At 47.1% G+C, this 82,782-nt stretch carries 59 protein-coding genes and 2 pseudogenes; 30 read left to right on the forward strand and 31 right to left on the reverse strand.

Going from position 1 to position 82,782, the window contains the following annotated elements; all coding sequences use genetic code 11:
* Window positions 1-297: 297 nt before the first annotated feature.
* Entirely contained in the window at window positions 298-516 is a 219-nt protein-coding gene (locus tag NFR90_RS04715; RefSeq protein ID WP_251451059.1) for a hypothetical protein, read from the reverse strand.
* 88 nt (window positions 517-604) lie between these two features.
* Entirely contained in the window at window positions 605-1,282 is a 678-nt protein-coding gene (locus tag NFR90_RS04720) for a LysR family transcriptional regulator (protein WP_251451061.1), read from the reverse strand.
* Between the two features lie 556 nt (window positions 1,283-1,838).
* Here NFR90_RS04720 and NFR90_RS04725 point away from each other — a divergent pair.
* Together NFR90_RS04725 and NFR90_RS04730 are read left to right on the forward strand one after the other, a co-directional pair.
* On the forward strand, window positions 1,839-5,261 hold the full coding sequence (locus NFR90_RS04725; protein WP_251451063.1) for an autotransporter domain-containing protein: 3,423 nt from the start codon (window positions 1,839-1,841) through the stop codon (window positions 5,259-5,261).
* A 116-nt stretch (window positions 5,262-5,377) separates the two neighbouring features.
* Window positions 5,378-6,712, forward strand: coding sequence for an anaerobic C4-dicarboxylate transporter (locus tag NFR90_RS04730; protein WP_277612795.1), 1,335 nt, complete (start codon window positions 5,378-5,380; stop codon window positions 6,710-6,712).
* A 295-nt stretch (window positions 6,713-7,007) separates the two neighbouring features.
* On the opposite strand, the gene NFR90_RS04735 is transcribed toward NFR90_RS04730, so the two are convergent.
* The 15 genes from NFR90_RS04735 to NFR90_RS04805 all read right to left on the reverse strand — a co-directional run bounded on the left by NFR90_RS04735 (window position 7,008) and on the right by NFR90_RS04805 (window position 26,494).
* Window positions 7,008-8,408 carry an FAD-dependent oxidoreductase gene (locus tag NFR90_RS04735; RefSeq protein WP_251451065.1) on the reverse strand — a complete coding sequence of 467 codons (1,401 nt, stop codon included), beginning with the start codon at window positions 8,406-8,408 and terminating at the stop codon, window positions 7,008-7,010.
* Window positions 8,398-9,054: a response regulator transcription factor gene (locus tag NFR90_RS04740; RefSeq protein WP_251451067.1), complete on the reverse strand. Its 657-nt coding sequence runs from the start codon at window positions 9,052-9,054 to the stop codon at window positions 8,398-8,400. The genes NFR90_RS04735 and NFR90_RS04740 overlap by 11 nt, the downstream gene beginning before the upstream one ends.
* A complete protein-coding gene (locus NFR90_RS04745) occupies window positions 9,051-10,856 on the reverse strand; it encodes a sensor histidine kinase (RefSeq protein WP_251451069.1) in 1,806 nt (601 codons plus the stop codon). Before NFR90_RS04745 ends, NFR90_RS04740 begins: the two co-directional genes overlap by 4 nt.
* Window positions 10,857-10,921: 65 nt before the next feature.
* On the reverse strand, window positions 10,922-12,730 hold the full coding sequence (locus NFR90_RS04750; protein ID WP_251451072.1) for an FAD-dependent oxidoreductase: 1,809 nt from the start codon (window positions 12,728-12,730) through the stop codon (window positions 10,922-10,924).
* Window positions 12,731-12,781: 51 nt separating this feature from the next.
* Window positions 12,782-13,711, reverse strand: coding sequence for a type I 3-dehydroquinate dehydratase (aroD, locus tag NFR90_RS04755; RefSeq protein WP_160335545.1), 930 nt, complete (start codon window positions 13,709-13,711; stop codon window positions 12,782-12,784).
* 191 nt (window positions 13,712-13,902) lie between these two features.
* Complete coding sequence (locus NFR90_RS04760) at window positions 13,903-14,619, reverse strand: class I SAM-dependent methyltransferase (RefSeq protein ID WP_251451074.1); 717 nt, start codon at window positions 14,617-14,619, stop codon at window positions 13,903-13,905.
* Complete coding sequence (locus NFR90_RS04765) at window positions 14,616-15,371, reverse strand: ABC transporter ATP-binding protein (protein ID WP_251451076.1); 756 nt, start codon at window positions 15,369-15,371, stop codon at window positions 14,616-14,618. Before NFR90_RS04765 ends, NFR90_RS04760 begins: the two co-directional genes overlap by 4 nt.
* Before the next feature lie 3 nt (window positions 15,372-15,374).
* Entirely contained in the window at window positions 15,375-16,409 is a 1,035-nt protein-coding gene (locus NFR90_RS04770) for a FecCD family ABC transporter permease (RefSeq protein ID WP_251451078.1), read from the reverse strand.
* 6 nt (window positions 16,410-16,415) lie between these two features.
* Window positions 16,416-17,534, reverse strand: a complete 1,119-nt coding sequence (locus NFR90_RS04775) for an ABC transporter substrate-binding protein (protein WP_202074586.1) — start codon at window positions 17,532-17,534, stop codon at window positions 16,416-16,418.
* Window positions 17,535-17,798: 264 nt separating this feature from the next.
* Window positions 17,799-19,682, reverse strand: coding sequence for a lipase family alpha/beta hydrolase (locus NFR90_RS04780; protein WP_160335549.1), 1,884 nt, complete (start codon window positions 19,680-19,682; stop codon window positions 17,799-17,801).
* 89 nt (window positions 19,683-19,771) lie between these two features.
* A complete protein-coding gene (locus NFR90_RS04785; RefSeq protein WP_160335550.1) occupies window positions 19,772-20,668 on the reverse strand; it encodes a DMT family transporter in 897 nt (298 codons plus the stop codon).
* 198 nt (window positions 20,669-20,866) lie between these two features.
* Window positions 20,867-21,640 (reverse strand): tryptophan synthase subunit alpha, encoded by a 774-nt coding sequence (gene trpA, locus NFR90_RS04790; RefSeq protein ID WP_251451080.1) that lies wholly within the window; start codon window positions 21,638-21,640, stop codon window positions 20,867-20,869.
* Window positions 21,633-22,817 carry a tryptophan synthase subunit beta gene (gene trpB, locus NFR90_RS04795; RefSeq protein ID WP_160335552.1) on the reverse strand — a complete coding sequence of 395 codons (1,185 nt, stop codon included), beginning with the start codon at window positions 22,815-22,817 and terminating at the stop codon, window positions 21,633-21,635. Before trpB ends, trpA begins: the two co-directional genes overlap by 8 nt.
* 648 nt (window positions 22,818-23,465) lie before the next feature.
* Window positions 23,466-25,118, reverse strand: a complete 1,653-nt coding sequence (locus tag NFR90_RS04800) for a bifunctional metallophosphatase/5'-nucleotidase (RefSeq protein WP_160335553.1) — start codon at window positions 25,116-25,118, stop codon at window positions 23,466-23,468.
* A 392-nt stretch (window positions 25,119-25,510) separates the two neighbouring features.
* A complete protein-coding gene (locus NFR90_RS04805; RefSeq protein WP_251451082.1) occupies window positions 25,511-26,494 on the reverse strand; it encodes a tyrosine-type recombinase/integrase in 984 nt (327 codons plus the stop codon).
* A gap of 702 nt (window positions 26,495-27,196) precedes the next feature.
* On the opposite strand from NFR90_RS04805, the gene NFR90_RS04810 reads away from it, so the two are divergent.
* From NFR90_RS04810 to NFR90_RS04825, 4 genes are all read left to right on the forward strand, one after another.
* The gene (locus NFR90_RS04810) at window positions 27,197-29,017 is read left to right on the forward strand and encodes a sensor histidine kinase (protein WP_251451084.1); all 1,821 of its coding nucleotides are present in this window, start codon (window positions 27,197-27,199) and stop codon (window positions 29,015-29,017) included.
* Complete coding sequence (locus NFR90_RS04815; RefSeq protein WP_277612796.1) at window positions 29,010-29,627, forward strand: response regulator transcription factor; 618 nt, start codon at window positions 29,010-29,012, stop codon at window positions 29,625-29,627. The genes NFR90_RS04810 and NFR90_RS04815 overlap by 8 nt, the downstream gene beginning before the upstream one ends.
* A 118-nt stretch (window positions 29,628-29,745) precedes the next feature.
* Window positions 29,746-31,338: an FAD-dependent oxidoreductase gene (locus tag NFR90_RS04820; protein ID WP_160335557.1), complete on the forward strand. Its 1,593-nt coding sequence runs from the start codon at window positions 29,746-29,748 to the stop codon at window positions 31,336-31,338.
* A 61-nt stretch (window positions 31,339-31,399) separates the two neighbouring features.
* The gene (locus NFR90_RS04825) at window positions 31,400-31,732 is read left to right on the forward strand and encodes a cytochrome c3 family protein (RefSeq protein WP_160335558.1); all 333 of its coding nucleotides are present in this window, start codon (window positions 31,400-31,402) and stop codon (window positions 31,730-31,732) included.
* Window positions 31,733-31,901: 169 nt separating this feature from the next.
* On the opposite strand, the gene NFR90_RS04830 is transcribed toward NFR90_RS04825, so the two are convergent.
* Together NFR90_RS04830 and NFR90_RS04835 are read right to left on the reverse strand one after the other, a co-directional pair.
* The gene (locus tag NFR90_RS04830; RefSeq protein ID WP_160335559.1) at window positions 31,902-32,597 is read right to left on the reverse strand and encodes a potassium channel family protein; all 696 of its coding nucleotides are present in this window, start codon (window positions 32,595-32,597) and stop codon (window positions 31,902-31,904) included.
* Between the two features lie 9 nt (window positions 32,598-32,606).
* Window positions 32,607-34,427, reverse strand: coding sequence for a TrkH family potassium uptake protein (locus NFR90_RS04835; protein WP_251451088.1), 1,821 nt, complete (start codon window positions 34,425-34,427; stop codon window positions 32,607-32,609).
* A gap of 242 nt (window positions 34,428-34,669) precedes the next feature.
* Between NFR90_RS04835 and NFR90_RS04840 the strand changes: the two genes are divergently transcribed.
* Window positions 34,670-37,264, forward strand: a complete 2,595-nt coding sequence (locus NFR90_RS04840; RefSeq protein WP_251451090.1) for a response regulator — start codon at window positions 34,670-34,672, stop codon at window positions 37,262-37,264.
* A 48-nt stretch (window positions 37,265-37,312) separates the two neighbouring features.
* Here the strand turns inward: NFR90_RS04840 and NFR90_RS04845 are convergent, their stop codons facing one another.
* Window positions 37,313-37,762, reverse strand: a complete 450-nt coding sequence (locus NFR90_RS04845) for an HMA2 domain-containing protein (RefSeq protein ID WP_160335562.1) — start codon at window positions 37,760-37,762, stop codon at window positions 37,313-37,315.
* Window positions 37,746-40,463: a heavy metal translocating P-type ATPase gene (locus tag NFR90_RS04850; protein WP_251451092.1), complete on the reverse strand. Its 2,718-nt coding sequence runs from the start codon at window positions 40,461-40,463 to the stop codon at window positions 37,746-37,748. The genes NFR90_RS04845 and NFR90_RS04850 overlap by 17 nt, the downstream gene beginning before the upstream one ends.
* A gap of 93 nt (window positions 40,464-40,556) precedes the next feature.
* Here NFR90_RS04850 and NFR90_RS04855 point away from each other — a divergent pair, with 93 nt between their 5' ends.
* Together NFR90_RS04855 and NFR90_RS04860 are read left to right on the forward strand one after the other, a co-directional pair.
* Window positions 40,557-41,504 carry a carbon-nitrogen hydrolase family protein gene (locus tag NFR90_RS04855; RefSeq protein ID WP_251451094.1) on the forward strand — a complete coding sequence of 316 codons (948 nt, stop codon included), beginning with the start codon at window positions 40,557-40,559 and terminating at the stop codon, window positions 41,502-41,504.
* Between the two features lie 54 nt (window positions 41,505-41,558).
* Window positions 41,559-42,848 (forward strand): Na+/H+ antiporter NhaC family protein, encoded by a 1,290-nt coding sequence (locus NFR90_RS04860; RefSeq protein WP_160335567.1) that lies wholly within the window; start codon window positions 41,559-41,561, stop codon window positions 42,846-42,848.
* 84 nt (window positions 42,849-42,932) lie between these two features.
* Here the strand turns inward: NFR90_RS04860 and NFR90_RS04865 are convergent, their stop codons facing one another.
* Complete coding sequence (locus tag NFR90_RS04865; protein WP_251451096.1) at window positions 42,933-43,838, reverse strand: HAD family hydrolase; 906 nt, start codon at window positions 43,836-43,838, stop codon at window positions 42,933-42,935.
* 195 nt (window positions 43,839-44,033) lie between these two features.
* Here NFR90_RS04865 and NFR90_RS04870 point away from each other — a divergent pair, with 195 nt between their 5' ends.
* The 7 genes from NFR90_RS04870 to NFR90_RS04900 all read left to right on the forward strand — a co-directional run bounded on the left by NFR90_RS04870 (window position 44,034) and on the right by NFR90_RS04900 (window position 52,626).
* A complete protein-coding gene (locus NFR90_RS04870) occupies window positions 44,034-45,131 on the forward strand; it encodes a threonine synthase (RefSeq protein WP_251451098.1) in 1,098 nt (365 codons plus the stop codon).
* A gap of 82 nt (window positions 45,132-45,213) precedes the next feature.
* Window positions 45,214-45,669, forward strand: a complete 456-nt coding sequence (locus tag NFR90_RS04875) for an Lrp/AsnC family transcriptional regulator (protein ID WP_160336060.1) — start codon at window positions 45,214-45,216, stop codon at window positions 45,667-45,669.
* Window positions 45,670-45,792: 123 nt separating this feature from the next.
* Window positions 45,793-47,559 carry a sensor histidine kinase gene (locus NFR90_RS04880; protein ID WP_251451100.1) on the forward strand — a complete coding sequence of 589 codons (1,767 nt, stop codon included), beginning with the start codon at window positions 45,793-45,795 and terminating at the stop codon, window positions 47,557-47,559.
* Window positions 47,556-48,185: a response regulator transcription factor gene (locus NFR90_RS04885; protein WP_251451101.1), complete on the forward strand. Its 630-nt coding sequence runs from the start codon at window positions 47,556-47,558 to the stop codon at window positions 48,183-48,185. The genes NFR90_RS04880 and NFR90_RS04885 overlap by 4 nt, the downstream gene beginning before the upstream one ends.
* Window positions 48,182-49,594, forward strand: coding sequence for an FAD-dependent oxidoreductase (locus NFR90_RS04890; RefSeq protein ID WP_251451103.1), 1,413 nt, complete (start codon window positions 48,182-48,184; stop codon window positions 49,592-49,594). The genes NFR90_RS04885 and NFR90_RS04890 overlap by 4 nt, the downstream gene beginning before the upstream one ends.
* A gap of 113 nt (window positions 49,595-49,707) precedes the next feature.
* Complete coding sequence (locus NFR90_RS04895) at window positions 49,708-51,180, forward strand: FAD-dependent oxidoreductase (protein ID WP_160336071.1); 1,473 nt, start codon at window positions 49,708-49,710, stop codon at window positions 51,178-51,180.
* A 231-nt stretch (window positions 51,181-51,411) separates the two neighbouring features.
* Complete coding sequence (locus NFR90_RS04900; protein ID WP_251451105.1) at window positions 51,412-52,626, forward strand: nitronate monooxygenase; 1,215 nt, start codon at window positions 51,412-51,414, stop codon at window positions 52,624-52,626.
* Window positions 52,627-52,937: 311 nt separating this feature from the next.
* Here NFR90_RS04900 and NFR90_RS04905 read toward each other — a convergent pair whose 3' ends face one another.
* The 5 genes from NFR90_RS04905 to narJ form a co-directional block, all read right to left on the reverse strand.
* Window positions 52,938-53,630, reverse strand: a complete 693-nt coding sequence (locus NFR90_RS04905; RefSeq protein ID WP_160336054.1) for a hypothetical protein — start codon at window positions 53,628-53,630, stop codon at window positions 52,938-52,940.
* Between the two features lie 65 nt (window positions 53,631-53,695).
* Entirely contained in the window at window positions 53,696-56,419 is a 2,724-nt protein-coding gene (locus tag NFR90_RS04910; RefSeq protein WP_251451107.1) for an autotransporter outer membrane beta-barrel domain-containing protein, read from the reverse strand.
* A gap of 18 nt (window positions 56,420-56,437) precedes the next feature.
* Window positions 56,438-58,612: a hypothetical protein gene (locus tag NFR90_RS04915; RefSeq protein ID WP_251451109.1), complete on the reverse strand. Its 2,175-nt coding sequence runs from the start codon at window positions 58,610-58,612 to the stop codon at window positions 56,438-56,440.
* Between the two features lie 918 nt (window positions 58,613-59,530).
* Entirely contained in the window at window positions 59,531-60,454 is a 924-nt protein-coding gene (locus NFR90_RS04920; protein WP_251451111.1) for a DMT family transporter, read from the reverse strand.
* A 12-nt stretch (window positions 60,455-60,466) separates the two neighbouring features.
* On the reverse strand, window positions 60,467-61,099 hold the full coding sequence (narJ, locus tag NFR90_RS04925) for a nitrate reductase molybdenum cofactor assembly chaperone (protein ID WP_251451113.1): 633 nt from the start codon (window positions 61,097-61,099) through the stop codon (window positions 60,467-60,469).
* A gap of 173 nt (window positions 61,100-61,272) precedes the next feature.
* On the opposite strand from narJ, the gene NFR90_RS04930 reads away from it, so the two are divergent.
* From NFR90_RS04930 to NFR90_RS04950, 5 genes are all read left to right on the forward strand, one after another.
* Entirely contained in the window at window positions 61,273-62,568 is a 1,296-nt protein-coding gene (locus tag NFR90_RS04930) for an MFS transporter (RefSeq protein WP_251451115.1), read from the forward strand.
* Window positions 62,569-62,604: 36 nt separating this feature from the next.
* Complete coding sequence (locus tag NFR90_RS04935) at window positions 62,605-66,366, forward strand: nitrate reductase subunit alpha (protein WP_251451117.1); 3,762 nt, start codon at window positions 62,605-62,607, stop codon at window positions 66,364-66,366.
* Window positions 66,363-67,967, forward strand: a complete 1,605-nt coding sequence (gene narH / locus NFR90_RS04940; RefSeq protein WP_251451119.1) for a nitrate reductase subunit beta — start codon at window positions 66,363-66,365, stop codon at window positions 67,965-67,967. The genes NFR90_RS04935 and narH overlap by 4 nt, the downstream gene beginning before the upstream one ends.
* A complete protein-coding gene (gene narI / locus NFR90_RS04945) occupies window positions 67,967-68,680 on the forward strand; it encodes a respiratory nitrate reductase subunit gamma (protein WP_251451121.1) in 714 nt (237 codons plus the stop codon). Before narH ends, narI begins: the two co-directional genes overlap by 1 nt.
* 368 nt (window positions 68,681-69,048) lie before the next feature.
* Complete coding sequence (locus tag NFR90_RS04950; RefSeq protein WP_160336314.1) at window positions 69,049-69,405, forward strand: YgiW/YdeI family stress tolerance OB fold protein; 357 nt, start codon at window positions 69,049-69,051, stop codon at window positions 69,403-69,405.
* 39 nt (window positions 69,406-69,444) lie between these two features.
* Here the strand turns inward: NFR90_RS04950 and mutM are convergent, their stop codons facing one another.
* Window positions 69,445-70,290 (reverse strand): bifunctional DNA-formamidopyrimidine glycosylase/DNA-(apurinic or apyrimidinic site) lyase, encoded by an 846-nt coding sequence (gene mutM, locus NFR90_RS04955; protein WP_160336315.1) that lies wholly within the window; start codon window positions 70,288-70,290, stop codon window positions 69,445-69,447.
* A 398-nt stretch (window positions 70,291-70,688) separates the two neighbouring features.
* Here mutM and NFR90_RS04960 point away from each other — a divergent pair, with 398 nt between their 5' ends.
* Together NFR90_RS04960 and NFR90_RS04965 are read left to right on the forward strand one after the other, a co-directional pair.
* Window positions 70,689-71,159: a RepB family plasmid replication initiator protein gene (locus NFR90_RS04960; RefSeq protein ID WP_160336316.1), complete on the forward strand. Its 471-nt coding sequence runs from the start codon at window positions 70,689-70,691 to the stop codon at window positions 71,157-71,159.
* 493 nt (window positions 71,160-71,652) lie between these two features.
* Window positions 71,653-71,946 (forward strand): annotated as a pseudogene (locus tag NFR90_RS04965) (HU family DNA-binding protein); the annotation flags it as partial.
* Window positions 71,947-72,079: 133 nt separating this feature from the next.
* On the opposite strand, the gene NFR90_RS04970 reads toward NFR90_RS04965, so the two are convergent.
* On the reverse strand, window positions 72,080-73,540 hold the full coding sequence (locus tag NFR90_RS04970) for an FAD-dependent oxidoreductase (protein ID WP_251451125.1): 1,461 nt from the start codon (window positions 73,538-73,540) through the stop codon (window positions 72,080-72,082).
* A 363-nt stretch (window positions 73,541-73,903) separates the two neighbouring features.
* Here NFR90_RS04970 and metC point away from each other — a divergent pair, with 363 nt between their 5' ends.
* The gene (gene metC, locus NFR90_RS04975) at window positions 73,904-75,079 is read left to right on the forward strand and encodes a cystathionine beta-lyase (RefSeq protein ID WP_251451127.1); all 1,176 of its coding nucleotides are present in this window, start codon (window positions 73,904-73,906) and stop codon (window positions 75,077-75,079) included.
* On the opposite strand, the pseudogene NFR90_RS11665 reads toward metC, so the two are convergent.
* Window positions 75,063-75,997: pseudogene (locus NFR90_RS11665) on the reverse strand (LysR family transcriptional regulator). The gene metC and the pseudogene NFR90_RS11665 overlap by 17 nt on opposite strands.
* A 99-nt stretch (window positions 75,998-76,096) precedes the next feature.
* On the opposite strand from NFR90_RS11665, the gene NFR90_RS04990 reads away from it, so the two are divergent.
* The 6 genes from NFR90_RS04990 (at window position 76,097) to NFR90_RS05015 (ending at window position 81,696) form a co-directional block, all read left to right on the forward strand.
* Window positions 76,097-76,738, forward strand: coding sequence for a LysE family translocator (locus tag NFR90_RS04990; RefSeq protein WP_251451131.1), 642 nt, complete (start codon window positions 76,097-76,099; stop codon window positions 76,736-76,738).
* A gap of 339 nt (window positions 76,739-77,077) precedes the next feature.
* A complete protein-coding gene (locus NFR90_RS04995) occupies window positions 77,078-78,676 on the forward strand; it encodes a hypothetical protein (RefSeq protein ID WP_251451133.1) in 1,599 nt (532 codons plus the stop codon).
* The gene (locus tag NFR90_RS05000; RefSeq protein WP_251451135.1) at window positions 78,667-79,317 is read left to right on the forward strand and encodes a hypothetical protein; all 651 of its coding nucleotides are present in this window, start codon (window positions 78,667-78,669) and stop codon (window positions 79,315-79,317) included. The genes NFR90_RS04995 and NFR90_RS05000 overlap by 10 nt, the downstream gene beginning before the upstream one ends.
* 248 nt (window positions 79,318-79,565) lie before the next feature.
* A complete protein-coding gene (locus tag NFR90_RS05005; RefSeq protein WP_160334982.1) occupies window positions 79,566-79,979 on the forward strand; it encodes an integration host factor subunit alpha in 414 nt (137 codons plus the stop codon).
* Window positions 79,980-80,197: 218 nt separating this feature from the next.
* The gene (locus tag NFR90_RS05010) at window positions 80,198-81,142 is read left to right on the forward strand and encodes an ABC transporter substrate-binding protein (protein WP_251451137.1); all 945 of its coding nucleotides are present in this window, start codon (window positions 80,198-80,200) and stop codon (window positions 81,140-81,142) included.
* 23 nt (window positions 81,143-81,165) lie between these two features.
* Complete coding sequence (locus NFR90_RS05015) at window positions 81,166-81,696, forward strand: hypothetical protein (RefSeq protein ID WP_251451139.1); 531 nt, start codon at window positions 81,166-81,168, stop codon at window positions 81,694-81,696.
* A gap of 444 nt (window positions 81,697-82,140) precedes the next feature.
* On the opposite strand, the gene NFR90_RS05020 is transcribed toward NFR90_RS05015, so the two are convergent.
* A partial coding sequence (locus NFR90_RS05020) for an IS1634 family transposase (RefSeq protein WP_251451146.1) occupies window positions 82,141-82,782 on the reverse strand: 642 nt, incomplete at its 5' end.

Raw genomic sequence — 82,782 nt, forward strand, 5'->3', positions numbered from 1 at the left:
TATTTTTTAGCTTACGAAGTTAATTTTTTAAGGTGTCCACGCTTAAGATTACGTGTCCACGATTAGGATAATTCCCAGGCGAGCACTATTGCATTGATTTTCTTCCTAGAAATAGCATGTTAGAGTACTTTTCTAATTATAGGATTTTCGATAATAGTTATTTGGCAGAGGTCTCTTTGAATCTGCATAGATTCTGCCTCAAAAATTTTGAGAGAAACCCGAGCTGTACGTTTCAATGCTGCACGGCACAAGGGAGGGGAAATACTCTAAGGGCGACAGCGTTTCAAAGATCTCTGCTTACCAAAGCTCAAAGTTCTTATATTCAACATTTACAAAATCCACAATTTTGAGAAATTGTTTGACTTGAGCTGATGGTTTTCGTGAGTGAAGGACTCCAAAGGGGAGTGTTAGCTCTGTATCAAAAGGAATAGTTTTAAGCAGGGGGTGGGAGAACACCCATGCATCTGTTCCTAAAAATAAATTTTGCGTATTTTCGCAAAGGTTTAATACGTCCATTGAGAGCTTTTCGAAAAACAGGCAAGGAATCTTAGCTGTTGATAGGATGTTCTTTAAAACATCATAACTATGGAACCATGGAAGCTCTCTAATTAATACCCCCCCCCTGCTGAACATTCGTCGCTGATCGTGTGATTTGAGTTACGCTCATAGAACGTATTGCAGGGAAATAGAATTCAGCTAAGCGGTCCAGCGTAATCAGTCTCTCATCAGATAATTTGTGAGAGGCTGTCATTGAGAGAGTGAAATGTAAGTCTCGGAGTTTTAGAGCATGACACTGTCTCTCTGTTAAAAAGCTGTCATCGTAAGCGCAAAGCAGAACATCAATTTTCCCTTCTGAACCGAGGTGGGTCAGGACGTCCCACTCTGTTACCTCGTCATTCTCGAATGGAACCAATTGTATTTTGAGATTTGGGAACTGTTTTATTGCAATTGGCCAAACTTTTGATAGGAATTTGGCAGAAGTAAAAGGGGAAATGCCAATTCGAATTAAATTGCCATCGTTCCGTTCAATCTCTCGCGCCCTAGACAAGGCCTCCTTTGAAAAGGAGATAAGGTATTTCGCATCTTTATATAGAGACTTACCTGCAGAAGTCAATGTCAATCCTGTGGGGCTCCTGTCGAATAATCGAACTTTTATCCGTTCCTCAAGCGTTGAGATTTGTTTAAACAGTGCTTGAGGACTCTTACCAATTAGATATCCGGCTTTCGTAAAGCTCCCGGCGTCGGCTACAGAAATAAAGATGCTTAGATGTTGGGTATCCATACGGAGTTTTAGACAATTTAAAAAAGACGAGTAAAGGGAAATTTACACGAAAAAGTATGTTTCAGAAAGACGAATCTTGTACTTGACATTAAGACCAAAGACAGAAAATTCGTTTAATAATTTTTTTGACTTTAATTAATCTCCTTCTGTTTATTAATAAATTCTACATGTTAATTTAAAAAATATAGAATTTTTATAAATAGATGTAATAAGTTATGAAAATCTCGAGTATAGTATTTTTAATAAAAATAAAGCAGTTTATTATAAAAATATTTTTAAATTTTCAAAAATTAATAGTTATATATTAATATATTTAATATTCAATCATTTAGTTTTTATTTTTGTGTATTTAATATCTAATATTAAACGTATAATAAAATCGGTTTAAATGAGCAAATTTTTTTATATATTTTTAAGTATTACCCATGTTGCTAAGCTTTTCTAAATGTTAGATCATAAAAAAGAGATTTTTCCTCAAAGCGCAGAATTTTAGGTGGTGTTTTTCTGTGCATTCTTAATTAATCCAGTTTTATGGATAACCTAAGGAGAAATGGTTATGAATAAGGCATTTAAGGCTATCTGGAGTGATGCTAGACAATCTTTTGTCACGACCAGTGAGAAACAGAATTCTCACGGCAAAAGAGCAAAGGTATCAGTCGCTATTTGTGCTGCAATGCTCGCGTTTGGCGGAGCTGCTTCTGCTGCCTATGTTGAGACAGGTACGCTAGGAGATAAGGCTTCCTGGGAAACTGCTGAATACAATTACAACTGGGGCCTCGGAGCAATGAAGGCTTCCTCCGCTTATGCGTTGGGATATTTCGGCCAGAACACTATGGTTGCAGTTATGGACTCCGCGGCGTGGCTTGGTAATGTTGACTTAGATACACCTCGTATCACTGCAACTCACGTAACTGGTACATATGGTTCGTCGGGTAATCGCTATCCCCAGAGTATTTATGCAACAATCAACAAAGGAGTCCAGCCTACACCGGCAGAAGGGCAGCCTTTTACAGAAGGTGAAGAATTTGACGTTACCGGTAATTACACAATCGGCCTGAACGATGCGCACGGAACACAGGTTACAGGTGTGATTGGTGCCGAACGTAATGGCGAATACGGTCATGGCGTTGCCTTTAAGGCAGACGTTATTGTTGGAAATACCGGTGCGAATGACAACAATAACTACGGTCCGTTCCAGGATTACAACTACTATTACAATGGTTACAAGGCTCTTGCTGATGCTGTTAACTCTTCCAACGGGGAGTACAGAGGAGGCATGATCAATAATTCTTACGGAACAAATACTAAGATTTATAGTTCTAATGGCCATATTCTGACTCCTGACGAAATGACAGCTCTTCTTGCAGGAGAAGGAGATCATGCGAAAGCGGCAGCGGCTTACTCTGTCACCTTCTCTGGTGACTATAGTTTCTTAGGTTTAGACGATGTTCCCGGCGCATCCAGATATTCTGCAAATCCTTCGGCGTTTGAATGGGAATACATGTATTTCAAACTGAAATACGGTGATGAACCGAGCTTCTTAGATGGCGCATACAACGCGGTTAAGGGCACTAATGTTATTCAGTCCTGGGCTGCAGGCAATCAGGATAGAGGTACTCCCTATCTGAAGGGTCTTTATCCGTACTTCAACCCTGAAGCAGAAAAGAATTGGCTCAATGCCGTCGGCGTAATGCAAACCAAAGGCGATAATAACCAGTACATGCAGGCAACATACTGCAAAGCCGGTTTAGCAAAATGGTGGTCAATGGCAGGTCCGACAGCCTATCCCGGAATCGGTACGACCTATGTGACTAACAGCCTTGAAGGTGGCCGCGTTACTACCACTAGCTTTAACGGAACATCAGCTTCTGATCCGCAGATTACCGGTGCATTTACGGTTCTGCAATCCCGTTACCCGAGCATGACAGCGATTCAGGTTAAGGATGTCATGTACACAACAGCCACACATATCGGACCTAACGGCAAACCCTTCACAGATTGGACTGCCGCAGAAGGTACTCCTGACGTCATCTATGGTTGGGGTATGCCTGATCTTGATAAGGGTATGTATGGTCCGGGACAGTTCTTAGATCATTTTGAATACCGCTTAGCTGAGCCTCTGGATGTTTGGAGCAATGACATTACAGAAGCAGGTCTGCAGCAGAGAGAAAAAGAAGATAAAGCTTGGATGGAAGCTACTAAGAATGGCACAGATCCGGATGCTGGTGGAGACTACACTTTAGGCGATGATATGGTTGTCTTGGATGGAAACCTTGACTTCTATGACAATGCTATTTCTCCTGAACAGGCAAAGCAGTGGCGCGCAGAATACTACGCTAAACGTGCCGCTTACATCCAGAACAAGATCGATAACGACCTTTACAAGGGTAAACTCGTTAAGAGCGGTACAGGTACCCTCGTAATGACAGGAAACAATAGCTATACCGGCGGAACAGAAGTTAGAGAAGGTCAGCTCTTTGGCTTTACTGAATCCTTCGGTTCCGGTGCGGTTAACGTAAACGGCGGTACTTTCGGTGTACTGGCGACATACAACGATCAGTTCACACAGAAAGGAGAACTCCATTCCGTAGTTGGCGGTGTTAGCCGTGCAGAAGCTCAGAAGGCTACAGTTGTTGTTAACGACGGCGGTACATTTGCAGTTATCGCTGATCAGGACGTTCAGCTCAAGAGCCTGACCTTCAACGAAGGTGCTCAGATCACAGTGACTTCTCTCACAAATGATGCATTCGAACAGGCCTGGGACGGTAATGTACAGGTTGGTACAGTCACAGCCGAAACCCTGGAAGGTGCGAACAACGCTATCGTGACACCGGACTACGCTTTGGTTGACCATACAATCACTGTCGACGGCAATAAGATCACCGGTGTATTAGAGAAGAGTGATAAGACACTTGCTGACTACGCAAACAACGGCAATGGCGTTTCTGTTGCTAATGCTCTGATGGCTGATGAAGCACTTTTCTCCGGTTTAGTCAGTGCAACTAAAGATGAAGCAAGACAGACGATTGCTTCTCTCGCAAACGATATCCATGTCACCGCAAATGCAATGACTGTTGCAAACGGTCAGTCCTTAGTCCGCGCCATTAAGGATCAGGCTATCGGTATTGACGGAGCAGCTCGTGTTGCTGATGTTGATGACGGCCGTGCTCGCCTCTGGATGTCCGCAGTCGGCAACTGGTCGAAGATGGACCGTGCCGGTTCCTCCAAGCTCAAGTCCGACTTCTACACTGGTCTGGTTGGTTTAGAAGCTGATATCAACGTTAATAACAAGGTTGGTGTCTTCTTTGGTGCCGGCAAGACTAAGTTCAAGGGCGGTGCTGACGGCAAGATTGACTCGGATGATCTGCATTTTGGTATCTACGGTCAGTCCAAGATCAGCGATGTTCGCTTGAACTATGGCTTTGCTTATTCTCATCAGGATAGAGACGCCGGTACTGCTCTCTTCTACAGAAATCAGGCATTTGCTTCTTCTCCGAGCTACAACGCAAAACTTGCTCAGGTCTTCGGTGAAGTGGCCTACACCGGTCTGAATCTAGGTACTGTCAATGTTGAACCGTATGTTGGTTTAGCATGGATGCATCTGTCTGCTGACGGCTTCAACTCTGATTACGCAGGCGGAAAAGCTTCTACCAGCTTCGACAGCCAGAATCTTGCTGTGACCAATGTTGGTGCCCGCGTTAAGGTACCGTTTGAAGCCGGAGCTGCTAAGCTCAAGGCCGTTGCTGATGTGAACTGGACACAGTACATGGGTGACACACGCGGCAAGTCCACACTCAAACTTGGAAACGGCGCAACAGCTAAGATTCAGAGCGAAAAACTCTCCGCTGTTGCTGCGGTGGGTGTCGGTCTTGAAGCCCAGCTTGGCAAGAGTGCTTCTCTGGGAGTCTCTTACTACGGTGCCTTCGGAAGCAAGATTAAATCCAACGGTGTTGGCGCAACATTCAAGTATGCCTTCTAAATCCGGCTTTCTCCCTGGGTGACTAGGAGCTTCTGACGAAGCTTAGGCAGAGGACGAAGGATATATCGTCCTCTGCCGATCACCTTCCTTTGTCCCAAGTTAATAAGAGAAAAACTATGGATATCATGATTATTCTTCAGATCATTGTCCTGCTGGGCGCGATCTTCATTGGTGTTCGTCTTGGCGGAATCGGGATTGGTTACGCCGGTGGTGCTGGCGTTCTCGTTCTCGGTCTTTGCCTTGGCATGAAACCGGGCAACATCCCCTGGGATGTGATTCTGATTATTGCTTCCGTGATCGCTGCTATCTCTGCGATGCAGCTCGCGGGCGGTCTTAACTATTTGGTCTACATTGCTGAGAAAATTCTCTACAAGAACCCCAAATACATTAACTACCTTGCACCGGTTGTCACATACGTTCTGACAATCTTTGCCGGTACAGGCCACACAGCTTTCTCAATGATCCCGGTTATCGTTGAAGTGGCCAAGGGTGAAAACGTTCGTCCGTCCGTGCCGCTCTCTATCGCGGTTGTGGCTTCTCAGATTGCAATTACCGCTTCTCCGGTTTCCGCCGCTGTTATTTACATGACAGGTGTTCTGGAACCCTTCGGTTGGAGCTATCCGGCTCTGCTGGGTGTTTGGCTTCTCACTACATTTGCAGGCTGCATGATCACAGCGTTCATCATGACGCTTATCTCTAAGATGGACCTTTCTACAGACCCGATCTATCAGGAAAGACTCAAAGAAGGCTTGGTTAAACCTGCGGTTGGTCTTCATGAAATGAAGATCGATGCCAAGGCCAAACTCTCTGTTTGGATCTTCCTCATCGGTGTTCTCTGCGTTGTGTTCTATGCTTCCGCGATTTCTCCGGCTGTAGGTCTGATCAAGAATGTTGTTGTTCCTCGTGACGCGGCCATTATGAGCCTGATGCTTACAGTCGGTGCTCTTATTACCATCCTCTGTAAAGTCAAACTCGGTGATGTTGCCGGTACAGCCGTCTTCAAGTCCGGTATGGTTGCCTGTATCTGCGTTCTCGGCGTTGCATGGCTTGGCGATACATTCGTTTCCGGTCACACCAACGAAATCAAGGCGTTCGCTTCTCAGACCATCAGCCAGTACCCGGCTCTGCTTGCTGTTGTATTCTTCTTAGCCGCTATGCTCCTGTACTCTCAGGCTGCTACCGCTAAGGCGATTACTCCGACAGTTGTTGCGGCACTTGGCATTACAGCAGCCAACCCCGACAACGCTTACATGCTGGTCGCCTGCTTCGCTGCTGTTTCCGCTCTGTTCGTTCTCCCGACATACCCGACACTGCTCGGCGCTGTTCAGATGGACGACACCGGTACAACACGCATCGGTAAGTGGGTCTTTAACCACTCCTTCTTCATCCCTGGCGTTCTAGCGATTTTCTTCTCTGTCGCTTTAGGTTTTGTTGTCTGCGGGCTCTTCTAATTAACGGGGGCGCATGCCCCCATTGAGAGATTCAAATGACAGAAGTGATCCTCTTTTGCTTCAAAGCTGGGCTTACAGCTTATGCAGTAACAATGATTCTTCTGATATCGGCATTCTGTTTAGTGCTGATCTATCGATATTTTTATAACTAGATATGCCCTCTGAAAGAAGACGTATCTTGGAAGTATTGGGCAGGCCACACAGTCTTTGTGTTGCTTGCCCTTTTTTTATAACGTATGTTTGTTGGATCTTTGGTAGCCTGTATTTATAAGTTCCGCCATTAGGCATATAAACATCATGTAGTTTGACTAATTGAATGTTTGCCTGCAATCTTTCCAAAAACAAAAGCCGAAGTAAGTGCAACGCCGCCCATTCTGTCATGTCCGTGAAGGCCTCCCGAAGCTTCTCCACAAACATAGAGCCCTTCAATGACACTTCCGTCCTTGCGAAGGACTTGCGCATTTTTATTAAATCGAACGCCCCCGCAGCAAAAGTGTACGCAAAGGCGTTCAATGCCAAAGTAATAGGGCGGTACAGAAATAGTTTGAGTAAATCTGTTTTTATGGAAAATCGGATCCTCATTTATCTTTGCATGTCGGTTGTACGTATCAAGCGTTTGAGCAAGTACTGATGGTTCGACATGCATGATCGAAGCCATTTCCTGCACACTGTTCGCTTTTCTTACGACTTGATTCATGAGTTTGATGCCAAGACTTGCGCCCTTACGTGATTGCGAATCTGTAATCGCCCACATTTCTCGATCGGTCTGCTTCAGTACCGCCTCGGAAATTTCCTTCCATGAGGCGCTTTCGCTTACGAAGCGTTTACCGTGCTTGTTGACGAAAATGTCTCCGCCGACATAATCTAGAAGCCGGCCGCCCCAGAAAGGAATGAGCTGAATATATTGAGCATCTTTGAGCGCGGCTCCGAGCGGCTCAGCCATAGTTATTGCGTCTCCGGTTGCTCCGTCATAAGCGTTGCCAAACGGGTTTGCAGTGGTTGCGAATTCCGGACCAAGTCTGGGATCAAATCTGGTGCGCATTTCTACATTAGCCGTAAATCCTCCTGTCGCAAGAATGACGGCGCCTGCATACATCGGAACGCTTTGATCTTTGCCAAGGGATGCGGTAACGCCCACTACGCGGCCCTCTTCTGTAATGAGTGATTCGACTTTTGTATTAAGAAGCAGTTTGGCTCCATGCCTGATTGCGTAGCTGTTGAGCGCCATGACATAGTCATATCCGGCTCTTACCGTATTGGAAATATGACTTCTGGGGAACAGCCCTGCGGCGGTTTGAAGCAGCGTTGGCTCCCACTTTACGCCGACATCTTCCAGCCAATTGATGATCTCAAAGGATCTTTGACAAACGATCTCAGCAAGAGCCGTGTCGTTCTTGTGACCGCCGATTTCAAGCATGTTTTCCAGCATGAGCTCAGGAGAGTCTTTGTACTTTTGACGCTTTGGGTCTACTGCGCTCACATAGCCTGTGGAAACAATGGAATGGCCTCCGATGACGGGACTTTTTTCAAGAATAAGAACGGATTTTGCTCCACTTTGCAAAGAAGAGACTGCAGCGGAAAGCCCTGCGACACCGCTGCCGACAATGATGACATCCCACTTTTTCTTGGCAAAACACAGTCCGGGAGCCATTAAGGCGGATGCCGTACCAATAATTATCTGTCTTCTACTGATCATGATCTTTCTCATCGGTCATGACAAAATAGGCTTTTGAGGCTTCAAGAGAAGAGTGCACGCCCATCTTGTCAAAAGCATTGGCTCTGTGCATTTTTACGGTTGGAACGGCAATATCAAGCCTGGCGCTGATGCCCTTATTGCTAACACCCTGAGCCGCCATCTCGAAGATTTGCTTTTCGCGTTTGGTTAGTGAGTTAAAACGTTTTTCAATTCTATCGCGTTCACTTCTTTCGCCCTGGCTGGTTAGACTCTTTGCGCAAGCCTGCTGTATACAGTCTAAAAGCACGGCCGGCGCAACCGGCTTCTGAAGGAAGTCAAGTGCGCCATGTTTGAGCGTATGGACTGCAGATTCGACATCGCCATGACCGGTCAGAAAAATAATGGGAATCGGATGCGCAACCGTTGATTCAATGTGGTGCTGAAGCTGCAGGCCGGTAAGGTTCGGCATTCTAATGTCGAGAACAAGGCAGCCCGGTTCTATGAAGCGCTCTTCCGCTATGAATTTTTCTGCGCTGCTGAAACCTCTAACTGACCATCCCTTCATAGACAGAAGAACTTTCAGAGACTCTAAAAACTGCGTGTCATCATCAACAAGCCGTACGACGCATTTTTGCTGAAGTCTATTTAATTCATGTGTGTTGTTCATGTTTCAATCTCCAGCTGATCGATTTCCAGAAGAGCAGCAACGCCGCCGCCTTTTCTTTTCCTAAAACTGAGATCGGCCGAATGATGATCAGCGATCGATCGGATAATGGATAACCCGAGTCCCAGACCTTCAGCCTTTACACTCTCTCCGAGTGAGATTAGTCGAGCCATTTGCTCATCTGTCATCACATTCCCGCAGTTTTCGATCTTGAGCTCAAATCTCGAAGACTCGATTCTACTGATCGTTATTTTAATAAAAGGCTTTTGTTTCTTTTCAGCTTCCAATGCCGCATGCGCGCCGTTTCTTAGAAGATTAATAATGAGCAGTTCCAAGGAAACCGGATCCGAGCGAACCAAAGCCTTACCAGCTCCATTGAGCAAGTTCACTTTTACAGCGTCATATTCCGGTTCATTTCTCCTGAAAGAGCGAATTGCTTTTTCTGTGATCTCAACAAGGTCACTCGGAATCAGCGGATTCTCTTTCTTTTTGGCAAAATTGCGGACGGACTCAACCAGAGAGTTCAGTCTGCCAACCTGTTGAGCCACATTATTAATAGCGGATAGAACGATGGTGTCTTTTTCTGGACTGACTTCCTGCTTCATTCGTAGGATTTCCAGATAGTTAAGGATTGTTCCGAGCGGCTGTTTAGCTTCGTGAGCGATAATGCTGCTCATTTGCGAGATAACGCCGTTTCGCTCCAAAAGAGCCATTTTCTTTCTCTCGGACTGTAGTGTTTTATCGGCTGCGATTTTATCTTTCAGCGCTTGATGCAGTTCTCGGGTTTTTCTATTTACCAGCCAGTGAAGTCTGAGTTCATTGAGAACAAGGAAAAGAATTAGTCCTAAAGCGGTAAGGATCTCAGTTTTGAACCGTTTGAAAAGTGCTGGGGCAGTGTTATCGCGCATGTATGCGTAAGGCCCGAGCTGCAGGTCCTCTAAAAGAGAGCGGACGGCATAATAATTGTCTTCTATAGACCATCGGTAATGGTCAAAATCGGGCATGGCTAATAGGGCAAAGGCAACATTCTTGATAATCGTCTCCGGTGTACCTTTAACAGCAACAAAAACCAGATCCGGATAGAGCGCTTCAGTAGAGCGGACGCATTTCAAACTATTGGCATTCTCGTTCTTTTGATTGATAACCTTAATGGAATCCTGACTGATGATTCCGGATCGAACCGCGTTTTCTAGTGTGCAGGTTGAAAGTACTCCAACGTCGGCGGCTCCGACTAACACAGCGTTTAAAACGTCGGGCGTCTGAAATTGAAGGAAACTGACCTTGCTGAAAAATTTATCCGGATTCCAGCCGTTTCTTTTAATTTCACCCAGTGCGGCAAGCCATCCGCCAAGAGAGTTAGGAAGAGAGGCTGCGCAGCTTTTTCCTTTGAGATCCGCAAGATCTTTTATGTCATCTCTGTCGGCCTTGGTAAAGAAGACACTTCCTAAGGTTCTGGCAGGATTATCTGCTTCAAGAGTACTCCGCGTAACGATGTGCGTCAGAGGAATGTCATGAATGATCTCGACATAAAAATTACTCGGCGCGAAGAAAAAATTCAGCTTAGATTTACGGATTTCCTCAAGCGTGTCCACCGGTGAGATTTGCTCGAGTACAAAATCGTATTGCGGAAGTCTTTGCTGAAGATAATGAAGAGTAGGGTTGAGCGTGTTTTGCTCAATGTTCATTTCCAAACCCTGAGCAAAGCCGACTCGAATAACAGGTCTTTCAGTTTCTGCGGCAGAAGCGAAAAACGCGAAAGCCAAGGCGAACATAAGGATCAACGCATAGATTTTTCGCTTCGCCATACGATACCCCTGGCTTTTAAAATGAACTGAAGGGCGGATGCCCTGAAGCATCCGCCTGATAATAGTTACTTGTTGAGGAACTTGACTGCGCTTTCAGCTGCAAGCTTGCCGCTGGTCATAGCCCAAGCCATATTGCCTCCGGGTGGCGAGTCATCGCCCATAGCGCCGCCGACTAATTCACCCGCAGCAAAGAGACCTTTAATCGGCTTGTCCTGCTTGTTCACAACGTTTAGGGTCCTGTCGGTTACGACGCCGCCCATTGTTGTTGCGAAGCGAGGTTGCTGCTCAACGATGTAATAGGGACCTGTGAGCGATACCTGAGTCTTCATGAATTTAGCAGGACGATTAAACTCTTCGTCTTTTCCGTTTTTCACGAAGGTGTTGTAGCGGGCAACTGTTTTCTGAAGTTCGGCTCCGTTAACACCGGCTTTCTTAGCGACAGCCGGGATACTGTCTGCTTTCACGACAATCGGATAACCCTTACCATCCTGAGCCAGCCAGTTGTCCATATCACCTTTACTGATTCCAGTGATATTAAGTTTTGTGAGGAAGGCGTCATATGTCTTCTGATCCATGAGGATGAAGAGTTTTCCGCCTTGTTTCACTTCTTCGTTCTTGATATTGTGGTTTGTATCAAGCTCGCTGATGACACGCTTACCAGCTCTGTTGACCATAATGCCGGAGTTGTCTTCAAAGGCCGCCTTGTTGGACCAGATGGTGGACTTAGCGATGCCGGGAGCGACTTCCATGCCGTTCGGGTAGATCTTGCCGAGATCCATCATTTGCGTCTTGGCACCAATCTTCATGGCCATACGGTGTCCATCGCCGTTTGAACTCTTAACGCCATAGTAAAGAGCATTCTTAAGATTGCCGGTCAGCATGTCTTTATTGGCGCCGAATCCGCCCGTAGTCAGAATAACTGCAGGGGCCTTAATCGTGTAGAGGACGCCGCCATTGCCCTTAGCTTTTACGCCGGTAACTGCGCCATTGTTCAGCGTGATTTCTTCAACCGGGGTGCCAAGCATAACTTTAGCGCCGGATTTTTCGACAGAAGCTTTAAAGTTGCGGGTTGCGCCCTGAGCTCCGTCCACCCATCTCATAACACGCGGTTTGCTGTGTTCGGCTTCATTGGTGAATCCGGCTTTGGTGTTCAGCTGCATTCCGCCGTCGGTTGTTGCCCAGTCAATCATCGAGCCGACATTATGGACATAGAGGTCAAGCATGCGTTTGTCATTTAGACCGTGACCGTTCTTAATGTAGTCCTCAGTCATGATTTCAGGGCTGTCGTCTTTGACGCCGGCATCCTTCTGAATTTTAGAGCCCTGAATAACAACTGTACCGCCGTTTACAGCTGCCGCGCCGCCTGCGAACGGCATCTTTTCAAGGAGGATGACTTTCTTGCCAAGCTGAGAAGCGCGAATTGCGGCAGTTTGTCCTGCAGCGCCGGCACCGACAATTGCGATGTCAGCGTTAAGAGTCTTTTCTTCAGCTTTTTGGGCTTGCTTCTGTACTGTCGTCTGCAAAGCTTCCGGGTTAGCACCTGCCTTGCTGACGCAGGCTGCGACCGCTGCGAGAATTGCCTTGCTGGTAATCGAAGCGCCTGCTACAGCGTTAACAGCTAAAGACTGATTTTTAACAATTGCGGCCGGCACCTGTTCAATGGCCACCGATCCGATTCCCGGTGTTTCTTTGTTAGTGCCGACTTGAATTTTTTCAATCTTGTCCTTGGAGAATGTCACTGTTACCGGGACGTCCCCGCCGTTGCCTTTGGCTGCAGCGGTGTATGTACCGGGTATGAACTCAACCGCCTGAGCTGCTGACATACTCATTGCCAGCAGAACGGAGACGCTGAGGAGATTTAGCTTTCTTTTCATATGATTTACCTGAAAAGGAGAGAGGCTTTTAAACCTCTCCGGTTAATGGTCCTATTTACCGTTTGGATACATAGCTTTATGGATGGAGTCAAGAATTGTCTTGGCTTCTTCGCTCGGGATCTGACCCGGTGCGGAAGGTTTGCCGCCAACCATGCAGAAAGTAATGTCTGAGCCGGTGAATTCACCTGTCATTCTGCTCATTACACCATATTTACCCATTGCCATTGTAAGCATCGGCTTTCTGGAATAATAGTGACGAGTTTTCCATGTCGCATTCATCAGATCAAGTGCGTCGCCGGTGGTATGGGCCATGACCGCGATCTTCAGGATGTCGGAGCCGAGTTCTTCCTGCAGCAGCAGACGACGAATGATTTCAGCTTCAGAAGGAGTCCAGCCGAATTCATGGTCACTCATAACGACCTTAACGCCTTTTTGCTTCGCTTTAGCAACGATCTGTTTGCAGATGTCAGCGTTACGGAACATTTCAATATCGATGAGGTCGATCTTGCCGTTATCAAGAACGTCGAAATAGAAATCACGGTAGAACTCATCGGAAACATGACGGCCGCCGCCTTCAGTCTTGTCACGGAAGGTCATGAGAATCGGTTTGTTTTTGGCGATTTCATAAACTTCTTTTGTAAGCTTTGCAAATTCTTTGCCGGAGATTTCGCCGATGTAATCCGGACGTAGCTCGATCATATCGAGTTCCGGACGATTGTTGTAGTCCTTAACTAGGGCGATGAATGCTTCCGGAGTCTTAGCAGTGGTTGATGCGATGATCTTAGGACGGCCTTCGCCGATTCTGACACCTTTGATCTCCAGAACTTCAACAGGTCCTTTTTCCCAGCCCGGCTCACGATTGACACTGTCAACCGGCATCATTTTTTCGTCACCTTTCAGTTTGGTGCTGGCAAGAGCTGAGCCGGAGAATGCGGCCGCTAAACCTGAAATGCCGGACTGCATGAGGAATCGTCTTTTCATCTGCTTGTCTCCAAATGTTTTAAATGAATAAGTTCATTCTGAAGACAGCAGGCTTTGCTGAATACATCCTTGAGGATGTAAAAGATCAAGACTTAGGGGTTTGGGATGTAGGCAGAAACTCTAATATAAAGCTCTGAATTTTGCATCACTTGGGACTAAAAGTTTGCTTCAGTGAAGAAGAACCGGTCTATCTATGGCTTTCGGGCAACCACGGCAAAATGTGTTGGCATTAATCGCTTATCGCGTGTTTCGACGGTTTTTAGGATTTCAGCACTGATGTTTACAAAACCCACTTTAGCGAGGACGGCTTTATCCCAGTCGGGACGGACATGACGGCTAAGGGGAAGATCTTCAGCGATTTCATCAATCACACTGGTTTTGATGCCCAATAGAATGTGCTTACTTTGTTCGGTCTGCGCTTTATGAATATCTGCATAGGTCTTGTCAAACAAATAACAGTAGTGATTCCCGTCAAAAACAAAAAGCCTTCCTCCCGGTTTCAGAACGCGAAACCATTCACGGTAGGCTGATTCCGGATTTTCTAGGTTCCAAACCAGATTCCGACTGACGACAGCATCAAAAGCGTCTGTATCAAAAGGAAGTTTTTGAGCGTCGGTTTGAAGAAATCGAACCTGAGCATCCGGGGTCTCTGAGAGAAGATTCTTTGCTTGCGTCAGCATCTCTTCCGAGTAGTCTGCCGCTGTAACCTTCATGGACAGTGACGACAGAAGTCTCGTGAAAAATCCCGGACCGCACCCGATATCCAGAACTTCAGAACCGACAGGAAGATCGCTGAAAAACGTTCTGTATTCCTCTTCCCGATGATTACGAATTTCTTCGTCAACCTGCATGCGATAGCCTTCAGAACGGCTGTCCCAATAGCGTCGTATTTCTTCAAGATGTTTCATAACGGTCTTATCGGAGTTAAAGTTGTGAGGCCTAAGCTGTTCTTTTCAATCAGACTCTCGATCTGATAGATCGGATCAATGACGGAAGAATGCAGCACGTTCTCCGGACGATCAAGCGCATGCACTTTACCGTCATGCAGAAAGAGAATGGAATCACTGTAGCGGGAGGCAAGCATTAAGTCATGAATAACAAAAAGCGCAATGGCGTCTTTTTCTTTGCAGTATTTAGCAACTGTGTCCATGACCACCAGCTGATGTCGGATATCCAGAGCGCTTGTCGGTTCATCCAGCAGTAAGATCTTTGGCTCCGATACAAAGGCCTGGGCAAGAAAGACGAGTTGTTTTTGTCCGCCGCTCAGACTTTTAACCGGGGTATCGGCTAAAGCTTCCAGTTTTAATTCTCGAATCACGTCGGAGACTTTTTGGAGCTGCTCCTGAGAAACTTTCCACGTGAGCTGTTTGGTTAGACCTAGAAGGATGGTTTCAAAGGCAGTCAGAGAGGACGTAATTTTTTCTAACTGAGGCAGATAAGCAATGTGCGATCGATCTAAAACTTTTTCTTTGTCGGTGAGGCGAACTTTCCCGCAATAATCATGAAGACCTGCAATACAGCGGATGAGCGTTGTTTTTCCAGCACCGTTTCGACCAAGAATAGCGGTGAGGCGTCCGGAAGAAAACTCTGCATGAACACAGTTCAGGACCGGTTTGCCTTTATATGCGCATGAGAGACTGTCAATTTGCAGTGTCGTCATAAGCTACTCCTTTGAGCGCATCAGAAGGAAAAACAGGAACGGCACACCGATTACTGATGTCACAATCCCGACAGGAGGTGTCGCTCCTTCAGAGAGCAGCTTGGAAATGACAGATGCTGCCAGCATAAGAATGCTGCCCATGATTGAAGAGCTGATAATTAGAAATCTCTGATCATCACCCAAAATCATTTTGGTGCAGTGCGGGGCGATTAAACCGACAAAAGCTACCGTGCCGATGAACGCGACAGCGGCAGAAACAAGAATGGAACTGACGGTAAAGGCAAACATTCTCAGGCGGTTTGTATTGATTCCTAATCCGTTGGCCCGTTCCGCACCGTCTGCAAAAGCAGTAAGTTTCCACGCGTAAGTCAGAGAAATAAGCATCGCCGCTGTCCACGTGAACGCTGAAACTGAGGCGCTGATCCAGGAACTTCTCTGCAGATTGCCGAATGTCCAGCCTGAGATCACCTGAGCGATTTCCGGGGAAGCGCGATACTGCAGATACTGCTGAAGTGCCTGAAAGAAGAAATTCATGATCACGCCGACAAGGATCAGCGTCGTTGATGTAAGTGAGCGCCGATTACCGAGGTAAAAGATCAGAGTAGAGACGGAAAGCGCCATGACGAGCGCTGAAAGCGATGTGCCGATCCAAACCTGACCTAAAACAGCAAAGCTGAGCGTGATAGAGACCGCCGCACCAAAACTTGCTCCGGCAGTGACGCCAAGCGTGTAGGGGCTTGCTAAAGGGTTGTGCGTGATCGTTTGAATGAGAAGACCGGCTAGGCTGAGAGAAGCACCGACAAAAAGACACGTGAACGTCATCGGAAGGCGAATCTCCCAAATGATGAAGGCGGAAGATGAGCTGCCGTCGGGGCCGTCCAATATTGCCCGCAGAAGGGACGCCGAAGAGATATCTGAGGTCCCAACCTGGATATCAGCGAGTAAAAGAATCAGCATCAGAAGGATTAGCGCAAGCGAAATTAGTACTCGTTTACGGATCCTTCGGCGGTAACTGTCTATCGCAGAACCTGCTGCCATCATCACTTACTGCGCTTTATTCAAATGAATCATAAATGTGCCGTCGTATTTCAGTTCAGGCAGATATGTTTTATAGAAGTCATTCAGATTTTTTTCCGGATCGATGTCTTTGAAAGCTTCGGGATAAAGCGTCTTAGCCATAAACTGAGTAAATGTGTAGTCAGCCATGTTTCTCAGACTTCCGTGATCAACGGCATAAACCTGATTGTTTTTAACCGCGTCGAGCCGGTTCCAGCCCGGGCGCTGTGTGAAAGCAGCAAGCCGCTTCTGTGCATCATCCGCTTTTACGGTAAATCCCATTCTCATTTGATCGCCTTCGGATTTATTGCGCCAAATGCTGCCTCCGATAAAGATAATCTGTGGATTCTGAGAGATGACGTATTCCCTGTCGAGTGCCATATACGGCTGAGGAGAATTTTCTGCGAGATTGGCGGCTTCGATGTTTTTGAGGATAGCGCCCCACAGAACGTCTTTGTTGTAGGAGTTTCCATATCTGCCAACACCTTTACTGGCAGTCTCCATGTAGGCACGCTGGTTTTTCTTGTCCTGAGGCAGGTTCCTTATCGTTTGGTAAACGTGCTCTAGAGAATCCCTGTAGGTTTTATTCTGAGCTGCGGCAATGTCTTCTCGGTTCAGCATCTTGCCGAGGATTTCAGTACTTCTGGTGTGGTTCGCAGTGGTCATAGCGTGATAGTCAAGGACGACCACCTTGATGCCCGCATTTTCAAACGTCTTGATTCTCTGATTGTTTTCTGTGTATTGAGTGCGTCCGATTAGCAGTACATCCGGATGCAGACTCAGAATTTTCTCTGCATTAAGGATATCGTCATGGTAACCGCCGATACTCGGCAACTCTTTCATTTTCGGAAAGGACTGAGTAAAAACCTGGTACTCTCCGAAACGCGTTTCCTCCCAGCCGTCTTTTGTCAGGGCAATTACTTTGTCCAAGCTGGATTTCCCTCCCACCATCATGAAGTTTGCGATGTAATTTGCGACAACGAATGTATTGGGATGCTGATCAAAATGGATAGTCCTTCCTTCAACGTCTGTAATATCAAAACTTTCGGAAGCAACGACAGCAGAGAAAGAAACAGATAGCAGCAATATGGCCAGGATTTTTTTCATTATGTCGGTACTCCTTAATAGAGTTTATTAATGCCTAAAAAAAGGAAAAATAATTCGTATGAGATTTTATAAAATTATCATACAAATAAATTAAAAAACTAAGAATTGACTTAACAACTCAACGAGAAGCCCTATTTTGGTTTGTGTGCGTCTTGGTGTGCGTATCCCTTAGGAGCGGACCGGTTCAATAACTCATTCCGCAATCGGCGGCGTGTGACTTCTTAGCAGAAGTCGCTTCCGATTCGAGGAGAAGTAAAGGCGCTATTATCTGGCAGTTGGCTTAGTGATAATTTCGCTTCTTAAAATTTCTCGGATTTTTAAGATGGCTTGAGGCGTTTCCTGCACAGAATGACCCGAAACAACAACAGTTTCACTTGCAGCGCCGTCAAGGTGAGAACTCCAGTAAGGGACAATTCCGTCAGAAGATTCTTCGAGAGGTCCCTCGGGGTTTTCTCTGCCGATGATCGAGAAGTATTTTACATTTGGTGAGATTTTGAGCTGCTCTAAAATCTTAACGGTTGGGTCCTTAGCCGATAAATTATCAACGCCGGTCATCGAAATTTCTCTTGGAAGTTCTCGTCCGAAAATAGTCAATGCCATCTCGCCCACTGTATTCACGATAGAAAGGGGAAGCTTCACAAAAGAGGCTAAGTATTTCGCCCACGATGCATCCGCGTACGGCGTTCCGCGATGCGGTGCCGCTAAAAAGATTGCGTCGGAGACGCCGCGGAGCGGTTCGAATTTGATAATAGAGGAGAATTTACTGCTCTTCGCACTGAGCTTTGCTCCGGCCGCAGGATATTTTTTCTCAAGTGCATCCAAAAGAACATCTCCGGAGCTGGAAACTAAGAGCCTTGCCAAAATACCGCCCATACTATGACCGATCAGCGTAATGCCGCGGCTCGCAATGTTGGATCTGCTCGGATCGAAGTGGTCAATCGTCTTGTTAATTGCCTCAGCGATCTCATAGCGATTAATTAGGAGCGGTACATTTGTCGGGTAATAGACCTGCCAAATTTGGAAATGATCCCGAAGGATTTTGTCTCCCATAATTTCGTTTGCAGTGTTGACCCATGCTTCCGGGCTGCTGGCCAAGCCGTGAATGAGGATAATTGTCCTCAGGTTTTTCTGATAAGGCCGCATGAGAAAGACGGCCGGTCGATCAATGATCGTACCTCGTCCGAAAATACTCGTAAACGAAGTTACCGCAAAATCCGAGCTTGCTAGCCACAGTCCGTATGCGCCACTGAAATTCGCAGATAACGGAACTCTTGTTTTACCAATCGTGATGCTTCCTGTCGTTGAGGCATCATACGTGGTAATTAGCGCTTCATGAGTCTGAGTAATTTCGGAGAGATTTTTCCCGGGGAAAGAAATCATCGCAGTAATCGCGGAGTAAGGCATCAGGCGCCAAGGCTGATCTTTTTCCTCTTTACCCTCCTTTGCCGAAAGAACCATTCGCGCGCCAAGTCCGTCTTGACTGTATTGGTTCTTGAGACCTTTAAATGAAAGCACGGTATCCGGGATGATATCTGTGATGTGATCCGGTTGGCTGAGTTCCGGAGCGGAGAGTCCTGCAATAGAGATTTCCCAATTCTTTTCTCTGATTGGAAATTGAATGGGTTTGCCTTTAGCGGCAATGTAAAGCTGTTCAATAGCGTTTTGGACTGCAAAGTTATAGTAGTCCTTCACCTGAGTTTGACGGTCTTCGAGTGCTCGGCTACTAATAGTCCTGTCAGAGAAGAAAAGATAAGCGTACGCGTATCGAGCCGCCTCAAGATAATCATTTACCAGCTGAGAGACTAAATTCTCCTCATCAACAAACTCTCTGTTCTGCATCCGAATTTTTGCGTCTTTCTGAGTCTTCATGGCCTTAAAAAGCCACATCTCCGCCAGTGCAGAAAGCTTTTGATCCGTGCCGGTGATTTTGCTATTGGAGACCGTCTTCAGACAGGTGTCGATATTATTTTCGCAGTCGGATAATCCAAGAGCGGTCAGAACTGTGATGTTCTGTTCACTTAAATGTCCCTGAGAAATAACGTCACCGCGTCTTTGCTTCAGGTATTCCTGACTATCAATGCTCGATACCTGAACGGAGGCGCAGCCCGAGAGCAGTAAACAGAACAGAAGACAGATGAACGCTTTCATTTAACGTAGAAACAAGAGAATAGAGCGATTGTACCGAGCAAATCTCCTGGAGTTGCTATGTTCGGCTTTCTTTGTTTTCGTTTTGGGAATTATTGGAAATTTCTTTTGCTTCCGACAAACCCGAGAAAAATGACAGCCGCCAGAATCATTGACGCACCGATCAGCATCGGTGTATTCATCTTTTGTGAGAAAAGCAGCCATGACAAAAGAATAGCTGTCAGTGGTTCAACGGTTTCTAAAACACCAGTAATCGTCGGAAGAATCTTACCCGCACTAATGATGTACAGCATGTAGGCGACAATATGGCCCATGACGGCGACCCAAAAGACAGAGAGAACGGTTAAGAATGTCCAGTCCAGCTTCACCTGCCAGAACGGAAAATATATATTGCTGAGAACGGATGCAAACAACATCGCCCAAGCCATGGAAATCAGCGGTCCGACCTTCCTTACGAGTGCGCGGCTTTGAAGTGTGTAACCCGCACTGAACAAAGGCGCGCCCAAGCCGATTAGGACAGGAAGCCACCGTAAAGAAATCGCAGAAAAGTTTCCCTTCGTCGCCAATAGGGATACACCTGCAAGAGCCAGTCCGCAGCAAAGAATTTGAGAAACAGTAGGGCGGACAGAAGCAAATATCAGCAGTCCCATAATGCAAAACGGGCGTGTCGCAGCAATGACCGCTGCAGTTTCCGCGTTTGAGTATTTCACGCATACGTAGAAGCTGACCTCTGTGAGCAGTAAAAGCAAACCAAAAATCATCATCTGTCCGATATTCCACGGACTTTTAAGTACAGCAAAGGTTTCCTGCGGAGAACGAACCAAAGCAGCCGCAAAGAGAAGCACCGTGGATAGCAGCATTGTCAGCGAGATAAAGGGTGCCGGGGTCAGTTTCGCCGTATGCAGAAGATATTGAGAGGCAATGTCCATCGTGCCCCAAAAGAATCCTGATAAAACTCCGCAAATGACGCCGACTGTCCCGATATTCATTTTTACCTCCGCTTATGAATGGAGTTATAGGGCTCGCAGGACGATTAAAGGCACACGATTATTATTTTTTGGGTATAAAGTTTCTGTATATCTCTTAGGCCGAGAAGGCTTTTGGGCGCCTATCGGATGATTTATCGAATTAGGCGGTTGAGGATGAGAACAGAAGAAGCGGGCGCTGAATGCGCCCGCGATGTCAGGTTATCCCATCACCTGCTTCAGTCGACCGATATATTCACGGATTGGATTAACCGCTTCAGCTCCTTTTTCTTCCAGCAGCTGAAGCAGCGGAGCTCCGATGACAATTCCATCAGCAAACTGCAGAACCTCTTGAATCTGTTCCAACTCAAGCCCGTTTGCATCAATGCAGCAGGGGATTTGCGGGTTGGCATCCTTTGCTTCGCAAACCATTGCTTTGAGCTTTGAGCAGACATCCTCTTCAGAATTCGTCGCATCTGGTGCGGCAATACCGTAAAGGAATCCTTCAGCTTCGGAAGCAATCTTTGGGACTCTCTTTCCTGAGGAAGTCGAAAGCATTGAAATTAGTTCGACTCCGTATTTTCTGCAGAGCGGAGCAAAGTCATCCTTTTCCTCAAAAGGTACATCCGGAAGTAAGAGCCCTTTAATTCCGGTTTCCTGACATCTTTTTAAAAAGCGTTCTGTTCCATAGCCAAAAACCACATTAGCGTAAGTCATGATGACAAAGGGCGCTTTTATTTCGGACTGAAGTTTCTCAGCCATGCTGAACACTTTATCCGTGGTTACGCCGCCCTTAAGTGCCCGAGCGCTGGCTCTTTGGGCAATCGGAGGCTCTCCGGCCGGATCAGAAAAAGGAATACCAAGTTCAATAATGTCGGCCCCTGTCTGATCGACAGCCTTGATAACATCAGCTGTCACGGCTAAATCAGGATCTCCACACGTAATGTAAGGAATGAGAACTTTGCCGTTTTTAAAAGTCTGAGCAATATTATTCATGGATGTTTTCTCCTCTGTAGCGGGCGATAGCGGCGCAGTCCTTGTCTCCTCGTCCGGAAATGTTGATCACGATGATTTGGTCTTTGTTCATAGTCGGTGCAAGTTTGCGTGCGTAGGCGACCGCATGAGACGATTCAATTGCAGGAATGATGCCTTCACACTTGGATAAATACTCGAATGCGTCGACAGCCTCGTCATCTGTAATACCTACATACTGAGCTCTGCCGCTGTCGTAAAGATATGAGTGCTCAGGCCCGACGCCGGGATAGTCCAGTCCGGCAGAGATACAGTAAACAGGAGCAATCTGTCCGAATTCATCCTGACAGAAATAACTCTTCATCCCGTGGAAGATTCCGGTGCGTCCTGTACAAATGGTCGCAGCTGTCTCCGCTGTATCAACTCCTCTTCCTGCCCCTTCGACACCGATAAGCTGTACTTCTTTATCCTCGATGAAGTTATAGAAAGCGCCGATCGCGTTGCTTCCGCCGCCGACACAGGCAATAACCGCATCAGGGAGCCTGCCTTCTTTTTCTAGGATTTGCTCCTTAGTTTCCTTGGAAATTACTGCTTGAAAATCGCGAACCATGGTTGGGAACGGGTGAGGGCCGACAGCTGAACCCAAACAGTAATGGGTATCTTTCAAGCGGCAAGTCCATTCTCCCAGTGCCTCGTTGACCGCATCCTTCAGGGTGGCTGTTCCTGATGTCACGGCAATGACTTCTGCGCCGAGAAGCTTCATACGATAGACATTTAAAGCCTGACGTTCCGTGTCTTCTTTACCCATATAGACAACACATTCCATACCGAGTAAAGCTGCAGCGGTTGCTGTTGCCACGCCATGCTGACCCGCACCGGTTTCAGCTAGTAAACGGGTTTTGCCCATTTTCTTAGCAAGGAGCGCCTGACCTAAAACATTGTTGATTTTGTGCGCGCCCGTATGGTTTAAATCTTCGCGTTTAAGATAAATCTTTGCGCCGCCGAGATCCTCGGTCATTCGTTTTGCGAAATAAAGACGGGACGGTCTTCCCGCATATTCGTTCAGCAGCTCCTGCAGTTCTTTGTTGAATTCTGGATCATTTTTATAATGATCGTAAGCCTCCTCGAGCTCCTCAAGAGCGCTCATTAGAAGTTCCGGTACGTACTGTCCGCCGTGTATTCCAAATCGTCCTTTTTGCATTTTGAATTCCTTTTTTCTATCAGTAAGTTTGGTGATCATCTGCGTAAAACTCTTGCAGGAGAAGTCGTGGATAAAACCTCTTGCGGCAAAGGGTCACGACTGAAGACAAAGCAAGTACGGGTTAGGGCCGCTATTGCTTCTTTAGGGAATAGAGAATCTCTGGCGCGCTCACGGACGGAGCGGAAGGCTTCTCGGCACAGATTAGATCTAAATTTCAGCATCGATATTCACCTCGATTTATTCGAGGCGGATACGCAAAACCCGTCCTCGAATAAAAACTTTCGTTAAAAAACAAAACTCTTATTCAAGGACGGGCGTTGATTCGCTCGCGGTGCCACCTTGGATTCATCTGCTTCAAGCGTTACAAATACACTTTGGCAAATGCACTCTGCGAAGTACCATCATACTTCCGGCAACTCACGTATGCCTTACGTCGCAGAATACTCAGCTGTATGCAGCCTTTCCTTGCGCCCTCAGCGACCCATTATGCAAGTATGCGTCCTGCCCGTATCTCAGCTACACGGACTCTCTGTGAGTGCACTACAAGCTTTACTTTCGCTTCATAGGTTTAATTTCTATTTTTAGAATATCAAAGAAAATTTAGAAAAATAAAGTTCTGACAGAAATTTTTTTGGGTATGTAAAACCCCTAACGTTCAGCTTTTGCACCCGTGATTGCGGTAATACTTTGTTCCGGTCGATCCAAAACCGGTGAGTTCTTTGTCAGCCACTTGGCAAAAAGTTCCGGTATTAAAACATTTGTTTTTTTGACAACTTTTCCGCTGCCAAGCGCCTTATGTCCGTCTCCTCCGGATGCCAGAAAGGTGTTCAGTGCGACCGTGTACCTGCGATTGAGCTTTATCGGCACCCATCGTCCCTTCTGATTTTGAACCTCAACAGAGATGACACGTTTACCGACTTCAGCAGTAGGATCGTAAGAATATCTTAACCCCGCAGTTTGCAAAATTCTAGGACCTATGCCGCCCTCGTCTGAGACACCGCGCTCAACCGCTTCGAGAAGCTCTCGCCCGGTGTATTCTTTGATTTCCAATATGTCCTGAAAGGGCTGGAGGTTATCCAGATCTCCTTTTGTTACTGTCCCGACCGGTATTGATCCACGGAAACTTCCGCCGTTAATCAGTGCAATGGATGCTCCGTTCTTCTTTGCGTATTCAAGCATTGCACGCGTTACTAGAAAGGTAGAAAAACAGTCCCCGTGTCGGCATGCTTCTATTCCGTCGTTAGCTCTAACTCGGTTCTCACCGACAATAACGGAATTTTCTTTTTGAATTTTCTCAGCCGCCTCATCAATAATCTGTGTGATCTCTTTATCCCCGCCGGCTTTTCCCATCAGCATCGGACTGCCAGACCAAGAAATCGGCTTGCCGGTGTTATCGAATCTGACGGAAAGATTTCCAAGATACTTTGCTTCTCCGGACGTGGTCACGATCAAAACCGGGGCTCCGTTTGGAGACTTTTCAACAATGGGGTAGCCCCCTATTTTTGATCCCGGGCCGATGTAATCGTGAGTATGTCCGCCAACGATAATATCAATGTCTGCGACCTCTGAAGCCAGCTTTTTATCAAAAGGCAAGCCCATATGAGAAAGCACAATAATGACATGTACGCCGGCTTTTTGAATTTCCTGTACAGAAGAGCGGACGGCTTGTATCGGATTAATAAATTTCGTGTGTCTGCAGGCGATGGATTCGCTGACAACATCGGGATTTGCAATACCGATGATGCCAACCCTCTCTTTGTTGTATTCGGTAATGACGTACGGTTTGATGTTTGCTTTTCTAAGCGCACAGCCGTCTTCCGGCTTTAAGTTCGCTGCCAGAAACTGGTAATTAGCCGTGTTAATAAATGCCAGAAGCTTTTCGCAGCCTTCATCGAACTCATGGTTGCCCAGCGTTGCATAGTTAAACCCCATGAGATTATCGATCTTTCTAACGAACTGTGATTTTCCGTTCACGTAGAGTAATGAACCTTGAAACTGATCACCTGCATCTAAGAAAAGTGTTTCAGGGTCTTCTTTTTTAGCCTGTTTTACATAAGCCGCAATAGCGCCGTAACCGCCGGTACAGCCTTCTTCCCGAAGACAAGCATTGTCACTCTTGCTTCCGGCAAAATGCGAGTGCATATCGTTAGTATGGAGTATTTTTAATTCCGGTCCATTGTCGACTGAAGGATGAAGAGCGCAGCCTGAGAGAAAAAGCACAAAGAGAAGCAGAAGACAGGTTCGCTTATAGACGGCTGCTAATCCATGAGCGGAGTCTAAGTTAGTCAAAGTTTTATGCATTGAACGATCTGCTTTGGCGGAATCTTTGTGATGAAGCGTGCCAAATTTAAAACGATAATTTACCAAAAACCTGCGGTTTGGAGTAATTACTATTTTCTCGTTTACAACTAAATCCATTGAAGCCAGTTGCAAATTTGATAGCTGTTGTCGGAAGTTTGCGCTTGGAAATGCAGCCGCTTTGGCGTCCGAAGCTTTGAGAAAAAAGAGGTATGTTGATTCAAATGAATAACCCCAACTCGTCAGAGTATTAATAAAGTTAAATGGCAAAGAAAAATTAAAGGATTAGACGCTATGCCGAAGTTTGTGACCACAGCCGGATGAAGCAGACTACATTATCTTCCGTTATTTTTAACTCTTGGGTTGTTTCGGTTTGCGCTCTTATGGCGGACCATTTATCTCAATTTAACCTTCTGAATATTTTCAATAATCCTCTCTTCTCCTCTTCTATCGTAATTCGAAGTTGTGACGACGCTGGCGTGTCCCATCAAATCTCGTACAGCGACTAAGTCAACATTTTGCTTAATAAGCCGTGTTGCAAAAGTTCGTCTGAGATCATGCGGTGTCACTTTGTCTGTAATGCCAGCAAGAGCTGTATATTTTTGAACAATCAGTCCGACAGCTTCAGGTGTCAGCGGAGCCTTTGTATCGATGACGCCAAATCGTCTAATTCTGACAAAGATTGGTCCTTCTGTCTGACTGCCTCGAACATCGATCCATTGATCGAGCGCCTGTCTTACTTCATTCGGCATATAAACTTTTCTTTGCTTATCTCCTTTCGCGATAATTTTTAACGAGCCTTGCCGTCGGTCATATCCCTCAAAAGAGATTGAAGAAATTTCAGCGCGCCGTATTCCTGTTCCGATGAGGATGGCAAGAATTGCGTGATCTCGGATTTCTGAAATTTTGGGCCCTGAGCTATTGTCGAGCAATGCAGCAGTTTCTTCTAAACTTAGTTCACGTCCTACGGTTATACGTTTGGTTCTGAATTTTTTTATTTGTCTAATGCGCGCTGTTTCTTCCTGTGTCATTAGCCCAAGGGACCATGCAGCCTCGCTGATTCCCCGAATGGCAGAAATATATGAGTTCAGAGAGGAGCTCGTATAAATCTGACCTCCGTTTTCATTTTTCAGCTCACTCATGATCTGAATGAGTTTTCTGAAATGGATCAGCCGAAGTGATCCCCAAGGTACTTCATGACAATTGTTAAAACCAATCAAGTTAGCCATGACATTGAGTCGGCTTTCTAAACAGCGTATTGAGTTTACTGATCGAAATCCTGCCAGATAAAAAGTAGCCACATCAATCGTTTCAGCAGGTTCGGGAACGCTGATTCCAAAATTATTCTTGTCTCCGATAACTAGAAGGGATTTTTCCATAGAGGCCCCGAATATTTATCTTTACTTCTTATAAGTAATATTATATGAAATAGAGTAATAAATCGATAATTTGTAAATTTTTGGAAAATAGGGAGGTTGTTTTAGTAACCAGGCCTCGAACTCGAAAGCGTCGTCACTAATCAAATTCTCATAGAGAGCACCAAGTAAGTTTTATAAGGAAGCCGTTTCAACAATATCTTCAGCAATGAAGTTCGTGACTGTGATAAAGGAGTGGTAAATGCTCTACAGATCAATACGGTCATTTGAGCTACCGAAAGCGTACATACAGCACAGGGAAATACATCAGTCGGCCCAGTTCAATTCATGCAACAGTGAAGATTCGGTCTATCTTAAATTTCAATAATTAATATCTAACTTCGGTTAACTGTATACATCATTTAATTGATAATGATTTTTCTAAACAAGAAATTTAATAAATATGACGATAGTTAACAAAAGATGATGAGATATTACTGTCAATTAGTTGGAATAGTCAGAAATTAGAGCACTGACGGTGAATTATCTTATACGTCAGTCACTCCGTCACTCATCCTTTCATGACATTCTTGTATGAAAGAACCAGACCGGCTCGATCTAAAGTAAAATCGTTATCAGACACTTACAGAAAGAGGTTCAATAACTCATTAGATAGAGACTAGCCGTTAATCAACCCACAAATGCACAAAAATAGGGAAGAAAATAGTGAACCGCAACTCTCAAGGCATAAGAACCTCGATCAAGGCTCTTTTATCATCGTTGTTTACAACCTTTATTGTTACCTTAGGTTTCCAATCGTCACTTTGTGCCACGGAACAAAATCAAAAAACGGTCACGCTTGGGATAAGTGAGTTTGCATCCCATAATATTAATGAGCTTATTATTGAAGATACTATCAAAACACTTCAAAAAGCGCTTAAAAACAACAAACTTGTTGTTAAAAGGCTAAATCTTATTGGTATTACGAATGCGGTAAAGAGCAAAGAATTGGGCCTTGTATTGACGTCTGCTGGCGCTTTTCGGCGACTCGTTATCGAGAGAACAGGCTTGAGGGATTTAGCAACCGTAGCTTCCGATCTGGCACCTAATCCTAACTATGCAGACGGCTCGGTGTTTTTTGTCAGAAGAGATCGCGAAGACATTAAAACCATTGCAGATTTAAAAGGTAGAGTTGCTTCAGCTAACTATCCATATGCTTTCTCGGGCTGGCAAATAGCAATGGGTGAGCTTCTAAAACAAGGGTTCGCTCCGGATAATTTCTTTAAGAAAACCCTTTTTCTTGGTCATGACGCATATCCTGCCATACAGGCTGTCTTAGATAAAAAAGCAGACGTTGGCATCGCCAGAGCCTGCTTCTTGGAATACTCCGGCCTACTTGAGCAAAATCAGCTGAAAATTATTGGAGCAAAGCCAAGCGGAGAGGAGTTCCCATGTCTTCACTCTACAGACCTTTATCCAAATTGGACACTGTCTACGACGCCAAATACGCCACCTGAGATCAGCAGGGTTGTTTCAGCAGCGCTATTGGATATGCCGCCCATTGCCCATAACCTTCACTGGAGCGTGGCAACTGATTTCACAAAGGTCGATAAGCTTTTTCTGGACCTAAAGGTCGGTCCTTATGAATACCTACGGAAATTTGATCTGACACGTTTCATCCGAGAATACCGCCATTATTTTATATTCGCTGCTCTCTTGTTCTTCGGCTTGCTCCTGCACGTTGTTCGCGTAAATGCCTTGGTTATCAAACGAACTAGTCAGCTTACTTACTCTCTTAAACGTGAAAAGGAGCTCGCTAAGGAAGCCAATGTGATTCGGCAGCGTCTTAATAAAATACAGACTTCAGGCGTTGTGGGACAGATGGGAACAATGATAGCCCATGAACTCAAACAGCCTCTTGCCACAGCGAGCAACTATTGCTTCACCCTGAGAAGACGAATGGAGAGAAATGACCTTCCTCCGGCACTCCTGGATACTTCTCTGGAAAAAATTAATAAACAGATGCAAAAAGCCACGCAAATTATCGATAAGGTCAGATCCTATGCTAAGGGGGATCGTTTTCGAGAGGAAATTAATATCGTGTCTGTTGCTTCTGCAGTAGTTGTAGACTTAAAAAAATCATCTCCTGAAGCTGGCTGTATCAGTTTTTCTTCCGCCTCAGAGCCGCATTGTGCGAAGTGTGATGAGATAGAACTTCAGATCATCTTATTGAATATTCTCAATAATGCGCTTGAAGCGGTTCATAATCAAGCGTCGCCCAAGATTTTCTTAGAAATTTCTGCGAAAGATAAGGACATCGTACTTAGCGTTTCGGATAACGGTCCGAGAATTAGTGAGGAGATGTGGAAAACTCTTGAAAACCACTCTCAAAAATCAAGCAAGGAGGATGGCCTCGGATTTGGTCTCTTAATTGTCCAATCCTTAGCGGAGGATTTAGGCGGGAAGCTTATCTTTAAAAGAAATGTACCAAACGGATTAACCGTGACAGTTTTAATTCCGAGCTGCGGAGCGAATGAAAATGGCTGAGAAAGCGTGTATTCGAGTCGTTGATGACGATGAAGATCTGTTGGAAAGTTTGGAATTTCTTTTGGAAAGTGAGGGCTGGAAGGTAAAAACCTATAGTAGCGCCCAGGATTTTCTCAGAAATGATGCAGCTTCAGTCACCGGCTGCTTAATTAGTGATATTCGAATGCCGGGAATGACAGGGCTTGAGCTGCAAAAAGAGATGAACGATCGACACATTCATCTGCCGATCATTTTCTTAACAGCCCATGGCGATATCGATATGGCCGTATCCGCGGTGAAGGCAGGAGCCATTGAGTTCCTACAAAAGCCGGTTGATCAGGAAAGACTTCTCAAGGTCGTAGCCGATTGCGCGAGGAAGTCAGCAAAAGGCTACTCTTTACTCAGTTTCGATATTTTTGAAGCGCGTCGGCGCTGGGATGCCCTAACGGAAAAAGAAAAAACAGTTCTGAAGTTTGTTGCTGCCGGTCTTATGAACAAGGAGGTCGCAGAACGCCTTGGTAATTCAGTGAGAACGATTGAAAATCACCGGGGAAACGGTTTGAAAAAGTTGCAGATTCACACAATGGCGGAGCTTAACCAATTGATTTCTGCGATCAAGGAAAACAAGTAGTCAGAAAAAAATAACTGAATGTTGAGTAAACACAAACTACCTAGGTAGTCTCTCGGAAAATAATTTCTCCATCAGGCAGAAGCAAGCCTTAACAAAAGTGTCAATCCCGGAGAAAATTATGACAGTTCAATTATCTAAACGTTCATTCCTCAAAGGCCTTTTTGCAACTGGGGCCGCTCTTCCGCTCGGTTCTCTCGCACACGCTGCCGTCAGCGAGATTCCTCAGAAATGGGATCGGGAAACTGACGTCGTCATTCTTGGTTACGGCGGTGCTGGCGCCTCTGCAGCTATCACAGCAAAAGATGCGGGCGCTGAAGTTGTCATTTTTGAAAAATGTGCCCAGGGCGGCGGCAACACAGCTGTTTCTTCCGGCGGCATGATGATCCCGAATAATCGCGAAAGAGCGATCGCTTACCTCGATAAGACCTACGACTTTGCGAACTCTCAGAAAGATGCTGAACTTCTTGAAGCGTTTGTTGACGAAGCAATGAAGTCTAAAGAATTCCTTCTGTCTCTCGCTCCGGATCAGAAAGTCTATATCTATGGTCATGCGGGTTTCCAGAACATTCCTGAATCCGACGCAATCGATAAATGGCGTTTCCGTACTCCGAAAGGACAGAAGACCCGCGGCGGTGACATGCTCTTCAATAACTATCGCTATGCGGTTGAAACAGCCAGAAAGATTCCCGTTGTTTACAACGCAAAGGGACTAGAACTTATTCAAAAAGATGGTCAAGTGATTGGTGCGTGGATTGAAATCGAAGGTAAAAAACAGGCAGTTAAAGCCCGCAAAGGTGTCGTGCTTGCAACCGGCGGTTTCGAATTTAACGATAAGATGCTTTCCAACCACACTATGGGTCAGAAGTTCCATCGCCTCGGGCATCCTGGCAATACCGGCGACGGCGTGAGAATGGCTCAGGCTGCCGGTGCTGATCTTTGGCATATGAATGCTCTTTCCTGCCCGCTCGGTTTAGTGGTTCCGGGTCTGGAAACAGCTCTGCAGATCAATATGCTTGCTCCTTCTCATATTTACGTAGATCAGGACGGCAAACGCTTTACCAACGAAAAACTCGATAATCATACTTGCATTTATGCGGTCAATGCGCTCGACCCGATCAAACATCGTTACCCTAGAATTCCCTGCTTTGTCATCTTTGATGAAGAAGCCCGTAAGCGCGGTCCGATCATCGGAGGTGCTACTTCTGGTTATGCACTGAATCGAGAAAATTACAAGTGGTCTAAAGACAACTCGGCTGAAATTGAAAAGGGCGTCATCGTTTCTGCCCCGACAATTGAAGAGCTTGCGAAAAAGATCAACGTTCCTGCAGAAAATCTAGTTGCTACAGTTGAACGCTGGAATACAAACATCAAAGCCGGAGCCGATAAAGATTTCGGCCGTCCTCTGGAAAAGAAAGGCAAAGTCGCATTTGAAGGCCGCGAAGCCCCGATCGTCTCCCGTCCCATCGGTGAAGGTCCTTACTATGCTGCTGAGCTTTATCCGACAATCCTGAACACACAGGGCGGTCCGCGCAGAAATAAACTCGGTCAGGTTCTTGATCCGTTCAATCGTCCGATTCCGCGTCTTTACAGTGCAGGTGAACTCGGTTCTATGTGGGGTCATATTTATCAGGGTGCCACAAATAATTCAGAAGCCTGCGTATTCGGTCGCATTGCCGGTAAGACAGTAGCTGCGGAAAAGCCCTGGTCATAATCAAACTTGATCATCCTGCCAAAAGGCTCCTTTTGGCAGGAACCCAACTCAGAGATAAATAATGAAAAAATACCTCATGCTCTTCCTTCTCACGATGTTCTGTGCGGCAAGCGCCTCTGCGGCAGACAAGCTACTGGCTGATCGTCATATGGAACGTCTGGGAAAATGCGAAGCCTGCCACAAAACGATGCCTCCCAAGCAGGTGCCCTCCAAGGATTGTCTCTCTTGTCACGGAAGCTATGAAAAGCTTGCAGCACGTACCGATAAGAACGACATCAATCCGCATGACTCCCACCTTGAAGACCCTGACTGCGGTCAGTGTCACAGAGGCCATAAAAAGCCGGTACTAGCCTGTGACGAATGTCACGAATTTAAGAATATTCGGGTTCCATAAAATATCTTTTGAAGTTCTCCTTGGTCGACCGCATAAATGCGGTCATTTTTTCAACTCCATGCTTTTCTGCTTATTGGATCAAAATGTCGTTCTTGCGAGCATACCGCTTCATATAAAAGCTTTAATCCTCGTAAAAAGCTTAAAGAGGACGAAGATTTATGCCCCTTGTTTATTCCTTAACAGAGAGCAGAAAATCCGTAAAGTTCTTGCGGCTTCCCATCAGAACAATTTCATCATTCAGCAGGATTTTCTCTTCCATCGTTCGACGCTCCAAGTCCAGTATTTCTTCTTTCCTGCAGGGAAGGCCCAAGACATTTTTTTCAGTTACCTTCCGCACAGCCGACAGCAGTACAAGACCGAACCTTGAGAGATTCATGCTGCGATAGCTATGATCAACAAATCTTTCCGGGACCCTCATCTTCAAAATAATGTAATCATCACTGATATTGAAAGAGGTGCAGTTTGCGGCAAAAGCCAACTCAAATGTTAGGTCTTTCGCAGCCCTTTTCTCCGGAGCTAGGATACGATCCAGATTAAATGCTTCCAATACGGACTCATGAAGGTTATCAATTGCTCGCGCATAAATATGTTTTAGTCCCATCTTTTTAAGAAGCGCCACCGTACGCAGACTGGCACCAAAATCTTCACCGATCGCCACAATAATGACGTCCATATTCCTCAAGGGAAGCATTTTTAGTGCATTTTCGTCGCAGGAATCGAGCTGGTAGACAGTTGATAATTTATCCTTTATTGCTTCAATGTTGGACTCCTGGTTGTCGACGCCGATAACTTCGTTCCCGTGAAGCGCAAGATTGATAGAGAGCTCACGTCCATAAGTCCCTAAACCGATAATCATATAACGCATGTAATACTCCTAGTTAATGATGATATTTTCATCCGGGAAGACTTTCTCGGAATAGCATCTGCCGGAGAAGAGCCCAATCATCACCGACAGCAAGCCTACACGCCCTAAAAACATGGCGCAGCATAAGAGCGCCTTACTTTCCCAGCAAAGATTCGGCGTAAGTCCAAGAGAAGAACCGACTGTGCAAATTGCAGAAATCACTTCAAAAATAATAGCTTGAGATGAATGCTCAGGCTCAAGCAACATAAGTGAAAAAACAAAGAACAGGATTGCCAAAACGGATGACGATGCAACAGCATAAGCACGCATGACACAGTCATGTGGGATAGTTCGATTAAATGCACTTGTGTTGCGGCTTCCAAAAATCAAACTCTTAAGATTTAATAAAAGCACTGCGATCGTATTTACTTTAACGCCACCAGCCATTGATTGTGATGAGCCTCCTATCCACATAAGGACGCAAATCATAAGGATAGTCGCTGAATGGAAATCGGCCGGATTTACCGAAGCAAAGCCAGTAGTTCGAGGCAGAATCGAGTTAAATAACGATTGAACAAGCTTTGAGAAGAATGGAAGATCTTTCAGTACTCCGTTGAATTCTAAAATAAAGAAAAGAAATGCCCCTGTTGCTGTTAGGACCGCAGAGAGGATTAGGACTAGCTTGGTATTAAGATCAAACCTCGTTTTCGTCTCGTCCTGAAAAGATAATCCAATCTTCTGTTTCACGGCTGCAACGAGTTTGTCTTTTAAATTAATCAGGATCGGAAAACCAATAGATCCCATGAACATCAAAAAACAAATCACTAAGTAAAAAAACTGACTCCCATTCATCAGAACCGGATTACTCAGGCCGTCTTTCACATTTGAAAAACCTGCATTACAAAAGGCAGACATCGCATGAAAAGCAGCAAATACGCCTCTTTCATAATTTGAAGAAAAGAGAACAGCAGGTACCGACCAATAGATAAGGACTGCGCCGATCGCTTCAATCATCAATGTAAGCCCAAGTATATAAAGTAGGGTTGGGAGCAAAGCATCCATGGTTTTTGAGTAAACCATGTCTTTGATCAGTAGCTGGTTGTAGATAGAAGTCTGACCGGCATAGAAGATCGCAAAAACACTGGTAAACGTAATCAGTCCTAACCCTCCGATTTGAATAAGGCAGGAAAGTATTAGGAGCCCAAAGTTTGTAAAGACTTGCGAGATATCAGCGGGTGAAAGTCCTGTCACACACACCGCACTTGTCGAAATAAATAGGGCATCTATCAGGTCAAGCGGTTCTCTTGTACTTTTTGGGAGCATCAGTAAGAAAGTGCCTGAAGCAATCACCACAAGGAAACTTGAAGCGAGGATGAGCGTCGGATTTAAGCGATAACTTTGAGCGGCATCCAGGGCCTTTGCACTAAGAAAAATAATGGAATAGCCGGCTAGTGATACAAAGAGAAAAGTATTGGCCTGAAGGTAATGAAAAGGCGAAGGAAGAGGCGGTAGGAAATGGACCGCTGCATTAATCAGTATGAGGAAGTTAACGAGCCATTTCAGAACACCGGCCTTCTTCACATATGTGTCATAACTAAAAATGTAGCCAAGAAGAATGTTCAACGTAAAAAGGCATAAGACGCAATGCAGAGCAGCCAGAATCCAATCAGAAACATCTCCCGAATTTATTCCAAAAAAGAAAGCAATTCCAATGAGGCAAAACAGCGACGACAGTGTTGTGATCACTGAAAAAAATAAATCTAGTTTCGCAAGCCGATACGACAGGTCCTTAGATTTATGAACCGAAGAGTTTTTCTGCTTCCAAATAGCCCTCTTGATGGACTTTTCCAAATGAGACAAATGCTTTGGCATATACGCCGAATCACGTAGAGATGATTCCCATATCAAATTAAATCCGATTTATCTTAAAGACACATAGAGCTGTCCTCTGAGGAGAAATCTCAGACTGAGCATTAGAGAGATAAGCGAAGTAGCTGAGGTAAAAATAGGAGAAGTTGTATGAAGAGGTCGTCAATCTGAACTAAAATAACGAAATGCATAGAAATACGAACCCCTGGCAGTTGATCTGAATTATGCCGACAAAGAGAATAATCAACGCGAGAAATCGTGCGGTCGTACTTGGCAGCGTTGTCGCACTCTATGTTTTGACGACCGTCTTCTTCCTCCTGCGTGTGAATCAATACACTCAAGATATCTACGATTATCCCTATACAGTTTCCTCACAGGCGCGAATTATGCAGAGTCGCCTGTATGACTTCAGAAGTATTTTGCCGGTTGTGTTCGCATCGACAGATTTAGCTCCGGAGGATATCGAAAGCACATTGGAATCTCAGGAAGCACTTCAGAAAAACAGCATTAAGATCATTGAAAAAAAATACAGAGGTGGTTCTGAAGAATTAAGCAATTTAAAGGAAGCGTTATCCAGCCTACAGGCAAAGCGTCGTGAGCTGATCGAGATGACACGACAGGATCCGACTGTCGTAAGCATCATTACCCGCTATAGCCAGATCGTAGAACCGGCCTTTGTCCGCCTTGACGACGCACTTGACATCATTGCGGATGGGGCAGATAAACGAGGGCAGGAAATTCATGAGCATGCAGATAAAATTATCGTATATATCGTTGTTTTTACTATTGTTTTCGGTCTATTCCTGATTTTCTTTATTTACAGCGAGACCAATGAAGTCACTAGGTGGAATAAACGAATCCTGCAGAGGGAAAAGCTTCTTAATCTTCTGTGCGCTAGCGTGAACGACGTCTATATCATCTTCACTCGCACAGGTGAACCTGAATTTGTCAGCGCTAACACCAAGGCAATTCTCGGTATTAACCACACCAACATCCTAAAAGATAAGAATCTTTTTTTTCAGATGCTGAATGATAAAGATAACGAGTGGCTCCAAAAGTGCCTAACCGACTCTGCTGCTTCATCTTTTGCTCCACGTACGGTTGAACTACGCGGCAGCTCCAGATCCTACAAACTGCATGTCTATCTGATGAGAGCGGGAGAATCCAGCTGGTTTGTCGTGTCGCTTGTAGATGAAACAGAACAAATTCAGTACCAGAGGACATTGGGCGACGCTCTTCAGTCTGCACAAAATGCCAGCCGCGCAAAGAGCCAATTTCTTTCGCATATGTCGCATGAGATTCGTACGCCCATGAATGCGATCATTGGTATGACGACAATCGCACTTGCTAAACTCGACAATAAGGAAAGAGTCAGAGACTGTCTGACAAAAACCATGCAGGCGTCCAGGCATCTGCTTGGACTCATTAATGACATCCTTGATATGTCTAAGATCGAAAGCAATAAACTTGTGCTGTCTCAGGAGCCGTTCAATCTAAAGGATGCAATTCACAATCTAATGAATCTTGTTGACCCTCAAGCCAAGAGCAAAGGTGTGAATTTTGAGGTCACTATGAGCGGAGTCAAGCATGAGTCTTTTGTTGGAGATGCTCTTCGAACGAATCAAATTCTGATCAACATTCTCGCCAATGCCATTAAATTTACTCCAGAAGGCGGCAGTGTTCGTATGAGAATGTTCGAGAAAGCTACGAGTCCTAGCCGTGTTCGTTTAAAATTCGAAATTTCTGATACCGGTATCGGAATGGATGAAGAATTTCTTCAGCGAGCATTCCTTCCGTTTGAGCAGGCTTCTGGCGATATCAGTAAGAAGTTCGGAGGATCCGGCTTAGGGCTTGCCATCACCTATAACCTTGTCAGTCTTATGGGAGGGACGATTTTCGCAAAAAGCGAACTTGGTAAAGGTTCAACTTTTACCGTAGATATTCCTTTCGGATTAACTGATGAATCGGCTGAACATGACGAGGGGCTGAGAGAGTTAAAAGCGCTTGTTGTTGATGACGATAAAGATACCTGTGAACACGCGTGTCTGCTTTTAGGCCAGCTTGGACAAAAGACTGAGTTTGCATTGAGCGGCAGAGAAGGAATCGAAAAGATCGAACAGTCTCTGGAAGAAGGAGACCCGTTTGACGTCTGCTTCCTTGATTGGAAGATGCCGGAAATGGACGGAGAGGAAACTGCCTGTAAGATTCGAGAAATCGTCGGACCTGAAACTCTCATCATCATTATCAGTGCTTATGATTGGTCACCAATTGAAAAGAGAGCGAGAGAAGCCGGAGTTAACGGATTTATCGCTAAACCTTTCTTCACATCTTCCTTCTATGACTGCCTGAAGGCAAACGACGTTAATAGAAAAAATGAAACTGAAAAGCAGGCAACGCAGCCCGCGCATCATCCGACCATAAAAAAACGTATTCTGCTGGCAGAAGACAACGTCTTTAATGCTGAAGTTGCAGAAGAGTTTCTAGATATGGCTGGCTATGAGGTTGAAGTTCAGACAAATGGGAAAAAAGCGTTTGAAGCTTTTGAGCAGCGTCCTACCGGGTACTATGATTTGATCTTTATGGATATTCAGATGCCGGAAATGAACGGACTGGAAGCTACAAGGAAAATACGTCAACTCGATAGAAAAGACGCAAAAGAGATTCCAATCGTCGCCATGACCGCCAATGCGTTCTCTGAAGATGTTTCAATATCTTTGGAAGCCGGTATGAATGATCATATTTCCAAGCCGCTGGAACTCAAAAGGCTCTATCAGGTATTGGGAAAATATTTGGGAACTGATCCAAAAAATAAAGAATAGAAGTGTTTTTGAGGCTTCTGCTAGGCAGAAACCTCATTCAGACAGGAGCTACCGAAGCATATTCTTTCGATAGCGATAAGTATGAAGTGCGGCAAGGGCAACAAAGACCGCTCCTGCCGCAGTGTGGAGTTTGAATCCTTTGAATGCGAGAGCTGCTAATGAGGTTAAACCGCATACCAGCATACCCTTGTTTTCAAAAAGTCTCATCTCTTTGCTGCGCAGCATTTTCTTCGTCCTATGAGACAGAGTCGGCAGCGGTTTTGCATGAGGAACAACCTCATTAAAAACATGTGCTAAACCCCTTCTTTCAAAAGTGTGGGGATCATACTCAAGCAAAACAGAACCAGTAATCTGGTTCACGTCAGCCTTACGGACACCTTCAAGAGTTTTAAGCTCTTCCAACATCCGTTCAGCTGTTTTTAAATTCTTAAGAGCCGGGACGCGAAGACGCATGCGTCCCTTAGTATCGCTCACAATAAAATTATTCAAGCGCTTCATCGCTATACTCCAATTCCAGAATTTCTTCCTGATCGTATTTTTCAGCCAACTTCGGCTGCTGTGCGCTCCATGCGACGCCGAGCGTTGTGACATTGTGCAGAACAGCTCCGGTCGCAGGCATAATCAGCCCTAAAAGGCCGCCGGCCAGGTATGTCGAATTCAGTCCGATCGTAATCTGGAAGTTTTCTTCGATTCGCCGATAAGTCTTTTGTCCGAGCTCAATCGCCACGGGAAGCTGCGTCAAGTCAGAGTTCAGTAAGACAACCGAAGCGACTTCTTTTGCCAGATCCGCCCCGTCAGAAAGCGTTACACCGACAGTTGCCGCTGAGAGTGCAGGAGAATCATTAATGCCGTCTCCGATCATTAAGACCTTTCTTCCTTCATTTTCCATTCTGCGGACAATGTCGGACTTCCCTGTCGGAAGAACCTGCGAGAAATATTTCGTAATACCAAGACGACGCGCAACGTTCGCTGCTGTCCTCGGACCGTCTCCGGTAATCATCGCGATATTATTGATACCCAGAAGTTTCAGATTTTGAATGACATCTTTCGCTTCAGGCCGAATCGGATCCTCGACGCCAATCAAACCGCTTAACGTGCAGCCGACCACAAAATAAAGAACTGAATGCCCTTTCGAGGCAATTCTGTCGATCTCAGGCTGAGCAAAAGAACAATCCACGCCCTCATCATCCTCCACAAAATGACGCGAGCCGATCAGCAGTCTTTCTCCGTGCAGTTTAGATGCGATACCATGGCCGACAATGTATTCGACTTCGGCATGTTCTTCTTCATGCTGCAAGTGTCTTTCCGCTGCGGCGCGAACAACAGCGCGAGCCACAGGGTGCGGGAAATGTTCTTCCAAGCATGCCGCCATGCGCAGAATTTCTTTTTCGGACCATTTCGAATCCAAAGGTACAACGCACGACACTTTCGGAGAAGAAACCGTCAGAGTGCCGGTCTTATCAAATACCACCGTGTCAACCTGAGCTAAGGCTTCAAGATACTTACCTCCCTTGATCAAAATCTTGTGGTTTGCCGCTTCCTTCATCGCGCTGAGAAATGCGATCGGTGTTGCCAGTTTCAGCGCGCATGAGTAATCAACCATCAGGACGGCAGCAACCTTAGCCAAGTTTCTTGTCACCGCGCCAACGACTCCAGCCAGTAAGAAGCTATAGGGCACGATCGTATCCGCAAGCCGCATAGCTTTTGCCTCAATTCCTGCCTTTGTCTTCTCACTGTTTTCAATAAATTCGACGATCTTATTAAGACGGCTTTCAGAGCCGATTGCGGTAGGTCTGATTAAAAGTTCGCCCTCTTCCACTGTTGTACCGGCAAATACAACGTTCCCAGCTGTGCGGTGTACCGGAAGCGGCTCACCAGTCATGGAAACCTGATTCACCATACCGTCCCCGCCAACTACTTCACCGTCAGCCGCGATAGCGCTGCCCGCTCTGACTACAAGAATGTCGTATTTCGTTAAAGAGGAGAACGGAACTTCGAAATCTTCACCGTCTTTGCGGATCCATACTGTGTCAACATTAACTGCCAAGGACTCGGTTAGATTTTCCATCGTCTTGCGCCGCGTCCACTCTTCAAGGCTTTCACCCAAGCCGAGAAGCAGAGCAGTTGTTGCCGCAGTTTTGAAATCCCTCATCACTAACGCGATCGCGACAGAACTTAGATCTAAAACTTCAACAGTGATCTTGCCTCTGAAGAGCTGTTTAAACCCGTCAAAAAAGATATCTTTCGTTCCGGAAATAAACATCCCAAGCCGCAAAGGAAACGGCAGGAAAGAACCGAAAAGCAGTCTTAATGAAGGCCAAAACGTCACATCCGAGATGACACTTGTACCCGTCGGAATCGTTTTAGGCATTGTACGAACTTCGTACTCGCTGTCGGACAAGACATGCTCAACAGCCTTGAGCGCAGAAAATTTCGTTATAGCCGCAGCGGCGTGACGAGGAATGGTTGTCAGGGCATTCGTGCCTGTTAATAAAGCAGGGATTGCACTGAAATGAGACGTAGAAACCAGCACACGCCTTTTCTTTCCAAGCGACGAGAGGATTTCGTCCACAAGACCGTAGTAACCTCCGCTGGACACCAAAATATGGCCCCGATCAACATAAGTCTCCAAATTCCAGTCGGCTGTACCGAATGTATTCGGATCGATCAGGCATCCATAATTTCCGCTTCCGACCTCTACAGAACAGACACTGTCGCTTCGTGTGCCGCCGCTCGTCACAGCGAGATCTATCGATCGGGAAAGCAGCATCTCCTCCACTAAAACTGAATTGGTTTGAACAAATCTCAATCGAGTACAAGTCGGAATGCGTTTGGTGAGTTCGACCATGTCAGACCCCATCGCCAGCTCGAAATCATCGGACATTCCAATCGTGATCGTCCTGCCGTTGAAAAGCCCCGAGCGGCTTGAAAAAAGTTCAAAGGTTTGCGAGAAACGCTCCAGCATCTCACGAAGTGTTGGATAGAGCTGATTCGCAAATAAAGTCGGCGTCAATCCTCTTCCGTTTCGAACGAACAATGGATCGCTGTAGAGCGTTCTTAACTTCGCCAGAGAAGCGGAAACGGCTGACTGAGTTTGATTAAGCCGTAGTCCGGCTCTTGTTGCACTTTTTTCTTCATATACAGCAACAAAGACTCTGACTAAATTTAAATCAATTGAATCGATATTAATCTCGTTCATATCTCTTATTTCTCCTCGCCGTATTCGCAAGTCAGCTTAAGTCAGAAAATCTTAACTGTAGCCCTCATCCATCTAATTCTAAAGGAGAAAATCATGAGCAAACATATAGTTGCGGCGCTTCAAATCGGAAGTGATCTTATCGAAGGAAAAGCCAAGACATTAGAAAAAATCATGTCTTACGAACAGGCAATCATTGATTCGAAAGCTGAACTTGTCGTGATGCCCGAGGCTCTTCTCGGCGGATATCCGAAAGGAGAAATCTTTGGTGCATATCTAGGGTACCGATTGCCTGAAGGACGTGCCGACTTTGCCGCCTACTACGAAAACGCCATTGACGTTCCCGGGCCTGAATGCGAGGAACTCGCCGCTCTTTCTGCTCGCACTGGAGCTTCCTTAGTCGTCGGATGCATTGAGAAGACTCCCCATGCTCTTTACTGCTCCGCGCTCTTCTTCGACCCCGAAAGCGGACTTGCCGCTAAACACAGAAAGCTTCTTCCAACCGCATCTGAGCGACTCGTTTGGGGCATGGGAGACGGGTCCACACTTCCGGTTGTGCAGACAAAAGCCGGCAAAGTCGGCGCCTGCATCTGCTGGGAAAATCATATGCCGCTGCTTCGCTCCTACATGTATGCCAAAGGAGTAGAGGTTTACTGCGCTCCGACGGTCGACTGCCGCGATCAGTGGCAGCACTCAATGAAACACATCGCGCATGAGGGGCGCTGCTTTGTGGTAACCGCTGTCCAGTACCTACCGTCTCCGGAAGCCTTAGGCAAAACCGTTCCACACTGGAAGGACGATGAAGAACTGATGCGCGGCGGCTCCGTCATCGTTGACCCGATGGGGCAGGTACTTGCCGGACCTCTATATCACAAAGAAGGTTTGGTCAGTGCTGAGATCGATCTCGAGGACATCGTCAAAGCAAAGTATGACATGGATGTTTCCAGTCACTACGCCCGTCCCGACGTGTTCTCTCTGCATGTAGATACAAGACCAAAAAAAACCGTTGTTGAGACCGTCGTCACTGAAGTGATCTCTAAATAACAAACCTCATGTTCGGGCACGTCTCAGACGTGCCCATTTTCTCAGGAGACAAATATGACCGGCGTGATACTTGCTCAGATTGTTGTCGTAGTTACGCTCATTCTCATGATTATCGGCAAAACGCCGATGTACATCACCGCAGTTGTCGGCTCCACGATTGCAGCTCTGCTGGCCGGAATTCCGCTTTACGGCGCAGACCCTGTAACCATTAAAGGCCTGTTGATTGGCGGTTTAAATCCCGTACTAATTGATATGGGCGGCATTCTTCTTTTTATAGGCATTATGCAGTCAACCGGTTTTCTCCATGTCATCATCGGAGATATTATTAAAGCCGGTAACTATATTGGAGGCGGTCCCGGAATTATCACTGCGGCAGCAGCGGTCGCCGGCGGTATCGGCATGATGGTGGGCTTTACTCAGGCCGCTATTACCGGCGTTGTCGCAGGTCCTGCCGCTATTAAGCTCGGAGTGGATAGGAATGAAGCCGCCGGTGCGCTGCAGCACGCGAACATTCTCGGCTGCGGAGCCGGCTTCTCGCACCCGACTGTTGTCGGCATTCTGGCAATTTCCGGGATCGGCTACGGCATGGTAAACGTTTGGGGGTTCGTGGTTGCCGCCGCGGTTATGAGCATAGCCTGGTATCGGATGAGAACACACGTTCGAAAGGAAGGATTTGTTAAAAAAATGAGCGCCGAAGAGATTAAGCAGCTTCTCGATAAATTCAATAAAGACAAAAAAGCAAATGTTTCTTCCTGGATTGCATTCACTCCGTTCATCATCCTTATTGTCGCCGCTTCAAGCGGAGCTCCGATCTTCATCGTGTGCTTTTTCTGCGCACTGCTGACGTCTTTACTTGCTCGTCGTGATCTTCAGAAGAGCCAGGGAGAGATGATTGAAGGCGTCAGAATGATCGCTGTGCCTTTCATCGCGACCATTGTTTTCCTTTTCATGTCCGGCGTGATTAAAAATACGGGTTTCGTGGACACCATTGCGAAATTCTTTGAACCGCTGCTCGCCTACTCGCCAGAGCTTCTGATGTTCCTGATTTCAATTATCACCGGCATCATCACGCAGAGCCTTGCAGCCTCTTCTGCAATCCTGCTTCCGTTTCTCTCCGTCGTGCTGACTGCAGGAGCCGATCCGATGGCAAGCTCCGTTGCCGCCATCGCCGGGGCCAATATTGGTCAGTACTACCTGACAGGCGGTCCGGTTTCCGGCTTAAATACTGTGATCCCTGTTGTTCCCGGTTCTGACTTAGTGAAGGCCAACTTGTTCCAAAGACCGAACTATCTCTTTGGATTCGTTGTCGCAGGCTGTATTGTCGCAGCACTGACATTCCTCTAAGAAGAAATACCTTATTAAATAATCCTTCCTCCTTTTGCAGGCTGTCTTTCGGGCGGCCTGCTCTTTTATTCGCATAGGAAATCGTCAGAGATGGCGAGGCGTGCCGGCCGGCTGCTGATAAATTCGATTTTTTTCTTCGATAATCGCTTGAGCGCGTTCCTCCAGCCGCCGCATGATCCAAAGTACTGCTGTGGAGTCTTCGCGGTAATCAGCCTCAGCGATCATCTGAACACGGTCGTCCCTTCTCAGCTTATCCACCTGAACGAAAGCCTCATTGCTGCCCTTCGGGTATACAGCCAAGGTTGCTCCGCCTTTTTCGTTAATCAGAGAAAACGCCGGAACGTCGCTCGGGCCGTCCGCAACATAAACCATATTGCGAAAACGCACACGTCTTTCGCTTTCCGGAATTTTAGAATTCACATCAATTGACGCGCCTTCGACCACGCCAACGCCTTTGTTAATCTCAAAAATCGCTTTGGTTTTAGATGTATTGTCCAGACTATATGCAATCTTGCCAAGATGACGCAGTCCGTTCTCCTCAACATCAACCAGTTCCGCGCCCCAGACATGCTTTACGTGCGGGAAAATGTCGGATCCTATAATCATTCGTTTCAGGCCGGTGCTGACGATATAGTTCTCGAATGTAATACCGGCATCTCGATACTGAGGTTCATCGTTGAGCTTATTGACGGCGGTAAATAAATCCACCGCGCCTTCATAAAACTCAATTTCTTTTCCGAATCGGACGAGCAAATCGTTATTTAGTCCCTCAAACATTCCGCCTTTTTTACTGAATTCAAGAAACCGATTAAGGTAGAAAGAGTCTTCATTAACATCAAGTCCTTGGTCCCGAAGCGCTTGTATCTCTTTGCGGTTTTCCGCCCAGAATTGAGCGCCGTCAAATTTGTAGTGTTTGAAGATCGGTTCCTGCATGTAGTTAGGAATAAGCGTCTTGTCGAAGTCCCAAATCGTTGCGATCACATCAGCCATAATTACTCACCTTTTTCTAATATTTTAAAGGGATTAGAGCAATTATCTTTTTGATTCTCTGCTCTTTTGAAGTAAAAAGGGACAGCCACTCATCACTGCCCGCAGAGATTAAAAATCCTCATGAGCAACATCTTTCTTTCCGTCTTTGATCATTAAAATAATTTCACAGCCAAATCCATTTAAAGGAAACAAGACATGAACTTCATTTGCTCTCAATGCGGCAAAACAACCGACAGCGCAACAATGGCCTGTCACTGTAAATGCGGAGGACTTTTCTCCCTGCCTCAGGATCATTTGCCTTTATGGGATAAGAGTCTTATCGATCAAAAAGTATGGAGCCTTTTCCGCTATCACGCCTTTATGAACCTCGATGCAGGCGAATGGAAATCTGTCTCAATGGGCGAAGGCATGACGCCGATTGTTCCTTTTAACGAAGATGTGCTCTTCAAAATGGATTTCATGATGCCTACTCTGTCCTTTAAGGATCGAGGCGCGGCAGCATTAGTGAGCCACATGAAAGCCATCGGCGTTAAAAAATGCGTCCAGGATTCCAGCGGCAATGCCGGTGTTGCGGTTGCGGCTTACTGTGCCCGCTGCGGCATTGAATGCGAGATCTATGTTCCGGAAGGCACCAGCCCTAACAAAATTTCTATGATTGAAGGCTTCGGCGCCAAAGCCGTTGTTGTTCCCGGAAGCCGTGACCACTGCGCAGATGTCTGCAGATCCAAAGTCGAAGAAGAAGGCGCTTACTACGCTAATCATGTCTACAACCCATATTTCTATGAAGGGACAAAATCCTATATCTACGAAACGTTTGAGCAGCTCGGCAGACTGCCTGAAAATATTTTCATCGAGCTTGGCAACGGCACGCTCTTTATCGGCGCGGTCTTAGCCGTCGAACATCTGCTTCGTTCCAAAGCTATCGATAAGGCTCCGAACCTTATCGCGGTACAGAGCGAAAACTGCGCGCCCTTTATGGAAACCGTTGAGCAGAACGCCGATCACATAGTCAGTGTCGACGTGAAACCCACATTGGCCGAGGGTATTGCGATCGGTAAACCCGCAAGAGGCGCGGAAGTACTTGAAATGATACGAAAGCACTCAATTCGGGTTGTTACAGCGCCCGAAGCGCAAATCCTCGAGTGCCGCAGGCAAATGGCGGCAAAAGGGTTTTACGTCGAGCATACAACCGCCGCGGCGCTTGCCGCCTACTACCGTTATCAGGAGCTTTACGGCCCAACGCATGACGCCTTAATTTCATTATGCGGTGCCGGCCTCAAGAGCGAACATTAAAAGCGGTCAGCCCTGTTTTAATTTCACCCGCGGACTCCCTATATTGATACAATTCCTCAAGGTATTTTAAAGGGGTACCCGGATGGATAAATTCGATCGTGAAATTCTTTCGATATTGGTCGAAAACGGTAAAATTCAGCTTTCTGAGCTCTCCAAAATGACTGATCTCAGTGTTTCGTCCTGCCAGAGGAGAATTAAAAATCTGGAAGAAACGGGCATTATCAGTAAGTATCAGGCGGTGGTAAATGAGAAGGCGGTTGGCAAAGGCTTCCAAGCTCTGGTTTTCATTTCATTGGCACAAGCAACCAATGAGAAAATCGGTGAGTTTGAACGAGCCCTCGTGAACATTCCTGCTATTACCAGCGCACATAGGATTTTTGGAGAGCAGGATTATGTGCTGCGTGTCGCGACGACGGACCTCTCCGACTACCAGCAGGTCTATGACACTCAGTTGTCGACGCTTCCCTATATCAGGAAGATCGAAACAACACTTCTTATGAAGGAGATTGTTCCTTTTAGATTGTGTCTTGACCAATAATCGATTCGATTGCTCTGCCTATCAAGCCGCCTTTTGGGCGGCTTTTGATTTTTCGCAGGAAATCACCAATAGCAATCCTCACCCGATCGGACAACAATATCCCGCGAATAATAGGGATATCGAGTGCAGCTGCTTAAATTTCTTTTCTTCATTTGTTCGGCTTTCTTTTGCTTTAGCTCAGCCGCATCAGAAGCAAAACAGGAAATCAGGATTGCGGTTTTGTATACGGAGGACCCGCTGTTCTTCATCAATACCTTCGCGCCGACCATTGACTTTTTAAGGAAACGCTTTCCGCAGTATCGGATCACCACGCAGGAAATTACAGAGCTTCAAGCTTTCGATAAGCTCAAAACCGAAGATTTCAGTTTTCTCCTTTCTCCTGCGGGTGTTTACGCGTCTTTTGATCCTACTTCCGAAGGGCTTCGGCAAATCGCCGCAAGGACCTCGCCTTTTGCGAGTACAGCCTCTGAATCCGTTGCGTCTGTGCTTATTACGTCCGCACACCGATCTGATATCACAAGTCTGAAAGACATTCAGGGCAAAAGAATCGCAATCCGCGATCCTAATTCTCTGAGCGGCTGGCTCGGCGCAAAGGGTGTACTTCGCGATCATCTTTCGGAAAAGGATCTTGAAGGCAGACTGATCAATACCCAATACCGATTCCCTGACGTTTATTCCTACCTGGAGTCGGATGAAGCGGATGTTGCCGTTATCCCAGCGTGCGAACTTGAATCATTGATTGAACGCGGTCTTATCTCCGGTGACAAATACCGAATCATCGGAGAAAAGCCTTCCACGCTTGCCTGCAAAGTTTCTTCTTCGCTTTACCCGGATTTTGTTTTCTCTTCGTTCCCGCACGCATCTCCGGAAATCGTAAAAGACTTCACCGTCGCCCTTTTAACAATGCCTAAAATGCCTGACGGCGGATCTTGGGGCATTGCGAACGACTTCCGCAGTGTTCTGCGGCTTTTTAGAAAACTCGAAATCGGACCATACAAACCTCAGCCCTTTTCTTTGTTTCAGCTGGTCAGCAAATACAAAACGGAAGCAGTCCTTGCACTTGCCCTGCTTTTAGGACTGATTTTCCATATCTACCGAACGAATTCACTTGTGCTGCAGAGAACGTCCGACCTTCGTAAAGCCATTGAACAAAGGGACAGCGTTGCAGAAATCGCAAGAGCTTCGCTGAAGCGTCTCAATCTCATGGAAAGACGAGGCATTCTTTCGCAGCTCTCTAATATGTTTGCTCATGAGCTGAAGCAGCCTTTATCCACAGTGGTCAATTACTGCAACGGCCTGAAGATGTACGGAGAGTCTGTAAAACTTGATCCGATTCTCAGCGAGAGCATTGAGGCGATATCTTCTGAAACCCAGAAAGCCGCAGCGATCGTAGATCGAGTAAGAAGTTATGCAAAATCAACCCAGCCGGTTTCTTCCGAGGCAAAAGCTGACCTCTCGGAAGCGATACGCAAAGCCATCAACGCTTTCAGACTTTACGTCTCCACTCAGTGCCGATTAAATGTCGATATTCCGGAAAGCTGCATGGTCGCCGGAGACCCGCTGGAACTTGAAATTCTAGTTCTTAATCTTCTGCGCAATGCCTCAGACGCAGTTGAGCCGCTAGGTAAAGACGCACAGATCAAGGTGGAAGTGAAGCAGACAGAAGCGGGATGCACACTAAACGTCAAGGATAACGGGCCGCCAGTAACAAGTGACGTTGTCGAGCGCATGAGACGGGCGCTTCAGGCCTCAATTAAAACCGATGGTCTTGGGCTTGGTCTTATGATTGTGCACGCCATCATTGAGCGGCACCGCGCCGAAATTAATATTCAGCAGTTAAAACCTCAAGGCATCAGTATCTCAGTGACATTTAAAGGAGCTGACTCATGAAAACTTCAAAGCTAGACCCCATCATTAGGATTGTTGATGATGACCCAAAGGTCCTTGCCTCAGAGGTTTTTCTGGTGAAGATGGCGGGATATCGAACCGCTTCCTACGAAAGCGCCCTCGCATTCCTGAATGAATACGATCCGCTCTTTCCCGGCTGCCTGATACTCGATATCCGAATGCCGGAAATGAGCGGGCTGCAGCTTCAGGAAGAAATGATCCGCAGAAATATTGATCTTCCAATATTGTTTCTTACCGGGCACGGGGATGTGGATATGGCCGTCAAAGCCCTTCTCACCGGGGCCTCGGATTTTCTTATCAAGCCGCCTGATCCAGCAAGATTAAAGGCTTCGCTCGCCAAAGCTGTTGCTGAAAATCTAGAGGATCGGGCTCGTAAAGAAGAAATCGATCATATGACGGTCAAGTACAACCTGCTCACCGCAAGTGAAAAGAAAGTAGCTCCGAGGATTGCCAACGGTGAGTTAAACAAGGTCATCGCCTTTGATATGGAAGTATCGGAGCAGGCGGTCAAAAACTGGAGAAGTGCCGTCCTGCATAAATTGGAATGCCGCAATGTGATTGAACTTCACAATTTTCTTCGCAAGATAGGCATTATTGAGGCCTCATGATGCTTAGACGCGACTTTATGATTTCTGCCGGAGCCTGTGCCTTGTCCTATCCGTCACTTGCTCAGGAGAACGACTGGGATTATGACTGCGACGTATTGGTAATCGGAGCCGGGGCCGCAGGTTTGTCGGCCGCGGTACGCGCAAGTGAGCTCGGAGCTCGAGTCATTCTGATAGAAAAGCGGGAGATTATAGGCGGCAATACCTTAATTTCCGGCGGCTTTCTCGGCGTCATAGATCCGGTCCGTCAAATTCCGCTTGGAATCACCGATTCTGAAGAGCGGCATTTCAACGATATTTGGATCAACGGCGGTCAGATCGCAAAGCCCGCACTTATCCGCACTCTTGTTAAAGAGAGTCAGCGTATGCTCGGCTGGCTGGAGAATAAGGGTGTTAAATTCCGCAATGAGGTTATAGAAATTTACGGCTCTCATCATCCCCGCTGCCATCAGCCTATTCTGCCCAACGGAACAAGTTATGTTCGGGCGCTCAGTTCTGAAGCAATGTCGAGGAAAGTCCAAATTCTGAAGTCAACGGCCGGACAAAAACTTCTTCAGAACAATGAAGGACGAGTCATCGGTGCAGAAGCTCGACAGAAAAATAAAGGAGTCCGCATTCGTGCGGATAAAGCCGTCATCCTAACGGCGGGCGGCTTCGGTGCGAATCAGCGCATGGTTGAGTCATTCGACGAAAGGCTCGTGGGGCTTCCGACCAACTGTACAACAGGCTCTACCGGTGAAATGCTTCTTTCTGCTGCTCGAATCGGCGTCTCGACCGTAGATTTAAAAGCGATTCAATGTCTGCCGGGGCCACTGCCTACCGGCAGGATTCGTGTCCGCTTCCATAACGATGTCAGCCGCTTTATTCTCATCAATTCTGAAGGGAAGCGCTTTGTGGATGAGCGCTCGAGGCGCGATGAACTTACCGACAGAATACTTTCCACGCCGCAAAAGAGCTGTTTCTGCATTATTGATAACGACGCCTTAGTCATGGCGGATCTGATTGTCCAGAGAGACGCAATCCGAGCCGCGGAGACAGGAGACGCCATTAAAGCGGACAGCATTGAGGAGCTTGCGCAAAAGCTTGGCATCGATTCTGCCGTGCTTCGGCAGACCATCGAAGAAAGAAACAATACGATTAAAGCTGACAATGAAAAGAACAAGCGATTCCCAATCGCCAAGGCGCCTTTCTGGGCAGCTAGAGTCGGCATGTGCGTGCACTACACCATGGGCGGCCTAGTGATTGATTCATCGACCCGGTGCCTTTCCGACGGGCGCCCTGTGCCGGGGCTTTTTGCAGCCGGAGAAATTACCGGAGGAATCCACGGAAGAAACAGAATCGGCGGCAACGGACTTGCAGACGCATTTACCTTTGGCATGATTGCCGCAGAACAAGCGCTTAAAAATGCGTAGCACATTAATGGGATTAAGTCAATAAACCAGAAGTTATTTCTGCGTGATTCACCGCTCCTTAAACTTTGATCATCGTTTAACACATTGATCTCAATAAACACCAAGGAGACATAATCATGGCTTTAACACGCAGATTTTTTCTGGGAACCGCTCCTGCGGCAGCCGCTGTAGGCATTTTAGGCTCTACAGTTGCCACAACAGCAGAAGCCGCCATCAAGTGGGATGAAACATACAATGTCGTCGTCATCGGTGCAGGCGGTGCTGGTCTTACAGCTGCCGTATCCGCAAAAGAAGCCGGCGCAAAGAAAGTTGTCGTTCTTGAAAAGATGATGTTCGCAGGCGGCAACACAATTCGTGCCGGCGGCGGATTTAACGCTGCGATCAAGGCTGATTATGAAAAGGCCGGCATTAAAGACTCTCCGAAACTCCACGCAGAACAGACTCTTGCCGCTGGTGACGGCAGAGGCGACCCCGTCCTCGTCAACCAGCTCACAGAAAAAGCTCCGGAAAGCGTCCAGTGGCTCAAAGATCACGGCGTTAAGTTCCAGGATCACATCTATCAGATTTACGGCGGCCTTTACAAACGTGCCCGCAACCCGCTCGGACCTCGCGGCGGCGCATACATTAAGGCTCTTCTCGAAGTCTGCAAGAAAGAAGACATTCCTATCATGTTCAATGCCCGCGTCGTTGAAATTATCCGCGAAGGCAATTTAAGCGGCAGAGTGCTCGGTGTTAAGGTTGAACTGAAAGGCAAGACAATGTACATCCGCGCCACCAACGCTGTCGTTGCAGCTGCCGGCGGCTTCGCGGCCAGCGACAGACTGACCGGTATTTCCGATCCCAGAATGGAAAAACTCGGTACAACCAACCATCCGGGCGCAACAGGCGACGTATTAACTAATCTGGTTGACATCGGTGCCGGCACACGCGGTCTTGATTACATCCAGTGCATCCCCGGAGGCGTTCCCGGAGAAAAATATCCGCCGAACCTCTTCACACATGTTGACCGCTTCCTCTTCATCAACCTCAACGGTCAGCGCTTCATCAAAGAAGATGCCCGCAGAGACGTTCTGAGAGACGCGATGCTTGACCAGCCCAAAGCAATCGCCTGGACGCTCGTCGACGCTGACGGTTTTGAGCAGCAGAAGAACTCCAAGGGTCCTGAAAACGAAGCCGCTCTTAAAGCCGGTACGCTTTACTATGCTGACACCATTGAAGACTTAGCGAAGAAGACCGGTCTTCCCGCTAAAGAATTGAAAGAAGCTGTCGACACATACAACAAAGCGGTAGACACCAAGAAAGATCCGTTTGGCAGAGCTGAAACCGTTCTTGTGAACAAGATCATTAAAGCTCCGTTCTATGCCGGCCGCGTCACAATGAAACGTCACCATACAATGGGCGGCGTCATCATTAACAAAGACGCTCAGGTTATTGACCGTCACGGCAACGTCATTCCGGGTCTCTATGCTGCCGGTGAAGTTACAGGCGGCATCCACGGTACCAACCGTGTCGGCGGAAACGCTATGGCGGACATCTTCACATACGGAAGAATTGCAGGTGTCAACGCAGCAAAGAACCCCGCATAAATTAACATAACTTAGTTCTCCTCATTAAGCAGTCTCCGACAAACGTCGGAGGCTATTTTTTCATTTTTCATTCTCTTAAAAACATCGCTTAACGAGCCGCTCGCCTTATACGCCTAAACAGCCTGTTAAAACGGCAGAATTTTCTGGGATATACCTGAATACACCGATAGTTATCTTCATGATTGTCCGCTCTATAGTGAATAAATCAATTCAATCAAAAGGAGAAATTAAATGAGCTGTTTAGACGATTACCGCATGACTTTAAAAGGCCGAGAGTTTCTTCCGCTCATGGTTGGCGGGATGGGCACAAACATTTCGACGTCCGCCTTAGTACTCGCCATAGAAAAGCTGGGCGGCATCGCTCATCTGTCCGACGCAATGCTTCCGACGGTCGCAGATAAGGAGCTTGGTACCGACTTCACTAAACAGAAGACGATTCTTTTGAAAAAATTCAGCGGCTCTTTTGACAAGAGCTTAGAGAAATTTGACCTTGCTGCACTTGCTGAAGTCAGTGATCGTTATTTCAGAAACGTGATGGATAAAGTAAGCGGAAAAGGCTTGGTTCTTGTGAACTGCATGGAGAAGCTCACCATGAACGATCAGCTGGGCACGCTCAAAACACGGCTGAACAGCGCGCTGAATGCAGGCGTTGACGGAATTACCATGTCCGCTGGACTTCATTTAAACAGTCTCAAGCTGATGCAGGACAACCCAAGATTTAAGGATGCACTTCTCGGCCTCGTTGTCTCTTCCACGCGGGCACTTAATCTCTTTCTGAAACGGACGAGCTCTATAGGACGCAAGCTTGATTACATTGTTGTGGAAGGTCCGCTTGCAGGAGGACATTTAGGATTTGGTGAGGATTGGAGAAACTACAAACTGGAAAACATCGTTAAAGATGTCGTTCAGCACGTTAAAGAGTGCGGACTGAACATTCCGGTTCTTGGAGCGGGCGGAGTCTTTTCCGGACAAGATGACATTAATCTAATTGAACAGTGCGGAGCTGCCGGCGCTCAAGTGGCCACACGCTTTACGATTGCTCAGGAAAGCGGTCTTCCTCAGCAAGTAAAAGAGATTTATCTGGACTCTAAAGAAGAAGATGTAGTTGTGAATCATCTTTCTCCCACAGGTTACCTCATGCGAATGCTGAAGAGTTCACCTGCAATCACAGCAAAGATCCACCCGAATTGTGAGTCTTACGGCTACATGCTCTCCGGCGGAAGCTGCCCTTATTTAAAAGAATTTGAAGCTCAGGAGCAAGGCGCCATAAGGGGAGAAAATTCCAAGTGCTGTTTATGCACACAGATGCGCAATTACAAGGTATGGACCTGCGGCACTACGGTTTCCAAACTTAAAGAAACTGTAAAACGCAGCGCAAGCGGCTGGGAGCTTCCGAGCGCGGAACAAATTTGGAATGATTACCGGTTTGGTAAAAACTCCAAGTAACGGGAAGCACATTAATGCTGCGCAGAAGGAGCCGGAGAGAGAAAAATGTCAAGGCAAATGCATATCTTCGGCTCTTTAAGACAAACCTGTGAACAGGTTCACACGAGCAGAAAATCGCCCGTGCTATTAGCGGGACCTGTCACTCTGTCAGGAGCCAGTTTCATTAAGTCTTATTTTCCATAAGGAGAATAAGACTTGCCATTGTTCGTAACGGATCAAGGCCCGCCGTACTCAGTTCCGCTATAGAGAAAACAAAAGACGTCGACCACATTTCTGCGACCGGCGTCTTTTCTTATGAATGTCTGTACAGATTACAGGCCTTTTTCTTCCATGGCTTTTACGCCTTCAAAGATCATCTGTTTGTAAAAACGACGGACAAACTCTGTATGGAAGTCCATGTTGTTGAAGTACGAGAACGTAAAGCGTTTCGGATCCTGTCCAAGCTCTCTTTCCTTCGAATCTTCGTGGCCGATAAACATATGATCCGTCTTGGGCACGGCTTCAAACTTCTTGCCGTCCGCAAGCGAAAGATCCATCTTCATTGTCATGTCGTACTCGTAGACAATCTTCTCAGGATGCTTATCCGGATCCGCTTTTTTAGCTGCGACCGCCGCTTTAGTCTTCTCATCCATAGCGCGAGTCACATCGATCGTCATCACGCCCTGTTTTTCCTTATCGTCCTCTTTAACGATCTTAAAGAGGCCTGTTTCCTCTAAGTAGCGTTCTGCGGCGAACCACAAGCCGTACTGTTCACGCCAGTCGGCGGGACGCTCTTCAAAGGGCTCCGTCACGATAGGACGTCCTTCCCAGAGGTAATTAACGACCAGAGAAACTTTCAGAGGCTCTTCAACTTTTTTAAACTGATCCGCCTCGATAACCTGAGTCGGCTGTGTGAACCAGCTTTCGCGCGGGTAGTCCTTATGATCGTAAGAAGTACAGGCGCTCAGACCAAGTACAGCCGCTGACAGAATGGTAATTCCAAATAATTTGCTTTCTTGTTTCATGATATGGATTCCGTTAGATGTTCCGGGAGAAGGGGGAGAAATCCTCCTCCTTCGCTTCCCGAAGATCAGAACATGTACTTGATACCGATCTGAGCGGTTTCGTTGTGATATCCGGCTTTACCGGCCTGAACACCCACGGTCGCCCAACCGAGCGTATTGCGCGTTATATGTCCTTCAAGACCCATGCGGAATTCGCCTAAATTACGGCCGCCGTCCATATAAGTCTTCGCACTGCCCATCTGAACACCGGTCTTCTTGGTGTTGTGGATCCAGTTTCCTTCGATGAATCCAAGACCCTTGTTCATGTAGTTACCGTGAACTCTGGCGCCAACTCGGATCGCAACATTGTCCTTGCCAAGCTGTTTGTACTTAGTGTCGGTTGCGTCATAGCCGTCATTGGCTTTGACTCCGTCCCATACCACCTGAACTTCAGGCTGGAAGGTCCAAATCACCTTATTGAAATCCTTCGTACCGGATTCGCCGAGAGGAATCGTGTATCCGCTTTCCACCGACCAAACCCAGCCGTGAGACTTGTAATTAAACGTCGAAGTCGTCTCGCCCCACAGCTTATTATCGTAACGACCGTACAGCAGCCAAGAATCCACATAGAATCCGTCATCCGGGCTGTTGCCTGTATAAAGGGTTCCGTAGATACCGACCGCATAGCCGTCGGAACGCGACTTGGCCGAGGCGTATGTTCTGGTATTAGCTCTATGGTAGAGGCCGCCTGCAAAGACGCCGCCAATATACTTCCAGTCTTCGTTGATTTCGTTGCGAATCAAGTCTGCGCCGATCTGAGTAACTGCAGTGCGGGCATGTGTCCTGCTTTCCCCGCCGCCGGACTTAAAGTGCGAGTGACTTCCGACCTGACGAACCCAAGCCGCTGCCGGTTTTTCTTTACCGTCAAACGGATCAATGTAGTAGGCCTGACCGAAGCGATCATGCAGGCGCATATGCATCTTGGCCCAAGCTTGCGAGTTTGCCATGTAGGCGCCTCCTTCAGGCCGCAGAGTATTGCCTTCGTCATCAGGAGTCGGCGATGTCGGATTATCCGGCATCTTTGGCAGGTCTGGGTTCTCCGGCGGTACAACAGGTACTTCCGGCTCTTCCGGTGGTTCTATCGGAGTCCAAGGAATAGCAGCATCCCCATCGGCCTTATTCACAAGGTACCAGTCGTTTCCGTCACCCTGTTCGTTAAGGCGATAGAACTTAACGTGTGTTTCGTTATCCTTTGCAACCACTCCGATCCTTGTTTGTCCGTCAGGGAAAGCAAGGTCTACGTGTTCGTTCGGATCCTTAACCTCAAAAATCAGAATACCGTTGGTGCCCCCTTCTCCGACCGTCTCGCCTCTGGACTGTGAAAAAGCTCCGAATTTTCCATCTTCATTGATGAAATAAACTTTTGACTGACCGGAAGCTGTGTCCGCATAAACTACATCGAGATAGGATGAGTTTTCCGAGCCCGGTTTGCCCCCTAGGAAGCCCTGATAGTACAAAACCGAACCCTCTTTACCAACGTAGTTACCGACCTTGACCTTATTTAGCGACACATCCGATCGTGTTGCCTCACGGCCTAAGTTATCTCCGAAAACCTTATGAGACAAGTACACAGAGCCATAGTTTTCAATTCCTCTTATAGCCACTGTGTTGTAGTGATTCTCCACCGCGGCATTCTCTGCGGCTCTTAAAGCACTTGCCTGGGCTGCTGTATTCTTCTGAATATCAAAATACAAAGAAGAATCCTTATCGACATGAGCAACTGCGCTAATCAAAGCTTCCGAAGAAGTGAGAGAAACATTGGAAGCTTTCAGCTCAACTGTGCCATAAAAATTCGGGTTATCAGAATTTATGGATGCTTGCTTTCTGTCGATAAATATTAGCTTCGAAGAAGCACTTCCTTTGAGGCTGCCGTCAATAGCATCAACCCATGTTCCATTTCTCTGCTGATCTGTGTCGGAATTCTGGTTCTTATTCTTGACGGTAAGTTCCCCACCTGTTGAACCCATACTCGCTTGATACTCCTCCGAGTCGCCCTCTTCAAATGAAATCGGTGCCGCTTGATCAAAGTCAAGCACGGAACCCTCCACGACTCTCAACGCACCTACTGTTTGGGTATGTCCCTGCAGATATACGCTTGAAGGGTTAGTGCCTTCTGCAGAAGAGCCTATATGAAGAATTGAGGTGTACCTATCTTCCGTCTCACTCATTCCCTGAGTTCCCAAAGCACCGTCAATTCCAAGAACCAGCATCGCACCTTCATCGACTACTGTATTTCCTGTATAGGAGTTTGGTTGGGGAGCCTTAGATACGACTTCATAAAGAGCTTGTCCGTTGCCGGAAACGCTCGGCTCAGTATTTGTTTTGCCAACATCGATATTGTAGATAGTATCCGGACTACCGATAATCACCGTTGAGTTCTTTGCGATAGCGACTCCGCCCGCGCCGGTAAGTTCTGCTGATAGAGTAAAGAGCTCCTGTTTGGGTTTTGAGGTATCTCCGGATTGGAAATCTTCAACATAAAGCTCGGAATTTTCTAATTTACCATTCAAAACCAGAAGCTTCCCGGGAAGAATGTTGACACTCTTAAGCCAGTACTTTATACCAACACCGGCCTCCTCTCCTGGATCTGAAACCTTACCGCTTACGCTTATCTTTTCGCCAGCTGCGTTTTCATCTTCAAACTCTCCATCGTGCCCATCGAAATGCATGTACTTATAGAAAGCATAAGTTGCGTCAGCAACATGATCTCCGCCTTGGTTGATTTCAAAACCAGGGACATCAAAAGTCATAAGACTCGCGTCGACAGTCTAGTCCCCACCTACACGTGAATCCTTTTGGTAAACAGTGCCATCTTTGATAATGCCAATAAATGTATTGCCAAAAGCATTAGTATTTTGCTTTTGTTCTGTTCTGAAGTTTGCAATTTCATCAAAAGAAATCCGAACTACAGGCTCACCGGATTCTCCATCATTGACGCCTAAATATAGTACGAGGCCCTGATAGTGATATCTAAACTGATGCATTAATGCCGGTCTGTGATTGGAATTTTCAGCCCCAAGACTACTATCCTGTTCTCTGGAAGTATGGTCATACCACATGCCGTCATCATGCGTCAGAAGGGATAATTCGCCGCTCGCGTAACCATGATTAACATTTCCCTCATCGCTAAACAGTTTTACTTTCGTATCAAAGGAAGTTCCATCTCCATTGACAGAATCAGACAAGTTTGCATATGCTCCGACCCAGAAATTGTGCTGTCCCTTTGTTGCCGTTTGGTCCTGATTTTTTTTATCAGTAGCGGCTAAGCTGGAATGATACCCATTCCTGTTAATGAGGTATGAACCAGCAACCTGCTGCCCTACATGGATGCTCCCAGACTCGTTACCGTTTAAATGAACAGTCGCTTTTTCAAGCGGATCTTCACGATTCAGCACTACTTGCTCTCTTGTAGAGCTTTGAGCTTGAGGGTAATAATCCTTAAAGACTTCGTATGACTCTTTGTTATCCAAACGACTTGTATCTAAGTATTGGCCAAAGGAGATATATCGGACATAAGCCGAATCTGCTGCAACCTCTCCGGCAATGTATGCGATACCGCGTCTTCGGTTAACGGCGTAGATCTCGCGTTCATCGATACGATTATATCGATTATCCTTGTCGTTCTCGTCCGGCTTCGTTGTCGCTGTAGCAGTTCCGTATATCGAAGAGCCAGATGCTAGCGTTGTATCTTTAAGTGAAACTAGGTTAGAGTGCAGGTCTCTGGGTTGACCTCCCGTAATTTTCATCTGATCCTGGAACTCAAGACCACCGATGACATTACCGTTAATTATCGAATCTTCTGCAGCAACAATGTTGTTCATTGCGACACCAGTAGACCAAGCTCCATAGATACTAAAGCCAACGTCTTGGTCTTGTGCAGATTCGTTGTACCACGACGACCAATCATTCTCATCGGGAGCGAGATGGTATCCGATATAACTATTTTTTATTGAAACGATATTATTATTCGCAATAGCAGAAACTTTTTTTGGATCTCCTCCTTCCTCCTGCGGATAATACAAAACCGTTTCTCCACTGTTGCTTACATATCCAGTAGCTCCGTTAACTACTTCTTTATACTTAGAAGCACCATAGTCATAATTCATTCTGTAGTAGTAAAGTCCGCGTCCTCCAACAAGGCCGAGCTTTCGCGCCCCGTCCATTCCGGCTACTACCACGGTATTCTCTAAGGTTACCTTGTTATTATTCGCTTCATAGCCTTCTGCACCGAAAATTCCTTTTGTGATGACAATACCAAAGGAATCAGGGTTTACTACCTCACCAGCATCTTTGTCAGCCCCGTCAGAAATGAAACGTACTATATTGACTACGTTACCATTTGTTTCGAAGCCCGCATGAACAACTCCGTTGTCTCCCGACACCCCATCCAATTGAGAAGAACGCCCTCCGAAGATTAGCTTTGCATATAACTTCGAGCCATCTTCCATTTGGACAGTTACTTTATTATTATTAGCAGTTGCGCCGCTATCACTTGTCTGGTCATAGCCGCCCAAATCATTACGCGAGCCGAAAAGTTTTGCTAAAAACGTTGCACCTTCCTTAACTGTAAGAGTAAGTTTATTCCCATTGGTCGTCTCGGAATACGGAAAATTACCAGGAGTCTCCGTCAAACCATATGGATTGCCTCCGAAATAAGTTTTTAAGCCGCCTGAAATCCAGATGGTTTTTTGATTATAAGTATTAGATACATCCTTAAATTCTCCAGCAGTTTTCTGAAAATCCAATGTGTTGTTGACTGTTATGGAAAGATCGCTCGGGCCGTTAGCTTCTCCAGTACCCCAAAGCCATGTAAATGCATTGTCAAGGGGATCCTTGGCAGCGTCCGCAACCTTAGGAATATAATGAACGTCCCCAGTAACTTTAACTTCAAATCCGGCAGCCTCCAATGCTTCAAGAGTAAGCGGCCAGTCATTGTCGGCCAAAGCTTGCCCTCCAATAAGATTACAGGCAAGAATCACGGAAAGAGACAGAGCCCTAACGGAACAAATCGAGTGATTTGAATGATGAAAGAGATGAGGAGACGAGTGGCTTCTCATCAGATGCGTTTTAATTCTCATTTTTCGCCTCAGGAACTATTAAATAGATTGACCTTTGCTGCCTCTTCACAGCAAATACGAAGCTCGCTGACGGTATGAATACTTGAGAATTAAATTCACTCTATCTCACGTGTTCCAGATAAATATTCAGGATTATCTGGAGTATTCAATAAAGACAATTAGTCCTTTAAAAAGGTTCCTTTACTAAACGCAGATCGTATTCAACCGCCGACGCTCGCTCGTTGGTATCAAAATTTATGTTTAGACAATATCGACTTTGATTAAATACGGGGGGGGTATAAAAGCGACGTTGGTCTCGTCCTTCTAAGCACGAAGAGCTGGTTCTATGTAACCGCAACACGCTCAATACACGAGTGGAATATTGCATTTTCTTACCTCAGGTTTTGTATTATTTATGTTTCCGATTTTATATCAGACGAAGCTCAATGCAACTTAGATAAAGGATGAATACCAAAAGAAAAAATTAAGTATCACGCTTTTTAGCTATCATAATTTCGTTCAATTTATATTTAACACCAACACAGCAGGATAGCTAAAACTTAATGTATAAAATCATATCTAATTGAATTAGACTAACTTATTCTGACAATAGTAGAAAATGCCATAGCTCACAGAGTTGCAAGTTCAATTTAATTTATATTTTCAGCGTTAAATACTATTTAAGTTTCAGACGATTTGTCCTTTCATTTCATGATAAAAATGCGGGACAATCCTAAGTGAAAACAATATTAGTTTTTCCACTAATGGAATCCTACGGGCAACGCACTGACTTTCACGGTGAAATTAACTGCCGTTACCACGCTTGTACTTATATAAACTCGGATGTTTCGAAGGAATCGCTAAAACCACAACCGTCGCTAAAATCAAAACGCCTCCGATCAGCTCCCAGATGTTCACTGTCAAACCGAGAAACAGAACACCCAAGACCGTTGCTGAAACCGGATCCAGCGTCTCCATCATTCCCGCAACATCCGAAGGAATCAGCTCGGCAGCCGCCTGAAACAGCCAAAAGGCCGCAATCGTCCCAAAAATCACAATAAAGGCGTAAGCCAATACCGCACCAAGCGACCAATTAAGCGATTCATTCCAAAAATGATTGAAGAGTGTTACAGCGACACCAGTCAGCAAAAGCGCCCAGCTCGTTGCTGTGCCCGACCCAACCTGCTTGATCAGCTTCTGCGGAAGGATGACATACAGCGCCCCGGTAAGCCCGGAACCGAGTCCCATTATCAGCCCCATCATCGAAACATTCAGACTCTTTAATGAGCCGCCCGTGACGATCAGAAAAACACCGATGACGGCAGCCGCACCGCAGAGAATCTCTTTAAGAGAAAGTCTCTGGTGCTGAAACACCACCATAAAAAGCATCACCCAAAGCGGAACCGTAGCCGTCAGGACTCCTGCGACAGCCGCGTTGCTGTACTGAATACACACAAAGTAAGTGAGCTGCGTCCCGATAATCGTCGCGGTATAAATTAAAAGCTGTACAAAAGAAGAACCGCTGCGGAACGGCGCAAACACTTTGCTTTTGTTTAAAAAGAGCTCCAGCCCGACAAAAAGAGACCCCGCTAAAAGCATGCGGATAGAAATCAAATCCAGCGGCACAAATCCGCATTTTTGAAGCAGATATTGTCCTGCTGAACCCATCGCTCCCCAAAATATGGCAGCAAGTGCCGCCATCCCCATTCCGAGAAGCTGCTTATTCATACTCAATCTCTGTTACTTCCTAAAATGTACGCCCTGCTGAACCGGGTCAGCTGATGATCCAAACTTAACCGGCTGATCAAAAGATTCGGCTTCCAGACTCGGCAGAAGATCTTCTCGCGTCATCTCAGCACTGTCTGGTTCCTCACCTGCTAACGAAAGCAGTGCACCGGTCACCGCCTCCCACGGAGATTCCTCTCTCTGCAGCTGCTGATCAATTTTGACAATGTGCTTTGCTGCGCTCTTTAAATAAACCATCGCTTCCTCAGAACTGAGTCCCGACAGAAACTCTAAAAGCATCGGAAGAAAGTCCGGCATCTCATTGCTCGAAACCTCTAAACCATGATCCGAGTAGAGCCGCCTTAGATTCAGCATTGCCGCACCGCGATCGCGTGAATCTCCGTGCATGTGCTCAAAAAGATTCAGACTCGCCCGCTTGCCGATATCAAACGTTGCGACATACTGTTTCTGAAGATCCGAGAGCGGAACCTCTTGCATGCTGCGCATCAGCACTGATAACACTGTCTTCCATTTTTCAGAAATAAGAGATGAGCGCTCAATGTAGTTTTGAATCTCTCCCAAGCTTTCTATGAGATTCGCATCCGGATACAGCAGAAGGCACCCAAGGGCTTTTAATTCAGGAGTCATGTTTTTTCTGTCCTATTTAATTGAGTCGATCCTATCTAAAAACCTACGGGTATATCCGCAAAATCTGCTCAAATTGATACAACAATAAGTTACAAAGGACGACCCGCTTTTAAAATTCTAAGAGTAATCCCGAATAAAACATCCGGGAACAGAATATTTGATAAGGAAATAATATGCGTCCAGATATCAAGGTTTGGAATCCTGAAAATCCGGCCCAATGGAACAAGACGCTCGCATGGACAACAGTTTGGATCAGTACATTCAGCCTGACTTTCGGCTTTTGCGCTTGGTTCTTAGTACCATCCCTCGCTCCGCGCCTTAATGAAATTGGCTTCTCCCTGACGCACAGGGAACTCTATTGGCTTGTTGCCATGGTCGGTCTCTCCGCCGGTACGCTTCGTATCGTGTGGACCTTCCTTCCTCCGATAATCGGCACGCGCTATCTGGTCACCCTTTCGTCCGGCTTACTGCTCATACCGCTTTTCTGCTGGGTTTATGCCGTACAAAATATTGATACCCCTTACTGGGTTCTTTTAGGGTTCGCTCTGCTGAGCGGTATCGGCGGCGGTACATTCTCGGGCCTCATGGCAAGTACCAATTACTTCTTCCCCAAAGATAAGCGCGGATTCGCACTCGGCGTCCAAGGCGGCCTCTCCGATTTCGGTACCGGTCTCGTGCAGTTCGTGACGCCTCTTGTGATCGGCTTCTCCGCCCTCTCCGTTCTTGGAAACGGTCAAGTCGCGCATCTTGCTGATGGCAAGACCGTTACTTATTGGCTGCAGAACGCCGCATGGATTTGGATTCCGCTTGTCGCAATCGTGACAATTCTTGCCTGGTTCTGCCTGCGCTCCGTCCCGGTAACCGCAGACTTTAAAGATCAGTGGAAGATTTTCGGCAATAAACATACTTGGTTTATGACCCTCTTCTACTACGGAACCTTTGCGACTTTCGCAGGCCTCGGCGCTCAGCTTGCCCTGCTCGGCAACCACACATTCGCAGGTATCGAAGGCGCTCCGAGCGCGGTCGCTTTAGCTTGGCTCGGCCCGGTCATCGGCGCACTCTCCCGTGTAGGAGCGGGTAAAGTCTCCGATAAGATCAGAGGCGGCCGCGTCACCACAATCATGGCAATCTGCAACATCATCGGTCTTCTTGCGCTCTGGTGGTACAAACCGTCCAGCGTCGAAGGCTGCTGGATTTGGCTCATTGTGATGTTCTGGATTTTCTTCTGGACCGGTGTCGGCAATGCTTCTACAACCGAACAAATGGCTGTACTCTTCCCGCCGCTTCAGGGCGGAGCAGTTGTCGGCTGGACAAGCGCTATCGGCGCATACGGCCCCTTCACTATCGGCGTGCTCCTTGCTGAATGCGGAGCCGGCATGATGTTTGGCGTCACCACAGTGATATTCATCGCGATCCTTCTGATCAACCTCTACTACTACGACAGAAAGAACGCTCCGAATCTTTGCTAATCGTCGCCCCAAAACAATAAATCACTGGAGAACAATATGTCCGGAATCATGAAGTCCTCCCTCTTCTTCTCTAAGAAAGTCGGTTCATACTCCGACGGCTGGGGTGAAGTTGTAGAGCAGGACAGAGGCTGGGAACAGGCTTATCGGGATCGTTGGGCTCACGATAAGATCGTTCGTTCCACCCACGGCGTAAACTGCACCGGCTCATGCAGCTGGCAGGTCTACGTAAAAGACGGAATCGTCGTGTGGGAAACTCAGGAAACAGATTACCCGCCCACACCGCCCGGAGTACCGAATCATGAACCGAGAGGCTGCCCGAGAGGCGCAAGCTACTCTTGGTATCTGTACTCTGCTTCACGCGTCAAACACCCGCTGATCAGAGCCGAACTCAAAGAACTTTGGAGAAACGCCCGCAAGACGATGAAACCGCTTGAAGCGTGGGCAAGCATCGTCGAGGACCAACAGGCGAGAAAGTCCTATACGTCCGTTCGCGGCTTGGGCGGTCTTGTTCGCACAACATGGGATGAGGCGCTCGAAATTATTGCCGCAGCCAACCTCTATACCGTTAAGAAATACGGTCCCGACCGCATTTCTGGTTTCTCGCCGATTCCGGGCTATTCCATGGTCTCATACGGAGCAGGCACTCGCTATCTGAGTCTGATTGGAGGTGCCCTTCTTTCCTTCTATGACTGGTACTGCGACCTTCCTCCGTCTTCTCCTCAAACATGGGGAGAACAGACCGACGTACCGGAATCCGAAGCGTGGTACTACTCGAGCTACATCATTGTTTGGGGCACCAATATTTCGATGACGCGTACTCCGGACGCGCACTTTCTGACTGAATGCCGCTACAACGGCACTAAGGTCGTCAATGTCTGCCCGGACTACGTTGAAGTGACAAAAGATGCGGATTGGTGGATTCATCCCAAACAGGCTACCGACGCGGCTTTCGCAATGGCGGTGAGCCATGTCATCTTTAAAGAGTTCCACTACGAGCATCCCGATCCGTACTTCACCGAGTACTGCCGCAATCTCACCGACTTCCCGATCCTTGTGACCATGGAGCCCCGTGAGGACGGCCGGTTCACCGCAGGAAGATACCTTCGCGCATGCGACATCGGCTACAGTGCCGATAAGACCAACAACCCGGAGTGGAAAACCGTCGTCTGGAATGAATTAGATGATTCACTTGCTGTCCCGCAGGGCTCAATGGGCTACCGTTGGGGACAGAAAGAAGGTCAGGACCTCGGCAAATGGAACCTGCACGAAGTGGACGGCGAAAGCGGAAAATCCGTAAAGCCTAAACTCACGTTTGTCAAGGACTCCGACGCGGTTATCGATGTCTGCTTCCCGTATTTCGGCGGCAGGGAAAGAGACGGCTTCCCCAACAATGCGATGCCCTCCGATATCATGGTCCGTAAGGTCCCGGTTAAAAAAGTCATCACCAACGGCAAGGAAATTTACTGCGCAACCGTATTTGATCTGTTCGGAAGCTACCTCGGCGTTGACCGCGGATTAGGCGGAGAATGTGCAAAGAGTTACGAGGACAACATTCCGTTTACTCCGGCTTGGCAGCAGAAGATCACCGGAGTAGAACCGCAGTACGCCATCACGCTCGGCCGCGAATTCGCCACTGCGGCCTCCAAGACCAAGGGGCGCGCCTGCGTGCTCATGGGCGCGGGCGTCAACCAGTGGTTCCAGACAGACAATACCTACCGCTCCATCATTAACATTCTTTTGATGTGCGGCACATGCGGCGTCACAGGCGGCGGCTGGTGCCATTATGTGGGTCAGGAAAAAATCAGACCGGAAGCAGGCTGGAGCGAATACTCCTTTGCTAAGGACTGGGAACCGGCCGCGCGGCACATGAATTCAACGAGCTACTTCTACGAGCACACCGATCAGTGGCGCTATGAACGTATTCCGCTGAGCGATATGCTCTCTCCGCTTGCTGACACTAAGGTCTATAACGGAACATACGTTGATTACAACGTAAAAAGCGAACTGATGGGCTGGCTGCCGTCGGCTCCGCAGTTAAACGTCAATCCGACTGAGATCGCCCCCCGGGCGGCTAAAGCCGGAAAAGACCCGCAAGCCTACTTGATTGAACAGCTTAAAAACAAATCCATATCCTTCAGCTGCCTGGATTTAGACGCTGAAGAGAATTGGCCGAGAAACCTCTTCATTTGGCGAAGCAACGTGCTCGGCTCCTCAGGCAAAGGTCAGGAATACTTCCTGAAGCATTTGCTTGGCACGCAGAACGCAGTACTTGGCCAGGAGCTTGACGGCAAAGACCCGGCGCTGATTCCGCAGCTGCAGACGAAACGTCCCGCGCCTGAAGGCAAGCTTGATCTGCTCGTCAATATGGACTTCCGCATGAGCACCACGTCCATTTATTCGGACATAGTGCTTCCTGCAGCCACGTTCTACGAAAAGAACGATATCAATACGACGGATATGCACTGCTTTATCCATCCGTTCGTAAAAGCAGTTCAGTGCTCTTGGGAAGGCAGAAGCGATTGGGATACGTTTAAATCTATCGCGAAGAAGCTCTCCGAAATAGCCGCTGAATATCCGCAGGACTTCGCCGAAGTAACCGATGTCGTTCTGACACCGCTTGGACACGACAGCCCGCACGAGCTCGGCCAGGCGCTTGATGTTAAGAACTGGTACCTCGATGAATGCGACTTAATTCCGGGTAAAACCGCGCCGCTGATTCACGTCATTCCGCGTGATTATCGGACCATCTATCAGAAATACACGTCTGTCGGTCCGCTCCTTTCTAAGAACGGCGGTGGAAACCGCGGCATCAAGTGGAATCTGGACCCGGAAATCGAAGAGCTGCGACAAATCAACGGTACCGTCCAGGAAGGCGTCGCTAAGGGACGCCCCAAGATGGAGACGGATATCAACGCCGCCAACTTCATTATGCGTGTATCGCCGGAAACCAACGGCGCGCTCTCTTATAGAAGCTGGTCCTTCGTGAAGGATCAATGCGGAGTTGACTGCAGTTTCCTCTCTAAAGAACACATCGGAGACAAGATCACTTTTGACGATCTTGCGCATCGTCCCGCTAAGACTTTCACCGCGCCCGACTGGTCGGGTATTGAAAACAGCGAGATCCCGTATGTGGCGTTCTGGCAGAACACCAACATGAAGCTGCCGTGGCGCACGTTAACAGGACGCCAGCAGTTCTATCAGGACCACAGCTGGATGAGAGCTTTCGGTCAGCAGTTCGCACAATACCGTGCGCCTGCTAACCAGCGCGCACTAAAGGGTTTTGAGAACATCACCGACAACGGTAATAAAGCCATCGTGCTGAACTTTATGACTGCCCATCAGAAATGGGGTATTCACTCGACCTATTATGACAACGAACGCATGCTGTCGCTCTCAAGAGGCGGTCCTGTCGTTTGGATGAATGACATCGATGCGAATAACGCCGGCATTGTCGATAACGACTGGATCGAATGCTGGAATGCCAACGGCGCGGTGGTCGGAAGAGCGATCGTCACTTCTCGTATGCCGGAGGGTCTGTGCATTATGCAGCACGCTACGGAAAAGACCGTCAATACACCGGGATCTGAAATCACCGGACAAAGAGGCGGAGACCACAACTCTCCAACCCGAGTGATTGTGAATCCGACCCATATGATCGGAGGCTACGCGCAGCTTTCTTATGCCTTTAACTACTATGGAACAATCGCTCCGAACCGCGACGACTTCGCTTGGGTCAGAAAAATGAATAAAGTCGATTGGATGGATGAGGAAGCGCCGAAGAAGGGAGGTACGCTATGAGGATTCGTGCGCAAATCGGCATGGTCCTAAATCTGGACAAATGCATCGGATGCCATACCTGCTCTGTCACATGCAAAAACGTATGGACAAATCGCCCCGGTATGGAATACATATGGTTCAACAACGTAGAAACCAAGCCGGGCGTCGGTTATCCGAAACGCTGGGAAGATCAGGATAAATGGACCGGCGGATGGGAGCTGCATAACGGCAAACTGCGCCTGCGCCGAGGCACTACGCTCGGACTTTTAGCGGGTATTTTCGGCAACGGGAAACTTCCTCAGATCGATGATTATTACGAACCCTTCACCTTCGACTATCAGAATCTGCAGAAAGCGCCCCGCATGAAAACCTGCGTCACGGCTCAGCCGATTTCCTACATCACCGGCAAGAAAATGGCCAAGATCAAGGGCTCGGCCGCATGGGACGACAACTTGGGCGGTGTCGATATCAAGACTGTTGAGGACGTTAACCTCAAGAATGTCGAGCGTGATATCTACGCGCAGTACAAGAACACCTTCATGTTCTATCTGCCCCGCCTGTGCGAACACTGTCTGAATCCGGCCTGCGTCGCAAGCTGCCCCTCGGGCTCAATTTATAAGCGCGAGGAAGACGGCATTGTCGTGGTAGACCAGAACAAGTGCCGCGGCTGGCGTATGTGCATGAGCGGATGCCCCTATAAGAAGGTCTACTACAACTGGTCAACCGGCAAAGCGGAAAAATGCATTTTCTGCTATCCGCGTGTTGAATCCGGCATGCCGACCGTCTGCGCGGAAACCTGCGTTGGCCGTATTCGCTACATGGGCGTCATGCTCTATGACGCAGACCGTATTAAAGAATTGGCCTCTACGCCGAACGACGGAGATCTCTACGAAGCTCAGACTCAGATTTTCCTGGATCCTAACGATCCGAAAGTTGAAGCTGCCGCTCTGGAAGCCGGCATCAGCCGTGACTGGGTCGAAGCAGCGAAACGCTCTCCGATCTACAAGATGATTGCTAAGTGGAAGATCGCGCTTCCGCTGCATCCGGAATTTAGAACTCTGCCGATGGTTTGGTACGTACCGCCGCTTTCGCCTATCGCTCAGGCGGTCGACGTGGGCAAGCTTTCGCTGAAAGGATTTATTCCGGACTTAGAAAGTCTGCGGATTCCGCTTCAGTACCTGGCCAACCTTCTGACAGCAGGAAATATTAAGCCCGTACAGGAAGCTTTGAGCCGACTGCTTGCGGAAAGAACAGTACTTCGTCAGTACAGTGACAAAGCCGGCCTCAGTCAGTTCCTTAGCTGCGAAATACTGCCCGAACAGCTTGAAGGGTCCGGATTTGACGAAGAACTCAGCCAGCTCGGTTTAACGCTCCAAGATGTCTGCGATATGCATAAACTGCTTGCCATTGCAGACTTCAAGGACCGCTTCGTTGTACCGAGCGCCAACCGCAATAATCAGGCAGCTGTTCTGCTTCAGGGCGAACAGGGCTTTAACGCGGGCGGCGGCTTTGATCAGAGACAAAGAGCCGATACGCTCTTCGGAGGGCCGATGAATCGCAAGATTATTCCGCTCTTTGAAGAATATCAGCGCTCAAATGACTCTGTACAGGAGGGCAAATAATGAGTAATTGGACTCTGATATGGCACTACCTGATTTTTGGAGTGCTTCCTTATGTCGTGATGGCAGTCCTCGTTGTAGGAAGTATCGCCCGCTTCGTTCTGGCGCCTTACAGCTGGAAGTCTCAAAGCAGCGAAATTCTAGATAAACGCGGACTGACTTTAGGTGCAAACCTGTTTCATCTCGGCGTCATCTTCCTCTTCTGTGGCCACTGCTTCGGACTCTTTACTCCTACGTGGCTCCTGGACGACATCGGGCTGACGCCCCGCATCCATCAGATGCTGGAAATTATCGCGGGCGGCCTCTCCGCGCTCGTCGCGATCACGGGTCTTTTGATCCTGTCCTGCAGAAGACTCTTCAATGAACGAGTACGCACGAGCTCCAGACCGAGTGACTTCTTAGTCCTCTTTCTGCTGATTGCCGTCATCGTTCTGGGCATTTGCTGCGTCATCAATTCATACGAATATGACCGCTCCGGCGCGACCATTATTCTTTTCGGAGAATGGGTCCGCGGACTGTTCACCTTCGATCCGAATGCCTGGCAGCTGATCCTGCAGGTTCCTGACTGGCAGAAGTGGCATATCTTCACCGGACTGATGATCTTCCTGATCGTTCCGTTCACAAGATTGATTCACATTTGGAGCGGCTACTTCACTCCGTTCTATCTGCTGAGACCTCATCAGATCATGAGAACAAACGGCAAGCCGATGAAGTAATCCGTCTCTTCCCTGAAAATCCCGCGTAAATCAGCGCGGGATTTTCTTTTGCCAAAAAGAAGCGCTGAGACGCTCATGAAAGGTCGGTCATTGCTGCGGCCTGAACACACACCAAAATAAGTAAATTCATTAATAGTTTTCTGGTGTGGTCTTTTTAACATAATTAATTATTTTATTTTGATTATTCAATGCGTTAAGAGTAATTTACTTTCATAGATAAATAATGAATTCACACCGAGAATTGAAGGACACATATAGAAATGATTTTCCGCTGTATTTTCACAATCCGGGGTCTAATATAAGCGCTAACGGTTGGCTAGATAAGCAAAAGCCCTTATCATTCAAGTTTGATATTAAAAGGAATAAATATGAAAAAACAAATTCTTGCAGCACTGCTCTTCGGTGCATTAGCCACACAGATTCCGGCACAGGCTGCCGGCGGTTTCCAGGGCCCGGGCGCAGCTCAGGTGGTTTCGACTGCCCAGCTCAAATCTCTGCCTGATGACGCCTATGCGATCATTGAAGGCTCCATCGTACGCAACATCCGCGGCGATCATTATGAATTCAAAGATGCTTCCGGCACCATCGATGTCGAAATCGACCACAAATACTGGAACGGTCAGACTGTCACTCCGAACAACATCGTTCGCCTGACGGTTGAAGTCGACAAAGACCTGATGAAAACTGAATACGATGTGAAGAAACCGATCGAAATTCTGAAGTAATTTAGATTTATCGATTTCGAGCCCGCACGTCTGCGGGCTTTATTTTTGTGCTGCGCCTCGCGTCATGCGCTGACAGAGGGAACAGTAGTATGTCGCGCGCCCGGCCTGAACCGCTCGTTTAATCGGGCGGCCGCACTTCACGCACGGTTCGCCTTCTCTCCCGTATACACAGGCGCTAAGCGTAAAGTATCCTTTCTCGCCTTCAGCCGAAACAAAGTCCCGCAGTGTCGATCCTCCTTCCTGAAGAGAAATTTCAAGAACTTCCCTGACCGCGTTCACGAGCTTTTCGAGGCGCTTCTTTGAAAGAAGATTTGCGGGTACAAACGGATTGATCCCGGCTTTAAAAAGCGATTCCGAGCAGTAAATATTGCCGACTCCGACAACGTGTTTCCCGCTGAGAAGCGCCTCTTTAATCGGGACAGACACTTTAGAAAGCGAGGCAAATAAATCTTTGGCGTTAAAGTCGTCAGAAAAAGGCTCAGGCCCTAATTTTCGTATTTCCGCCATTTCATACGGGTTTTCACTTTCATCGAGCCATACCAGGAATCCAAACCGTCTCGGATCGTGATAACGAACCGTTAGATCTCCGAAATTCAAATCAATATGGTCATGCTTTACGGGCGGCGTTTCCAACGGATTAACCACTCGCATAACGCCGGACATACCTAAATGAGAAACGATGGAACCGTGTTCAAACCTCCAGATAAGGTACTTGCCGCGCCTCTCTATATCCAGAAGCTCCTGTCCTTGAATCAGGTTGGATAAATTCTTAGGGGCGGGCTTTCGAAACCGAGCCTCCCGCACCAATGCGCCGGTAGAGGTTCGTCCCTTAATTCGAGACAAAATACCGCGTCTCGTGATTTCCACTTCAGGAAGTTCAGGCACGCTTCTTCCTTAGCTTGTGGTCTGAGCTCTGCCGAATAACCATGTACGAACTTTTGATGTGCGACGTACCGAACGATCTCGAGAGAGCAAAAATGAAGGCATCTGAATACTATCCAGACGAGCTGAGTCGAGTCTCTTCACTGAAGGGATTCGACGCATCAATAGTTCTTGCTCCTGAGATTTACTCTCTGCCATTTTGCAGCTCCATTGCTTTGCCTTTCGAACAATATAGTCGCTTTTATACCAAATCACACCTAGGGTTTCTATGTAGCAAGTACATATGTACTATATCGATTCATGCGGCTGAAAGCATCGCCCAAGCTTCGCAAAAGCCTCGGCAGAAACCTATTGAATAAGGCAAACTGCTAGAATTCCTTCGAATCATTTGCGGAATTATCATGAAGACCAAGTCTAAAAGCGGAACCTTATATAAAGAGGATATTCTCCAGAGTGTTTTGGAGCTCACTGCTGTCCAGGCAGAGATCCTTTCTTTCATCTTATCGGGGAAAACTTCGGACGCGATAGACTTAAAAGCCTTCTATCCGGTGACTGCCGCAGATATCTCTTTATTAAGAGACATGGAGCCTCAGCTCGCTTTCGAAACACTTCAAAAGGAATCCTCCTCACTCTTTGATCAGTTTGTCATGATTCGCGGCGGGATCGAAGCCGAAAGCGATGAGGATATGGAGTTCTATCGCTGGCTTGGACAGCTTCGTTATTACGAAGACGATAAAGCCGTCGGCTACCTTTTCTCCGACATGGTCAAACTTTACCTTCCGGATATTCTTAAATCTCTTCAGATTCGTGAAAAAAAGTCTTCTCCCATCCAGAGAGAATTAGGGCTGTTTGGTGACGAGTCAGGAAATTAGCCGCTAAGAAAAAAGCTTTTCCTGAAGGGTTCAGCTGTAAATATGCGAAAAAGACCACAATTATTTAAACGAAATCCTTAAAATTTATCGGCAGCCGCTCTGAATATCAACAATCAAAAAACTCTAATCGGGATACTGAAACGGCATATCGAAAAACTCTTCTGGCACATCCCGATATTTATATTTAAATTTCGTACAAATCACCATTGATTTTTGCATCAGAACACGAATCGAAAGCGGGATAAATATTTGCGCATGCAGGCTTTATTCTAGAAAGTTCCTCCCGTTTAATAGTGATCCGCGTTCACTTCTCATATCCAAGAAAAGTACTCGAGCACAGAAAATTTTTATAGTAGAAGCTATATGTGCTATGAATAAAAAGGCACTGAGGACAAGAGGCTGATCGATAAAAAACTAAAAATGAGCACTTCCTATTTAAAAAGTTTTCACCCATTATATTTTTGTTTTATGATCTTGTTCTCTTCATCAACGAAAACGAAAGGAAAACGAGATGAATAAATCTGAACTGATCGATGCCGTTGCCAACACAACCGGCAAAACAAAAGCCGACGTTAAAGCTGTCATTGACGCTGTCATGGAACAAGTGATCAACACTGTCAAAGAAGGCGATGAAATCACACTTATCGGCTTTGGCACATTCAAATCTTCTGTTCGCAAAGCCCATGAAGGCCGCAATCCTTCTACCGGCGAAACAATTCAGATCCCTGCCGCGACACTTAAGTTTGTTCCCGGCAAGCAGTTCAAAGATGCCGTAAACGCTAAGTAATTCGTTTTCGACTTCAATTTAACCCGCTCAATTGAGGGTTAAATAAAAAACGCGTTTTGAAAAATCAATACGCGTTTTTTATTTGTTTTCACGAAGCCCTTCTATCAAGGGCTTCGCTTATTTGTCGTGCAGATTACTTGCCGGCAACAGCAGCTTTTTCTGCGTCTTCCGGTTTCTGTCCGCGCGGAACGATCACGCCTGTCGGCTGTTCAGCAGCGTTGCGTCCGGCGATACGGCCGAATGTAACGATGTCGGCCATAGCGTTGCCGCCGAGGCGGTTGGCACCGTGAACACCGCCTGTGACTTCACCGGCAGCGAAGAGACCCGGGATAACGTGACCCTTCTTATCGAGAACCTGAGCTTCAGTGTTGATTCTCAGACCGCCCATTGTGTGGTGGACAGCCGGAGTCACCTGAACAGCGAACCAGGGGCCTTCTGTCAGAGGACGCGGCATGTCGGCGCGGCCGAATTCAGCGTCTTTCTTGTCAGCCTGGAACTTAGCATACTGTCCCATTGTGGCCTTCAGGTTGGCAGCGTTGATCTTGAGCTTGTCGGCGAGTTCGTCAAGTGTGGCGCCTTCTGTAACGAGGCCCTTCTTGATGTATGTTTCGATCGCTTTCAGGCTCTTGCGAGTGGCTGTATCGAAAACGAGGTAGCCGACTTTGCCGGGCTGTTTGAGCTCAGCAGCGGAAACAACGTCACGAGTCTGCAGTTCGTTGATGAAGCGCTTGCCGTCCTGGTTGACAAGGATAGCGCCGTTACCGCGAACCGCTTCAGTGATCATTTCGCCGTTGTTGGGAACTACGGTCGGATGAGTCTGAATCTGAGTCATGTCGACTGTATCGGCACCGGCTTTTTCACCGAGGATGATACCGTCACCGGTAGCGCCCGGCTGGTTGGTTGTACCAAAGCCATTGAGCTTGGGATTGATCTTTGTCAGCAGTTCCTGATTAGCGCCGAAACCGCCGGAAGCAAGAACAACAGCCTTAGCGTTAATGGTCTTGACACCATTCTTGTCCTTGTACTGAACTCCGACAACCTGGCCGTTCCTAACGATCAGCTTCTCAGCCTTAGCGTTGGTTCTGACGTCAATGCCTTTGTCCTTAGCGGCAGTAGCAAGAGTCTTAACAACGTTGGCTCCGACGAAGCCGCCGCCCGCAGGACGGTGAGAACGCTTGTTAGTGGCACCGGCCATCATACCGACATCAGTCAGGTCTCCGCCGGGCAGAGAGTTGATGAAGTCAACAGAGTATCTGGCGTTGTCGGTAAGAACATGAACGAGGTCAGGATTGTTCAGGTACTTGCCACCCTTCATCGTGTCATTGAAATGGGTTTCGATGGTGTCTTTGATACCGGCCTTTTCCTGCGGTTTGGTTTCAGCAGCGTTCAGACCGCCGGCTGCGCGGTTTGTATTGCCGCCGACAAAGGCCATTTTTTCAAGAACGATGACCTTTTTACCCAGATCATGAGCGGTCACTGCGGCGGAGAGACCGGCACCGCCGGCACCGATAACGACCACATCAGCGTGATCTGCGGCAGCTGCAGGAACAGCAAAAGCGGCAGAAACCACGGAAGCCAGAAGGATTTTTTTCATTTAGATTCACCTCGTTAATGATGTTTTTAGAAAAACAGGCTGATTTTACTCAAAATAACAGTCTGTTACTAGTATTAGCCAGGATCAGCTAACAAATATTATTCATAGATTGACTATTTTTTAGTAATATTTCTCATGCAAAAGAAAATTAATTTCAAATTATCCCTCCAAATCAAAATGTTATGACTAACAAGCAACTTGTTGGAATTTTGAGATATAGGTATAAATCCCTAGAATTATTTCATGATCCTTCTGCATCACGAGTTCTTATAAACATTAACCTTCCGCATTGCCGGGGTGTTCCGGATGACAGTGCTTTATCGGGCCTATACTACGGACATCACACTCCTAGGACACTTATCTATGCGTAAACGTTTAAAGATCGATTCTGAACTGGTGCACCTTGGCAGAGACCTTGATAAGAGTTCAGGTTATGTGAACATTCCGCCATATGAAGGCTCAACAATCCTGCATCATGACATCGCGGATATGAAGAACCGAGTCCGTCTTCAGATGAACGGAGAACCGAGCTTCACATACGGCACAGAAGGCGGCCCGGCTCATCAGGCGTTTTATGAAGCAATGAATCAGCTCGAGGGCGGAGCCGGAACTTGGGCCTACGGCACCGGATTAGCGGGCTGCGTTACTCCGTTCTTTGCCTTCGTCCAGGCCGGCGACCACGTTCTCGTTACCGATTCGGTCTACGGCCCGACCCGAGATTTTTGTGAAACTCTTCTCAAGCGCCTCGGCGTCGAAGTGGAGTTCTATGACCCGCTGATCAGCTCGGGAATTGAAAGGCTCATCCGGCAGAACACTCGGCTCATTTACATGGAGAGCCCGGGCAGTCACACGTTGGAAATGCAGGACGTTCCTGCCATTATTGCCGCCGCGAAGAGAAAAGATGTCATCACAATGATTGACAATACGTACGCCACACCGCTGAACTTCAACCCGCTCAGGCTCGGCGCGGACGTTGTCATTCATGCGGCCACTAAATATATTTGCGGTCACTCCGACGTTCTGATGTCAACCGTCACCTGCAGTGAGAGAACCTGGCCGGAAGTTAAACGTGTGAGCAAAATGCTTGGACAGTACGCGTCCGCTCAAAGCTGCTATCTCGGATTACGCGGCCTGCGCACATTGAAAGTTCGAATGGATGCGATCGGCGCGCATACGCAGGCTGTCGTCGACTGGCTCAGCCAAAGAAAAGAAGTGGAAAGCATTCTTTGGCCCGCCTATCCGAAAGATCCGGGATACGCGATCTATAAGCGCGACTTCTCCGGTCCTATCGGACTCTTTTGCTTTACGTTCAAACCCAATTTCACCGATGAGCAAATCGACAAGTTTCTCGATTCACTGACATTATTCGGTCTCGGCTATTCCTGGGGCGGTTTTGAAAGTCTGATCCTTCGATGCTACGGCAAACGCACTGTAAGAAACCGCACGGATCTGGATCGAATGGTTCGTGTTTATATCGGCCTGGAGGATCCCTCAGATCTGATCGCAGATTTGGAACATGCATTCAGCGCAATTCAGTAGCTGCAGAATGTAAGGCAAAAAACTGAGAAATTTCATTCAGCACAACGTCTCGGATGGGAGAAAGCACCAACGGATTCCACGCCATTGAAAGCGGCAGAGTCGCAGGAGCGTTTTTCAGAGTATGCGCGCTGACATTCGGCGGCATCCACGGATAAAAAGATTCCGGAAGGAATGCGATGCCCTGCCCGCAGCTCACAAATGCCATTTGCCGCGGAGAGGAATCCACTTCGTGCACAATGCGCGGCGTAAATCCGCCCAGCGACTCACAGAAATGAACCAGCCCGTCAAACAGCCGAGGCGCGATTGAGCGGCGGGAGAAGACAAAACTTTCGCCGCTCAGATCCTTGGCTTCAATTTCCCGGTACCGCGCAAGCGATGCTCTTTTCCGAGTACAACAATCGGTTTTTCCATCCGCAGGACCCGCATCTTTAACCTTCGGTCGCTAAGCGAATCAAAAAAAGAAATGCCAATACTGATCGAACCTTCTGTCAGCTCAGTTTCCGTCTGAAACGAATCGATCTCCTTCACAAAAAGGGATATTTTCGGATAGTTGGCTGCCAGCTGACGCTTTAATTTTGGGATAAAGAAAATCATGGCTTCAGCGTTGGCGCCGATGGTCAACACACCGCTTGCGGCTTTTGTCATCTGATTCACGGAGTAGCTTAGAGCCTCCGCCTGGCGCAGAAACTGTTCAACCAGAGGCACCAATACAGCACCCTCCGGCGTGACCCGTACACCTCGAGGCGTGCGCTCAAGCAGCTGTACCTGAAGCCGGTCTTCCAATTCATCGAGCTGAGCGAGCAAAGGCGGCACCGACATATTCGAACGCTTCGCCGCTTTACGGATACTCTTTTCCTGAGTCACGACCGCAAACAGCATCAGCTGACGCATCGTCCTGTAATCAAAGCGTGTCTGCATAAAATTCAAAAATTCTGTGTTAAATATTTAGTATCACTCTTGAGTTTTAATAAATCATTTCTTTTTACACTTTTCAAATAATAAATTAAAGGAAAAGAAATGGATTCAACAAACCTGATGCTTTATTTTCTGGTTGTTTTAGTCACCTGCATCACTCCCGGAGCAGGCGTTCTCTATACCCTTCAGAACGCTGTAATGTACGGAAAAAGCAGAGCATTCTGCTCTCCCACGGGTGTCGCCTTGGGCAACTTGATCATGAGCATTATCGCGGCGACCGGTTTAGGCGCGGTAATTACCAGTTCTCCCAAGCTCTTTGCCGGACTGCAGATCGCGGGCTGCCTTCTCATGATCTATTTTGGTTATAAAAGCTGGGTTGCACCGCCCCACAGTCTCTCTCAACGGATTGAAAGCTTTAAAGACCCCAGTCCCTCCAAAGCACGCTTTAAGATTTTCTCGAGCGCAGCGCTGCTGCAGCTCACGAACCCGATGCTGATTATTTTCCTGCTGTCTCTGATGCCGCAGTTTGTCAGTCATACGAGCTCCTATGCCTTGCAGCTGACGGTACTGATCAGCATCTTTGTTGTTACCTGCTGGCTGGTTCATATTATTTACAGCTACAGCGCGGCGTATGCGGCTGGCCGCTGGATGAATGAAAAGTTTTCCAAAATCGTAAATAGAACTGGAGCCGTACTTTTCTGGCTGATTTCCGCCTCAGTGCTGGTAAAGCTTTACGCTGTCTAGCAACAAATAGAAACTCAAAATGAGTGCCGTATCGATATGGTAGTAGAAATACCTAGTTGTTTGTGCTAGTATTTGTCCGTGGCAATTAAATATTGTCACTTCTCCTTGGGATTTGAGGTTGGTGATGGAATCTCCGGGGGATCTCCGAAGTTCGTTCAGAACGACCGATCCTCCACCATCACATTTAGACTGGCGCTTGAATTTATTTTTCAAGCGCTTTTTTTTGCCTGAAAACAGCAGACTCAGTTTCCGAATTGAGCCGTATCGGCATGTCTCTCAGCGCCTCTTTAGTATCATTGTTAAAAACCTGTGAAATCTAATATACCTGTCAGAGATCAAATGCCGAGCGCACTTCCCGGTTTGAAGGAACCATTTATTCAAAAACTCGATGAACAACGCATCCGAGTACGCAAGCTGCCGGCAATTCTGATGCCCACATACTTTGCCTCAGGTTCTTCTCCGTACTCTGCACAGGCGGCAGCGCAGGATACTCAGACGAGTCTTGAGCGCTCGCTCTCAGAAGTCCTCTCTCTTTGTGACAGTGATGAAGTCAAGGACCATGAATCGTATTTGACCGTAACTGCTCGAGGCGACCCGGTACTTCTCAATCATAAAAGTGACGGCACGCTCAGCCATATGCATCTGCGGCTTGCGCACCTGAGAAAAAAGTATGCCGCATCACTCAGCACGCAAGATGCGGAAGACTTTATCCGTGAGATAGTCGGGATCCAGGAAGAGTTTGCGGCCCTAGATCTGCAGCTGATCCTGAAACGGATCAATGAACAGAGAAAAAGCACCGGTTTTGAGGAACTGACCCGTAAGGATCTGGATACCGTTCTTCCTCTTGTCCCGTATTTTCAGACGTCTTTTGTTGAACATATCCTCCAAAACTACTCTTCTGAAACCATTAGGAGTTTTTATCGGATGCTCTCGGCCGCATGTCCTCATCAGCGCAGCTCAGAACGATTAACCGACATTCTGCTCAGACGCTATGACAAATTCTTCTCAAGCCGCATGAGGCAGGCGCTGAGACAGTTTAAGGCTCTCATCAAATATATCGGCCGGGAATCTCGGCTTGGCAACACAGAAACCGTCTCCGAAGGATTTCAGCTGGCCGCCAAAACCGCATCTTCCTTCTCGCAGTTCAAAGCCTTTTGTCTTGACGACAGTTTCACGCTCAACCCTCTTGATGAATGCTTTTTTATTTGGCAGCAGGAAAAACACAAGATTCTTCCCTCATTCTTAAAAGCCTATGCAGGCGAACTGACAGAGATCATCTCCCGTTCCGAGATCGCACGGGAAAACGTCAACCTTGGCGCCGAAACTTCCTTTGAAGAATCGAGCTTTACTACTCGCGGCGGCTCTGAAATTAAGTTGTCCGAGACAGAACTCTCCTATGACGGGAAAAACTATCTCTTAGCGGAAATAGATTCTCTCTTTTACTGTGCCTCAAACTTCAAAGCCGATCAAAACGCCCCCTCCTGCAGGTTCAGACATTGGGGATTTCGCATGTCTAACGGAGAGGAAGTCCGCTTTGCTTTCGATGAGGAAAGCGAATGGCAGAGCTTCATTTATGTCTTCAGGAACATTGCGATGCTTGCCCGCATAAAAAAGTTTAGCGAGCTTCTTAAGGAAGGCGGTACCTTAAAATTCATGCAGTGCCGAATTTCTAATTTAGGCGTTGAATTCCCTCAGAAGGAACAGTTCTGGGGGCGGAAGTCTTTTAATTTCTATCCCTGGAAAGATATCCTGATCGAATTTTTCTCTCAGGAATGTATCCTTCACGGAGGCCCTCAGAAAGCCTACATCAATCTATGGAACGAACCATACATTACCGACATTGCTTCGATGCTTCGCGCCCAAAAGACGTCGCATTTTGATCGCCTGTCAGCGCAAAATCCGATTTTTCTGATCAAGAGAGATACCTCATGGAGTTAAAACCTCAGAATCGCAGCGGCTTTCAGGAAATAGCCGACATGATCCCCAATCTCTCCTTTCATCAGTCGGAGCTCGAGGTGCGCTCGGAAGAGACCCTGCCTCCTATAACCGGGAATGCGCCGGTTATGGGTCTGCCGGTAAGAAGTCAAACGCTGTCCAAAGCATTTATTTGGGATTCATTCGAACTGGAGTATTACGTTCGACCCATACAGGAAAAGCCCTTCAAAGAGTCTTTGGATTACCGCAGCGCCCTTTTTGTCTTTTCACGCGACCGCAAGAGCCATCCCGGTGATCCGATTTTAATTTCTGCGGTATTCGAAGACCCGGAGACGGAGATCCCATGTCTTGTCACTTTCACCGCTGAAGCCACGATATTCAATAAGAGCGTCAAAGGTCTTTTTAAGGAAGAAGATGCACTTGCCGCGCTTTTTAGTGAAGTGACTAAGGCGCTTAATCCGGAAGGTCTTCCGGAAACTGCCGGCGAAACATACATTCAGCATCCTTTGTCATTTCATCGCACACCTCAGGGCGCCGAACCAATAAAAAGCAAATCCGGGAAAAAATCCTCTGCGGCCTTTTGGATGGCCGTCCTAATCGGATTATTCATTATCCTTGCCACTGCTCTTTCTTTAAACGACTAATCGAGTTTTAACAATTTAATAAAAAAAGAATCGCTGGATTAATTGCTCATATTGAGTCAGTGGTAAATAGACATAATTAGTGGGATTCTGTCGCGCATCCTCCCGATTTTTCTATTCAGACGAATTCGGAGTCGCTCGTCGAAAAGCAAATGCTTATTCCGTAATTTTGCTTAATAATTAACGAAATAGGACAACAAAGCAATATTGGTATAGAATCCTCCTTTCGTTTAACCCAAAATTAGAAGATCATGGAAGAACTCCCAAAACAAGCTGTTAAAGAACAGCAGAAAGAAGAAACAACAATGGTTCTGTGCAGCCTGCTGAAGGAAGGCGACACATTAACCAAGAGCCATCTTTCTGATGTGATTTATGAACAATTCGGGCTGCCTAAAAAATTCTGTAAAGAAATCGTTGAGCTCTTCTTTCAGGAGTCTCTCGAATGCTTAGCTCGAGGCGAGGACTTAAAGCTTTCAAATTTTGGCGTGTTCTCAATTAAGAAGAAGAACGAGCGTCCGGGCCGCAATCCTAAGTCCGGTGAGGCTGCCGTTATCAAAGCTCGTCAAGTCGTTTCCTTCCACCCGAGCGGTCAGCTTCGTAATGAAGTCGTAGAAGGCCGTAAACATGACGCCATTCTTCAGTCCTCGATAGAAAAAGTGCTTTAATCTTTATTTTTAAAGTCTCAAGACCGACATCGTTCGGTCTTTTTTTTGTCTTTAAGTTTTAACTCATCTAAATAAATCTCATTCTCATTTTGCTGGAGTAATCCCTTACTCGTATCAATCGATCAAAAAACAGCTTTCGTTATTCGTAAATGATAATAATTATAATTTTCAATATTGTTTATTCTCGATCTACATATCAGTTAGTTCAAGGAATTCATATGAAAATTAAATCACTCATTGCCTCAATCCTCATTCTTGCGGCTTCTGCCGTCTCGGCAGCCGCGCCTCAGATTAAAGAACTCAACATCTCCTACGTTAAACCTCCTTTTGTACTTCAGCTTCTCGTCATGAAAGACCGTCAGATGCTTGAAAAAGAATTTGAAAAGGAAGGGATCAAAGTCAACTGGCACAACATGGGGACGAGTCCGGAAGCGGCCCGCGCAATGGGTGCCGGAAGTCTTGATATCGCCGGCAATATGAACACTGCGGCTGTACTCATGCTGAATTCAGAGGGTCTGCCTGTGCGCATTCTGACAGGCACTGCTCATCCAACCTCAAACTTTGCCATTGTGTCCAAACCCGGTACGCATCTGACAATTAAAGATCTAAAAGGTAAACAGGTAGTCGGCCCCAAAGGAACTTTCCTGCATCAGCTTCTTGTCGCCGCGTTAGAGAAAGAAGGACTCAAAGAAAGTGACGTGCAGTTTATCAACATGGGAATTCCAAAAGCTTTAAGCGCCATTATGGCCGGTCGGGCTGACGCAGCGCTTGTCGCAAGCAGCGCGCTTATCAAAGCGAACAAGTCCGGAGCCGAGACAATCGTAAACGCCGACGGACTGGTTGAGCCCACGCTTGTCATGACCACCACTCAGAAATTTGCCGAAGAACACCCAGATATCGTCAAACGCGTCAGCAAAGTCTATAAGGAAGCGCTTCAGTGGATGAAAAACAACCCGGATCAAACCGCAGAAATGGGCGCTAAAGAGCACGGAATTTCTGTTGAGAACGCTAAGACTCTCATTGAACGAAGCCACTACTTTGACAAGATGACTCAGAAAGATGTGAACGATCTCAGAGTCAACGAGAAATTTCTCAAGGATAACGGGATGATGAGAAATCCTGTAAAAGTCGAGGAATTAGTCCTTCCGCTTGCTTTCGAATAACAGTTCTACTTTAGGAGTTTTAAATGACCAATGCTGAAGAAATTCGCGTGACAGAAAATGGCGGAAAGACCATCACCGTTATCACGCTTAACGACTGTGAAACCTATCATGGACTAAAGCGCTGCGGTGGTCTTGCCCTTTGCTTTCGCATGATGAAATATGCGCTTGATCGACTGGTGCCTGAAGGTGAAGTGGCTCAGCGCAAACTTATCACTCTAAAAACAGCTTTCCCCGGCCCCGGTATTACGGATTCAGCAGAACTTATCGGGCGCTGTGTAACCCGAAACCGTTTCATGGCTTTACCCTCAGAAGACATCTGTGCACCGGAATGCATCTTTGGAAAGCTGTATTTCGAAATCGGTTACGGAAATAAAGTCATGAAGCTGACTGCTGTCGACGGCATTGTGTCTCCGGATTTCTTAGCCGCCGGCCGTAAATTCTATACAGGCACTGCCAATGAGAAAGAAACCGAGACTTGGATCGATTTTAAGGGCAGGCTCTATGACGCGGTACTCTCATCCAACGTAGAGAATCTGTTCAAGATCGAGTACTGATCAGACAGCAAAACCGCCGGCATCTGAAAGCGGTACTCTTATTCAAGCTCCTGCAGTTACAGGGGCTTTACTACTTTTACCGCTCGAATTATCAGTGATACCGTTCGAATCATTGAGAAGACTCAAGAGATCAGATCCTCCTAAGTATGAAGAAAAGACCACAAGAACCTCTTCGACTTGTGGTCTTTTTCGCATATTTTCTTTTCTACGGTGCAGCGTTGAGCATCAGACCGAAGAATTTGTGGTCAAAAGCACATATTTTTAAATACTCCTTTAAATGGGATGGTAGCACACCCATTATCCCTAAATAAATCCTGCTTCCAGCAAAAAATTACCCTTTTTATCCCGACTTTTCCTTGATTTTTAAAACGATTTCGCGGTACAACCCGTGAGTACCAAGCCTTTAGCCGATTTTATATTTTAGCGACTTCGTAGTTCAACGATTCATCGGATTTTAAAGCTTCTTCCAAGTTTCCTAACTAAAGAGCCGTGACTCTCAAGACGCGTCAGGGGCTCCAAGCCGCACGATTTCCAGATGTCATTGGCAATTTCCAGAAGAGGTTTGTACTCTCCGGAGGACGTGCTCCCTTCAGAGTTTTCAACCACACACTGATATAGCTGACTTTTACTTTTTCTTAATGCATTCAAGGGGGAGACGCTGAGCGCATTGAGGGCTTCTACAACCTGCCTTACAGAGTATTTCAAGGCATCCTCTTTCAGCTGTTTCTGCATTAAACGAGTCAGGACAAGGCTGATATAGCACAGTACAAAATGACCCCGTATATGCTTGGTTGTCCATACGTAGACCGGCCTGGCTTCAATCGCCGTTTTTAACACTCTAAAGTTATCCTCGATTCTCCAGAGTTGTCGAAGCAGTGCATAAATGACGCTCGAATCTTGATCTTCGATATTGGTCAGCAAGGCCGTGTAACCGCACCATTTAAGACGCTTGGTGTAAAGCGTTTCATTAAATTGAACTTCTTTAAGCTCTGATTTAATAAAACTCTTATAGCCGTTGCGATTAGCTGCCTGGACAGCTTTCGCTCCTTTTCGTACGAGTTCTTTCGCACGTGTTGTCTTTTTTCT

The organism is Parasutterella muris (assembly GCF_943193095.1).
Taxonomy (GTDB): domain Bacteria; phylum Pseudomonadota; class Gammaproteobacteria; order Burkholderiales; family Burkholderiaceae_F; genus Parasutterella; species Parasutterella muris.

What these genes read in the sequence shown, in the direction of transcription:
- NFR90_RS04715 (WP_251451059.1), bottom strand. Translation starts at nt 516, where the DNA reads ATGGACGTATTAAACCTTTGCGAAAATACGCAAAATTTATTTTTAGGA.
- NFR90_RS04720 (WP_251451061.1), bottom strand. Translation starts at nt 1,282, where the DNA reads ATGGATACCCAACATCTAAGCATCTTTATTTCTGTAGCCGACGCCGGG.
- NFR90_RS04725 (WP_251451063.1), top strand. Translation starts at nt 1,839, where the DNA reads ATGAATAAGGCATTTAAGGCTATCTGGAGTGATGCTAGACAATCTTTT.
- NFR90_RS04730 (WP_277612795.1), top strand. Translation starts at nt 5,378, where the DNA reads ATGGATATCATGATTATTCTTCAGATCATTGTCCTGCTGGGCGCGATC.
- NFR90_RS04735 (WP_251451065.1), bottom strand. Translation starts at nt 8,408, where the DNA reads ATGATCAGTAGAAGACAGATAATTATTGGTACGGCATCCGCCTTAATG.
- NFR90_RS04740 (WP_251451067.1), bottom strand. Translation starts at nt 9,054, where the DNA reads ATGAACAACACACATGAATTAAATAGACTTCAGCAAAAATGCGTCGTA.
- NFR90_RS04745 (WP_251451069.1), bottom strand. Translation starts at nt 10,856, where the DNA reads ATGGCGAAGCGAAAAATCTATGCGTTGATCCTTATGTTCGCCTTGGCT.
- NFR90_RS04750 (WP_251451072.1), bottom strand. Translation starts at nt 12,730, where the DNA reads ATGAAAAGAAAGCTAAATCTCCTCAGCGTCTCCGTTCTGCTGGCAATG.
- aroD (WP_160335545.1), bottom strand. Translation starts at nt 13,711, where the DNA reads ATGAAAAGACGATTCCTCATGCAGTCCGGCATTTCAGGTTTAGCGGCC.
- NFR90_RS04760 (WP_251451074.1), bottom strand. Translation starts at nt 14,619, where the DNA reads ATGAAACATCTTGAAGAAATACGACGCTATTGGGACAGCCGTTCTGAA.
- NFR90_RS04765 (WP_251451076.1), bottom strand. Translation starts at nt 15,371, where the DNA reads ATGACGACACTGCAAATTGACAGTCTCTCATGCGCATATAAAGGCAAA.
- NFR90_RS04770 (WP_251451078.1), bottom strand. Translation starts at nt 16,409, where the DNA reads ATGGCAGCAGGTTCTGCGATAGACAGTTACCGCCGAAGGATCCGTAAA.
- NFR90_RS04775 (WP_202074586.1), bottom strand. Translation starts at nt 17,534, where the DNA reads ATGAAAAAAATCCTGGCCATATTGCTGCTATCTGTTTCTTTCTCTGCT.
- NFR90_RS04780 (WP_160335549.1), bottom strand. Translation starts at nt 19,682, where the DNA reads ATGAAAGCGTTCATCTGTCTTCTGTTCTGTTTACTGCTCTCGGGCTGC.
- NFR90_RS04785 (WP_160335550.1), bottom strand. Translation starts at nt 20,668, where the DNA reads ATGAATATCGGGACAGTCGGCGTCATTTGCGGAGTTTTATCAGGATTC.
- trpA (WP_251451080.1), bottom strand. Translation starts at nt 21,640, where the DNA reads ATGAATAATATTGCTCAGACTTTTAAAAACGGCAAAGTTCTCATTCCT.
- trpB (WP_160335552.1), bottom strand. Translation starts at nt 22,817, where the DNA reads ATGCAAAAAGGACGATTTGGAATACACGGCGGACAGTACGTACCGGAA.
- NFR90_RS04800 (WP_160335553.1), bottom strand. Translation starts at nt 25,118, where the DNA reads ATGCATAAAACTTTGACTAACTTAGACTCCGCTCATGGATTAGCAGCC.
- NFR90_RS04805 (WP_251451082.1), bottom strand. Translation starts at nt 26,494, where the DNA reads ATGGAAAAATCCCTTCTAGTTATCGGAGACAAGAATAATTTTGGAATC.
- NFR90_RS04815 (WP_277612796.1), top strand. Translation starts at nt 29,010, where the DNA reads ATGGCTGAGAAAGCGTGTATTCGAGTCGTTGATGACGATGAAGATCTG.
- NFR90_RS04820 (WP_160335557.1), top strand. Translation starts at nt 29,746, where the DNA reads ATGACAGTTCAATTATCTAAACGTTCATTCCTCAAAGGCCTTTTTGCA.
- NFR90_RS04825 (WP_160335558.1), top strand. Translation starts at nt 31,400, where the DNA reads ATGAAAAAATACCTCATGCTCTTCCTTCTCACGATGTTCTGTGCGGCA.
- NFR90_RS04830 (WP_160335559.1), bottom strand. Translation starts at nt 32,597, where the DNA reads ATGCGTTATATGATTATCGGTTTAGGGACTTATGGACGTGAGCTCTCT.
- NFR90_RS04840 (WP_251451090.1), top strand. Translation starts at nt 34,670, where the DNA reads ATGCCGACAAAGAGAATAATCAACGCGAGAAATCGTGCGGTCGTACTT.
- NFR90_RS04845 (WP_160335562.1), bottom strand. Translation starts at nt 37,762, where the DNA reads ATGAAGCGCTTGAATAATTTTATTGTGAGCGATACTAAGGGACGCATG.
- NFR90_RS04850 (WP_251451092.1), bottom strand. Translation starts at nt 40,463, where the DNA reads ATGAACGAGATTAATATCGATTCAATTGATTTAAATTTAGTCAGAGTC.
- NFR90_RS04855 (WP_251451094.1), top strand. Translation starts at nt 40,557, where the DNA reads ATGAGCAAACATATAGTTGCGGCGCTTCAAATCGGAAGTGATCTTATC.
- NFR90_RS04860 (WP_160335567.1), top strand. Translation starts at nt 41,559, where the DNA reads ATGACCGGCGTGATACTTGCTCAGATTGTTGTCGTAGTTACGCTCATT.
- NFR90_RS04865 (WP_251451096.1), bottom strand. Translation starts at nt 43,838, where the DNA reads ATGGCTGATGTGATCGCAACGATTTGGGACTTCGACAAGACGCTTATT.
- NFR90_RS04870 (WP_251451098.1), top strand. Translation starts at nt 44,034, where the DNA reads ATGAACTTCATTTGCTCTCAATGCGGCAAAACAACCGACAGCGCAACA.
- NFR90_RS04875 (WP_160336060.1), top strand. Translation starts at nt 45,214, where the DNA reads ATGGATAAATTCGATCGTGAAATTCTTTCGATATTGGTCGAAAACGGT.
- NFR90_RS04885 (WP_251451101.1), top strand. Translation starts at nt 47,556, where the DNA reads ATGAAAACTTCAAAGCTAGACCCCATCATTAGGATTGTTGATGATGAC.
- NFR90_RS04890 (WP_251451103.1), top strand. Translation starts at nt 48,182, where the DNA reads ATGATGCTTAGACGCGACTTTATGATTTCTGCCGGAGCCTGTGCCTTG.
- NFR90_RS04900 (WP_251451105.1), top strand. Translation starts at nt 51,412, where the DNA reads ATGAGCTGTTTAGACGATTACCGCATGACTTTAAAAGGCCGAGAGTTT.
- NFR90_RS04905 (WP_160336054.1), bottom strand. Translation starts at nt 53,630, where the DNA reads ATGAAACAAGAAAGCAAATTATTTGGAATTACCATTCTGTCAGCGGCT.
- NFR90_RS04910 (WP_251451107.1), bottom strand. Translation starts at nt 56,419, where the DNA reads ATGACTTTTGATGTCCCTGGTTTTGAAATCAACCAAGGCGGAGATCAT.
- NFR90_RS04920 (WP_251451111.1), bottom strand. Translation starts at nt 60,454, where the DNA reads ATGAATAAGCAGCTTCTCGGAATGGGGATGGCGGCACTTGCTGCCATA.
- narJ (WP_251451113.1), bottom strand. Translation starts at nt 61,099, where the DNA reads ATGACTCCTGAATTAAAAGCCCTTGGGTGCCTTCTGCTGTATCCGGAT.
- NFR90_RS04930 (WP_251451115.1), top strand. Translation starts at nt 61,273, where the DNA reads ATGCGTCCAGATATCAAGGTTTGGAATCCTGAAAATCCGGCCCAATGG.
- NFR90_RS04935 (WP_251451117.1), top strand. Translation starts at nt 62,605, where the DNA reads ATGTCCGGAATCATGAAGTCCTCCCTCTTCTTCTCTAAGAAAGTCGGT.
- narH (WP_251451119.1), top strand. Translation starts at nt 66,363, where the DNA reads ATGAGGATTCGTGCGCAAATCGGCATGGTCCTAAATCTGGACAAATGC.
- narI (WP_251451121.1), top strand. Translation starts at nt 67,967, where the DNA reads ATGAGTAATTGGACTCTGATATGGCACTACCTGATTTTTGGAGTGCTT.
- NFR90_RS04950 (WP_160336314.1), top strand. Translation starts at nt 69,049, where the DNA reads ATGAAAAAACAAATTCTTGCAGCACTGCTCTTCGGTGCATTAGCCACA.
- NFR90_RS04960 (WP_160336316.1), top strand. Translation starts at nt 70,689, where the DNA reads ATGAAGACCAAGTCTAAAAGCGGAACCTTATATAAAGAGGATATTCTC.
- NFR90_RS04970 (WP_251451125.1), bottom strand. Translation starts at nt 73,540, where the DNA reads ATGAAAAAAATCCTTCTGGCTTCCGTGGTTTCTGCCGCTTTTGCTGTT.
- metC (WP_251451127.1), top strand. Translation starts at nt 73,904, where the DNA reads ATGCGTAAACGTTTAAAGATCGATTCTGAACTGGTGCACCTTGGCAGA.
- NFR90_RS04990 (WP_251451131.1), top strand. Translation starts at nt 76,097, where the DNA reads ATGGATTCAACAAACCTGATGCTTTATTTTCTGGTTGTTTTAGTCACC.
- NFR90_RS04995 (WP_251451133.1), top strand. Translation starts at nt 77,078, where the DNA reads ATGCCGAGCGCACTTCCCGGTTTGAAGGAACCATTTATTCAAAAACTC.
- NFR90_RS05000 (WP_251451135.1), top strand. Translation starts at nt 78,667, where the DNA reads ATGGAGTTAAAACCTCAGAATCGCAGCGGCTTTCAGGAAATAGCCGAC.
- NFR90_RS05005 (WP_160334982.1), top strand. Translation starts at nt 79,566, where the DNA reads ATGGAAGAACTCCCAAAACAAGCTGTTAAAGAACAGCAGAAAGAAGAA.
- NFR90_RS05010 (WP_251451137.1), top strand. Translation starts at nt 80,198, where the DNA reads ATGAAAATTAAATCACTCATTGCCTCAATCCTCATTCTTGCGGCTTCT.
- NFR90_RS05015 (WP_251451139.1), top strand. Translation starts at nt 81,166, where the DNA reads ATGACCAATGCTGAAGAAATTCGCGTGACAGAAAATGGCGGAAAGACC.